Here is a 115,343-nt window from a genome sequence, read left to right as displayed (position 1 = left end):
CCCAGCAGGTAAGCCCAAGGAAGATCATCCCGCTATAGATGAAAAGTTGGGATGTCCCATAACTTGAAGCTGTTTTAGCTAAAACAGATCCATATATCCCCAGCCAAAATAAAATGGATAATGGACTGGTCACTGACATGATGAACCCAGTCAAAAAACAGGAAATTAAAGAATCCCTATTCCTGTATTGATTTAATAATATCGTATTAACCCGTAAAACACTTTCGACCCCAGAATAAATAAGCACGAATCCACCAAAAAGCCATAGAAAGATCTGGACGATCGGAATTTCTAAAAAACGTACCATACCTACATACACTAAAATCATGAACAAGGCATCTGCAATCATCGACCCTGCCCCAACGATCCAGGCATGCCAAAACCCGTTCTTGATTCCTTTATCGATACGAGCGGAGTTCACCGGACCGATCGGTGCTGCAAGGGTAAGTCCCAGGAAAAAGTAACTCAGCAGTAAATGTACACTCAAAAAGCATCACTCCTTCGAGCTAGTTCGTGACTTGTACATTCTATGTGACAACCCCTCTCCTATAACCAAAAGCCAAAAAAAATTTTTTCCGAGTTACAAACAAAAAAAGCCGTGGGAAAGCCCGGCTTTTTCGGATTTCTATTTTAGGCAGCAGCTTCTTTTTTGTCTGAACTAATGAATTTCCAAACAATCAAGACGATGCCTATGCCTATGATCCCTGTAATGATATAGCTCAAATTGAGATGATTTTTCATGACAAGGGACATGACCGGAGGGCCTGCCGCAACTCCGATGAACCTTGATGACATGTAGAAGGAGGTTATCGTCCCCCGCTGTTCCTTTTTTATATTTTGTGTGATGATTGCATCGAGTGTCGGCAATAACGCACCAATTGCTATGCCCACCAAACTCGTTACGAGTAATAACAGGAAAACCTTATTTTTTGTAAAACCGACAAATACAAGGCTGATTGAAAGGACCGCTAAACTGATCATGATGATTTTTTTCATGATTGGTAATTCACCCTTGATTTTTTTCCCGGCAACATAAGAAGATACACATAGGAAAAACAGCGGGATCGCTATCACTAAACCTTTTTTGACTCCATGCAAATCATGGATTTTTTCCAGATTGTCAGACAAAAAGAAAAGAACACCGAACAAAACCAACATGACAAATACACCAATCAGGAAAACTGTATATAACCATTTCCCCTCCTGCTTGAATATCTTTTTCGTGTCATGCCAGAATTCTTTGAATTTCAACGGATCATCCTTCTCCTTTGGTACCTTTATAAAGAAAAAGACCAAGACAATAGATATTAAACTGAAGAATGAAATCGAGAAGAATGGTAAAAACCAGATAAATGCAGCAAACAGGGAACCCAGTATTGGACTCAGTACTTTCCCAAATGTATTCGAAGTTTCTATGATTCCCAAACAAGAACTGGTTTTTTCATCATCATCCTTGTATAGATCCCCCACCAGAGGCAAAATTATGGGCGAGGCCCCGGACGCCCCAATCCCCTGCAATACCCTCCCAATGATGATCCATGTGTAGGGATTTTCCATTTTCCATGATGCATAACCTGCGATCAAGCCACCGATAAGGGCTAGGATCAGGCTTGGCAGAATCACCATTTTCCGTCCAAATCGATCTGATAAATAACCAGCTATGGGAATTAAAAAAATTGATGCTACGGAATAGCTGGTTATTACCATACTTGACTGAAATGAAGATATCCCCACCTTTTCCTCGAAAATGGGCAAAACCGGGATAAGCATTGAATTTCCAAGTGTCATTACCAATGGAATTGATGCCATACTGATCAGGCACCACACGCTTACATCTTTATTTTGCTTCTCATGACCTTCCATACTTACACTCCTCATCCATTATAAAAGCAACTTATTGCATAAAAGGTAACCAATGTGAAACCAATTTGTTTGCATCATTTATTAGATGTCTTCAATTATTATGTTATAGCGCAGAAAGATTTATTCAGTAGCTTTTCACCCAAAATTACCCCTTTTGACCTTTAAAAACAAAAAAACCATTCTGTTTAAGAATGGGTTTCCTGCATCTTCTTTATAAAAGAATAATATTCCTCTCTTTACAATCCTTTAATGTTTGGTCATTCCATACAGAAACCTGAACCTCGCCAATATGTGCTTTCTTCAACAAAAACATGCATAATCTCGATTGCCCTATTCCTCCGCCTATTGAATACGGAAGCTTTCCTTCCAAAACGGCCTTATGATATTCGAGCACCTTACGATTTTCGTTTTTGGATAATCTTAATTGTTTTAACAGTGACTTCTCATCTACTCGAATTCCCATTGAAGAAACTTCAAAAGCACATTCCAAGAGTGGATTCCATAAAACGATATCCCCATTTAGGTCCCAATCATCATAATCTGGTGAACGTCCATCATGCTTTTCCCCAGATTGTAACTCTCCGCCAATCTTCATAATGAAAATCGCACCATATTTCTTCGTCACGACATTTTCTCTTTCCTTCGGAGTCAGATTCGGATATAAATCCTCCAACTCCTGGGTCGTAATGAAGTGAATGTCATCAGGTAACACAGGCTTGAGCAGATGATGGAACTCAAACATATAACGTTCGGTCGATTTGATGGCTCCATATATTTTTTTCACTTCAGATTTTAATGTATCTACATTACGTTGTTCTTTTGCAATGACTTTCTCCCAGTCCCATTGGTCCACAAATATCGAATGTAAATTATCCAGTTTTTCATCACGTCTTATCGCATTCATATTTGTGTAAATGCCTTCATCACAAGCCAAACCATACCTTGAAAGAGTGATTCTTTTCCACTTTGCCAAAGATTGAACCACTTCTATTTGTTTATTCTTAATATCCAGAGCTTCAAAAGTAAGAATCCGCTCCATACCATTTAAATTGTCATTTATACCATTACCCCCATTTAAAATGATAGGGGCTGATACTTTAATAAGGTTTAACGCTTTTGAAAGTCCTTCTTCAAAATGATCCTTAATTTCATTAATCGCAATATCAGTATGCATGATATCAAGAATTGTTTTATATTTATTCGGCATCGATAATTCAGGCATAATTATCCTCCAATTCCGCTTTGAACAGCGCATGCATTAAATGGATTTCTTTCCATTTGACTAAATTACATTATGAAGGACTTTTATGTGTTGTTACAAAAACATCCAGGTCACGACTAGGTACATTCATAAGCAACATATCACCTCAAAAAAAGGGCTAAAAATGTGGTACAAGTCCATTTGTTTGAATACATTCAAATAAGCGAAGATGTATTAAACGATGAGGTGATGATTTGGGTGTTTTTTTCAGCTATGTATTATTAGGCTTATCACTGGCGGCTCCTATCGGTCCCATAAACGCTGCTCAATTGGACAAAGGAATCAAGAAGGGTTTTTGGCATGCCTGGGTTTTTGGCTGGGGCGCCATTTTAGCGGATTTTGTTTTTATTGCCCTTGTCTTTTTTGGTGTCGTCCACTTTTTGGACAACTCCTTCATGAAGACATTTTTGTGGCTTTTTGGCTTTTTCGTCCTGACCTATACCGGAATCGAAAGCCTGCTTAGTGCAGGTAAGATTGAAGTGAATGCACGAAAAGCGAAAGATTCCCTTTTTTCTTCATTCCTGACAGGATTCATCATGTCCCTTTCGAACCCTTTATCCATATTGTTTTGGCTGGGGATTTATGGATCCATTCTCGCAAACTCCGCTTCAAAATATGATATGGATCAATTACTTTTATACAGTTCAGGGATCCTTGTCGGCCTCTTAACCTGGGATTTCGCAATGGCCATCATCGCCAGCACCTTCAGACGCTTTTTATCCAAACCCATTCTAATGGGCATCTCGATCATTTCAGGAATATCCCTTATAGGGATTGGCATTTACTTTGCCATCCAAGCAGCCAAGGTTTTATTTACATAAGATTTAAGAAGATGTGAGCATTTACTCGTGAGTTTTGGGCATTACTCGTGAATTCGTAATGAATTTATTAGCTTTATATATATATTAGGCCGCCTATTTTATTGTCCTTCTTTGTCCATGTCGGACACTAATATCCCTTTGTTCATAGTCTGAAAGGGTAAACACAAAGGGAGGATTTCTTGAATGTATAATAATTACGGTTATTACTCTTATAATGTTCCATATTATTATAATCCATATTATTACGATAATTCTTATGCTAATTTGCCTTACTATGATGACAGAATGCCTGTACAAACACTGGTTCCGGCAGCCACTATTCAAAGCCATTTAAACGCAGGCCGACAAGGTCATTGTTTCAGAGCATTTTGGGGTAACACCGATCACACTTTTATTTTGATGGGTCTCAATACTGCTACTGGTATGGTACAGATACTCGAAGGTGGCATCCCGAATGAGGTTCATCGTTCAGATATAGTCGGATTGCAATATCTAGGATTAACCTGCCCTGTCGGTGGCGGCGGCCAAGGCGGCGGCCAAGGCGGCGGTCAAGGTGGCGGTCAAGGCGGCGGTCAAGGCGGCGGTCAAGGTGGCGGTCAAGGCGGCGGTCAAGGCGGCGGTCAAGGCGGTGGTCAAGGCGGTGGTCAAGGCGGACCGGGCGGTAACTGTTTCCAGCAGTTCATTCCCGGCGTTGGCTGGGTATGGATTTGTAGATAGCAAAAAGACAGCCGAGTTATTCGGCTGTCTTTTTTTATCCAAACCTAATCCAATGGGCATTTACTCGTGAGTTTCGAGCATTTACTCGTGAGTTCCGCCCTTTTACTCGTGAGTTTCGCGCTTTTACTCGTGAGTTTCGGATTAAGCTGCTATTTTATTAAATGCTGCGTTCTTTTATTTGCTGGACCATTTTCTTGATGAACGTTTCTGTTGCAACATTTTCAAATTCTTGATCCCCGTATTTCCGGACATTCACTTCCTTTTCTTTCTCCTCTTTATCTCCAAGTACCAGCATATATGGGATTTTCCCCATCTGTGCTTCCCTGACTTTATACCCCAGCTTTTCATTCCGATCATCAATTTTCACTCTTATGCCTTGATTCTTCAGTTCTTTTTGAACCTTTAAACAATAATTCAAATGAACTTGTGAGACAGGGATGATCTGTACTTGCACCGGGGCAAGCCATACCGGAAAAGCACCGGCAAAATGTTCTATCAGGATTCCAAAAAAACGATCGATCGATCCAAAAATGGCACGATGAATGACGACCGGACGAACTTTTTCATTATTTTCATCGATGTAAGTCAGATCGAATTTTTCGGGCATTTGAAAATCAAGCTGGATTGTTGCACATTGATGGCTTCGTTTTAATGCATCTTTAATATGAAAATCAATTTTCGGTCCATAAAATGCTCCGTCCCCTTCATTTAATTGATAATGTATCCCGATGCTTTCAAGAACATTTTTTAAGGCTGTTTCAGAAGCCTCCCAAAGGGAATCATCGCCCATCGAATTCTCTGGACGAGTCGAGAGCTCCACGGAATACTCAAATCCAAAAGTGCGATACATCTTATCAATCAGATCAAACACTTGTTTAATTTCACTTTCGATTTGATCCTGCCGAACATAAATGTGGGCATCATCCTGACAAAATGTACGGACCCGCAGCATCCCGTTCAATGCCCCGCTATATTCATGACGGTGGACTTGACCAAATTCGGCCATCCGGATGGGTAAATCCCTGTAAGAGTAAAGATTGTTTTTGAAAATAAGCATATGACCCGGACAGTTCATTGGCTTCATCGCGAATTTTGTCTGATCCACCTCAGTGAAGTACATATTCTCATGGTAATGATCCCAGTGACCCGATTGTTCCCATAACCGCTGGTTCATCATGAAAGGTGTCCGAACTTCGTCGTAATCAGCTTTAGTCTGAAGCTCCCGAGAAAACTTCTCCAATTCATTTCTAACGATTTGTCCTTTCGGTAAATAAAACGGCATTCCAGGAGCTTCCTCCGAAAACATGAATAACTCCAACTGCTTCCCTAATTTCCGGTGATCGCGTTTGGCCGCTTCTTCCAGGAATTTAAAATGATCCTGTAAATCCTTTTTCTTTTGGAATGCCACGCCGTACACCCTTTGAAGAACTTCATTTTGATTGTCTCCCCGCCAATAGGCACCAGATACACGAGTCAATTTGAATGATTTTACAAATGATGTGGAGGGAAGGTGCGGCCCTCTGCAAAGATCGATGAATTCCCCCTGTTGATAGAGCGTTAGTTTTTCACCCTTAGGGATGTTCTTTGCTATATCCAACTTGAATGACTCTCCTCTACCCTCGAATAACTTCACTGCTTCTTCATAAGACACTACTATCCTTTTGATTTCCAAATTTTCACTTATGATATGTTCCATTTCTTTTTCAATAGCTTGTAGATCTTCAGAGCTCAAAGGATGATCTAACTTAAAATCATAGTAAAAACCATCTTCCACGACTGGTCCCATCCCTAATTCCACATTTCGGTATAATCTTTTCACAGCCTGTGCCAAAACATGCGCCGATGTGTGTCGTAAAACTTGTAATCCTTCATCCGAATCCAGAGTCAAGATCGACAGTTCGGCATCCTTATTCAGCTTGTGACTTAGATCAACCAGTTGCATATCCAGTTTTCCTGCTACTGCCTTTTTCCTTAAACTGGAGCTGATGGACCCTGCCACACTTTCCACTGTCACACCTTGCGGATACTCCTTTTGCTGCCCATCCGGGAATTGAACCTTAATCATTTTTTCACCCATCACATAAACACCCCTTTTTTAATAATAAAAAAACGCACTCATCCCTATGCAAGGGACGAGTGCGTTTACTCGTGGTTCCACCCAATTTCCCATAAGCAAAATACACTTATGGCTCTGGAGCTTGTAACGCAGCTTAGACGATATCAGTTACTCTTGTTCACCGATATAGCTCAAAGGCGGTAAATCAGTTTCCTAAGCCAGGAAGTTCGCAGCTGCCCTTCCCTCTCTGCAGACCGTAAAAATGATTCATGTCCTTATCATCGCAATATTTTTATATAAAAAAAACGCACCCATCCCTATATAAGGGACGAGTGCGTTTAGACCCGTGGTTCCACCCAATTTCCCATGAGGAGAAACACTCATGGCTCTGGAGCTTGTAACGCAGCTTAGACGATATCAGTTACTCTCTTTCACCGATATAGCTCAAAGGCGGTAAATCAGTTTCCTAAGCCAGGAAGTTCGCAGCTGCCCTTCCCTCTCTGCAGACCGTAAAAATGATTCATGTCCTTATCATCGCAATAATTAAAATAATAAAAAACGCACCCATCCCTAAGTAAGGGACGAGTGCGTTACCCGTGATTCCACCCAATTTCCCATAAGCAAGAAACACTCATGGCTCTGGAGCTTGTAACGCAGCTTAGACGATATCAGTTACTCTTGTTCACCGATATAGCTCAAAGGCGGTAAATCAGTTTCCTAAGCCAGGAAGTTCGCAGCTATCCTTCCCTCTCTGCAGACCGTAAAAATGATTCATGTCCTTATCAATGCTTCTAAAATGTAAATGGATTTTTATATTGTTATATATATTACAATATATTTCCATAAGTGACAACCTCAAATTTTTTAATTTTATTACAAACAGTTAATTGGTATAATTAGTAAAAAAGGAGTCGCTATGAAACGTTTAAGCAATTGGTCTATCGTATTTGCAGTGATTGGTACACTATCATTTTGCTGTTCTCTTGTCTTGCCAAAAGCCTCCGAGCTGCTTATGATCTCAGGATTCGGTGCGTTACTTATTGGTATGTTATGCAGTTTCGGGGCCATGTATAAAACTGAAAAAGGAAAGTCCAAATTTTTGGCCGTGGCTGCATTTTTTCTTTTAAGTTTCATTCTCGTTTGGAATGAACCATTTCAAATTATCAGGCTCTTGACCTGGATGAAAAATTAATCAAAATAAAAAACCCGTTCACAATGACGGGTTTTTTGAATTCAATTTTTTATCGGCTACTCTTAAATTCTTTATTTTAAGCCATAACATAAGTCCAGTGGTCCAGAGAATTAGCGCGCATCCAAAGCCCAGCAAGGATAACGGTGCAAGGATTTGATGCTCACCAAACATGACGGTGTCTGGCACAATAAGCAATGTGATAAGCGCCAATAAACAGAGCAGCACTCCTGTTGCATAGTAGATCTTGATTTGGAAAAGCGACGCCAAAGGTAAAAAATGAATCCCTACAATAATGGCGATGATTAACGGTATAAGATCGGTCTGATTGATCAAGTTACAGATGGCAATGGCAATCCCAATCAGCAGACTTTCGGCAATGAAGACCATATTAAACAAAAATCCGATACGCTTCATACGCCTAGCCCCAATTTCTGAAACTTGGTTGGACATTTTTTTTGATGCATGAATCAATGAAATGCCGCCAATAAACATTATGATTCCTACGAGTATGGCTGCGAGTTCCACATAGGGAAACCCCCACCCCTGCAATCCCATTACACCGATACCTGCCCACAGTGTACCGAAGAACGCCATGAAAATGACGCCCATTCCAGAACCGCGAAACGCCTCTTTCATCATCAGTTTCCTTTCATCCACAGTAATATCGTACATAGAATAATAGTATTGCACACCCTCCCCAATTATTCAGCTGCAAAAAAATGATTTAAATACCTTATTGCAAAAATTACCATACTGCGATATTTATGTTATTAATTAGTGATTGATTAATCACTAATTAATAATACTCTGGAGGATACCGATGGCCAGACCAAAAAAAGAGAATCGAAAAGATGACATTCTGGAAGCTGGTTTGGAGGTTTTTGCAGATAAAGGCTATTACAATACAACCACTGCCTTAATTGCAGAAAAAGCCGGCATATCCCAGCCATATGTGTTTAAATTCTTTAAAACTAAAGAGGAGTTATTCGTAGCGGCTCTGGATCGGGCATACGAAAGGATCCTTCAAGCTTTTGAAATTGAAACAGAACCCGAAGACCTTGTTAACCATATGATCAAGGTATATGAAGAATTGACTGAGTCCAATCCCAATGAAATTGCCCTTCAGGTCATAGGACTTTCAGTGACGGAAGACGCAATAAGAAATTCTACTCGATTAGGGTTAGCAAACATTAGAAATCAAACACTTGAAAAATTTCAAGCTGCTGGAATTCCGAATGCCGAGGACCAAGTGACCACATTCCTAGCAAGGGGGATACTCTGTAATATTTCCCATTTCATCAATATGCCAGAGCTTATAGATGGCGGGGACAGGTAAGGACCGATTTTCACCGGTTTCTTATTTTGAATCTTTATTTAGTGATTGATCAATAAATTAAAAGGGGATGAAAGTATGAAAAAAGCTATTGTATTAGGAGCAACCGGTGGATCAGGTCAAGTCATTGTTTCAGAATTGTTATCAAGGGGGACAGAAGTCATCGCTTTCGGGCGATCAGAGAGTAAGCTTGAGCAATTAATGAAAGAGCATGATCATTCTCAGCTATTATCATACACAATGGGTGACATCTTTGATTTCAAAACCATTGTAGAGGCTGCAGAAGATGCGGAAATCATTTTCCAATGTGCCAACGTTCCCTATCAAGAGATGGCTTTGAAACTCCTTTCACTTGGGGAAAGTGTAATGAAAGCAGCCGATGCTTTAGGAAAGAAGATTGTCATTGTAGATGGGATATATGTTTATGGACATCAAGTTGCGAAAGGAGATGAAAACCATCCAAAACAGCCGCATACAAAAAAAGGGCAAATCAGGTTGGAATTCGAGAAACTCATATCAGCCAAAAATGGAAAAATGCCAGAGCATTGATTGTCAGGCTGCCCGACTATTATGGTGCCACCTCACAGAACTCCTACCTTCAGCCTACCTTGAATGGTCTCGCAGCAAATAAAACGACCGTCTTTATCGGGGACTTAAAAACTCCAAGAGAATATGTCTACTTACCGGATGCAGCAAAAATGATCGTAGAAATAGCAGAAAAAGACGACTCCTATGGAGAAAATTGGAACATCCCTGGGCCTGGTCTGATTTCCGGAAACGAAATCATCCAAATTGACCGTCAGGTAACGGGACAGAGAAAGATGGTCCTTCCCCTTACAAAAAACATCATTCGGATACTCGGAATGTTCAACCCTTTCATGAAAGAAGTAGTGGAAATCATGTATTTAACCAAAGAAGGATTCATCCTGGACGGAGAAAAATATGAAAACCGCATCGGCCCCATCCCTAAAACTCCATACAAAGATGGAATGGAAGAAACACTGCGAATTTTAATGAGATAATTGTCATTTACGGAGATATAACTGGATTTTCATCGATATCGTCTAATTAGAGTCCATAAAAAAAACCTGAGTCCGTAATGGGATCTCAGGTTTTTTCCATTCATATCAAGCCACATCTGATTTATCGAATTGACAATCTTTTAATGATATTAATTTGGTCTTGTGATAAATCTTGTATCCTAACCAGATCACCAGGAATATCGGTAGTCCAATATAGGAGACAGCGACGCCATACCAGTCGATGCTGCCGCTTAGGAATGCTTGATAATTCTGTCCTGCTATGACGAGCATGCACAGGGTGAATGAAAGTATCGGACCGAATGGAAACCATTTTGCTTTATATTTCAATTCGTTTAGGTCACCACCCTGTGCAACATAGGCACGTCTAAATCGATAATGACTTATGGCAATTCCAATCCAGGCGATGAAGCCGGTTAGCCCGGATGCATTCAATAGCCATGTAAATACATGGTCCCCTAAAATGGAGGTCAAGAAGGCGAGTCCTCCAATTAAGGACGTGATGATCAAAGCATTCATCGGGATCCCCCTGCGGTTGACTTTGGCCAGGAATTTGGGAGCTTGACGATCTTTTGCCATTGACCATAACATCCGCGTTGATGCATATAGTCCCGAGTTCCCGGCGGATAGTAAGGAAGTTAACACGACCGCGTTCATGACGGATGCCGCGAATGCCAGCCCTGCCCGTTCAAAGACAAGTGTGAAAGGGCTTACAGAAATGTTTTCGACATCTCCGTTCAACAAGCTTGGACTCGTATACGGAATTAGGAGGCCGAGTATCAGGATGGCCCCGATGTAAAATAATAGGATGCGCCAAAATACTTGACGGATCGCATTCGGAACATTTTTTTCGGGTTCTTCACTTTCTCCGGCAGCAATACCAACCAGTTCCGTGCCTTGAAAAGAAAATCCCGCGATTAGAAAGATTGAGATGATTGATAAGAATCCTCCCTTGAATGGTGCCTCATCCATGGTGAAGTTTTCAAATCCGATCACCTTTCCGCCAAAAACCCCCAATATGGTCAATAAACCTATAATGATGAAGAAAATGATGGCGACGACTTTTATTAAAGCAAACCAATATTCAGATTCACCAAAGCTTTTAATGGATAGGGCGTTAAGGGTGAAGACGATTCCAAGGAATAATGCACTCCATATAAGGCTGGGTACATCAGGGAGCCAGAATTTCATGATGATGGCTGCTGCAGCTATTTCCACGGCAAGGGTGACTGCCCAGTTAAACCAATAATTCCAGCCAAGTGCAAAGCCGAATGCGGGATCTACAAAGCGCGTGGCGTAGGTGGAAAATGATCCCGACACAGGCATATATGTCGCCATTTCCCCTAAGCTCGTCATAAGGAAATAAACCATGATTCCAATGCATGCATATGCAGCGAGGGCACCGCCGGGCCCTGCACTCTGGATGGTTGCCCCGCTTGCCAGGAATAATCCGGTTCCTATTGAACCGCCAATGGCTATCATGGTCATATGCCTTGCTTTCAGATTCCTTTTAACTGTCGGTTCTTGATTATCATTAAGATTCCTTTTAACTGTCGGTTCTTGATTATTAATGAGATTCATGTCCATATGGTTCCTACCTCATTTTCTTTTAATATTAAAAGTTCAAGAAATAGTAAAAGAGATTTTTTTAGATATGAATAGTCTCCCACAATCGTTTTGTGGAAGACTTTATTACAGTTAAGGAAAATCCTGATATTTACTGGCTAGTCTACTATCCGGTTTAATTGCCATTGCCTTGAATCGTCAGCTTATTCCCTATAGGAATAGCCTCATCCTGCTCAGGCTCCATTCCACACCATTGAATTAAAGTAAGGGCAATGATCTCGGCTGTGGTAAACACGTTGTCGAGCAGGATGTATTCATTTGGATAGTGGGCAACCTCGGTTACTCCTGGCCCGAAAACGATTGCAGGCGTTTCACCGACATGTGTCAGCAATCCCCCATCCGTTCCCCAAGGGGATGCTTCAATGACCGGGTCCTGTCCGGCAACTCGCCGATATTGATGAACAAGTGCATTCATCAGTTCATGCTCTACATCAATTGCTCCTGGAACCCAGCGTGCCCCGAACCATTCCAATACGGGCGGGTTTTCCTTGAACCATTGGTCCACTTCCTCCAACTGCAATAACCAGACGGCCATTTCATCCTTCGCCTGCTCCATCGTTTCCTCCGGCGCGACGCCCATCCTTCCTTCGATTTTCACAAGGTCGGGAACGGATGACGGCCAATTACCGCCTTCAATGACACCTAGATTGATCGGAATCGGAATTGGCGTGTTCTGATAAAGCGGATCACTGATACGTGCATTTCGCTTTTCTTCCAAGGCACGAATATGATTGATGACGGTCATGCTTTTTTCAATCGCACTAACGCCTTCATACCTTGTTCCTCCATGGGCTGACCGTCCTTTAACATGGATTCGGAACCACATCGAACCTTGCTGTTTCGGGAAGATCCTCATATTCGTCGGTTCAGGGATCAGGGCGGCATCGGCTTTATATCCCCTTAGGACGGCCGCTAATGTTCCGGCCCCCCCGCTTTCTTCTTCAATCACACTTTGAAAAATGACATCTCCTTTTAATTGGATGCCATTTTCCTTCAACGCCTGCATCGCAAGAATCAGCGATACATTTCCACCCTTCATATCGGTTACGCCGCGACCAAACATTCTTCCATTCTTAATCGCTCCACTATATGGGTCGTCGTCCCACTGATCCCGGTCCCCATCTGGAACCACATCGATGTGTCCGTTCAAAATGATGGAACGTCCCCCTCCAGTCCCTTTCATGATACCCACCACATTGGGGCTGTTGGAAAAATCACTGCGCGGAGAATGGAAATAAGAATGCTTTTTCAGCTCGCCGCCGTCAGGTTCCCAACTATCGATCTCCAAACCCATCTCCTGCAGCTTTTGGGCGACGATGGCCTGTGCCCCTGCTTCATTTCCTTGTGTACTCGGGGCTTGTACCATTTTTTGCAATAGGTTTGTTCCTTCTTCCCGATGATCCTTGATCCATTGGTTTATCCGTTTTTTTATATCCGGCACGTTTATCCTCCTTAATTGCACATATTCTTATTCAATGGTGGTGACGGCAGCATGGATTTTCAATGTCGCCTCTGTATTCCTTATCACATCATCCACGGTATATGGCGTCATGACTTCCTTCAGCACCAATCCCTCTTCTGTAACTTCCATGACTGCCATTTCCGTAATGATTAAATCCACACTCTGCCTTGCCGTCAATGGAAGCGTACATGTCTTCAATATCTTCGACTCACCCTGCTTATTCACGTGATTCATCAGGACGATCACCTTTTTGGCTTTCTGGGCAAGCTCCATTGCCCCGCCCATACCCGGCACCCGCTTTCCTGGGACGATCCAATTCGCCAAATCCCCTTTTTCACTGACTTCCAGGGCTCCAAGGATGGTGATGTCGATGTATCCTTTCCTGATCATTCCAAATGCCGTTGCACTGTCAAAGTATGAAGCTCCCAGTACAGTGGTAATCGGGAAACCTCCCGCGTTACAGAGGGCAGGATCTTCTTGCCCGGGATCAGGACTTGGACCTGTACCGAGAACTCCGTTTTCCGCATGGAACAGCACAGAGATATCTTGATGTATATGGTCAGCCACCAAGGTAGGGATGCCGATGCCTAAATTGACGATCAATCCGTCATGGATTTCCCTGGCGGCTCGTTTCGCGATGCGATTTCGTACATCTACTGCCATGCCCATTTCCAATTCACCCCTTTTGTCGGAATCACCATATCTACATAAATACCTGGTGTGGCAATACATTCCGGATCCAATTCGCCTACAGGAACAATTTCCTCCACTTCCGCAATCGTGAAGGCTCCTGCCATCGCTACCAGCGGATTGAAGTTACATGCAGTCTTGTCGTACACTAAATTCCCCAGCGAATCTGCCTTTTTGGCATGGACGATACTGACTTCAGCCGTCAAAGCGGTTTCCACCAAATATTCTTTTCCTTCTATCACAATCTTGTTCTTGCCCTCTTCGGCTATCGTACCAATCCCGACATCGACAAAAATCCCGCCTAAGCCTACACCGCCAGCACGAATCCGTTCGGCTAATGTCCCTTGCGGTGAAAATTCGACTTGCAGCTTTCCTTCAGTCATGAGCCTGCCGGCATTAGGATTTGACCCGATATGTGAGGCAATCACTTTCTTGGCCCTTTCAGCAGTCACAAGCCGGCCAATGCCGATGTCAGGGAATCCAGTATCATTGCCAATCAAGGTCAATTCCTTTACGCCCTTGTCAAGGATGCCCTGTACGAGCGTCGGAGGAGTCCCCACTCCGCCAAAACCGCCATACATGAGTGTGCATCCATCGGAAATATGCTCCAGTGCTTCTTCCATCGTCACAATTTTGCTTTTCTTCTTAATGACCTGCTTCATACCGTTCCTCCTAAATAGCCTGCATGTCCTCGATCAAACCTTCCGTGTGCAATTCTTGCTGCAACTCTTCGAGGGAAGCTTCCAGTATTTTGACGAGGCGATCGATTTCTTCATTCGTAATGATTAATGGCGGAGATAGGATAACCGCATCGCCAGCGATTCCTTCAATCGCACCTGCAGCAGGATAGATCAACAGCCCCTTCGCAAAAGCCTTATTGACAAGCCTTGTAGTCAGGCCGACTTGCAAGTCGAATGGCGTTTTTGAAATCCGGTTGGAGACAAACTCAAGTCCAAGGAGCAGCCCTTTCCCTCTTACATCACCAATGATGTCGAATTTCTCAGCCAATCCTTCCAGCTTCTTAAACAGATATTGACCTTTCTCTTCCGCTGCCTGAACCAGGTCATTTCCCTCAATGTAGGAAAGCACTTCCAATGAAACGGCAGCAGATAGAGGGTTTGCACTATATGTGTGTCCAGCCATGATTGATTTCGAGCCTTTTAAAATCGGCTCCATGACACGGTCAGTAACCATTGTGGCTGCCATTGGAGTATAGCCTGCGCTCATTCCTTTACCTAATGCGATGATATCCGGAGTGACTCCCCAGTGTTCCATCGCGAACATTTTTCCTGTCCGGCCGATTCCCGTCATTACCTCATCGGCAATAAAGAGAATCTCATAGTTTTCGCAGATTTCCTTAATCCTTTGATAATAACCATCCGGCGGTGTTACAGCACCAGCCGATGCCCCGATTATGGGTTCTGCGATGAAGGCGGCGATATTCTCGGAGCCGACCCTTTGAATGGCTGTCTCCAGTTCATTTGCACACTGAAGCTTGCATCCGGAAGTTTCATTATTATAAGGACAGCGATAACAGTAGGGAGCCGAAATGCTAGGGAAATCCTCCAATAGCGGAACAAAACGCTTTCTTCTTGGTACATGGCCGGACATCGATAAAGCGCCCATCGTGATCCCGTGATAACTCGTCCACCTGGAGACGATGCGGTTTTTTCGCTCAAACCCTTTTTCTTGCCAATGTTGAATCGCGATCTTCATCGCCGTTTCGGTGGCTTCCGATCCACTATTCACGAAAAATGACCAATTCAAATCCCCAGGAGCCAACTCACTTAGCTTTTTGGCCAATGCCTCTGCGGCTTCACTCGTAAAATGAGACCTATATGCAAAAGAAACTTTACGGGCTTGCTCCGTCATTGCCTCGACAACATCTACTACACCATGGCCAATACTTGCTGTGACCGCTCCTGATGATCCATCTATATACTGATTTCCATCTATATCATAAAGATAAATTCCATTCCCATGAGAGATAGTGGGATAGTCATGATCTAAAGTAGGCTTAATCAAATAATTGCGTGTCATGTCATCTCTCCTTTTAACGTTCGTACCCACTGTGCATTTTCTATTAATATATTAAGTTCTTAAAAGGCTCATCCTGAATCAGGATGGATTCTGTAGGGCATCCTTCCATGGCATCTTGCATGTCATCATGCAGGATTTCAGGAACTTCGGCAATCCCCTGATTATCGTCCAAGATAACGAAAGCGATCCCTTGATCGTCATAGTCATAAATCTCAGGACCTGTTGAACCGCATGCCCCGCACGCAATACAGGTTTCTTTATCAACCCATGTGTATTTAGCCATAGAAACAATCCTCCTACTTGAGGGATAAATCTTTACCCCAAATATTCATGTCCTCATACTTATCCCAAATATTGCAATTCTTCGTTAATCTGCCTCCATATTCATATCCCAGCTGATGAAAGACCGCATTCATGCCCATTGACAATGATCTCGCTAATGAATAAGAGCAATAAATGTTTTTCCTGAATAATTCTTGTTCCAATGCGGAGATGAGCACCTTCATGAAACCATACTTTCGATGTTGGGGAATCGTTGCACAGTCCGTTAATTCAGCATTGTGATACATCTCATTCACTTCCGCGGATGCAGCACTCACGATGGATCCTTCATATTCGATAACACTAAAGATCGTACCTTCCCCCATCACTTTCTTGATATATCGCTCATCATTCATCGGTGTAGGATAGGTTTCAAAAATGGCACCATATAACTTCGCCAGCTCTTGTGCATCTTCAACCGTAGCAAACCGGAGGATATAATCCTCAGGTATTTGCTGAGATTCAATCATTCTAGGAATCTTACTTACATCTTGGATGACTTTATCTTCCTTGACCCAAAAGTCGCTTGTTCGCCTTTCATCCGTTAAATAGAAGGCCATGCAATAGGCATCATTCCCTTTGAAATACTTGCTCAATATTCCTTCCAGCATGAATCCCTGACCCAATGCCGCTGATAGATCTTCATTTCTGGCTTTAAGTATAACTTTTGTAAAGCCCTGCTCCTTTGCGATGGCAAGGGCCCGATCGATCGCTTTTTTGACATTTCCCCGATAATCATCCATGCGTAAGCGCTGATTGGCATGATCATGATAGAGTTCCATCGTATAACAATCCCCAGTCTCCATTTGGGTGAAAAAAGGCAGCTTTTGAACAGGCATTATGTACCCCCCTTATTTAAAGAATTTGGGAGAAGAGATGCATATCATCCGCTTCTCCCGGCATTCTATTTCCAATTGAATAATTTTTTGACAGGTGCCTGAAGAAGCTGATCATACGTAAACTCATCAGGGTATTCACTCACATCATATATGGATAAGGCTTCATCCACCTTTTGATTCATCGAATCGGACACATAGATTCCACATTCAGGACAGTTCAAGGCTGGAACTTGAAGGACTTTTATTGAGCGTTTCCCATCTGGCATGATCCAGTAACAATCCTTCTTTTCGCTTTCTTCTACGTTAGGGGCATTGCACCATAAGCAATCCATCTTCATTCCTCCTTGCCATCAGATTTCACCGAGCCACTAGCGGCCATGGCGTTCTTTTTTTCTTGGGCTAACCTTAATTTTTCCTTCATTTCATCCCGTTTATCACGGCGATCCTTCAAGGAAGCATGTTCATCAGTGCTTTCATACGCTTTTCGCTTGTCAAGACGACGAAGGCCCTCTGGCACCAGGTTGAATTTCTCGTCCGTCATAAGAGCGGAAATCCCGACGGCTTCCTTCCTATCCGCAGTACCATATACTTCATCAAAGTAAGCATCCGCACTGCCGGCAACATAATTCTTCGGCTCCGGATAGCTTGTGATCACTCCTTCAAAGTTCCGTAAAACGACTTTATCCGGACTTTGCGAAAGGAGGTAATTCGGAGTCAAGGCAATCTTTCCGCCACCGCCAGGAGCATCCACCACAAAGGTTGGCACCGCATATCCTGATGTATGGCCGCGCAGAGCTTCAATGATTTCCAGTCCTTTTGAAACCGGAGCCCGGAAATGGCCAATTCCTTCAGATAGATCACATTGATAAATGTAATAAGGTCTTACCCTTGCTTTAACACAGTCATGCATAAGCTTTTTCATGATATGAACACTATCGTTGATACCAGCCAGGATGACTGCCTGATTACCAAGCGGCACCCCTGCCATCGACAGCATATCACATGCTTTTTTCGCTTCATCCGTCAGTTCAAGTGAATGATTGAAATGCGTATTCAACCAAACTGGATGGTATTTTTTCAGAATATTACATAAATTCTCAGTAATCCTCTGCGGGAAAACGACCGGTGCACGTGTGCCGATCCGGATTATTTCCACATGCGGGATGGCACGTAAGTTACTCAATACGTATTCAAGGATCTTATCATTGATCAACAAGCCGTCTCCGCCTGAGATCAACACGTCCCTTACTTCCGGAGTGTTCCGGATATATTCAATCGCCCCGTCAAGCTGCTTCTTGGGAACACCCATGCCAACCTGACCTGAAAAACGGCGTCGCGTACAATATCTGCAGTACATGGAGCATTGGTTCGTTACAAGGAATAGAACGCGATCCGGATAACGATGCGTCAATCCTGGAACAGGGGAATCCTCATCCTCATGCAGCGGATCCTCCAAATCATATCTAGTCTTGTTCATTTCTGCCGAAAGCGGTACCGACTGTAAACGAATCGGACAGCGAGGATCATCGGGATTCATCAAAGAAGCATAATAAGGCGTAATGTTCAACGGAATCGTTTGAGTCGAAATCCGGACTCCTTCCTCTTCATCCGGTGTCAGGTTGACGACCTTTTTCAGATCATCCAGTGTTTTAATAGTATTGGTCAATTGCCAGATCCAATCATTCCACTGCTCTTCCGTTACATCCTTCCACAATTCGATATCATTATAATGCCTGCGTCCACCTAGGTATTCTTTATGTTTTACATCCATTCCCATCAAATTCATTAATAATGCCCCCTTATTATAAGAACTTATCTATATACTTTCGCAAGAATGATGCCAACATGAATAACAAGGAAAACATAAGCAAAAGGGGGCAAACCGAGCTTAAAATCGCAAGATATTTTTCATTATGCATAATTTTTTGCAGCCAGATTCTTTGCACCAAGCAAAAAAAAGAGGGTCTCTTTACACAAGAGCCCTCTTCAAGTTACATGATCAAGAAAGTGACAGCGTTTCCAAAAAACTGAATTCACTTAGATTCCTTCGATCCTGCCGTATAAACTTTTTCAATGCCGTACTTGTTTAACTTATATTGCAGTCCCTGTCTTTTAATATTGAGGGCTTCAGCCGTTTTGCTGATATTCCCGTTATATTTCTCAAACATATTGATGATCATTTCCCTTTCCATTTCTTCAAGGACGACAGGTAAATCAATCTTGTTTTTCAATGGGGCAGGATGGCTTTGCGCATTTGCTGCAGCGTAATTTCCAGAAGGGAAAAGATAAGCAGGCAGATGATGTTCATCAATCATATCTTCCCCTGCGTCCATGACGTTAAAGGTCAACTCGATGGCATGTCCCAGTTCGCGAATGTTCCCGGGCCATGGATATTGAAGAAGCCGCTCCATCGCCTTTTGACTGATCCCGCGCACTTCCGTAAAAAATGATTTGTTGAATTTTTGAATAAAGTGATTCACGATTTCCGGAATATCCGTTTTACGCTCCAAAAGTGAAGGCATTTGGATCGTCACGACATTGAGGCGAAAGAATAAATCCGAACGAATGATTCCCCGCTCCAACGCCTCTTCTGGAGAAATGTTCATCGCGGCAATGATCTTCACATTAATCTTTTGCTCCTTCGAACCTCCAACACGGCGCACCTCACCTTCCTGAAGCACTCGAAGCAATTTTGCCTGCAGACCTAGGTCGAGGCTATTCAGCTCATCAAGGAAAAGGGTACCGCCATTAGCCTGTTCAAAAATGCCCATGCGATCCATCGCTCCGGTAAAAGCCCCTTTCGTCGTGCCGAACAGCAGCCCCTCCATCAGTTCCTTTGGAACAGCCGCACAGTTTTGCGCGATGAAAGGCTGATTTCGCTGAGCACTTACATTATGTATACTTTGAGCGACAAGTTCCTTCCCTGTCCCTGTTGGTCCATAAATCATGACTGGGGAATGTGTACGGGCCGCTTTTTTCGCCAAGGAAATCGCTTGCTGAAAGGCAGGGCTAGTACCGATCAAATCACTAAAATGATAGGTCGCCGTCCCTTCAGAGAACTTATTTTTCTTATGGGTCTCTGCCAGCTGGGAACGCAAATCGACAATTTGGTCGTACATATTCATGACCTTCGTAATATCCTTTGCGATTTCCACTGCCCCAATAATTTCACCATCTTCATACAGAGGATACGTACTATTGATGGACGTTATCTTTTTCTCCTTCAAATTGACATACGTTTGAATGGACTCAATCGTTTCATCGCCTTTTTCCAATGCTACATGCAGCGTACTGGATTCATCAGTCAATGAAGGATAAAGCTGAAAAATATTCTCCCCCAGCACCTGCTCACGAGCAAGCCCGTCGATATGTGCCATCATTTCATTGTAAAAAACCGTATCCCCATCTTTATTCACAATATGGACACCCACATTGATCACATTCAATATCCATTCAAATTGAGTGGAAAACTGATTTACTGAAGATTTCATTTCTTCATCTCCGTTCTCTGTCATTTGATAGAATCACCTGTAAATTATAGCATTTAATGGGAAACATTCATCTCTTTATTCTTATTAAAATCAAACTTCCACATAAAGGCAATAGTAGAATAAGATCAAATAAAGGAATCTCGCATTAAGCCAAGAAGATTATATAAGAAAATATAAAATTCAGGGGTGAGTCGGATTTCAGAACGAAGCAAAGAAAATAAAATAGAAATTAAACCGTGGGAAGAAAAAGACCTGGAATTACTATTTCAACTAAATGCCCCAGAAATGATGGAACATCTTGGCGGACCAGAAAGTAATGAACAAATCCTGAAACGCCATCAACGGTATCTACAGATTGGAGAGAAGGGATGCATGTATAGCATCAACTCGTTTCCAGAGGCAGAGGCAGCCGGTTCCGTTGGCTACTGGCAAACAGTGTGGAACGAGGAAAATGTGTACGAAATCGGTTGGAGCGTCCTCCCTTCATTTCAAGGAAAAGGAATCGCATCTCATGCCGTGAAGGCACTGATAGAGAAAATTAAAGCCGAACGAAAATACAAACAAATACACGCATTCCCTTCGATCAATAATCCTGCGTCAAATGCAATTTGCCGCAAGCTCGGCTTCACCCTCATCTCCGAATGTGAATTCGAATACCCGCCAGGGAGCCTTATGCGATGCAATGATTGGTGCTTGGAACTTGTATGAATTCCGTTGATAAGAGCGGATTTGTATGTAGGGAGGATTATTCCGGGTAAGTCGAATTATGCCGGGTTAAGGTGAATTATTTCCCGGGAAAGCCGAATTATTCTGGAGGTGGGTCGAATTATTCCCGGGCTAGGTCGAATTATATCCGCTAAAGTCGAATTATTCACGGTGAAGGGCGGATTACATCCCATCCGCCAACATTCCTATGACTGGAACTGTTGAACCCCGCTACTTTTAGAATTTCTTTAGTGTCTGCCTAAAAGGATAATGAACCTAAATATGATATTTTAATGATGGTTAGGTTGATTCCCTGATTTTAAGTTTGGTAGGCAATTTAATAACGTCGCGCTTTAATTTCAAATCATCACTTAAATATTTTATTAATTCCATTACAGTGCGTTGTCCTAGTTCCATGATTGGTATATCGATTGTGGTTATGGTGGGGGTTGTGACTTGGCAAATTGATTGATTATCATAACCAACTACAGCTAGGTATTCCGGTATTTTGTAGCCCAACGTAGTTGCCCTTTTAATAATTCCTGCTGCGACCTGATCATTTCCAGTAAATAAGGCAGTAGGTTTTACTATTAATTTTAATATTTCATCACAAATACGGAATCCATCTTCAATATTAAACCCATGTCCAAATATCCAGTCTTCATTATGTAGTAAATTATTATCCGCTAAAGCTTTTAAAAACCCCTCTTTTCTTTGACCCTGAGCCTGACTATAAGAAGTATCGTAGCAAAAACCTATCTTCCTATGGCCTTTTTTTATTAAATGATTAACAGCTTTGTATGTCGCTTCGAATTCGTCATAACCAATAATTGGTATGGAAGCGGAATGATGGTATTCATTACACAGTAAGATTGGGCCGTATTTCAAATAAGGCTTTATTACATTCCATTCATTTTCTAACGCTCCTAAAATAACCCCATCTACTTCTCTATTCTTTAATTTTTCCATAACATCCAATTCATTTTTCGAATCATAAAAGGTTTGAAAAACAAGAACTTTATAATCATTTTCCAATGCTGCTAGAGATACTCCTTTGACCAATTGGGCAAAGAATGGATGATCAAATCTTGGGACTAATATTGCAATGGTTTGGGTTTTATTTGTCCTAAAATTCCGGGCAAGTGAACTTGGTGCATAATCAAGCTCTTCAATGACCTTTAAGATTTGTTCCCTTTTTTCTTTTGATACATATGGATGATTATTTAAGACTCTAGATACCGTTGTTTTAGAGACATTACATATCTTAGCTATCTCACTAATTTTAGTCATTTAATCCCATCCTTGTAATAAGTGGTTGACATGTTATCGATTTCAGAAGTTATCATTAAACCGTTCCTAACATATCACATTTTAACAAAATATTCCTAAGTTGAATTTTAATAAGTTATTGAAGCGGATATTTTTAGCTAATGGAGGGATTGTTATGTTATTGAATAAAAAGGGCGGTTTTCAGTTATTGCCAAATGTTGAAGAACCAAAATACATTGTATTCTGTGATTTTGATGAAACCTATTATCCTCACTCCATGAGTCACGAGAGACAGAAAGATTTATATGAACTTGAAAATTACTTAGAAGCAAAAAGTAATGATGAAGAACTTGTCTTTGGCTGGGTCACTGGGAGTAGTATCGAATCAATATTACATAAAATGGAACACGGTGGCTTCAGATTTTTCCCGCATTTTATTGCCAGTGACTTAGGTACCGAAATCACCTATTTCTCAGAAAATAACTTTTTGGAAAAGGATCCAGATTGGCATTCACAGATTAATATCGAAGAATTTAATAAAAGGAAAGTTGATGAAATTTATAATGTTCTACATAACGGCAATATACCATTGATTCCTCAGACTCAAATGGGAAGTTCACGCTATAAAAGAAATTACTATTATCAAATACAACATGAATCTGTCGACAAGAAGAACTTATCCACCATCCAGAGGGTGGCCAAAGAGTACGGGATAGGTGTAAATATCAATCGTTGTAATCCCCTTGCCGGCGATCCTGAAGATAGTTATGATATAGACTTTATTCCATTAGGTACTGGAAAAAATGAGATTGTACGTTTTATGCTAGACAAATTCGGGCTGAGTCGGGAGCATGCCTTTGCTTTCGGGGATAGCGGAAATGATCTGCTCATGTTAAAAAGTGTTAAACATGGTTACCTGGTAGCGAATGCAACTCAAGAAGCCAAGGAAGCTCATCCTAAAATAGCGACAGGTACGTACTCTAAAGGAATATTAAGAACTTTGCAATCCATAATTAATATTTGAGGGGAAGTATAAGTAATGAGAAAAGGTAGTTGGTGCGCTCTTGCCACAGCTTTATATTTCTTCTAACAGTATGGATTCTCTATCAAGCAAACAATTCATTCCATGTTTCTTTGCCTGCAAGCTTATCAGCGGATAACTTGCTTGCCTTTTGGTATTTGAATAATGCCGCCTCGGTTTTCCCCCCGAATTTCCCGTCAAGGGGCCCGGGGTTAAATCCTTTCATATAGAGCGCTGCTTGCAGGATCCATGTGATATTGCAGCTAGCGCCTTTTTTTATTGTGATGATCGCATTCTTGGTTTTAGGTCCCCATTTTCCATCGACAACAAGCCTTTTATTGAATTGCTTATTCAGCTCCGTTTGTAAACCTTTTATAAGGGCCGATCGAGTTTTGGGACCATAAAACCCATCACCCTCAATAGCCGTTTTATATCGGCCATTTAACGTTATTTGGATCGAAATTATTTGACTATCTCCTTTGCTGGTCTTCGGCATTTCCGTTTTTTCTAATTTGTAGGTAAGGTGAGGTTTCTTTCCTGCTTGTAATTGTGTATAGGATAACCCGCCTGTCATCTCCAAGTGGGGATAATCCTTGAATGAACTCCAATCCCCTCCCCATTTAAACCCTAACTCCTTACCTATGGCAGCTACGCGCTGCCACTTTGCATTCACAGTCCATATCGCTCTCTTGCCATCATCACTCACAATGAAGAAATCAATAGCCAGTCCAAAATTATGATAAGATTGCCCTGGCTTAGCGTTCGTCACAATAGGTTTAGCTAGATTACTATAGTTTTTTCCATTATAGCTGTAAACTCGTCCTTGACCATAAAGCGCGGCTTGTTCTTCCAAAGAGCGATAACCTGCACTTATCTGTACAGTGATCCCTTCATTATAAGCACGTTCCACCATTTCCAATGCTGATGCCTTCACCACAGAATGCATCCCTTTGCCCATCTTTTTCACTGATCGGTCCAATAATGTCTGTAAAGCCACTTTCACTATAACCCCTCCTTTTTAAGTTTCCATCAGAGTTTATATAAGCCTTTTTAATGGAAAAGTAGCAGAGTTGGGAAATTTTGATTTTATCCTTTAGAGAATAGAAGTAATATGTTATTTAACAAAAGTTCCAGTTGATTTCAGAAATCCGCTCCCTTTCCGCCGACTGCCTGCCAAGCCTCCTCGACGCAAGCGTCTGTGGGGTCTCGGCTAGCCAGTTTTTCGGCAGGAGTGTCGCATATTTCTTCAATCCATTAAGGATTACAGTAAAAAAACAGGAAGGATAAGAAGTTTTCCTTTTAAAAACATGTTTGGGGGTGAGACCATTCTGAACTCCATTTTGTCGACAAAAGGGTATCTGGATTTTTTAAACAAAGTTGATTGGAACGGAAGGTACGAGACTCCTGCGGGAAAAGCGAGTCCAAGGGAGACCCCACAGGCGCAAGGAGCGCCGAGGAGGCTCCCGGACCGCCCGCGGAAAGCGAGTGCCTGGAGTGGAAATCAACGTTCATATTTTAACAACCATCAAAAAAACATTCAGTTGATTACAGATTTATTTTTGAATATATCATCTTTATCCAAGATTGATAACTGAGGTGAAAAGGCCTGTCGTTCCTTCATTATAGAAAGGGAATTTCCAAAAAAATTAGACTGCTTCCGTTCGCCCGTTTGCGAATGAAAGCAGTCTAAGAATGTATTATTTTATTATTCTCTTTATCTTACGCTCTAATTTCAATAGAGGGGCTTATTGTAAAGTCAGCCTCTGTTTTGCTTTTCACTTCATCAAGTGTTATATCATTTTGCAATTCAATCAATTCCATGCCAGCTTCTGTAAATTGAAAAACAGCCAGTTCGGTAATCAGGCAATGTACGACTTTTTCTCCCGTCAATGGCAATGTACAGTTCTTTTTCACTTTGGATTCCCCATGCTTGTTCACATGATCCATGATGACAACAATTCGTTTTGCGCCTTGGACGAGGTCCATTGCTCCTCCCATTCCTTTTACCATCTTCCCTGGAATCATCCAGTTTGCCAGGTCCCCATTTTCGGAAACTTCCATCCCGCCTAAAATGGCTAGATCGATGTGGCCGCCGCGAATCATCGCGAATGATTCAGCGCTATCAAAAAATGATGCCCCCGCTTTTGCCGTTACTGTTTCTTTTCCTGCATTGATCAAATCTGGATCGACTTCATCCTTTTGTGGATAAGGTCCGATTCCCAGTAAGCCGTTTTCCGATTGAAGCATGACATTAAAGTCATTCGGAATCATGTTGGCAATCAAGGTCGGCATTCCAATCCCTAAATTCACACACATACCATCTTGTATTTCTTTAACGGCCCGTTCTAAGATTAGTTGTCTTGTCATTCGAATACTCCCCCTTTTTATGCGTTAGCAGTTGTAAGTTTTTCAATTCGTTTTTCATAGTCATTTCCTACAAGCACTTTCTGTACATAAACCCCTGAAGTATGAATTTCATCTGGATCGAGCTCTCCTGTGCCCACAAGCTCCTCCACTTCGACAATCGTGACTTTCCCTGCGGTGGCAACGACAGGGTTAAAATTCCTTGCCGTTTTCCGATATACAAGATTACCGAAATGATCTGCTTTCCAGGCTTTTACAAAGGCAAAATCTCCGACTATTCCTTTTTCCATAATGTATGTGCGGCCATCAAACTCTTTATGTTCTTTACCTTTTGCGACTTCAGTCCCTACTCCTGTAGCTGTATAAAAGGCAGGAATTCCCGCTCCGCCCGCTCTCAAACGCTCGGCCAGCGTTCCTTGGGGAACTAGCTCGACCTCCAGCTCGCCGCTTAAAAATTGCTGTTCAAATAACTTATTTTCCCCTACATAAGAAGCGATCATTTTTTTGATTTGTTTATTTTCAAGCAATAGACCTAGACCCCAATCGTCGACTCCACAATTGTTGCTGACAATCGTCAAATCCTTTACACCTTTGTTACGCAAAGCAATGATTAGTTTTTCTGGAATTCCGCTTAATCCGAACCCGCCAACGATAATGGTTGCTCCATCCTCGATTTGTTGAATAGCGCTATCAAAAGATGTTAATAATTTACTCATTTTCCATCATCTCCATTCCTAATACTATTCTATTAAATAAACAGTGATGTTGCAAAAGCAATGATGAACACGGTCACTGTTTTCAAAACCGTAATCGCAAAGATATCCTTGTAAGATTGACGATGTGTCAGTCCAGTAATGGCAAGCAAGGTAATGACGGCACCATTATGCGGCAGCGTATCCATTCCGCCAGATGCCATGGATGCAATTCGATGAAGCATTTCCGGGGTGATTCCGACACTTTGGGCCACCTGCAAATAATGACTTCCCATTACTTCCAACGCAATCGAAAGTCCACCGGATGCAGATCCGGTAATCCCTGCCAGCACATTGACGGCAATAGCTTCGGATACGAGTGGATTGCCGCTTGCATTGAACACCCAGTTTTGAATGACCGAGAATCCAGGAAGCGTTTTCACCACATTCCCAAAACCAACTTCAGATGCAGTATTGAATATGGCAAGCAATGATCCCATTGCCGCAGCTGTTAATCCACTTGCCAATTTGACCTTGATACGTCCAACATTCAGAAGCATCGCTGCAATAATACCGATTGTCAATGCAACAATCAAAGACCAGGATGAAGTGACAGTGCTTACATCGGCAATGTTGAAAGTTTCCTTCAACATCGATGCATCATACCAGTGTTTAACAGAAATGGCACTCCGGCTGAAAGCAAAATTAAACGCTACGACAAGGATGAGCGGTACGATGGACAGCCAAAAGTTAGGCAGGTTTTGCTGTTCTGCACTTTCCGGTTCATTAATATGTCCTTCCCCGTATCCTTCACCATTTGCCACCGCTTGTTTACGACGACGCTCTAACCAGATCATCCCTCCAGTAAATACCATGATCGCGCCAATAATCCCCATTATTGGAGCTGCATAAGTATCTGTTCCGAAATAATTCGTTGGTATGATATTTTGAATTTGAGGTGTTCCAGGAAGGGCATCCATCGTATAAGTGAAAGCACCTAATGCTATCGTTCCCGGCAATAATCTTTTTGGAATGTCTGCTTCTTTAAATATTGCCGCTGCGAATGGATAAACGGCGAATGCCACTACAAACAATGAAACCCCGCCATAAGTCAGCGCCGAACACGCCAGCACTACAGCAAGAATAGCCTGCTTTGAGCCTAGTGATTTTACGATGTTCTTGGCAATGGATGCTGCTGCACCGCTCATTTCCATGACTTTTCCAAATACGGCCCCTAATAAAAATATCGGAAAAAACGCTTTTATATAGTTAGCCGCAAAAGTCATATATGTCTCTGTATAACTCGGCAGCAAATGTCCACCGGATAAAATGACCGCCAATAAAGTAACAATCGGCGCTATGATAATGACCGGATAGCCCCGGTAGGCTAAAAAGATTAAAAGTCCCAGCGCCACAACAATGGCTAAAATTTGAATCACCAACTCAATTCCCCCTTTTCTCCCCTTGCCCCAAAATTATTCGGAAGCCTTTAAGTAGAACTATTAATCTCCTAAATTCCATATTTTTAATTTTTCCGCTTTTACCATCCTAGCCTGCCTTCCCCAAGTCAGGCTGAATGATCTTGCTAAGTGTTTTCCAACTATTGAGAACGCTTTCAACATTCTGTTAATTTAAGAAATCCCTTTTCATTTTACGTGGAAACACAATATAAAATGACAGATTGGCCATTCACTAAAGTAATTATGCAATTATTGTGCCAACTTAAATACAATGGGAAATCTCATCTTTTAAAGCCTTTTCTAACATTTTATTTCCCTTTTAACAGCTAAAATCCCTTAAAACTGTCAAGGTTTCAGTACACACACGTATAAACTCCAAAAAAGTGTAAGCCTTTTCTTACAACATTTATATTTCCTCTTGTTTTATGTACGGATTTCCGAACACACTTCATTATTTGCTAGTGTGAAATATGCACAAATGCGTGTCTATCCTTATGAGGAAGTTAAAAATCATAAAAAAGTACCCTTTGGCTAAAGGGTACTTCAGTCTGTAGACATACTCAATGAAAATCGAGTTGGTCTACAGTTTTTTTACGGTTTGTACAATTTGATCGTTGATTTTCTCTCCAGGCACTCGCTTTCCGTTCCAATCTACTATTTTAAAAATTTAGAAAGTATCCTTCGCGCAAAAGGACACTTTCTACAGTCATAAACCATATTTATTCATTTTTTCATACAATGTTGTTCGACTCACTCCGAGTCTCTTTGCCGTTTCTGATTTATTACCAGAGGTCATTTCCAAGCATGAAACGATTGTTGCCCGTTCGGTTTCATCCATTACTTCAGCTAAAGTGCGGATCGAGACTGATTCTTTATGACCCGTTATTTCTTTAGGGAGGTGCTTGGAACGTATCATTTCCCCTTCTTCAACAATATTCATTGCGCGTTCAATGATATTCTCCAACTCACGAATATTACCCGGCCATTTATAAAGACGAAGCAGCCGTAATGCTTGATCACTCATCCCCATTACGTGTTTTTTCATGAGGTTCTGGTACTTTTCAACAAAATGATTTCCCAGCATTTCAATGTCCTCCGGTCGCTCCCTTAAGGAAGGAACCTGGATTTGCAAGACTTTCAACCGGTAATACATATCAAGGCGGAATTCCCCTTTCGAGACCATTTCCTCCAGATTACGGTTCGTTGCAGCGATTACCCGTACATCAATCGGAATACTTCCCGTAGACCCGACCCTCTCAATCTCTTTTTCTTGTAAAACACGGAGAAGCTTCACCTGCATATGCAGTGGCAGCTCACCGATTTCATCGAGAAAAATCGTTCCGCCTTCAGCCGCTTCAAACTTACCTGCTTTTCCGCCTTTTTTTGCACCAGTGAAAGAACCCTCATCATAACCAAAAAGCTCTGACTCCAGCAGCTCTGCCGGGATGGCGGCACAGTTCACTTTGACAAACACGCCCATGGCCCGTCTGCTATCATTATGAATGGAATGGGCAAACAGCTCCTTACCTGTTCCGCTTTCGCCCAAAATCAACACATTTGAGTCGCTTTTAGCCGCAATTTTGGCTTGACCTTTTACCTCCATGAAAGCAGGACTTCTTCCCATCAAATGATCAAACGTATATGAGGCCTTATTTCGCTCGCGAAAATCGCCTTTGTACTTTTTCAGCTCTACTTCAAGTGAATTTATCCGCTTGGAAAGAGCGGTAAATTGCCCGACATTCTTAAAAAGGATCTTTCCGACCGCTCCTATTAATTTATCTTGTTTCCGTATCGGGGAGCGGGTCGCAATTATATAATTATCTTTAATTTTTTGTAATTCAGCGACCTCTTGCTTGCCAGTTTTGGCTACCACATGCATACGGGTGTTTTCAATGACCTCCGTTACATGTTTCCCTATTGAGCTTTCCTGATCAACCCCAAGAAAATCCGCATAAGCGTGGCTCAGCATTTGGACATACCCTTCCGTATCGACCATCACCAAGCCGTCATAGGCAAATTCGATAATATCCTTAAACAGAAGTTCTTCATGATTATCGATATTAAGAAAATCACTTTTATTATTTGTAAACAATAGGAGATAAATCTGATACTCCTCATCACCCATTTGAATGATGGCTTTTCTGACAATCCCATTATTATCATTCAAACGGATTGGAGTATTTACAGCTGGTACAAGGTTTTTTTCTAAAATCAAATTTATGTGCATATCAAATTGATTCTCAGCAAAAGCCTCTGATAATACGCGATTGCAGAGGACGATTTCTTTTTCGTTTTTCATCACCAAAACACCAAAAGGCAATTCTTCCAATATCGCTTTCACTAAGTCCAATTGAATAGTTTTATTATCGCTGGCCATACCTATTCTCCTTAACCCGTCTGAAGTTTCCTCCATTATATCATAGGAAAATGAGGCCAAGACATTACCGTTCCACAATCAGCGCAGTTCCTTGTCCGCCACCGATACATAAGGTGGCAAGGCCCGTTTTTGCATCTCTAAGCTTCATTTCATACAATAAAGTCACTAAGATGCGGGCACCTGAAGCACCTACCGGATGACCCAGAGCAATCGCCCCGCCATTTACATTCACTTTCTCCGGCTTCAGATCAAGGTCCTTAAGCACGGCGAGTGACTGTGCCGCAAAGGCCTCATTCACTTCCATCAAATCAAGATCATCTATCGTCAATCCCGCTTTTGCCAAAGCTTTCCTTGTCGCAGGCACTGGACCGTATCCCATGATTTTCGGATCAAGCGCGGCGTTTGCATATGACTTAATTGTTGCTAATGCTTCCAATCCCAGCTCGTCTGCTTTTTCTCTAGACATCAGGACCAACATCGCACCTCCATCATTGATTCCGGATGCATTTCCGGCCGTAACCGTTCCATTTTCCTTAAAAGCAGGACGCAGCTTCGCTAGCTGGTCTATCGTCAGCCCATGACGCGGGTGTTCGTCTTGGTCCACCAAGATCGTTTTTCCTCTGCGTTTATATTCAACAGGTACGATTTCATCTGCAAATCGTCCTGCAAGCTGCGCCTTTTCAGCCTTTCTTTGGCTCTCTAAAGCAAATTCATCCTGCTTTTCACGGCTGATTTCCCACTGCTCGGCGATATTCTCCGCAGTCACGCCCATATGATATTGATTAAAAACATCCGTTAGGGCGTCATATGTCATTGAATCGACTGCTTCGGCATTACCCATTTTCTACCCAAAACGATAATTTGGAAGTAAATACGGAGCATTGCTCATGTTTTCAATACCCCCAGCAAGAATCACATCAGCATCACCAAGGGCAATGAATTGCGCCCCCATTATGACCGTACGGAGGCCAGATCCGCAAAGTTTATTAATCGCCATGGCCGGTGTTGTTTCCGGAATCCCTGCATGAATCGCAACCTGACGTGCCACATTTTGCCCTAATCCAGCAGATAGAATATTCCCAACCAATACCTCATCGATCAAATCAGCCGAAATATTTGCCCGCTTAATCGCTTCCTTTGCTGCCACAACTCCCAAGTCAACCGCTGAAACATTGGCAAGACTGCCTCCAAACGCACCAACTGGTGTTCTTGCTGCCCCTACAATAACTACTTCTCTCATAATACTTCCTCCTTCTCCATTTTTAATTTTCCCAGTTTAATAAAATTACGGTCCCGCTCATTGATTTTCTGAGAAACGGTAGATTCTTCATACGTAAAAATCCCTTCTCCCGACTTCGCCCCAAGCTTACCCTTAGCCACCAAATCACGAATCAAATCAGGGGCTTCCTTACTCTGATCCAATACCGGTGAAACATTATCGAAAACACGCTGCCATGTGTCCAGTCCGCCAAAATCAGCAATCTCGATCGGCCCAGTGAATGCCCATCGAAAACCTGGTCCAGCCGTTATCGCTGTATCGATATCCTCAGCATTGGCTACGCCCTCTTTTAATAGATAAAAGGCTTCCCGCATCAAGGCAGTCTGGAGACGATTGGCAATGAATCCTGCTATTTCTTTTTTCAAGAGAATCGGAGACTTGCCGATTTTACGCATCAAATCCATTGTTGTCTTCACGGTTTCCGGCTTTGTTTCGTCATGCTGAACAATTTCAACCAATGGAACCAAATGGCCAGGATTAAAGAAATGCGTGATGACCATTCGTTCCGCAAACGAGGCCTTCTCCATCAATTGAGAAATTGGAAAGGTCGACGTATTTGAAGCAACAATGGCATCCGGTTTGATTATTTCCTCCATTTGCTCATATAGATTCAACTTCAGCTCAATGACTTCTGGAATGGCCTCAATGATAAAATCAGCATCCCTTACTGCCCCTTCCAAATCTACGCTATATGTAATATGGGCTAAAGCGCCTTGCTTTTCCTCATCAGTCAAAACCCCTTCCTCAATGAGCAATGATAGATTCTCGGAAATTCGATTTTGGGCACGGTATAGCAACTCTTCCTTTATATCGTTAATGGTGACGAAATACCCGCTAACTGCAAAAGACTGAGCGATTCCACTTCCCATCACACCTGAACCGATAATGGCTATTTTTTTAATCATCCAGCTTCCCCTTTCCGTTTTAATTACCTTTATTTACTCACCTTTATATATGCAATATCTATGCCAATGATAAGGGGAAATAAAATTCTTTTGTTATCTTTAAAATCATGATAGACTCTTACTCATTAACCTAAATCATATTTTTAATAACCTTCCCTTTATATTTCCAATGGAGCTTACTCTATGAAATATTCCCTGTTTACGACATAAAATGACAGACCTGGACCATTACATTTTTTATTGGAGGAATGTAATATGGTTAAAGATAAAGTGGCGATCATTACCGGATCCGCTAGAGGAATCGGCTTTGAAATTGGAAAGATATTTGCTGAAAATGGCGCAAAGGTCGTTTTGTCCGACCTTGACCAAAACACAGTTGAAAAAGCTGCTTTAGACCTAAGGAACAAAGGCTTGGAAGTTATCGGCTTAAAAGCAGACGTAACAAGTGAAGAGGATATTATCCAACTAATCAAACAAGCTAAAGACAAATACGGACGAATAGATATTTTCATCAATAACGCCGGCCTTCAGCATGTTGCTCCAATCGAAGAGTTTCCAACTGAAAAATTCGAACTGATGATCAAAATCATGCTGACTGCCCCATTCATTTCAATTAAGAACGTTTTACCCATCATGAAGGAACAGGGCTTCGGCAGAATCATCAACATCTCTTCCATTAACGGTCTGATTGGATTTGCCAACAAAGCAGCGTACAATAGTGCCAAACATGGTGTAATCGGATTGACGAAAGTGGCCGCCTTGGAAAGCGCCTCTTTTGGCATAACCGTCAATGCCCTTTGCCCAGGATACGTTGACACACCTCTCGTCCGCGGTCAACTGGAGGATCTGGCGAAAACAAGACAAGTACCGCTAGAAAGCGTTTTGGAAGAGGTCATCTATCCACTTGTCCCGCAAAACCGCTTACTCGATGTAAGTGAAATTGCCGACTACGCCATTTTCCTTGCGAGCGACAAAGCACGGGGCATCACAGGTCAGGCAGTCGTGTTGGATGGCGGATATACAGCTCAATAAAGCGAAAATGCATCTGTAATAAACCCCGAATGAATGACACCAAAAAAGGTGCTCTTCATTCGGGGTTTTCTGTTTAATTGGAAAAATTTGGTGGTACAAAGAATTCACACATGTTACAGTAATATAGGGATACTTCCCATTTTACAAATATAAAAGGGGGCCTCGTCATGATTATTAAGTGGGTTAGACTGCGATAATTAAAAGCGCAGGCCAATCATCATGCTCCGGAAAGAATTTATTGATCTGCGCCATGGTAACGGCTATTAGATAATATTTAATACGGAGGTAAAAAACATGAATGAACAGATACTGAAAATAAATAAAGTGGATATATGTACAGAAAGTTTTGGAAACCCTAAGGACCCTGCTGTGCTTTTGATCATGGGAGCGATGTCTTCATTAGACTGGTGGGATGATGACTTCTGTCTCCGCCTCGCTGATTCGGGGAGGTTTGTCATTCGGTACGATCATCGGGATCTGGGACGATCGGTCAGTTATGAACCCGGTACCTCCAACTATACAATAACGGACATGGTTGACGATGCCGCGGGTGTCCTGGACGCTTATTCCATAGAACAGGCTTCAATCGTTGGAATGTCCCTAGGCGGTTTGATCGGCCAGATTCTTGCCTTGAGATATCCGGAACGCGTGACTACGCTTACGCTAATTGCATCTAGTGTGTTCGGGACCGTAATGGAAAAACTGCCTCCGATGGATCAAAGCATATTGGATCACCATGCGAAGAGTGCTTCCATGGATTGGTCAAATCGGGAGATGGTCATCGCTTTTCTTGCGGATGGATGGAAAACTTTAGCCGGCTCCAAACCTTTTGAGCAGGAAAGAATGTATAAACTGGCAAAAAGAGAGGCGGACCGCGCCAAACAGCTGCCGAGCAGATTTAATCATGCAATGCTGCAAGGCGGAGACGAATATTTCGATAGAATGGGTGAAATATCCGTACCTGTCCTCATCATTCATGGCACAGAAGATCCAGCCTTGCCATACGAGCACGGGCTTGCTCTTGCGAAAGCCATCCCTCATGCTGAATTAGTGACTCTTGATGGATCAGGGCATGAGATTCATAGTGAAGACTGGGATGAAATTATCGAATCAATTATAAAGCTTACTTCGTGATAGTAAAAAAATCAGCCATAAAAGAAGCCGACCAATAAAGGTCGGCTTTTTTATATACTATTAGCAGAAACCGCCATATCCTTGAACGGCGCCATGACCGCCACCGTAACCTCCATCACCACCGAAACAAGCCGCTCCAACAATGATTAAGAGTATAAACAAAACGACTATAAAAGCGAAACCGCCACCAAATCCACCAACATCGTTACCACAACCACAATTTGATTCATGACCACAATTTGACAATAGAAACAACTCCTTATTTGTTTTAGGAGGAAAAAATTAAATGGGTTAATTCAACATATGTTCTAATTAGGATAATGACACAAAAATCACCGGGAATTTTTTTACCTCCCTTAGATGACCCGAAATAAACAGTCGTATTTTTACTGTTTGGAGATTTCATGCAGCTTCGCCTGACACAGCGTCGAACTGCCGGACACCTTCTCCCTTATAATATGAAGACCCGTTAGTTCATCAAAGGTTTACTTAAATTCTAATCCCCACTAACTTTCGGCTTATTGTACAATGAAGTTAAAAAGGTCCGAGGTATTTATGATAAAAGGAAATTCTTATATTCTTGTTTTCTCCGTGCTTGTTCTGTTGACAATAGTAATTGTTTCAACTACACCAATGATAATTAAAATTTTACTAGCTTTTATAACGATTGCATTTTTATTTCCTGTGATTAGAAAAACTCTGTTTAAAGACAAATTCAGAAAAATTAAAGTGGCATTCTACTCATCATTGACCTTTACAATCGGATTATTTCTAGTCTCGATCTTTGAAGAACCATCCTTTAATTTAGATGGAGATTTCTTCCCGATTATTGTTATTGTGCTTTTTTATAGTTTGATTGGAAATTTCTTTTATGGCTTACCAGTATCACTAATTGCTGAATTTATCTCAATGAAGTTTTTCAATATTCGTTTCTGGTTATCTGGATTAATACATATCGGTTTTGGATTCGCTACATACTTTATTGACCCAGGAGGTTTCTTTATCTCTGGGGTTATTTGCTCCATAATCTTTTTTGCACTAGATGAAATCACTAAAGTATATTCATCTAACCAGCGCTGTTAGTTTCATTAGAACAAACTCGATAATTATTGATTTTGCCAACAGTGTTTTTGAGGTTTTATAAGATTGAAATGTAGGGCACTCGCTTTGCGCAGGCGGTTCGCCCTCGGCGCTCTTTGTGCCTGCGGGGTCTCCCTTGGCTACGCTTTTCCCGCAGGAGTCTCGAACACCTGCTCCAATCAACTTTGTTTAAAACTTTAGATAGAACCCCATTAGTCTTCAAGAACTTCAACAATACTCTTTTATCAGAGTGATTTTAAAAAAAGTAATAATTTTACACTTTTACACTGGAACACTTGTTCTATTTATGTTATTCTTATAAAAACAAATAAAAAAATCAAATCGCAGCCAAACGATTTGATCCGTAATTATAAATAAAGGTCGGTTGTATCCGCGGGCCTAACACGGTTGTACCGCTGAGCCGAGCCATTTGCTAACGTTCAGGGTGCCGATGATAAAGACAGCTCCGAATTTCAGCTAAAGCACCCGTTAGTTCTATAACTACTTTCTTATTACCAGTAGTGTTTTCTCATGTAGTTCAATGTCACAGATGTCATAATTATTAAGTGTGATAGTTTGGTCAAATTCAACATTTCTTTCCTCTAATTCATCCCCAACCCAGCACGTATAAAATTGACAATGGTCTCCTTCATCAAGATGATTGTCCAAAAGTTCACATAATGCCTTGAAATTTTGTTGCCCTTCTTTATGGCTTTTTGGATATTCACTTTTGTAGTAATCATTAAACCATATACCTACAAATTCATTCGTATAAACTTCATAAACATACTCATGCTAGCTTGAAAAGTGTTTCCTCACGTTTTCCCTGTCTTGAGCTTCAGAAAAGTTGGTACCAATCAAAATTTCATCAGAACAATCATCATCACTAAAAGGCAAAATAAAATCACAGCCAAGATAATTTACTATACTCATTCACTTTTTTCCCTTTTTCAGTACTTTATTTTTATTTTACCAGCTTTCTTTTTGAACTGACCTGCTACTATTGAACCTAGTGCATATTCTCGGCAATCTTTTTCAGTGCCTTTGCACGAGAAACGATAAAGGCTCTCATATATTTCTCCAAAAACAACTTATCAGCTAAAACTCCAATTGGACCGAACGGTGACTTATATTGAAATTTATCTATCATTATAGTCCCGCCCTGTTCTTCTATAAACTGATGTGTGTGTACGAAGGAATGGAAGGCTCCCTTCACCATAATATCTACAAACTTATTTGGTTTTTCCATGAATGTCACTTGGGCTTTCAGCCTTTGTTTAATACCAAAGTGAATGGCTTCCCAAGTCACTGTATCTCCCTCCTCTAATAGCCCTTCTGTCACACCATCAACAGCAACCTCCTTTGTTTTCGCTGTCGTTTCGGTATGGATATCCACGCTCCTCTTAATGTCAAAACATAATTCAACTGGTGCTTTAATAAATTGTTGATACTCAATAACAGGCATTTTACAATCTCCTTATGTAAGCACTTTATAACCATCATTATAACTCGTGATAGCAAATATTACCTAGCCCTTATTCCATTCCCCCTTCCTGTTTTCCCCATAAGAAAAAGCTGCCTTAAGACAGCTCTTCAAATAAATCTTTGCTTATATTTACTTTTTCATAACGGGTATCCATATTTCACTTCTAAATGTTGGTGAGGTTATATCTTTATTTTCGTTCCAAAGGATTTCCGGCCCTTCTCTTTGTTCATAGTTGGAGGATGGAAACCATTCGGAATAAATCCGGCCCCATACATTTTGCAGTGTTTCAGGAAAGGGTCCGACTGCTTCGAATACCGCCCATGTAGATGCATCAACTTCAAGCTGTGTTAAGTTATCTGGACACTCCTTCGTTGTTGCTGCGCCGATATAATGATCAAGCTCCCCTTTTTCCTCCAACCTCCCTTCGGAAAAGTTCGCAGATGCACTAAGCAGTCCTAATGGCTCGACATTCGATAGGCTTTTAAGTTCATTTATCGTTTTCTCGTCTAAACTTTGCCACATAGATGCAATCTCTGGATTTACCCCGTTAAAAATGATCGGAACTCTTTTTTTAATTCCAATTATGTGAAATGCCTCTTTTTCCTCAATTCGATAGTTCATTTCACTGCCTCCTTTAATGGATAGTTGGAAGGACATCGGTGGATAGGCTTTAAGTGAATGGCCATTACTTCTCGCTTCTGATGGTGTGATGCCATGCAAATGTTGAAACGCTCTTGCAAACGAGTCTGGTGAGCTATATCCGTACTTTATCGCTAGATCAATGACCCTTAGGTTGTTATCTTTAAGCTCAAACGCTGCAAGTGTAAGTCGTCTTCGGCGGATATACTCGGATAGTGAAATACCTGCAAGGAAGGAAAACATCCTTTTAAAATGATATTCCGAGCAATACGCTAGCCTTGCAACTTCTTTAAAGTCAATTTCGTTCGTAAGATTTTCTTCAATGAATTTAATGGCACCATTCATATTTTTGAGCAAATCCATTCAATGACCTCCCTTATATCAACAGAATAGCAGGAGTTGAAACTAATCATCCGACATTCTGTGCACGATTATGCAGGGTATAAACTTTAGCTAAACTTTTCCGTTAGTTTATGTACAAACCTTCACAATTCTCTTATAGATTTTCAATAATAAAACAATTACTTCCTTTTACAAAAGTAATGAAAATATAAACTCTGTAAGTCATTTTATTATTTCTATTTTTTATAAAGGAGCACCTTCAAAACCAATAGGGCATCCACAGTCTATAAAACGCAGGAATGAAGTTTATTAAATATTCGAATGCTCGACTAAGATGTAAATGCAATTTGATTGTATATTTGCCCCGCCATCTCAATAGATACTTTATAGATTTTTCATCATTCCCGTGCACAATAATTTCTACATCTGCCAATTCTCCAATTTGGCACGTAATTTACGTCATAATATTCATATTTAGAAAGAAAAAGCTTTTCGTTCCTTTAAATTTGGCAACCGCATATTTTGCTTGATTTTAATCAAAATGGCGCATTTAACGAACCGCTGTCATATATCGGTTATATAAATCATCACATTTTTTAAGGCATTCTAAATATAATTGACTGATTTCTGATATAGGACATAGTTTTATATAACTTTCATCTTTTATTATCCTAATTAGTGGCTTCATTTCGTAATAATAACCATAATCTTGGGTTTCCTTATTTAAAATGTTTTTATATCTTTTTAAAATAGTTATATAAGCATCGTCAATTAACCTGTATTCACATTTGGCTCTCTCTTGTTTATAAAACGTATAGATTTCTTTTGCGAAAAATTTACCTTCCGTAAAGAATGAAGAATTTACTGGCGAATAATAATGAAACTGATCTTGATAAGGTCTCTTAATAATCTGCATTCTATGCCAATTTTCAACTTCTTTATACCGAGTTCCTAAAGCTTTATAATTATTTGATATCGTTTTTATTTGGAGATTCGATACATAATGAAAAATGGCAGAATTATTTTCATAGTCAGTAATAGTAGTTATAGAACACCAGCATATATAGTTATTATCTAACTTCCCAATAATGCAGACCTCTTGGTAGGGACTAATGTATATATCAAAAGAAACCTCCTTATCATCTACATTATAATTTGGAACTACACTATTATTTTGCTTGATTAAATTAAACTTTTCCATTTTTATTCCTCTCATATCATTTGTATATTTACTGTACCCCTGCATATAAGTAAGAATTCCTAATTCAGCTAATGCCCCTTTTCACTCCAAGAAAAGAGAAATTCATCATAGCCCCGCACAAGTTAATGAAAATAACCTTATTGTTGAGATGGGGATTTACGGACTTTTTGCATAAATAGCTCTGGATTATCAATCTGATTAAAACCGTATTTTCCCCCAGAACTTTTTTAATTTTCTGTAATTATACTAAACCACCGATTTTTAATCTTTTGAACTAACCTGCCGCGTCAGTCGAAATGATTAAAAGCTGCCTTAAATATAACTCGATCTTCAGTAACGCACCAGTTAGTTAAGTAAGGGTTTAAGGAATTCTTGGAAGAATTTTAATTACAACAAGTATATCTATGTAATTTGGAACAAATATTATACATGTTGCAAATTCAAAGGAGGTGGCTAAAATGAAAGCACAACGAGCAGAAGAAATTGCTTCTTCACCAAATATGGTTAATGTAACCTATAATGAGGAAAGCATATACATCGAGCACGTGGATGAACAAAATGGAACGGCTACAATCCATCCCCTTGATGATCCAAATAAAAAACAAAGTGTTTCTGTAACCAGCTTAAAGGAACAGTAATTTCCTCGATTCAATAATAAACCTCCACTTTCGGGTGGTGGTTTATTGTTCGATTAAGTTCAATTACCACCTTATTTAGTTGTACATCCTGCCCCTTTAATTGAATAGCACAAGCATGCTATTAACTTCGACTTGCTTCACAAAGTTCCTGCTATTCTTCCACAATCCAGCCCAATTGTTGAATTACAGTACTCTTCAACTTTCCGTCCCGATAGTTAATTAAGGATATTTTTTTACATTCAAAAGGCCATCCAATGATGGCCCTTTTTTAAGGTACTGACACAGGAATGTACTATGGAAATGAGGTTGACCGTGTGTAATGTCCAAAGAGTAAGACTGAGACAAGCTTATGGTTTTATAAAGTCCCACGCACTCGTACGTCCTACCTTGCCTACTGATATAAATTGTTCTATTAAAAAAGGTCAACCAGTAAAATAAACTGGCTAACCTTATAATAGAAATGCACCTGTTTTTTGATTGAGTACTGACTTAAAAGTTAAATGATGGAACATACAACGCTTCTATATTGAATTTTAAAACCAACCAGCATCCCCGTTATCATTCATGATTTGGATGAAGGGGATCTCAGGGTTTGATGCCATTATTTATCCGCGCGATTTTCCACCTGAAATATTAACGGTTGTACCTGTAATATAACTAGAACGGTCTGAAGCTAGATAAGTGACCAATTCACCAATTTCATCCAATTTACCAGGTCGTCCAAGTGGTATTGTTTTGCTGTAATCTGATCCAAGACCTTCTACTGTCACTCCACGTGTGTAAGCTAATGCTTCATTATAAGCATCTGTTGTTAAACCTGTTTGTTCATTGATCCCTGGCGCAACACCCACTACGCGGATGTTGAATTTCCCTAGTTCTTTTGCCCAAGAACGGGTAAAGCCATTGACGGCACCTTTTGTTGCCGAATAAACACTTTGTCCAGAAGATCCTTCCATACCTGCCTCAGAAGATATATTAATGATAACGCCTTTATTATTTTTCACCATTACTCTCGCAACTGCCTGAGCACAAAGGTAAGGTCCTTTTTGATTGACGGCAACCATGAAATCAAAATCCTTTTCACTTAACTCATACTGTGGCTTTTCGCCACGGAAATCAACAAGTAAACGTGGTAAGTTTACACCAGCATTATTAACTAAAATATCTACAGTTCCAAATAACTCTGTGGCTTTGGTGACCATATTTTCAACGCTTTCTTTATTGGTAACGTCGCATTGGATATGATAAGTACCATCAGTTTGTTCGCCAGTATTTACATTTAGATCGGAAACAATCACCTTTGTACCATTCTTTACTAAATGTGCTGTAATTTTCGAGCCAATCCCAGAGGCACCACCCGTAACGATTGCCACTTTATTTTCTAGTTGAGGCCATGATTCATTCATTCTTTTTCCTCCTTATTATATATAGAGTCGAGAATCATAGGTTAAATTTAAAAATGAGTAACAAACTCTAAATTATTTTTGTCTTGTTTTAGCTGTGTTAGCTCTCAATGATTCAATTTTCGGGAGAGTTTTGCTCCTTTGAGGAAACATCCCTCTTCTTGCATTCAATTATTCTATATAAATCTTTGACAAGCTTATTTTTTCAAGATTTGAAGAGTTGTCCCTGCTTGCGGCATTTGAATATCTCTTTCTTCAAGATGTATAGTGCCAGGTAATTCTGCCGTTTCAGAACCATTGAATTTTAACGTGATATGTCCAAGTGAACCTAAATTCTTCTTCACCACTTCACCTACAGAGGTAATGGTATATTGATGATTGCCTAAGACGAGAATGTCGTCCTTTTCGATATCACCATTAACTTCATTTACATCAATTAATAGGCAATAATCCGCTAATTCACTCGGGGCATTAGCTCCGAATAGAATGAACATTTTTTCTCCAAGAAAATCAGAGACAGATGGACCAAGTTGGTTAATTTTAGTTTGATAAACTGTCTGCACAAGAAACTCCTCCAATTCTTTGCTTTAAATCATCTATTCAGAATCTATTCTAGTAATTATTCATACAAACCGAAGCTTGCGAGCCAAGCAATGAAAACGGTTGGTGCCCCGGTTAAAAAACGTCCGTACAATACGGAAGGAACTCCGACTTCAATGGTTTCCACTTCTGCCTCTGCTAAACCTAGCCCAACTGGAACAAAATCAGCTCCAGCCTGTGAGTTAATCGCGAAAAGAGCTGGCAAGGCAAGGTGCGGAGGGATATTTCCTTTTCCAATTTCCACTCCAATTAATGTCCCAATGACCTGTGAAATAACAGCTCCCGGTCCCAAGAATGGTGATAATAATGGGAATGAGCAAATTAAAGAGATTAAGAGCAAGCCCGGCAAAGATCCTGCAAATGGTGATAAGTATTGTGCGAACACATCCCCAATTCCAGATGCTTTAATCACCCCGATTAACATGGCCACAAAAGCCATAAACGGTAAAATGGTTTTAATGACAGTATCTATCGTGTCACGGCCAGCCTGATAAAAGACATTGACGATGGAACCCATCGCCATCCCAATGCGTGCTATGACGCCTTTAGGCTTTCTTTGTTCACTAATTTTTTCATCTGCGCTATACTTAGGTTTAGAAATTGTTTTTTCAACTTGTCCGTTAGCATTGTTCACATTGGATGTTGGAGGTGTTGCAGCACCTTCATACAATTCAATGTTTTGAGGCTTTACTCCAGAAACGTAAATGTCCTCGGTAATGTGCATTGCTAACGGGCCACTTTGTCCAGTAGGCATGATATTGATCGTCATGATTCTTTTTTTGGGGTATAAGCCACATCTGAGCGTTCCGCCACAATCAATGATGACACATGCCATTTCATTCTCAGGTACACTCGTTTTAAAACCGTCGACTAATTCAGAGCCTGTTAATTCTGCAATGGTGTCTGCAATATCCGGTCTTGTTCCGCCCGTTACATAAACCACTTTATTTTTTTCTTCTGTCGGTGAAATCACTAATGGCCCGCCAAATCCGCCTTGCCCTGCATTGACGATAATTGACTTGTACTTCGTAACCGTTTGAGTCATTCCTTTCCCCTCCTTAGAGACCCACTGTTTCTTTCAATTTAACGCCTTGCTGTTTAGATACATAATAAGTTGTTAAATCTGTTACCCAACCTCTTAAAAAGTTTGTGAAAATCCCCACCAAGAAGTAGCGAAGGGCAAGTTCTGTTGTTTCAAATCCCAGTGTTGTAATTCCTGCAGCAATTCCCAAGAATACGAACAGCTCTCCTGGATTAACGTGTGGAAAAAGTCCGTTATGCGTGTGGCAGGAATAAGAAGCAGCAGCATAATAGCTTGGTTTGTATTTTTCTGGCAAAAATTTACCAAGTGATAATGTCATTGGATTTGCCAAAGCGAACGTTCCAATTACCGGAAGAACAAAATATCTTGTAAGTGGGTTCTTACTCGATTTCTTCGCGATCCGTTCCACTCTTTCTTCTCCAACCAACCGTATAAGGGCATTCATTGCAACTAAAAGCATGATAAGGAGTGGAACAATACCTGTTACTAAATCGACAAAAGTTTCGGCACCTGCTCTAAATAAATTCATAAAGCCATCTGCTGCATTTGTAAGCCAATCCATTCAATTCACCTCAATAATTCCTATTTTTTTGATAAGAGTAAATCAATCCAGCCTTTCTTAACCTTCAATTCACCTCCTTTAGAGATAATATGATAGCTGTTCAGTGCATCCTCAATGGCTAACCTTGTTAACTTATTTACTTTATTAAAATCCTCTTCACCGAGGTGTAAGAGGTTTTTCCCTTCAAATCCTTTTAAGTTCCTTACTCTTGAAAGCACGGTCACTCCCTGCATTTTGGCGGCTTTCAAAATGTTGTTTTTTCGGTCAATTGCAAACATTACGACAGTGCCTGATTTAAAAAATCCCGTTCTTTTCCCAATCGCGACCCTTCCAAGCTTTCTCAACTCTGCATACCTTTTATTGAAATGCTTGATTTGCAAAAATCCAAAAATGCTTTGAAGAAGCCAAGAAAAACCAATTAATATAATGACATACCATAGCATTTTGATTTCCTCTTTTCATATGAACTGAATCTTACATCTTGTTTCCGTTACAATCAGATAATTACTCCTTAAGATAAGGCAGCTCCATTTTCTTCTATGATTTCAATGATTTCATTTGCCGTTTCCTCAGTGGTGATCAGAGTATTAATGTAACCTCCTCTTAATCCCCCGATAATGGAAGGAGCTTTTTCAACAGACTCTGCAATACCGATTGAGTATGGAATATTTTTTAGTTTTTCCAGCTCAATGGCTATTGTTCGATCAGATAAGTCAGATTGAATCAGGTTTCCATCTATATCATAAAATCGTGAGCAGATATCACCTATGGCACCTTGTTGATTTAAATCTTCAATTTCCCGATTGCCGCAAAAGCCGGCCCAGACTAAATTAGATGATTGGTTTGGGTTCCCAATCCCTACTACCGCAATTGTTAAGTTGTCCCAAAGCTCCGTTATTTTAGTGAAGTAGTGTGATTGAACAATGTCATCCTTTGTTTCTTTTTTTTCCACTACTGCCGCAGCATCAATAAAATAAGAAGTTCCTCCAAAATCTTCCGCAATATTATAAACAATTCTATTGACGTGATGCTTCGTATCCATTGGTCCAGGCCCGCCTACTAAAGGGACAAAATGAGCGTCTTTTTTTCCGGCGTTGGTAAATTCACCGATCAGACTTGCCATTGTGCTTCCCCAGGCACAGCCTACGACATCACCGTCTTTAATAATTCGTTTTAGTAATTCAGCCCCGGCCATCGCTACCACTTTCTTTTTATCCAGTTCGGTGCTGTCTCTTTTTTCAGGAACAATAATTACTTCTTTTAAGCCAAACAACTTTTCCATTCGACGTTCCAATTCAAAAGCTCCATCAATATCGCTGCTAACAGTAATTTTAACTACTCCATCTTCCCTTGCTTTTTTTAAAAGTCTGCTGACGGATGTTCGGTATATACCTAACTCTTTTGAAATGGCACCTTGAGTCATATCTTCTTCATAGTACATTTGCGCAATTTTAACTAAGAGTCTTTTTTCTTCCCTTTTATCCATTTAGTCCCTCACCCTTTTTAATATGCACATTTGTGCAGACACAATCATTTGTGCTTTGTTGAATTTAGTATACGCTTACAAAAATAGCTACGTCAACAAAAAACTGCCTCTTGTGCAAATTTTAAAAAAATTATGTCATTTGTGCTTCTTGTACCAGTTATTATCCATCGAAAAGCAAAAAAAAATGAAGCAGCTTCATTTGATCAGGCTGCTTCATTTCTATAAATCTAACAGTAAGTTGTTAGCATCTGTTTGTAATATCAAATTATTTATACAAAATTATACCAATTAATGGAGAACTCCTTCCTGAAGGTTGCAGATGGGTGCAAAAATATTTTGCTATCGACACACAAAAATTATTCATGCAAAAAAAATTGGCAGTCTATAGTTTCTAAAGCTCTTTTAAAGCTGCGAATTACTTTGAGAAAGAAAGTTGGCGCGATACTTGCATTGTAGATTGATAAAGATTTAAAAACTTAGGAGGTACGCACATATGTCCTTAACCAAAAAGATTTAAAAAAAGAGGAGAATAAAAAACGGATTTGGTTAAAATTTTATTCCACTACTCAGAAAAAGAAGTTTCTGAAAAACTGCGCAAAGTTAATGGTCGATTTATCATTCTAATGGAAAAACAGATTTAAAAAACTTTTTATTGGAGGCCTGTTATGTGGGTAATCACTGTTCATTCAAAGAACAACATTAAAATATATGGGTTTGACTCTGAAAAAGAAGCTAAAGATGCTTTCAGGAGGATGCAAGGTTGTAAAATCCTAACAGAAGTAATTTATTTTAATGATTATGATTTAGTTAACGTATAAAAATTCAGAATTTTTCGCTAATTAGTACCTTGTTCAAAATCGAATCGATATGAAAGTTAATTAAAGGGGAGATATGTTAATGGAAACTAAATACTGTAAAGAATCAAGAGTTATAAGAACAAGTCGGATTTTTCCAAATGATGTAAACAATCATAATACTTTGTTCGGTGGCCGTTTGATGAGTCACTTGGATCAAGTATCCTCAACTTCTGCAGCGCGTCATAGCCGTAGGGAATGTGTAACTGCTTCAACAGATTCAGTTGATTTTTTACATCCAATTCAAACAACAGATGCAGTCTCCTTTGAATCTTATGTAACATGGACAGGCACCTCATCGATGGAGGTTTTCGTTAAAATTATTGCAGAAGACTTAAAAAGCGGTAAACGTAAAATCGCAGCAACTGCACTATTAACTTTTGTGGCACTTGATCAACATAACCGGCCCACACGTGTTCCACAAGTCATTCCTGAAACAGAAGAAGAGCGAAAGTTACATGAAACCGCACCTCATCGAGCAAGAATTCGTAAGGAAAGGAAACAAAACAGTAAGGAATTGGCTGCATTTTTAACTACAAATTATCCCTGGGAACAATATAGTTCATGCTAAGCTTCTTTACGGATAAGGGTAAACCAATCTACGAAAAATAAAAATCAAAATCCTTTGAGCCTTTACTCCCGTGAGCAGAGGCTTTTTTTGACAAGTTTCTTCTATCTATTGATAACGATTAACATTATATTCTTTAATAATTAGTTCGGCGCATTATCCCAACAATTCCACTTAAGGGACATTTCATCACCTTCTTATTCTCTTTAGATGTAGTTGAATGGATTTAACATCCCCTTCCTTAGCTTGTTTAACGTTGAAGTACTTGGAAATTCCACATTCACAAAGGTCTAATCGAATTCAGAGAGGTATACAAGAAGAAGATATAAGGGAAACAAATCATTAATTTGGACGATAATTTATGTATCCCCCCCCCAAAAATTTTAGTTTTTTGAGGGATAGTTTTAAAGTCACATATGTTTACTATTTTTTTCTTTCCTGGGCTTTTAATGCTATTTTTTCAAGTCCATTATTCGCAAATTCTACATCCGTTTTAGGTAAAGCATTATTATTCTTAAATTGCTTATTCTTATTTTTAGACATTTTTTCACCCCCCTGTAGATTGATTTAGTGCTGCTTTGGATACCTCAGGATCCCCGTCAACTTATTGACGAATTCATTCCATCGTTTTTTGCCGGCAACCTTACTATACAACCTGACACTGTGTTAGGCTCAAGTCCTTTTAGTTATTTTCATTAAAAAGTTTTATCTATCCAATCAACACTTTATATCAGCCTTTTATCTTTGAGAAGTAAGCCATTTTATATTTTATTGAATTACCCTAAAAAGCTTATTTCGTTTGTTCCATAAAGAAAAAGCTGCCATAAAGACATCTCCAAGCTTAAGCTAATACACCTGTTAGTTTTATAAAACTTATTGTTGAGTTGACACAAACTGTGAAGGAGGGATTAGAGTGGAGAATATCATTAGAGAAGAGAGAAAAACGCCCTAAAAAAGGCGTTCAATTTAATCATTTTTATTGATTTTACCGTCGTTTCCCTTGTCAATACCAGTAGCGTTATTAAATATTTGTGGAAACAAGTTTAACCCCTGATCCATAGCATTCATTGAATCTGCTTTTTGGCCAAGTTTTTTTGACTTTTCTTGTTTTTTCATTTTTCCGCCTCCTAAAATTAGGATTCGTAGTAAATAAAAAAATATTCCAAAGTAATTTAAATACAGTTCGAATAAACTATGCTACTTGAACTAAACTGCCCCTTTCTGCATAACAAAAGGGTTTACCTCAGCAACCTTCCTTATCGAGGCACCTGTTAGCGAGCATTCGTAAGAAATAATAAATTTACCGGGGGAGTTCTATTAGACATATTGTTGAGTTGGCACAAACTGTACGTCCGTTTAATAAAGAAGTAGTTTAGTGGAAGTAAGGTGATTAATAAAGCTTAGGCTTTTTACTTGGAATATAGTAAAAAAGCAGTGAGGGATTTCACCTCACTGCCCCGTTTCTTTATTTTGTTAAAATCTTCGTGTGTTGTTTTCGAAAATTAATTGAATTATTTTCACTAATAAAAGTTGAACCTAAAAGGAGTGTGCCACCTATAATTTGAACAATTGTCATTTTTTCCTGTAAGATTACAGCCGAAATCAGTATAGCTACAAAAGGATCTACATAGCTTAGCATAGCAATACTTTGTCCCTTTAACTTTAGCATACCAGAAAAAAATAACCAAAAGCCAATACCAGTGTTAACAACGCCTAAGAGTATTATAAAAGGAATGGAAGATCTTGATACTTCCAAGATACCAAATCCCTCAGTGAATAATACATAGGGAAAGAGAAGTAAAGCAGTTGTTCCAAGTTGAATGATTGTAATCTCTAACATGCCCATGTTTCGAATGAATTTATTTAATAACATTAAGGCTGCGTAAAATGCAGCCGCAACTAACCCGAAAAGGATTCCAAGTAGATCATCTTTACCAGAGGCGCTAATGCCGTTTCCAATAATCAATAACATACCTAATATCGCTACACCAATACAAACAATTTTTTTAATTGGTAAAAGCTCCTTAAGTACAAATGGTGAGAGAACCATGACAAACACTGGCGCAAAATAATACCCCAGTGTTGCATTAGCGAGTGTTGTATGATCGTAGGATTGATAAAGAAAAATCCAATTCCCTCCCAATGCAATCGCAGAAAGAAAAAGGGTAGAAGCATTACCTTTCACCAATTTCCATGGAATGGATTTCTTCATAATGAAAAATACAAACACTAAAAATAGACACCCAATTGAACTACTTAAAAAAGCTGTTTCACTCGAAGATAAATCAATGTATTTTACAACTAAACCCATTGTACCGAAAATAATCATTGATAATATAAACTGAATTTTAGATTTCATCGTCTACTCCTTCGAATCTGCGAAACAGCTTATATATTTCGCAGATTCTTAATCTGTTTTATATATAAGCGTATATAAAGGAGTAAACGGTGGTGGTGGTGATGTCGAAACGGGCTTTGTAATGTATGGATTTATAAATGATATTGGCATAATAAGCCTCCTGATTATTCAAATGTAATAATGATTATACATTATAATATTTTTTTTGAATTGAATATTTTTTATAATATTTCTATATTTCTTCATTTTAACATTTGGAAGGTATTTTCTCTTTATTTAATTCACGATGTAATACATCACCCATACGCTTCATACCCTCAATGATTTGGTCTTCAGGCATATTCGAGTAATTTAAACGTAAAGTGTTCTTCTCTTTGCCATTTGGAAAGAATGGAACACCAGGAACACAAGCAACATTATTTTTTAAGCACTCTGTAAATATATGTTTGGAATCTACTCCCACTGGGAGCTCAACCCAAATAAACAACCCACCTTCTGGCTTACTGTAAGACAAATTTTCCGGAAAGAATTCTTTTATGCAATTTAACATTTTTGTACATCTTGCTTTATATACTGCTTTGATTTTTTTAATATGCTCATCCATATCGTAAAGTTCCATATACTTAGCTGTTATCCTTTGAGCAAAGCTGTCAGTATGTAAATCAGCTGTTTGCTTGAAAGCCACGTACTTATCAATAAACGATTGATCTGCACAAATCCATCCAATTCGCATGCCTGGAGTGAAAATTTTAGAGAAAGTGCTCATATAAATTACTCTGTTCTCTGTGTCAAAATGTTTCACTGGCGGGATTCCTTCTCCAGCAAACCTTATAGCTCCATAAGGATTATCTTCTACAATCAGTACATCGTATTGATTAGCAAGTTCGATCATTCTTTTACGTCTTTGAAGTTTTAATGTACGACCTGTAGGGTTCTGGAAATCGGGAATAGTATAGATGAATTTTGCGCTAGGATGCTCTTGCAGTTTCCTCTCCAGCTCTTCCATTATCATCCCATCATTGTCCATAGCTACTTCCACAAAGTTTGCATTGTATGATTTAAATGCATTAATTGCTGCAAGATAGGTTGGGCTTTCACAAATAATAGTATCTCCTTCGTTAATAAATAGTCTTCCAGTAAGATCTATTGCTTGCTGGGACCCTGAAGTGATAAGAATATTGTTAATGGCAGAGTTAATCCCAATGGCTTTCATCCTTTGGCAAATAGCTTCTCTCAACGGACCATAGCCTTCAGTAGTACTATATTGAAGAGAAGCCGCTCCCTCTTCATTCAATACAACATTGCAAGCAACTTTAAGGGCTTCTACAGGAAACAGCTCCGGAGCTGGAAGTCCTCCCGCAAAAGAAATGACTTCTGGCCTTTCTGTTACTTTTAATATCTCACGGGTCTCAGAAGAATTAACTAGACGGGCCCTCTCAGCAAATTTATTTTCCATTTTAAACATTCCTTCCTAAAAATTTCAATATTTCACTAGTTTTATTAGAATATTCAGTCTTTTTGTATCAAGGCTTATTCTAATGACTACTAATCAAAACAACAAACAGGATAAGAGCAATGAAAAAACTAACATAATAGCTAAGTTAATTTTCCAATTAATCAAGTAAACTAAATTCATCATAATATATACACACCTATAACAGTCAACACACTTATATAACAGTGAGTGAAAAGAATAAACCAAATTATAGAAAACACACAATGTCCTAAATATTAAATAAAAAAGGTGAGAATTTAAAAGTTGTCGAATACCGGTTGTATTGGTAGATGGACCAGTTATCCTACTTTTGCTCATCCTCATTTACCCTCTCTTCGTAAAACTGCATCGTTAATTCTCCCTCTTCCAGTGTTATAATGTTTTATTATCTATTGCTTTCTTATCTCAAAAAAATATATAACACTCAACATTCTTATATAACACTCAAAGGAGATATGAACATGCATATTGAAATTCAACGTAACGCTGAGGTTTCACTTTCAAAGCAAATATATCAATCCATTGTGGATCACATCCGTTCAGGACTCCTTCAAGAAGGAATGCAATTACCATCAGTACGTGATTTATCAAACCAACTAGGAGTAAGTTTAGTAACAGTTGTAAAGGGCTACAAAAAATTAGAAGAAGAAAACTTCACCATATCCATCCAAGGAAAGGGAACATTCGTAAACGCAGAAAAAAGAGATATGGTAAATACACGACAAGAGGCTCTCTCTTTTAATTGGCAACTATCTGTTCAAGATTATTTACCTAGATCTCAGTTTGCCCAGTTTCACCATGTCCCTGAGAAAATTCACCTTTCATCCTCTATGATCGATCCAGGGCTTCTCCCTAATCGATATTTGGAGCAAGAGGTACACCAAATGCTTTCAGAAAATCCAAAGATTTTGTCTCAATATGGAAACATTCAAGGTGATGAACAACTTAGAAACGCAATGTACGAGTATTTAAAAAGGCTTGAAGTTCCTACTGCACCAGACAATATTATAGTTACGAGTGGTTCACAACAAGGAATAGATCTTATCGCACGCACATTTGTTGGACCAGGTGATGTAGTGGTAATGGAAGCCCCTACTTATCCAGGAGCTATTGATGTTTTTAGAGGAAGAGGGGCTACAATACTCACCGTTCCTGTCGATGATAGTGGAATAAGAGTAGATATCCTTCAAAATTTATGTGACAAGTATAAACCAAAAATCATTTATACAATTCCTACTTTTCATAATCCAACAGGCGCTGTTATGACGTTAAAACGACGTAGACAGATGCTGGATATAGCTCAAAGTATCCAATGCATTATAGTTGAAGACGATCCATGTAGCGAAATTTACTTTGATAAAAAACCACCGGCTTCCATTAAAAGTATGGATCAGTACGGCCATGTCGTTTATTTGAAAAGCTTAACCAAGACTCTAGCTCCGGGTTGTAGAATTGGAATATTAGCTGCTTCTGGATCTATATTCAAACGTCTACTGGCAGCAAAAGCGAATACTGACTTAGGGAGTCCATTGCTAACACAAAAGGCCATATTACCATTTATAAAATCTCAAAGAATGATTGATCATACTAAAAAATTAAGAACTGCTCTGAAGATCAGACGTGATTTAGTTCTTGAGTTGCTTTCTCAACATGCACCTTCCGAAATATCGTGGGTAATTCCTAAAGGAGGGTTAAACTTGTGGCTCACACTTCCATCCTGGATGGATACTAACCACCTTCTATTAGAAGCAAAAAAACAACAGGTAACATTCTTACCTGGGTCAGCATGTTACCCTGCAGATCAAGAAAATCAACACTTACGAGTAAGTTACTCTTATATGAATGAACAGCTATTACGCCAAGGGATTACAATATTATGTAACATTTTACAATCCGAAATTTCATCAAAAACAGTGTATAACGACTCACCAAATTTTTGATGCGTATCAGAATTTGGTGACAACAGTTAAATGAGTAACCCGATTTCACTATGATCATGTAGTAAAGTCGGGCTTTTTATAATGAGTATTTTCTGAACGTTGCAGGTTCTCTTTTCCTGTTGCCCCCCATCTAACAATGGATAATCAATTTCATCCCTTCTTGAACTTTCCTGCCCCGTTAGTTCCATAATAAGAGGCTTTTGCAGCTACCATTGTCCATCCAGAAGCGTAACAAAAAAAGCCAACATCAAATGTTGACTTAAAATATATATCGACAATCGTATATCCTATTACTTCTAATTCAATACTGGAATTCCAAGCAATCTTTTTACATTAATTAATATTACTTATATATTTCATTTTCCAATATTATCACTTTTTCCGCATTCGCTGCTTTCCCTATTTGCTTCGTATTTTCAACCAACCGAAAAATATTATCACAGCATTGTTTGGCACCTATAACTAATAATGGTACACCTATAAAATCAATTTTTAATTCTCTTGATAAATATCCCCCTATAGACATAGCAATAGGTACAGTTGGTGATGTATGGGAGAATACTATTTTTTCGTTAAAATGAAATTTCTCTTCCAGTAGTAAAGTCAATTCTTTTAATGCTGGAACCACAAGTTTTTCTCTTTTATGTCCAATTGTATAAACTGAGTTGCCATCTTCATCTGTCCCGCGTAAAATTAGCTTTCCAAAATCTTCTTTCGTTAATTTATTAAAATATTTTACATTTAATATTTCTTCCGAAGTTAGTTTTCTTTCCGATTGAGGTAATTGTTTTAAATGATATGCGGCAGCCAAAGACGTGGTATGTGTACCCCCATAATCATTATAGATATACATCATGATATCATCCCTAATAGTTTTATTTAATACTATTATGGTCATATATTCCATTTCCAATTCGGTTGATTATTTTAAGCTTTTATTACACTTTATGTGGCAAATGCTACATGCTCACCGCTAAAACTAACTGCCCCGTTAGTTTCATAAACAGAATACATATATACCACATATTTTAGGGAAATATATCGAATTTAGTCATGTTCTCTTGATTCACATAATTAGATTATAAGTCCTGGAATCATCAAGACCTAAATCATAATGAGGGTTAAAAAATAAAAGAGTACACCTATTTATCATGAATGATAAGTGCACTCTTTCATTGTCTTTATTATTTATAAGCTCCCCTTTAGTGTCTGGGGTATGTATAAGGCAGCAAAGCCTCTGATTCCATGCGGGGATTTTTTTAGTAAAAATGACGAAGCTTCCCCATCCTAGAGATGGAACATAAAATTTAGCAGCTTATCATTGATTGGTTCTTTTTTAATCGGGGCAGGCAATACCGTGTTCCTGATATCAGCGACCGTTTTAAGATCAAAGGATTCTATTGCTTCTCCTTCTTGGTTCATGATTGAGAGAATTCCATCATTACTCGTTCTTAGACTAGGTTCATCACTGATTAAATGAGTATAGTATAAGTCTTCGTTCAGCGTGTAGGAATTAGAGTAGTCCGCTGAATAAAGTTTGCTTTTTTTATCAATTTTACCTGATTTAAAGTTTTCAAAGCCATAGCTGAATAAAAGCTCAGTGTCAGAGTAGGCCACCTTGTCTGAAGGAGCTTTTAGAGTGACGGCAATCAAGTCCTGTTCTCCCCTAGTGGCAGTAGAAATCAGGGTGTAACCGGACTTACTGACGAAACCGGTTTTTCCGCCGGTTATTCCCGTATAGGGGAGTTCGCCTTTTAACATTTTATGATGGGTAACGAGAGTTGTGTCCCATGTTTCAACTTCCCATGGTAACTCCTTCTTCCCAAAATACTCACGGAAAGTTTCATTTTTCATTGCATATTGGGTAATTTTTGCAAGGTCACGGGCTGTAGTTACATGGTTTTTATCAAACAATCCATGGGGGTTCGTAAAATGAGTATCGGTGACGTTTACTTCTTTTCTTAAATACTCATTCAAATCTTCCATGAACAGTTTTTCACTACCAGACATATGCTCGGCAATTGCGATGGCTGCATCATTTCCGGAGTTGATTAGCATTCCTGCGATTAATTTGGAAAGCTCTATTTCCTCCCCAGGTTCAATAAATACCGAAGACCCGTCTGCCTCCGCTGCTTTTTTGCTTACAGTCACTAGTTCGTTCATATCCCCGTGTTCTATAGCATATATAGCAGTGGCAACTTTCGTTAGACTGGCTGGATACATACTTTTATTCATATTTTTTTCGTATAATACATTCCCACTTTTCGCATCGATAATGATCCCTGCTTCACTATTGAGAGGTAAGTCAGATTCTGCACTTACAGTCGTAGAGACGAAGGGGACTAAAGCCAAAATGATGATGAAGAAAAACTTTTTCATATGCCTCTCCTTTAATGCTAGTAAAGTTCTATATAGTCATAATAAAATAAATCCGAAAGTTAAAAGATGTTTTATTGAAAGTGAAATACAAAAGTAATTACCCTTTAATAATTTTGGAAACATTTCGGTTAATGACCTTCATTTTCTTTCCTGAAATAACTTTAAAAGGGGTATTGCCCTTTTAGTGGGAGTATTCTTTTAAATAAAAAAGATTCCCCTTTTAAATAGATATTTTTTTGTAAATCATCAAATTGGGGTATCTGTGTGTTTTTTTATCTCGATGTCGATGGGGTCCTCCTGCATGACAATATCTTTACATGAAAAAACCCTTCAAACTGAAGGGCTAGTTACTGTTTAGTTGCTTGATCATTACATTACTTATATGAAATATTCATGTTCATGTATTTCGGACCTGAAATTTTTTTCTGATTCAGCTAGTTTAGATGATTAAAATTCTGTTATGCTTTCATTTTCATTCCGATTAACATACATTCCACTTTTACTATCGGTTTTCTTGATAATATAAATATTATAGTTACAGGTATGACTAATAAAACATAGTATTGGCCACTTTCTTTGATCCAATCATAAATAAATGAGTTGTAAACATATTCCAGGAAAAACATATGAAAAAGATAAATACCTAATGTAATTGATCCTATTTCAGTAAAAAAAGTTTGTTTTTTAGGAACTATACATAAAAAACAGTAAGTTGCTGCTCCCATAATTAAATATACGAGTAACTTATATATAAAACCGAGGGCAATGGAGCCTTCCATTAATTCCTGATAACCTAAGCGGCCATAAAACCATTCCCTCCAAGTCATTTCCCCATAGAAATAAATACCGATAAAGATTAACCCTAGTACAGCCCAGCCGATAAGGGCATTACTTTTCTTTTTAACCCATTCAAAATGATTTTTTTCTAAAAAATGTCCAATTAAAAAGAAAGGAAAGAAAAAGAAGGTTCTCGATAAACTTAACCATTCATTCACTTCACCAATGTAACCAATTATTAGAGATACAATTATCGAAAAAACGATTCCATATTTCCTGGAGGAAAATATAAACAATAATATATTCCAGCAGAATAAGCTTATTAAGAACCATAAAGCCCATCTTGGAGTCAATATTGTGAAGTCTATTGGTTCATCAAATACCTTCTGATAATAGAAGGTATATATCACCTGGAATATTACATAGGGAATTAATATTTTCTTAATGAGCCCCCAGAGGTCCTTTTTACTTTTTATCTTTCTGGAAAAATAACCGGATACTAAAATAAAAGCTGGCATATGGAATGAAAAAATGAACAGATAAATAGTTAAAATCCATTGGTTTTCTTCCACCATTCTAGCTAATGTGTGCCCCAAAACAACTAGTACGATTAAAACAGCTTTCGCATTGTCAAAATACGGATCACGTTTCATGAAATCTTACCCCCTATAAAGAAACTGCCAGTTATATCTTCTAATCCTCATTTATGGTTTGAATGAAAAAGCCGGCGTTCCTCTACTATAGGATTGCCGGCTTGGAACTTCATTGGAGTATCTACCATATCACAGCTTGTTTACAGTTTAGTTAATGGAAAATAACAGTTTGATAACAGTCAAAAAACTGCCTATATCATTAGTCCACCCGCCAATAGGCTTACGTACCCGTTAGTGACTTGCCTGAACGAACAATCCCGTCCATCATCAAAACTCCAGGCAGTTCCAGACGTTTTCGCCTTTTCAAAACGGGTAGTGTATTATATAAGCATGCATATGATAACGTCTCTCTATAGGAGGAATGTTCATGAATCCGGTCATTTTGTTTGATGGTGAATGCAACTTTTGCGATTCGAGTGTCCAGTTCATTATAAAGCGGGATCCGCAGGGGCTTTTTCATTACGCTTCGCTTCAAAGTGAGGCAGGACAAGAGTTGCTGAAGAAGTATGATGTTCCTGCAGATATAGATAGCATGGTGCTGATCGAAAAGGATAAGGCCTACTATAAATCGTCTGCAGCCTTGAGGATTTGCCGCCGCTTACAAGGGGCATGGAAATTGCTTTACGGTTTCATCATCGTCCCAAGCTTCATCCGGAACTTCGTTTATGATTTCATCGCCAGGAACCGTTACAAATGGTTCGGAAAGAAAGAAGAAAGCTGTATGCTGCCGTCGCCAAGTGTTCGAAAGCGGTTTTTATAAATAGACTTGCAAACATTAATGTTAATTTAATTAAAGACCGTGGAGAAAAAGTTCGCACTTAGGGAAAGAAAATCGAGAATAGGCTAATCAAACATCTTCAGAAGTTTGGGGTAGGAGCAGATAAAATTAATAGCAGTTGCCAGTGAAAAACCGGAAATTAATCTAGATACACTTTAATCGCTCTTTACCGGGAAGTGAACATTGTAAATCGAAGCCCCTAACTGCCATATTAAGCTCGGAATGAAAACACAGATGGAAAAGGTATTTAATTTTCTCGTTATATTAGTCTCTTTATTGGCTTTCTATAACGTAAAAAGGTAATTCAGCTGAATTACCTTTTTTTACGTTATAGAATTGCCGGTAAGACTCTTTAACAAATGTGGTTAGTACATTAAAGAACAATATTTATGAAGTGTGTTTATGTATTTGTTAAGGGTGAGTTATTATTTGCTCAACTTTATTAAGAGTACTAGCATTACTTGGAATAAATTGAGCAGTTAATTGATAGTCTCCTTTTGAAAGCAACTTCGAATTAATTTTTATAGTATACTCCCATGTGTCTCCTTTATTAAAATCTTTTTTATGTTTTTTAGTCGGTTGAGATTCAACAGTAATGATATTACCCTCTTTAATTGGACTATTCGTTATTGTTTTGAATTCTACGTCTATTTCATTACCTGTAGCAAATAGCAAATTAAAGTTCTTATTTGTATTATTGGTAATTTTATAAGTAAAACTCTCATAGTCTTTTGTTGTCAATTGATGTTCAAGGGATTGTTCGACGTTAAGATCGAGTTTATTGTTCTTTTTATCAATTTGAGCAATGTAGTAGTAATAGGCAAATATTATTAATGAAATAATAACAATACCAATAATTAACTTTCGCACAAGATACCCCTTCCAAATGTTGAACATTACATGTTTTATTCTCTCTTTTTTGTTACTCTAACTATTTATTTAGTAACTTTTTACACTGCTTATAGGAGGATTATCCGCGTAGTCTTTACCCGTTCCTGTAGAAATTCCATATGAAAAACCTCCTGAGCCACCACCAATAGATGGAGTTATCGTGATATATTTTACCATATTTTATATGAATCGGTACATTTTACTTATTGTATTTTATTTTCGTTTTTGAATTTTGGTCAATAATTAGTTAAATTAAATTTCCTAAATAACTAATTAGCCAAAAACCAGTAGGGAAAATTGGAAGATATAACAAAAGCGATCATTACCGAAAATTCACTAATAATTGAAATAACTTAATAGCTGCTACTCTGGTCTAGCAGGTTTCAAGCAAAAAGGTATACGGATAGTCATACAAGGATTGCCGCATTTATAATGACTTAATCTTGTTTCACATCTTCTCACAGATTTGGAACAGGTATTTTAACGGGACTATAAAAAAATCAATGCTTTCCTATAACAAAGGCTAATAAACAAAAAAAGGACGATAAGCGATCTTGGCTTTTCGTCCTTTTCATTGTGTGAATGTGGAGTATCTCCATAAATGATTGGCCGTAGGGTGCGCCATCATTTCGAGCCCTTTGTTTTCCGCTAGGTGCAGCGGTTCCCAGTTTTGGTCGTCTGCCTCCTTTAGGTAGACTTCGTGATGCGGGGCCTGATCATGATAGCCGGCGATATTGATTTCACCATTTCGGTAAAAGGTCCCGATCACTTTATAATCCACGGCAGGTGAAATGATGATCGGGTTGGCTACAGAGTGTGTCAGCTGAATTGTCGTTTTCTCATGATTGGATAATACGTGCTTCACTACAATGTCTTCATCCGAGGCCACTCCTTCTTCGAGGAAATCCCCATCATGGTTGTAGGCCTCACTTTTCCCGACTGCTTTGGAAAATTCAATCTCGGCATCACTTTCCTTTTCGTGAATATACACATCGACCCTAGTCCTGTATCGGGATGATTCAGGATCAAACCCGCGGTTGTCTCCTTTAAAATAGGGAACCTTTGAGGCCAGATTCGGGTTCTTCAGCCACTCTTCCGGTAAAAAGGTGGAATAGCGCAGATGCCAATTTCGTTTCTTTTTCCCATCGGCATCGTTTTCAACCGGCTGCAAAAGCTGTTTTACAGGTCCTATCTTTTTTGTATTCGTTATTTCCTCGATCGCTGCCTGTGCTTGGGATGAACCTTTTTTTACGGCTCCGACAATACTCGCTACAAGGGACTTCACTGCATAGGACTCCTGCTCTGAACGTGGAAGGGGCCGCTTTGCTTTAATGGTATATGTGTATTCCTGATCTTCACTAATACTCCGATCATTGAAGGAACATCCGCTCACTTTCCCAATATCCACGCCGTTTCGATAAATCGTATATTCTTTTATTCCCTTGATGGGCTCCCATTCCAGGCTGGCTTGGCCTTTTGCGACAATCGTGGTGAACACCAAATCCAAAAGGATATTATCCTCTTTTTTATTTTCGGCGGTCGTTGATGTCTGTATTTTCATCCTGTTCACTGGCTGTTCTTGTTCATTCAAGCTATCTATCGTGTACGTATAGATGGTTCCGGGAGTCAGTCCCCGATCTGCAATACATGGCTCCCGACCGCTGTAAATCAGCTCTTGCCCCCTAAATACCCGATAGAAATCACCTTCATCAGGCCAAATAAGCTTGATGGAATCCTCTTTCCGTTCGATCTTACACATCAATGAAGCCGTTTTGAATACCGCTTGACGCTTCCTTTTGTTGGAAATGAGATAAGCGATTCCCGCAAGTCCAAGAGCAAGCAATGAATGCCGTGCAGTGAATGTAACTCCGCCTAGTTTTAAACGGGGAAATGAATAATGAGCGATCAACTTCTTCATCACCTCTTCTTTTATAGGTGTTATTCTTTACCCACTTTAATCCCTGAGCACACTTTGCGATGTGCTATGCTGGCATAAAAAAAACCGAGGGAATGTTTACTCCCTCGGTCATGTATAAGTTTCACTGGATTATATTTTAACGGCGGCTTTTTTCCCCGCCTTTGCGTCCTGCTTCTTCACGGCTCATTTTTCCATCATCGGAGTCATCACGTTGATTAGACCGTGCCTCTCCGCCCTTTTCGCCGATTTCCTGATAGAATTCCTTGCCATGACTTTCGGATGTCGCTTCTCCGCCTTTTTGGCCAATCTCTTGATAGAATTCCTTATCATGATTTTTTGCTGTTGTTTCTCCACCCTTACGGCCTGCTTCTTCACGGCTCATTTTATCATTGTTGTTAGTCATTAAAAATTCCTCCTTATTATTTGGATTTTCCATGTACTAGCTACATATATCATGTACCCGCTTGAACAGCTATAAAACTAGAATCTGCTAATGACTTCAGGTCGCTTCTTATATTTAGCGGCGACTTTTTTTCCCGCCATTGCGTCCTGCTTCTTCCTTGCTCATTTTTTCAATCATCGGACCCATCACGTTGATCGGCTCGAGCCTCTCCGCCTTTTTTGCCAATTTCCTGATAGAATTCCTTATCATGATTTTCGGAAGTGGCCTCTCCGCCTTTTTGACCAATCTCTTGGAAAAATTCCTTATCATGATTTTTTGCTGTCGCTTCCCCGCCTTTACGGCCAGCTTCTTCCCTGCTCATTTTTTCATTGTTGTTAGTCATTAAAACTCCTCCTCATTGTTTGGATTTTTGATGAACTAGCTACAGTTTTATGTATACCCGATAGTTTTGATATAAAACTAGTATCTATTAAAACTTTTCCATTTCAAAAGGAAAAGCATCATGAATGGTATCACTCATGATGCTTCCTAACCTACTTGGGAATCCCTTCTCGCAAGCGATTTGGCAGCTCTACAAGGGTTTCATTCAAAGTATCCAATTTCGTTTCAATTCTATGAAGCAAATAAAGGGTAACAATGATCGGGAACCCAATATCACTGACAAATGGCAGGATTTGATCCACTTTTATTCACCTCACTTCAAATGTGACCAACAACGATGACCTTCCCGTTCGTTAAATAAGTTCCACTTCCTCGACATTCCGCTCGACAAGGCGCGCTGCCTTCAAATCGACGAAATCCCCGGAGGATGTAACGAACCCGTTCCCCGCAATGATTTTTTCCATTGCCTGTTTAACCGTGTTTACTTCGACCGGCTCCTTCGGATTATCTACGGAAATCGTCGCTGACTTTCCTTCCTCCGTAACGAAAATCAATTCCAGTACTTTAGCCATTTCAAATCACCTCCCCCTCGTACGACATCTCTCCAAAACCGATTAACCAATCAATGAATACGTATCCACCCGGGTCACTTCACCCATTGGATAATTCTGCACACTTGCGATTGCAATTGCTGTCGAAAACAACTGATCCGCCGTCGCCTCGACCTTGATGTTCGAAAATGCCCTTCGCTTGAAAACGAGAGCCCCTTTTTCATTTAACCCTGTCTCAAAATCGATTCGCAGCGTACTTGAAACTGGAATTTGATTTGCCATATCACTCACCCCCTTTCACACTCTATATAAACTTTTACAGGATGAAAGTAGCATGGTCTTGAAACTTTTTCAGGGAAATGGAAAAAAGCCGCCCATCATTTGGGCAGCTTTTGATCCGTATTTTGTTTTGACTTTCAAGAAAATTTGAAAGGTTACACCTAATTAGCCCGTTACATCACCAAAAGAAGGGCTAAAAGAATTTTTTCTAGACCTGGTCTCCCTGCCCAAATGCTTCAAAGATTCATTTTGTTTTTCCCACGTCTATATATAATGCAATTGGTAACCTGCTTTCCCCTTTGAATCTGAAAACCCGGCGTATCGGATAGCATGAGTTCCGTTTCTAAAACTTTCAACACTGCATTTGCCAAAAGGTGACATACATGTATTTCAGGAAAACTTTTTCTATATATTGTAAATATATTTACACCGAATGTATTATGTAAGTACTATATCTTTTCTTAAATGAGGGGTTTTTAAAATGAAGGTAGTGTTATCTTTTGCAATTGCCATGATTGCACTTACAGGGTGTTCTGCAATAGCGAATGATGGAGCCAGTGAATTGAAATGGTTTAAAACCAAAGAAGAAACAATTAATTATGGCATTAAAGAAGAAAAGATGACAAAGGATGACATCATAGGCGAAGTTAGTGAAAACGGAGAAACATTTGTTATTTATAAGAAACAATTAGAAGAAGGCTTGGGAGTAGGGGTATCAAGCATCAGCGAGCAAAAAGGAAAATTTGCTTGGTATGACCCTGATCAAGATGTTCTTGTTAAGAATGATAAAGTCAAAAAGTATTCCTCCCAAATCAGTTGGGGAACAACAACACAATCAGGAAAGGATTTTACAATTTACACTGGTTTAAGTGAAGATCAAAATCCTATCTTTAAAACCCAAACTAGTGATGTTAGCCCTACAGTTGACACCGAATCTGGAATATTTTTCTACATTGAACCTACTAAATAATTAATAAGAACCTTTACTCAAATGGCTAAAAAATGTCTCAATAAATTACTTATAGGAAGTTAATACTCAAAAAAATTCCGTCTCAAAACGACTGTAATTGCTTCCATCCATACGGAGTAGTCTTAAGGTCATTGGAATTTGTCACCTTAATCCTGGGATTTTTTTAAAATTAGATATTTTATTTTCCCTTTAAATCATTTTTTTATAACTGACATTTTTGATGCGAAGATAAATTGCATTTGGTTTTAAATGGCAGGTCATGTTCGCCTTTTCTGGGAAATAATAATCACGAAAGGAAGTGGATGTTGATGTCATTAGAATGGTTTGACAGAGTAAGCGGGGAATTGCAGGATCATCTTAAATCAATTTGTGAAAAGTACGACCGCAATGGTAGTATGATCGTGGAGCGCGGGTCTAAGCATCCACGGATAGAGTTTTATACAGAGCTGGATGACAATGAGAGGGATTATTTTTCCACGCTGTTTTTTGATCCGTATAATGAAGAATTTTATATGGAATCGTTCGAGCCGGATTTAGGGCAGATCAGCAAGGTCATCCTTACAGACATTGAAGATATCGTTGACGCTGTTCATGAGAGCTTCCATAACTATTTGGAAGAGGATGATGCCGATTATGATTACGAATATGATATGGATATGGATGATGAAACTGATGACGGCGAAGATTCCGATATATACGAAATCGATGTAGATTGGGAAACGCCTGAAGTGACTGCCTATATCCAGGATAATGAAGTCGAGGTCACCTATCAATTCGGTATCGTTCAGGAAACAGGTGATGGTGTGCTGAAACGGATCAATCGGATTCGGACAGCGGAAGATGATCTGATAAAGGATGAAACGAATTTCATTTTCAGCAAGGAAGAAGCAAGCACGATCATCGCCATGATTGCCAGTCATATGGATTCACTTAGTGAAATGGAATAAAAAACCAACAAAACCTTGTCCATGATCATCATGGACAAGGTTTTATTATATAATAATCAGTTCATAAACCTCTGATAATTGCGTGACCCGTTCCGTATCACTCGCTTCCTTCGCATGCTTAATTTCCTGAGGAAGAATATGGTTAAGGAGACTGGCTTCTTTACCGGAAAGCTTATTGACGAGTTCTTCTTCAGAATGAAAATGTCCGCTTTTGATTTTATTATAAATTTCCTGCGCTTCAGGATATTGGTCCGTATAGTTAGACAATATCTCACGTAAGTAACCAAGCGTACGATCCATCAAACCATCCCTCTCGAATGTTAGATTTTTGCTTACATGCTATACCTTCCCCCATTTTTTGATGATAAATTCCTAAAAAAAAAGATATCCAAGTCAATGGATACCCCTAATCAATCTTCCTCCCAAAACAAATCATCCAATGTACGGGATAATGCTTTACAAATACCGACACACAAACTTAAGGAGGGATTATACTTTCCGGATTCAATCAATCCTATCGTTTGCCTGGATACGCCGACAATCTTGGCCAGTTCATCTTGTGACAAGTCCTTTTCTACTCTCGCAAGCTTCAGTTTTATATTTTTCAAGGGAAGGCACCTACAATTTCTTATTATCTTCGCTATTTTTCATTCCGATTTTCTTCGCTAGCAAGTATATCCCACCAAAAAACAGAAGTAAAATCGGCAAATAGATCATAACGGATACAAACGATACCAATACAAAATACCATACGCCCTGGGAACTGCCATCCGCATAAGATACAGCACTATTCACCCCCATGAATATAGCGATGACGAGCGATAAAGTAACCGTACCAAGAACCGTCTTCCTGCTCATCGGTGTTTTGCTGGTGCGGTCATGCATCTCCACTTCATCCCAAAATACACCTAAGAAAATGGAACGAGCTAAGTAATACAGCCCTCCTGCAACAAGGATTGCGAATTCCAGATATAACTCCCCGCTGCCTGCACCATATTTATATAGTTTGAAAAGTGCACTCCCCAGGCAAATCGCCAAGATGACGTAATACATTTCTTTATAAATTTTATTTCTTACATTCTCAATCCTCTCATCCGTGATCTTTTTCGTTCGTTTAAATATATTCACATTGATCAACCTCCATTTATTTCCTTCGCTTACCCTTATTATATGATTTATTTAACTTTTTGCAACATATATATTGCATTTTATAATTTATAAATTGCAAAATACATAAAAATAGGTACCCACACATTAAGTATGGATACCTCACTAGCCTTATTTTGGGTTTTACTCGTAAGTTTTGGGGTTTTACTCGTGAATTCTAAGCTTTTACTCGTGAGTTTTGGAATTTTACTCGTGAATTTCAAGGTTTTACTCGTGAATATGCTGCTTCCATAATCTTGTTTTATATTGCAGCTTATTACATAGTATTAAAAGACTGAATCAAAACTAAGGAGACTTGCTATGAAAGCAATGGTATGCACAAAATACGGATCACCCGATGTACTGGAGCTCATAGAGGTAGCAAAACCAATACCCAAGGACAACGAAATTCTGGTAAAGGTCCACGCGGCAACAGTGGCTTCAGGGGACATAAGAGTCCGGAGCTTCAATAGCCCCTTCTTGTTATGGCTGCCGATGCGGATCTTCTTGGGGCTTAGAAAACCGCGAAAATCGATACTCGGAGTGGAATTGGCCGGGGAGATAGAGGAAACAGGGAGGAATGTTAAAAAATTCAAAAAAGGCGACCAGATTTTTGCCATGACTGGAATGAACTTCGGGGCTCATGCCGAATACACATGCTTAACTGAAGACGGGGCAATCGCAATAAAGCCTGCCAATATGACCTATGAGGAAGCCGCCGCCGTTTCTTTTGGGGGAACGACAGCTCTGCATTTTTTCAGAAAAGGCAAGATCCAGGAGGGACAAAAAGTCCTCATCTACGGTGCATCCGGTTCGGTAGGAACTTCAGCCGTGCAGCTAGCCAAATACTTTGGAACAGAAGTTACCGGAGTATGCAGTGCCGCTAATTTTGAATTGGTGAAATCATTGGGAGCAGATAAAGTAATTGATTATACGGAAGAAGATTTCACGGAAAGACAAGAGCGATATGACATCATCTTTGATGCAGTCGGGAAATGCTCGAAAGCCAATTGCAAGAAGGCACTTACCCCGAACGGGAGATATGTGTCCGTTGAAGGGCAAGGAATAGCAAAGGTACTTACGGAAGATTTACTATTTCTCAAAGATCTAATCGAAACTGAAAAGATAAAATCGGTCATTGATAAATGCTACCCGCTGGAACAGATTCCCGAGGCTCATAGATATGTAGAGCTAGGACATAAAAAGGGAAATGTAGTCATAACTTTGGTTGATCATTACAAATCCTGACAAAACCTGTTTTTTTATTTAGGCTTTGTTAAGTAGTATTGTTGTTTTTCAAGTATAAAATATGGGAACGTCCGATTTGGACGTTCCCGTTCTTATTCCATTAAAGCCCCCTATAATGGAATAACTGTAAAGCTAATGAAGCTTTTTTAAAAGCTGCGTTTCCCTGGCCAAGCTCCTTGCATTTTACTAAGGAATACAATTTGCCCAATATGATATGCGTCGTGCATTGCTAAACTCTTTAGTTCAAGCACTAATGAATTATCTTCTCCTGGGATCTGTCTATACAAATCTTCATGTTCTGATTTTGCTAGTATTTTTCCAAGTTCACGATGAACATTAAAGTATTCTTGTTTTGTTTCCTTCCAATTTTCTAACGTCTCAGTTGGTAATCGAAATGTAGATTCATTATTTTCTGCCTGTGGTTCATTCGCTGTTTCACCAAGAAATCGCATCAGAAATCTCTTTTCATAGAAAAGTAAATGACAAACTAATTCCCAAATGGAATTCATTGCCCCATCAGCTGGTTTCCAAATTGCCTGTTCAAAAGTGATATCCTCTAGCACTTTTTCAAGTGGTGGAAACCAGTCTTCTTCATCTAAGCAGCTTGCCCATTGCTGTAACAAAAGTGTTTTTACATCCATTTTCTATTCCCTCCAATTTAATCCCTTTACAAGATTATCCCGTTGGTCAAAATTCATTTGCGGCTTGTTGTAGAGAGGTCACTAATTAAGCTGTCATGCCAATTCCTTGTTCAATTAAACTGGCCCTTTAACGGAACAATGAACGTTCCGTTATTTGGAAAATTCTGATAACCCTAGTTTATCATAAGTTGTGTTAACTGAGAAAGAACAACTGTCTAAAACCATTTTGGTTATCGTAAAGTTATCTTTTATATGTTTGATGGCGTCTAAGAATTGGAACCAGCTCCGCACTCCCTAATGAGTTTGTGAAGAACTCCTTCAATCGCTGCTGGTCTCTTTGGCTAAGATTTCTGATTTAATTAATTATGTCCGGGCGGTGGTGGCCCTTGGGGTGGCGGTTCTTCCGGTACAAAATGGTTATCTGTAGAGATGTCTTTGTAAGTGCCTTTACAATTTTGTCTTGTAAACATATTTTCAGCGTATTTCGAATTCTAATCTTCTCTTTTGGATTTTTCTCTTTTTCATCAACCCAACGTTTAGCGTAAATCATAACCTGATCTTGAGTTAACTCTTGTAAGTTCAAATGCAAATATTGATTTCCGTTAAACTCTTGAATATAGCCTTGTGGACGAGTTGAGGCAATGATTCTAGAAGCATACATGCAACCCGACGGAAGCTATATTATATTAGATTACGGAATGTCTGATCACGATATAGGAGGAGAATGTACCGAGGATTTTGCTAAGCTACAAATTTCCGAAAGCTATGACTTGGGATCTGATAGCAGTCAGCATATTTATAAGGTTATTCCGAATGATGGTGAGGATCGAATTCCTTTTTATTTAACTTCTCTTCAGTGGTATCATAGTCAGTTTGATGAATCGACTTTGATTACTACATTAAAAGAACTTGATGATATAGAAGATATGTTGCCATTTCCAAAGTTTCAATTAGCTAAAAATAGTATGAGTACGGTCTTACAATCAAGGATATTTTTTTCAACACCTGCGACTCCCCACTTATATGGCATTTCTTGTCAAAATTAAGATAAAGAAAATTATGGTAATTACGGGACTTATGTATTAGTATAGAAAAGTATTACATAGTTCTTAATAACGAATTTAGGGGGAGAAAACGTGCGTAATAAAGGTATTTTATCTTTGGTTGCTGTAGGTCTATTTGCTTCATCATTGTCTGTAGGTGCTGTGAAGGCCGAAGGAAACGAGAACGGATTGGCAAGTAAAGCTATTGAACGTCAAGGGGAAAAACCACTTGAAAAAGGTTTCATTGATTCTAAAACATTTAAACAACTTGAAAAAGAAGTAAATGGTTCTCAACCGCAATCAATTAAAGGTTCTAACAAAATGAGTAGAATGAGTAGTTCTTCCAACGATGAGTATATTTTTGAAACTGAGTACAATGATGACTTTGATTCAGCAGACAGCGCATCATACGAAAAAGCAACAATCGGTCAATTGCTTCCTTTGAATGATGTGGATTTTCATAAAATAGATGTCCCTAGTAGTGGAGTTTTATTAGTGGCTGGATTATCTGACTCATATGTTATTGATCTAGGATTTGCGGCTGTGCAAAAAGATTTTGTTACAAATAGTAAATTAGAATATTTAGGTACTGAATATGAGGATGGTGTTGAAGTACAAGCGTATCAAGCTAAAAAAGGCACCTACTATGTGGGTGTTATTGACCAAGATAACGAATACATTGACGATAATACTGAATATGACATTTATGCTACCGCAACAGCATTTGTAGACAATGTTAACCCATCTAAGCCAACTGTTTATAAGGTTGACAACAATGATAAAGTTGTTACTGGTAAAGCAGAAGCTAACTCTACGGTTACTGTTAAAAGTGGAAGTAAAGTGTTAGGATCTGCAAAAGCAACATCTAAAGGAACGTTCTCTGTTAAAATTGCAGTTCAAAAAGCTGGTACTAAATTAACAAGTACAGCTAAAGATAGTGCAGGGAATGTGAGTTCAAGTACAACGGTCACTGTTGTAGACGTTATTGCACCAAGTAAGCCAACAGTAAATAAAGTAGATGACAATGATAAAGTTGTTACTGGTAAAGCAGAAGCTAATTCAACTGTAACTGTGAAGGTAGGAAGTAAATCCCTCGGTTCAGCTAAAGCAAGTTCTAAGGGGACCTACTCAGTCAAGATTAAAGCACAGAAAAAAGGAACTACACTTTCAATAACTGCTAAGGATAAGGCAGGGAATACTAGTTCAAAGGCAACTACTAAAGTTGTAAAACATTAAGTTCAATATAACAAAAAGGGGGCCTGATGGTTCCCTTTTTCCATTTTGGGGGCCTAAAATCAAGTCAAAATAATATTCAAATTAAAGAGATACAGTACCTCCCCTTTTCAGTGTCTGAATATTTACATTAAAATTGGGGTATGTTATCCTTATATTAACATAAACTAAAAACACCCCCATGCTGGTAACATGAGGGTGACAACTAGCAAGAGTGGTTGGTCACAACTAATAACTCTTAATCAGAAGAATCATAAGAAGAACCATTTCCATCTTGGAGGGCGGAGTGGTTCTTTTTCTTTTTCTTACTGAACGCAGATAGGATGAGACTGGTTGCTACAGCAACTATAGTGTCTTTACCAATATCTGTTACAATGTTCAATAGAAAATGTATCATGCGGTCACCTCCCTTCCCATCTATCATTAGATGGTAAAGGTGAAACTGTGACCTCCCACTCTATCCTCAGTTGTCCCTCTATTTTATCATATATTTCCTCTTATGGTAATTATACGCAGAAAAAATCAAAGAACTGTATTGATGGGTTTATACTTTCTAACCTAAAAAAGAGTGGGCGTTAGCCCACTCTACATTAACATTTGAACAATTTCAGGCAACCACCGATATAGCTGATAAGCAATGGCTAAAAGGCTTCCCGCAATAACTGCTAATAATCCTGCTATAATTAGCTCAAATTTATTCATTGCTTCGTCCAGATTTCTTTACAAGATTGTGAAAACTGCAAGGCACAGCAGCAGCCAATCAAGAATATGTTTATGAAGTAGTCAAAAAATATATCTCTACGATGCCAAGCAAATAAGGTCAGGTTGGAGCGTATTAAAGAATAAGAATCTTTTTGGTCAACTATCCCTATAATGAAATAAAGAAGAGCACATATTATATACGATAATATGTGCTCTTCTTTTATTCGCCGAGGGCTGTGCCCGATTCTTCCTCCTTGCAAAAGGTTAAGCTGAGGTTATTCAACGTATAAAGTCTAGCGGTAAAAATGAATAAATCATTGTAGTTATTTTCTACAAACTCTTCAATGATACCCATCCCTTTTCTGAATCTATCAACTAATAAATGTGTGTAGTTTTCATCCCATGTAAACCGATTGATTCGTTTAAGTTCATCTGCCAATACTTGAAACTTAAACTCCTCAACAAGAAGCTTCAATTGATACAATTTATCTCTATTTAAACAAAAGCAATTGTTTTCACTTTCATGATTTTCCCGTACGAATGTAATGAAGCCATTTATATTATCAGCCAGCATATTCGCTATTTGCATCTCGAAGTTCATTTCTAACATCTCCTCAATGTCTGGAATCTATATGAAGAGTGTATGATTTGAAATGATATTTTAACACCAACAATTCTTTTTTAGAAATAGGTTTCATTATTTCACATGCGTCATTTCCTTCTATGATAGATTTATCCAAAAAAAATTGTCCCCCTTTCCTTCCAAGGGGACAATCTCACTTTTTCGTTATCACATCGAATCCAGAACCAAAGAGATAAGCAGGCCGGCTGCGGTGAATATCCCCGTGATCGGTCCTCCATCTTCATATGCTTCAGGCATCATCGTTGAGGCAATCATGGCGATGATTCCGCCGCCTGCAAATGCTGCCATCGCTGCCAGGACATAGTCCGGGGCATGATCGAGGAATAGATAGCCCGACATCGAGGATAGTGCCGAAATGAGCAATACGGAAAACCACAGCAGCATGATTTTCTTCTTGGAATAATCACTTTTGAGCAGCCCGGTTGTACTTGAGAGCCCCTCCGGAATATTACTGATGAAGATGGCAATGACCAATAGCCAGCTTACCGAGCCACCGCTTATTAAGCTTGCGCCAATCATGATCGACTCCGGTATGGCATCCATCACCGTCCCGATGAAAATGGCTAGGCCCGCTTCCTTCGAGGAGCTATTATTGGACCGTTTCCTTTTATCCGCACCTTTTTTGGAAATAAGAATATCCAAGGCGGTAAACACGGCGGCCCCTGCGATGAATCCGATCGCCGTCGCCCAAATTCCTCCATCACTCACCGAATCAGCAAGCAGCTCATATGCCGCTGCACCAATCAATACGCCCGTTCCAAAAGCCATAATATAGCCAATGATGTTTTTCTTTATCGGAATGAAGATGGCTGCAAGTGCGCCAAGCAGGACAGCGGAACCCGAAACCCCTCCCCAAAAGACCGCATTCCACATAGAATACCCCCATTTCCTGTTTATAGGATAGTGTACCCGGCTAGATGTTGGGGTAAACAAGGGGCCGCTTTTTGCAAATTCCAGCAAAAAAAAGCAGTTATATTCGCTGCCATTGTTTTTGTGTATAGAATAGTAGAGTCATAATGGTTATGGTGCATCGCTGCCTTATATGACTGATATTTGCGGTTTTCCTTCTTCTCTTTCACTAACCTTTTCAATTTTATCGACAAACATTTGAAAAACCTTTCTCTTTTCTTCCAGCTCTTTTATTGATTCTTTCAATTCATTCAGTTTTTGTTCAAAAGGTTTATGATAGAGCTCGCGGATGTTTCGAATAATTTCATCATTTATAGTGGATTGTACAACCTGTTTGGTAATATTGAATTTATAGGAATAAACCTGAAGTTCACGCTTAACTTCTTCATACTCTTTTTCTATACCGTTTAACACATCACTAATTTCACCATTCCATTCTACTAAAGCCTTTTTCACATGTTCCTCCACCTTTATTCCCCCTCTTTAACTAACAAAAATCCATCTCCATAAAAACTTATTTTATCAAATGTTCATTTCGGTTTCTTTTCGGCTTAGTTACTTAACATATAAGTTTCATTAAAAAAAGATAACAGTTAACAACGAGTTACGAAACACTTTTGAAAAATCACATAGAATGAAACATGACAACTATAACCTATGGAGGTGTTCAGACTGATTCATACAGTTAAACCAGGTGAAACACTGACACAGATATCCAGGGACTATCGGAAACCGCTATCGGCAATCATCAATGCTAACCCGACCATAAATCCAAATGTCATTTATCCTGGTCAACCCATTATGATCCCTGGTTTTCCTCCTGCTGATACCATTCCATTTCAGATCGATGTGTCCGTTAACACTCGTAAGTTAAAGCTGCTAAAAAATGGAGTATTGCAAAAACAATATCCAATCGCCGTTGGAAGAATGCTTTCCGGTACACCAGTAGGACAATTCATCATCATTAATAAAGCCCCCAACCCTGGAGGCCCTTTCGGTACAATGTGGATGAGTTTATCAAAAGAGCACTACGGCATTCATGGAACGAATGATCCCAGCTCTATCGGTAAAGCCGTCTCAAAGGGCTGTATTCGCATGCATAATCGGGACGTGGAGGAATTATCAAGAATTGTTCCAATCGGGACAATGGTTACGATTCATCCTTAATGTGTTTAGGGAAACCTGGACACTTTTTTTCAGTCAAAAAAAAGGCAGGGATCTCCCCTGCCAGTACATGAGTATATGTCATTCAATTCATATTTATCGGCCAATAATAAAACACTAGTGTAACCATGATGATCATGACGCCGCTGATCATTAAGTAGGCAGGGTATCTGCGGGTAATGTTCATTTCTTTTTGCTCGTCTATTTCAATAGGGGTTTGAAGGATATTTGCCTGAAACTCCCTTTCCTCGGTGGTGATCGTTCCATACTTGGAGCCAATGATAAGTGCGCCTATGCTTAAGATTAAACCAATGATGACAGGATTGAGGTAAACGGGAAGGCTTATTCCGAACATGCCGAGGCTTTCACCGAGAATCACTCCAAAGAATCCGAATACGATGCTCCAAAAGGCTCCTTCTTTCGTTACCTTCTTTGAAAATACGCTTGATATGGCAATCGGCCCCCATGATGCTGCAAATAATGTAGCCGCAAAGTAGCCGATCCACATGACGGCAGGCGGCTGGAACAATCCAATCAATAAAATGATCAAGCTGATCACAACCATGGAAATGCGGCTGGCCCGTAATAGATGGTGATCTGTGTATTCCTTTTTCCGTGATTGTTCCATGATATCCCGTGTAATGCTGCTTCCTATTATTTGAAGGAAGCTCGAACAGGAGGATAATGCCGCAGCCATGATGCCGCTGACAATGATGACTCCAAGCCATGTCGGGACAATATTCATCGCTGCCCAAATGAATACCTTTTCTGTCGGGGCGATATCGGCTTTAATCGTGGTGATTGTCGAGATGCTGATATGGAGAAATAAATAGACAGTCAAAATCGATATGGTTGCCCAAACGCCTGCCCGGATGGCTACGTGCTCATTCCTAGCCATTAAATATCGGCTGCTTTGCCACGGACTCACTGCAATGACAATGCCCCAGACCAAGCCCATGATGACTGCCCAGGCCAACGCCTCCCATGGAGTTCCCATCGTTGCGGCAGGTCCGGTAATGCCATGCCAGCTTAATAAATCAGGCCGTTCCGCCAGGTTTGCCGCTTTAGTAACGGCATCAGGAAACCCGCCTGCTGATTTGATAATATAAGGAAAACTAATATACGTTGCGATCGAGAATAAAAAGAACATTATGGTATCATTCACCATGACCCCCTTCGCTCCTGAGAGAATGGTAAAGGATGAATACACGACCCACATGATCACCAGGGCCATTGGATAGGAAACCCCGGAAACCTCGGCCAATAAAACGGCTGCCCCTTGGGTAACGGCAACCAAATATGCTGCAATTCCGAGAATCGTCGTGATGGCAGCTGCCAGCCGGACCTTCTTGGAATGAAAGCGGTTACCAAAAAATTCAGGAACCGTCAATGATTTGCTTCTTCTTAAATACCTGCCAAACAGGAACACTCCGAATATATAGCCGCTTGCATTAAAAATCACGAGAATAAGCAGCAGGATCGGATACCCCTCATAGGAAAATCCCGCTTCTCCCATGAATGATACAGTACTTAGGAAGGAGGCAACAAGCGTACCAGTTATCATCAATGTGTTTCCGCTTCGTCCAGAAACATAGTACTCCTCTGAGCTTTTCACTTTCCTGAATAAAAAAATGCCGATCGAGACATAAACACAAAAAGATATGATAATACCAAGGAGAAAGGCCACTTACATCCCCACCTTTTCAATCGGATCTTTTTCTTTTATTTCTTCTTGGCTCTTTTTCATTTTCACTAGGAACACCTTCGTGACCCACCCCATGACAATTAAGGAACCTCCATAACTTAAAGAGAAAATTAACTCACCCATTTCTTGACCCCCTTATCAAAATAGAAATAATCAATAGTTAAATATGCAATATCCATACCAAGTTTTTGAATATTCGGATTTTAACAGAGGTTAATTTTATTTATCGTCATGATAGCTAAATTGGTATTTTCCTAGTTTGCGCATGATCGTCGTTTGACTGACCTCTAGGGCTTTGGCCATTTTTCGGGTTGATTTATAGGTGGAAAGGGCCTGTGACAATAATTGCTTTTCCGTTTCCTCTAACGCTTTTTTCAAGGGAATGATTCCTGTTAAATTGACTAGCGCCGTATCTTTGTAGGTTAAATCGGAAGGCAAATCCTCTATCGTTACGATAGGCTTTCTAGCCGTCACGACAATTTGTTCAATTACATTTTCCAATTCCCGAACATTACCCGGGTAATCCTGCAGCTGCAGAATTAACTTCGAATGATCATCGATACTGATTGATTGTCCATATTTCTCATTGAATTTCTTCAGAAAATAATCGGTTAATAATAGAATATCTTCCTTTCGCTCGCGTAGCTGCGGAATTTCCATTGGAACGACATGCAATCGATAATATAGATCTTCGCGAAACTGATTATTCTTGATCATTTGCTTCAAGTCTTTATTCGTAGCGGAGATAATACGAATATTCACCTTTTTCTCCTTCGTTCCGCCCACCTTCATGAAAGTTCTCTCCTGGACCAGATGCAGGATTTTCACTTGAATGTCGAGCGGCATTTCCCCGATTTCATCAAGAAAAAGCGTGCCGCCATCAGCACTCTCCACAAGCCCTTGTTTCCCGTGCTTATTGGCTCCCGTGAATGCACCGCTTTCGTAGCCAAACAGCTCGGACTCAATTAAAGCGGATGGAATCGCGCCGCAATTCACTTGAATAAATTTCTTATCCTTTCTGCTGCTGAGATCATGAATGATTCTTGCTAATACGCCTTTCCCGACTCCGGTTTCACCATGGATGAAGATCGATGAATCCATCGGGGCGACTTTTTCAGCTAATTCCAAAACCTTTATCATCTTATCCGAATTTGTAATGAAGTTATTGAACGAAACGGTTCTCGAATTCTCATGCTGGGCCCGCTGATTCCTAAGATTCACTCTGTTCAATTTACTCTTCATCTCAACCAATTCCGTAATATCCCTGGAATTCGAAACAATTCTATATAAGTTCCCCTCTTCATCAAAAATCGGCTTTGCTGTGCAGAATACAGTCAACCCATGCGGATACGTTTGTTCCGCTGAATGGATCGCTTTCGTTTTCATGGTTTTTAGTGTAACCGAATTGACGATCAATCCCTTTTCAACTAACTCAATGATGTTCTTATTAATAAAGGCCTCAGGCGGCAGCCCTGTAAGCTTCTTACACGCTTCACTCACAAATAACGTGTTCCCGTTCGCATCCGTCACGAAAATCTCATCATAACTGGAATCCAAGATTTGTGTCAGCTCTTTGACCTTCCTTCTTGTCACCTCCAGCTCTTCATGCAGTGATTCATTTAGACTTATTAAGCTCTTAATCTTCTTTTTAAGCAGAATTTCCCTGACTTCATAAATCGGATAGCATCTATATTGGTTATCATTATGTTGGATCACAAAATCGTAGGTGCTCATATCCTCTTCACTTAGCTTATCTAAATCCTCCACAACGACAAACGATGTATTAAGAAAAGCCATTATTTCCTGATTTTGCCCCTCACTATCCAATTTCTTCAAAAAGAAACCTTCATCTAATATGCCGAGGATTTCCAAGTGATTTTTCATGACAATAAAGGGAGAGGAATTAATTTTCAGTAATGATTTTACATCCAAAATAGAAATATCGGAAAATACAATTAGTGATTCTTTTTTTAATTCATTGTCCACACAATCACCCCATCATTCGAAATCGAACCGATTTTGTTACACTTTTTTATACGCAAAGAAATAAGTGACCCTTTCTTAGGCAATGAATGTCCATCTATCAACTAATCTAATGCTGAACCTATAATGAATCACCACTTCTCAAAAAAGGTTCAGTTATCTATATATAAAATACTATATTCATGGGCAATCCCCTCTTTATAAAAGTAAAAAACGATTATTAATCACCACTCCCCGAACGGCATGATTATTGCATATTGAACCTATATAGGGATAGGTAGAGGGCGATTGGTGCCATCTATACTCTCATTCTATCTAAAATTAGGGAGTGGTCATGATCATGGCTCAATTCAAGAATCTGTTTACCCGGTTAACGATCGGTTCTACTGAATTAAAAAACCGGATCTTAAGTACAGCACATCAAACAAATCATGTCACGGACGGAATCCCCACTTCGGATATGGTGGCCTATCATGAAGCCCGTGCTAAAGGGGGCGTCGGATTGATCATCCTTGAAGCAGCATCCGTACATCCATCCGGCATGCTTACGTCCAAAACGATCGCAGGATATGACCAAAGAATTGTCGATGCCTACAAAGAGATTTCCGAAACGCTCCATAAGTATGGAACGAAGGTATTCTCCCAGCTATTTCATGGCGGAAGGGAAGTTGTATCGAGCGACTATCGAAATGCGGCATGGGCGCCATCTGCCGTTCCCAGCCTGCGCTTCGGCGTCATGCCAAAACCAATGAGCCTGGAAGATATTGAAGGAGTGATTGAAGGCTTCGCCCATTCAGCACAGCTGGCAAAGGAAGGCGGACTTGATGGAGTTGAAATTTGCTGTTCACACGGATATCTTCCTGCCCAGTTTTGGTCGGTGCAGACAAATAAACGCACCGATCTCTATGGCGGGTCCTTTGAAAATCGGATGCGATTCATCGTGGAAATATTGGAGAAAGTATGGGAAAGAGTGGGAGAAGACTTTACCGTCGGCATTCGCATGAGCTCAGATGAATTGACGATGGACGGGACAACGATGAAGGATTCCGTGCAAATCGTCGAATATCTCGCGGAAAAAGTCCGGTTGGATTTCATCAATGTCACAGCCGGGGATTCAAGCACCTTCGAGGGATCAACTCATATCGTGCCGCCCTCACCGATAAAGCACGCTTACCTATCTCCACATGGATTCAAAATCAGAATGGCAGGAGCGGTTCCGGTCTTTGTCGGTAATCGAATCGTCGACCCCGTTGAAGCGGAACAGATCGTATCAACCGGAAAAGCCGATGTCGTGGGAATGACCAGAGCCTTAATCGTCGACCCAGACATGCCCAACAAAGCAAAAAGCGGAGACCTGCAAACAATCGATGCATGCATAGGCTGCTTACAAGCCTGTATCGGTCACTATCATAAAGGACTGCCAATTGGCTGTGTCCAAAACCCGACAACGGGTAAAGAAGCATGGATATTACCAGAATTAAAGAAAACAAGAAACAAACAGAATGTCCTGGTCATCGGCGCCGGACCTGGCGGATTACAGGCAGCCATTACTGCTGACTATCTAGGACATTCCGTTACACTGATGGATCAAAGCAAATCAATCGGCGGCCTGCTCCGCACCATGCGCAAAGCACCCATGCGGCATGAACTCGCAGAATCGATGCTCGATAACTACTCCCGGAAACTAATGAGAAGCAATATAAATGTACAATTAGGAAAGACGGCCACCGCCCAAGAAATATCCGAATCGAGACCGGACGCCATTATCTGTGCAACCGGCTCAAGGCCCTATAGACCAGCAATCGAGGGAATAAATGACTCACGAGTTATCATGATGGATGACCTCTTCAGCTCAACTAAAAAAGTTGGAGACAACGTACTCGTATTCGACTTTGGCGGAGACTGGCCTGGCATGGAAGCAGCCATTTATCTAGCCGAAAAAGGACACCAAGTAACACTCATATCAGCCAGACTCCACATCGGTGAAACCGTCCACCAATATCTCAGAAATGAATACCTAAAAAAACTATACAACCTAAACGTCACACTCCTACCCCATTACGACATCGGGGCAATCAAAGAGAATCACGTCATCATCCGGAACCTATTCACCCAACAAAAACAAGAACTAACAAACTGGGACTCCATCGTCCTCTCCCTTGGCCGCATTCCCAACACAGAACTATTCGAAGAAATGAAAGGCCATGCTCCCGTTGTGAAGCAGATTGGGGATTGTCTGGGACCGCGTACCATCGAAGAAGCGACGCATGAAGGGATGATGAGTGCTATAAGTTTATAAGGAGAGAGACATTCCTTTGGTGGGATGTCTCTTTTTTGATCATATAGGTCTAGCATTAGTGGCTCATTGGTTTTGATCTTATTGTCTAACTCTGTATCAAAAAATTTGAATCCAAATACTTTAAACTTAATATAAAACAACAGCAACAACTTATATTTAACAAAGTATATACTCTATTTTTTCTCTTTATCTCCAATTCAATTCCTTTTATTCTTTAAAATGTATTTTTTTCAATCCATTTTGTATATAATACTATACATAAGAGGTGAAAAATTTGAAAAGAGGAAAAGTAAAAAACAACGTGCGATATTTTCGAAGATTACATGATTTTACTCAAGAAGAACTCTCGGATCGAATAGGTGTACACAGACAAACCATTGTTGCTTTGGAAAAGCAAAAATACGAACCCTCAATAGGAATTGTCTTGATGCTCTCTGCTGTATTAAATGAACCAATTGATAAATTATTCTTTTTAGAAGAAAAAACAGATTAAATTCAGGAGGGATCTTTATGCGTTTGAAAAAGTGGATGATTTTAGTTGGTTATATATGCTTATTCTTAGGCTTTGGATATTCATGTTATTCAATTTTGGTAGATGAATCAGGAAGTAATTTCTGGGTTATGTGGGGAATAGCTTCTCTTGTTATTGGTTATCAAGTAATTAATTTCTTAGTCGAGAAAAAAAATGATAAGTGGAACAGTAGTTACGTTGTTGCAGATCAACGTATTTTTCGTAAAATTCTAGTTTCTCTCTCTATATCATATGTTTTTATTCTGATTTTTTTATTGATTGGAACAATTGGATTCTATAATGATTTCATTTCAGGCTATAATATTTTGGTCGGAGCTATTATTTCAAGTTTGTTGGTTTTTATGATTTCCCAAATTGTTCAAGGTTTTGTACACTAATCTAAATAAAACTTCAGTGAGGTTGTAAAAAAGTTAGTAAATCCTCCCTTATAGATTGAAAGGTAAAAAATTATAAGGAGGATTTTAAATGACAATCATTAAATCATTATCTTTAAATGCGCTAGAAAAACAATCGTTTAAAGAGAAAATCCAGGAAAAAGTAACAGCCCAATTTAATCTTGCAGCTGACTTTAGTAAGTTGCAGGCAAACGAAATTGATTATTCTGTGTTAAATGAAGGCAAAGTTGCAAAAATGGAAAGTACGATTGGTAAGCAATTTACTATGCCTGTGAAAACACACGAAGGATTAGATGGTGAAGTACATTACACCGAAGTTAATGGGACCTACCTTTATAACGTTGCAACTAAAACTAAAGATGATATCCTATTAACAGATCTACGTAAACTCGCTAATTCAAATTGGGAATTTAACAAATTATCAAAGCACCTTATTAACGAAGGTTATACTTTAAACAATGATGAAGAGTATGTCATTCAGAACACCAAGTATTTAGAAGATAAAGAGGGTAAAGTACTTTCAGAGTCCCTAAATATATTTTCTCTTCCTTTATACCAAAAGGAAAATTTAATTGGTATGCTTTCTATTGATGAAAGTAATATGACACCAGTTATTTTAATTGGTAATGAAAGAACATTTGTTTATGAAAATGGAGAAATCGTTACAATCCAGGCAGATTCTTGTTCTCTATCATGGACAGCATGTATGAACAAACAATTAGGAGGATGTTCTACTTGGAATAGTTGTTTAATTACTTATGGAAGTTGTCTTGGTGGGTGCTGTACTTGTTTTAATCCACTTTCTTGTATTGTATGTGCAGTATGTTCAGTTGCAGTTGTAGGTGCTGCATGGACCTGTAGAATGTGTGTTCCTGGTGCTGCAAGACCAAAAGAATGTCCATCAAAATAATTTCGGAGACTGTCTAGCTTAGGCAGTCTCTTTTTCTATTTTAAAATACTAAACAAATAAATTTAGAAAATCACTAAAATGGTTGTTTTATTTGAGACTTTCGGACTTTAAGAAGAGAAGGGGGAAAATTCTAATATTCTGGTTGTGCTGCAGGTAACAATGGTAATGTGGATAGTTATATTTTTAAATCCTGATTATTACCTATTTGAGCTGTAAACTACCCTATTATAACTAGGTTAAAAAAGGAACATTAACAAACATATGCTCCAATTATTTTATTATATGAAATAGGAATAAATAACTAATTATAGTATTATTCAACTAAATAACAACCAATGTTATAGATGTTAAGGAGGATATAAAATGAATAAAGATTTATATGAATTGGTGAGTGAAGCTAAGTCTAAACCTCATAAGTTAGAGCCGGTTATCTTTTTATTTCAACCTAAAATTCTGAAATCATTATTCCAAACAAAACTACAAGAAAGAGAAGATTTAACTCAAGAATTAGTTATTTTGATTATTAAAATCGTAAATAGATACGACGTTGATAAAACTCCAGGATTTTTTGAGTTTCAAACTAAATATCACAAAAAGAAATAAAATGGAGGGGTTCTTATATGGAAACTTACACGACCCTTGTTAATATAATTGGTAATTTCGGATTTCCAATCTTTGTTGCCTTATATCTTTTTATTAGGTTCGAAAAGAAATTGGAAAAGCTTGAAAAAGCTATTGTGGAATTAGGAAATAATATTCGAGGTGAGAGAAAATGAATCCAAATATTTTCAAGTGTTTTTGCGAAGTAAGAAATACACAAACATTTATCACAAAATGTTTAGATGACAACTCACTCTCCAATGAAGACAGAGATTTTCTGATTGATTTAGTTCAACGGACATCAGAAATCTCTAATAAAATAGTAAAGTATTATCCACAAAAAAGAGGTGATGATAATGACGAAATCTGATTGTTGCAGCAATCAACTTTTCGAGTTTGAAGATAACAATAAAAAGTTTATAAATAATAAGATTATAAAGTCCTTTTTAAAAGAAGAAAAAAATTATGCACTGTATAAAAAAGCCATATGTACTCCTTCAAGCAAAAACAAGAATAAATTAGATGAAGAATTCAAAAAACATTTATTTTATATTCGTTTTGTATCGCTCATATCCAAAAGCATACATTTTACAGCAGTTAAATATGATATAAATATTAACGATCAAAATAAAAATTTCCCTATCATTCTAAATGCTGAAAATGATGAGTCTATCCCCTTATTAAACACGATTGAAGTTAAAGAAGAAGGATATGATGAGATTTATAATGGAGATGCCGAATCCATCGAAGATATTACCTCAGATAAGGAAATTGCCAACGCTCTATCCCAATTAACCAATACTCAAAAGAAAACACTAAAGTTAAAATATGTTGATAATTTGGCATTTAAAGAAATAGCGGTAATAATGAACATCTCTCAGCAGGCAGTTTCTAAAAACCACAAACTAGCAATTAATAAATTAAGGAACCTCCTTCAAGAAAAATAGTTACTTGTCCCCTCCTTTTGCCTGCAACCACACTCCCCTTAGGAACCACAAAAATTAGCTCCCATATTAATGCGAAATGAAGTTTCGAAATTTTTTCAAATAAATGTTTTCATTGTGTGGAACCCATCTGCTGAAGGCCCTTGGCATCCTAAAAAATAAAAATATAAGATTAAGATTGAAGATGGTATTATTCTTCAGTACCTTTTGATGCCAGGAATACGGCTACTGCACAATTTCTGTTTTAAAACCAACAATAAGTAGTGGAGACACTCCTTTTGGGAATGTCTCTTTTTTGAGGATGGGTTCTTTTACTTAGCCTTCCGTTCAAAGTAATAATGAAGTCGACATTCACAAATATCCTTGGTCATATTAAATAAAACCCTCTGGTCTTCTGGCCTGACAACAAAGTTCAGCTTAAAAATTTAAAACAGCTGTCAAAATTAAAATTAGCTGTGGTAAGATCGAAACATCGAAATAATACATAATTAATTTAAAGGTGAGTGTTTCTTCATGGAAAATAAGCTTATTTCTGTAGCTGAAGCAGCAAAGCTGTTAATGTTATCCCAAGTATCAGTATTGAAGTTAGCAAAAAAAAAAAATATATCAATTATAAAAGTCGGTAACACCGCAATGATTGAAAAAAGTGACGTGGTGAGAATGGGAAATGTAGAAGTCACAAAAGATAATATGCCGAAATCAAAAGAATCAAAAGTAATTGATTATTGGATGATCCCCAGATCTGTCAGGAAATGGACAGGTCTTTCTCAGATGATTAGATCTGATTTTAAAAATGAAATTATCGGTTCCAAATGGAAAGGTGATCGCTCAAATCACCTAAAACGCGATGAGCACCTGCAAATTGACGGTTTAAGAGGGAAATCAATCGGGGGTTTTGTTGATTCAAGCCCCGGCGGTGCACGAACAGATGTGGCTTTAATCGCGGCCTTAGGACTTTATTTTTTTGATGAAAATGGGTGTATTCAATTAACGTATCAAGGTGAAAGACTGCTTACGGCAACTGATCCTGCAAGCGTTTTGACCGAGCAGTTATTTCAATTCCGTTATCCGTCACCTTACTCGGCTTCTATTAAAATGGATGAAGAAATTGAAATCTTTCCGTATCGCTTTCTGTTCAACCTATTAATGAGAGAAGTACTGGTCGATGATGGATCTATATTGGAGGATGACGGTGTAATTAGGATAACTCAGAAAGAACTTGCGGAGTTTGTGATCCCAATGGCCAAAAAAGACAGTGATTTGGATAAGGTTGTTCAACTTATCGTCGATCATCGGAAAAGCGGCATTGCTTTGAGCCCAAGTGAATTGTACAACAATATCGCTAATACTTTTATCAATAATATTGAAATCAGCGGTTTTATTGAGCGTTCTAAAGGGTCCTTCTGGTTAAAATCCGACCTAGAAGTTATTGAAGAAGTGGAAGAAAGACTTAATAAAAAACCAAGAACTTTTAAATACGAACTGGGAAGAGAGATTGAGTTTCAACAGCGGCTGGGAATGGATCCATCCAAATCGAAATTTACCCATTCTCAATCTTCCAATCGTAAAAGCGGTGAAATTGCTTTGAAAATTAAACTGGCAGAAGAACTTCAAAACAACCCTATGACTGCAGAAATGATCGATAAGAAATTTATTACTCTTCTTGCTAGAAGCACCGGGACCTCAGAAGAAACAGCAAATAAAGTGGTTAACGAGGTTTTAAAAAAAGAACCTTCAGATTACTTTTCGGAACAGTATCTAATTTATTCAAAGAGCGGCAGAACGTTTGCAAGAGACTTCGAAAAAACAACAACGAAAATTTTTATGGAGCTGCTCGGCCAGGACAAAGCAAGATGGACAGGAAAAGAAGGAAAATCTCCTGATGTGGTGATTGAAATATTAAATTTAAATGGATTAATCGATTGTAAAGCAGAGAGCGGATATAGTATTCCTAATGACCATTTTAACAGGATTTCTGTGGAAGAAAGCGGTTATATTCCATCCTACAAAGCTAAATTCTTCATTTACGTTGCAGAAAGTTTCGGTAAAAGCTTCGAAAAAAATTTACGAAGAATTGAAACTAAAACCGGGGCAAAAGGGTGTGGTATAACTGCTGAGGATTTACTGTACTTGCTGGAATTTCATCGAAAAAAGCATTTTAGTCAAGAGTCGCTTTATAACTTGTTTACATCCAGTATGGTAATAACTAAAGCAAATATTAATGAACTTAATTCCAGTGATTCTTAATTTGCTTTACGCTTTAAAACAAATAGATAAATTATTGCAAAAAAAGAAGACAGTTAAATATTAACTGTCTTCTTTAATATTGTAGTTAGTGCCGATATAAAGAGCCGTTTGGCCCTTCTGTAGGATCTTCATTTTTTTCTTTCCTGGATACTTTTTTCATTGTCCAGCTGTATGCATTTCGTTTCCACCTCCCAATTTGTAAGGTTCTGTATGATTAAAAACATTGGCTAATGATTTGATTTCAATATCCTTTAGTTTTAAAAAAATACACACTCAAGTTTGGTGCAGATATTTTGTAATTAAGACGATATATCCCAGCGGTTGTCTGTTTATTATTTAGAAAACTTATAATCTCCTGGAACAAAGTCAAAAACAAAAGGGGAGACACTTTCCCAATCAGAACCGTTATAGCTAAGAGTTATTGTTTTCTTTGCCCGCGTTAGGGCAACATACAGTACTCGTTTCTCCCTATCGTAGATCTGCTTCATATCCTCTTCGTAATGACTTGTATTATATGAGTCCTTATTATATTTTTTTAATGAAGATAATTCTGTTTGAAGCGGGTAATTATTTCGATCAAAATTAATTATATAAACATGATCAAACTCCAAACCTTTTACTGAATAAGCATCAGTTACATAAACATGCTGCCCTGAGCCTGCTTCGTTTTTTTCATCTACTCTATTAGTTAAAAAGTGCCTTCCTAAAGTTGTCCTTAATTCATTTTCAAGCCTTATATTTTGAAAACGATGAATAATCGCTACAGTCTCTCCCGGGTACTGTTTTTTCACTTTTTGAATATCTTTGATGATAAACTGGATTTGAGAATGATAAGACGGGAAATACAATAACTTTGGGATGTAGCCTTCGCTGTTATACTTTTCATTTTCTAGGTTCTCTTCTTCCCCCCTGTTAAATTGCAGAGAGTTTGCCAAGGTCATAATCTGTTGAGTAGAGCGAAAAATCCCTTCAAGTACGTAGCTGTTGCTCCTATCAATTTCAATCCCCAGTTTACTGTAAGAATAAGGACTGTTTTTATAAATTTTTTGTTTGTCGTCCCCGCAGATAGTCAATGTTCCTTTGGTTAAAAGTGCTAAAGCATAGAGTTGCATTGGTTGAAAATCTTGAGCTTCATCAATAAAAATATGATCATATTTTAAGGAGTCTGGTATACTTCGTATATTTTGAATCAGCTGTAATGCGTAATCCTCTGCATCTAACCTTCCGTGAAATACAGAAACCTGTTCTTCCCTGTATTTTTCGAATAATTTAAAAATTGTCCGTCTTTGTTCACGGGAAATCCAGGGCAAATTACCGCGACCTGCACGCTCAAATTTAATATAATCCTTTTCAGTAAGATAGTTATTTGCCTTCATCCATAAAAATTCATCTCTCAGGAAGTCCACATTTTTCTCTTTTCTGATCTTGTGAATAGCAGGCATATCTGCGAACTCTTCTGTATCAAGGACCTGTATTACACGGTGAAGCTGACGAATCATCATATCATTACTTCTTTGCAGTTGCTGAGGTGATGTGCTGAATTCAGGAATGAAAATATTCACTTCATCAAGTAATTTTTTTACTGCATAGTGAAATGTGTAAAACTGGACATTATTCTTAGCAATATGACGCTCCTTTATAGCTTCATAATAAGGCGATTGTTTAAGCCGGCGATACATATCGTAAATGAGTTTTTCGTTATATGTTACATAAAGGTACCGTCCCGAGTCCTCTTCAAGCATTCTGCCCATCATTCTTGAGATAAGAGACAGGCTCTTTCCGCTTCCTGCTCCACCCTTAATCATTAGAAACTTACTATCCTTTAATACTATATCTACCTGCTTCTTCGTTAAAGTAATATTGTGTAGGAGCTTTTCTGTCTGATATTCAATAGAAGAATGGTGAATTGATTTAGAAGAAGACACCCATTTCAAAAAAGAATTCCAAGTAAGTTGATTAGAACTAGAATCTTTAGCAACTTCTCTGTTCATGTTCTTTCCTCCCTACCCTTCATATCTCTCATCATCAACCGCGTATCTCGCTGATGGACAAAAATTTTCATGAGGACAGTACTTACAGCTGGAACTTGGGTTTGCTTTAAATAGCTCAATAGAAGATTGAGTTAAATTATACCCTTCATTCTTCCAAGCTCTCCTCCAGCCTTCTTCCTTATTACTTAGGTTAATTAAATATTTTATCCCACTTAAGGCTTGATGATTTTCGCCGGCAAACTCAAAAGATTGAATTCGCTCATTACTGTAACTTTCTGCGGTAGCTGCTTTCGCCTTTTGCTTAAATTTAGTCCAATAAGGAAAAACATCTTCTATTAAAGAAGCGGGTTTAGGGTCGAATTTAGAAAGTAACTTGTACAAATTTCCGTATATAAAGCTGTAATGAAAGTCAGAAGTATATACACTAAACGGCTGTGTCAGATAACTGTAAAAAAATCTCCGCTGACAAATATTTAATTCTGATAAAGCATAATCAGAATAATGACTTAGTTCAGAACTGTAGACTGCAGTCTCATTCTTTAATTCCTTAGAAGGAGTAGTTGGATCCTTAATCTCCTCGATATAACTTTCCGATTTTTGATCTACCTCTTCCAAGATCTTAAGATAGAAAGAAGAACCAAGGGAATTTTTATCGCCGCGCTCTCTTAACCAAGAAAGCGTGAGCTCCTGATCTCCTGATAAAAGAATATAGAAAAGGAATCTAGGAATTATATCCTTATGTTCTTCTCTTATTACCATCACGTTTAAAGAATCAACTTTGTCAGACAAGTTTTTAACTGTCTCAATAGTAAGAGGCCAAGGGATGGATGACTCAGCATGAGGAAAAGAAAATTCATCCATGCCGGATACATGAATATTTCGTTTTTCATCAAAAATAATTCCATCTATTTCAGCAAATGATCGAATACGGAGAGCTTTTTTTTCCTGTTTCACTTCTGGGCTAGGCTCCTCTTCAAATTCAGCTGAGAGGAGCAGATGCACGGCTTCCGCAATATCCTCAATATGATACCGCTTTCCGTTTGGGCTTGATTCATAGTAGTAAGATATTTTTTTTATTCTATTCAGCATTTCCTTTTCATGCTTTAATAATTTTTCTTCCGGCAACTGCTTTGTAATAATTTGATCAAGAAGACCAAAATATTCTTTGAAGGAGAAAAGATGATCCATGTCATTAAACAGAATTTTGATGTGAGAATCCATAATACTAAGAAATTCTAATATTAGCTTCCAATCCTCAGCTGGGATGGAATAAGGAGCTACTTTTTTTATAGGATTTTTTATTTCATCTAAAAATCTATGATGCTCAGGTTTTCCTGGAATATCTCTTATTAAAAAAGGGCTGCTTTCTGTATCCTTAATTAACTTTCTTACACTCACTTTCCATTCCTGCATGGTCATTTTAGGAGGGAAGAAGTTGTCAAGAAACTGCATTTGGTATACATAATCCGATGCAAATCTTTTCTCGCCTGTAACTCTGTCCAAAGTGTGAAGCCACGGCGAGACGAAACATTCCTGAAGGGTTATAAGATCTACCTCTTGTTTTTTCTTTTCTTGATCCCAAATTTTATGCAAATGAAGCAAGTATTGACCAACTGGATAAGAAAGAAAATTTCGTTCCGACAGAGAATGCTCTGGAAAAAATTCTTCTATCCTGGTATTGAGCTCTTGATTTATAACCGTTAAATGGTGAGGCCCTTCTTCCAATTTTTCAATATCTTTTTTGAAGTCTTTCATCCACTGATACACGTTTTTATAGCAAACTTGAGTAACTCTTTTCTTATCATGTTCTTCTTGATGCATACTGGGACGATCTTCAAAAAAACCAGCAACCTTCGGGGCTAATATATGTTGCTTGTTTTCATCTTCTTTCTGTACTATCCAATCAGATTTGGGAATCCACCCGTTCTCTTCCCCTAAAACATTTTCAATAAATGAAAATGTTTCAGGGTATTCGGGATTATAAAGTTGAAGAAAAGTAATATTAACCCCTGCTTTTTTCAAAGTCTGAAAGACGCTTTGCTGAATAGGCGTAAGAAAGTAGAATCCATGTAAAACAACGGAACCTTCTAAATTCAGCTTGTCTTTGCATACTTTAAGTCTATCTCCATTTTCTATATCTTTATTATACTTCTCTTTCAGCCGTTCATTTATCATCATTTTTAAAACAGATGGACGTTTTATTGCAAAATTGAATAATCCTAATTTTTTAAAGTGGCCGCTTTCTTCATCTTTTTCAACCATTTTCTCCCACAGTCTTGAGAGTTCTTTTTCATATTCCGTTTTTCCGAACTCATTTAAGTCCTGCGGTCTAATCCCAACCTCTGTCAGCATTCTAATTGTTAATAATGCATCTGATTTATGGCGGCGAACAGCCCGTGTGATCGGCTCATCTTTTAAATTTTCCTTTGAACCTTTTCGAACAAGTTCTGATAAACTCATCATTTGCTCTAATTTCGTAGATATGTCCATCCATTTATCAAGGAGGGCATCGATAAACCACTTAGCAGAAATAACATTCTCGCGCTTATTAAATTTCCCTATCATCGCTTCTGTAAGACTTGCAGTTGCACAAATATGGAGAACATCTTCACGGTCACAGATTTCAGATATTACAGAATCTTGTGGACTAGAATATGTAACTATCTTTACATTATTCATAGAAACTTCTCACTTTCTGGTGAATTATAAACAGGAAGATATTTTGCCCAGCATTCTTTTGTTTTAGCTGTATATTTGATAATCCACAACTGTTGTTCTGCCCGAGTCATTGCTACATACAGCAACCTTAATTCTTCAGCCGTAATTGCCTTCCGCTCAATATCATCCAAGTTTCCGTATTCATTGTTATAATAATTTAGTTTTTCTGAGTTTGCTTGTTTGCTTCTATTTACAACAAACTTCCAGCCTGCTTTTGTTTTTTTAGTATTAAAAACAACTCCACTTTTAAAAAGGGTCGTATGAAAATATCTGTCCGTAAACGGTATAATAACTGTATGGTATTCCAATCCTTTAGCACGATGGACAGTTAAAATATTCACTGCATTTTTGGTTAATTCCTCATCTTTGGCTTCATCTTCATTTCTATTCGTCTTTAATTGAATGTTTAACCATGATAAAAGCGATGGAAGAGATATATAATCATTACTGAGCTGCTGGACCATCAAATCAAATAAACGGCCAAGATTTAATTCATATGACAGAGCTTTTCGTTTCGCATCCTCGGGGCTGAGCCCTTGCTTTTTCTGCCGCTCGTAATATCTGTTAACAACTTCAGTTTCCTCTGTAATTATTCTTAATAAAGATAAAACTGGAATTCTTCGAGCTTCTACTTGATATTTTTTTAGCTGAACTGTGTAATCATCTAACAACTTTAATAACTCTTCTTTTTTTCCATCTGCAGAAAAAAGAAAAGATGGCTCCAAATAAAATTGACTGTAAGGGGTAGTCAAATAATCCGAAATATAGCGTGTATCATTTGGATATAAAAGAGCGCGCAGAAGACGGTTTAGGTCGCGGGTAGCTTCACTTTCAAATAAAGTGCCGCCGATATCTAAATGATAAGGTATTTGTTCATCCGCACACCATTCTGCCACTAATCGAGCTTCTCTTCTAGTACGAGTCAATACTGCGATCTTAGATTTTTCCTTCCCTTGAGTTTGCTTCGCTGCAATTTTTAGCCAGTTAATTACCGTTGAACCGCATTCATCTTTTTCTTCATAATTCAGAGGTTTAATGTATAACGGGATTGCTCCTTCTTCTTTAACTTTAAAAGATATTAACCGGTCATTTTCTCCATACTTAAATTCGCTTCCCCAATTAGAAAAATATTTTTTGTCCAAGAGTGATAAAAGATCTTTGTTGGAACGATAATTTTGATTTAAAGAAAACTCAGAGAAAACTTTCTCCTTCACGGCAGATCCATTAGGGTTAATTTTGTTAAAAGCATTATCGTCGGCACCTCTAAACCGATAGATAGACTGTTTTATATCGCCTACGACAAAAAGACTGACATCCAATTGTTGCCTCATCATTTGAGCCAATTTAATTTGAAAGTCACTGCTGTCCTGAAACTCATCTATAAATAAGTACTCATAGGGCAAGCTGATGTTTCTGAATAAATAAGAATTACTCTTTAGAAGCTGATCAATTATTCTAGACATATAACTTAGAGTTACTGCATTATCGTCACCCTGTATTTTGCTGAAAGATTTTTCACACTCAGCCAGCACTTGGACAATTAAATCTTGCAATGGTTTGTGCACTTCATCTACTTGGCCGAATAACGAATCAAGTTCTTCTTTAGACTGTATTTGCACTCCTTTTTTTTCAAACTCTGTCCAAAAGTCATCAATTAATTTAATTAACTCATAGTCACGAATGTTGGAAAGAAGCCGATCAAAATATGAGCTTTCCCCAACTTTATCTGTATATTCACTAATAAATGCATCGACGGCTTGTTCAATCAGTTCCTTTCGCTCCTGCTTATAATTACGAATTCGCACATTAGGACTCAGCCCATGCCCGCCGCCAAGCTGCCGAAACATCTTATACAGAAATGAATCAATAGTGCTAATTTGGATACCATTTAATTTTTCAATATCTCTTAGATATTCTGCTCTTTGGGTAATTTTAAATCGGAGGAAAAGAGCCTCACTCAGTTTTTCAAACATATTCTTTGCTGCCTCACGTGTAAAGGTAATCATTGCGATCTTCTCGGGAGATATGCTCTCATGTTTCATTAAAAACAAGACTCTTTGAACCATAACCGTCGTCTTTCCTGCCCCTGCCCCAGCAGCAACCAAAACAGACTCCTCTTTAGTATTGTGCTCAATTATATATTGCTCGGCGTTAAAGGTTGGAAAATAACTTTTAAGTTCTTCATAAATATGGTCAAAACCCTTGCCATTTTGATAAGACAAATAATTTTGTTCAAATAAAAAATCGTCATCACAATGTACTTGGTACATCATACTCTTTTTCAAAAGCTTCTCGTTTTCTTTATCCGGCCAATTAACCTCTTGATTTGTTAAAATGATAATTTTCGTCCCGGACATAACTTTTCTATAAATGTCCTGTATATCAATTAGTCGGCTTTTAGCAATTATTAATTCTGAATAAACCTGCTCCATGTTCTTCCCTCTCCTAAAGCGAAACCAAGCTTTGTTTTTTTAGCTTTTCCTGAAATGATTCCCAGCAACCCGCTTTTTTACAATATTGCGTTACGTTAGCTCCTTGTTGAGGCGGATTCGTAATGTGTTTCCATGAGAATGAAATTATCAACTCTATCTCTTTTCTTAACTCGTCATCGATTTTTTGACGATTCCATATCTTATCAAAGTCTAGATTTTCTTTTTTCAAAAAAGAAATTGCTGCAATTGAGTAAGTTACAAGATTTGCTTTGTAGCCTTTATAACCGAGTGACTTTACTAAATTATCTGTCTCTCTAAACAATATGCCTTTAGCAATCAAATGACGGAAGTACCCCTCATCTGCTTTTATCTTCTCTTCTCTGACTTTGTTGCAAAATTCAAGAAAGTTAGCTTCGGCCCCTTTACTTACAATATGCGGGAACTGTTCCCAGCTCATCATGTATTTAGCAGCTTCTGTTTTAGTAATAACTTGATTCTTTGGGAACTCCTTTTGATATTCTCTTTTTTTGGCAGGAGTAACACCATGCCGATTGAGTTCTACATTGTACTGCCCGCGCGTTCTTTCATAGAACCACTTTGTTGCAGGATCTGCAGTATGTGGAACCGGTGTTTTATAGGACAAGCGTTCCAAATCAGCTTGATAAGCATCATTAGAGCGCAAATCAGAAATAGAAATTTTATTTTGGCTGTTCGCATACTCAGATATTTTTGAGATCAATTCATCTTTCTGACCCATATCCTTAATCACATTTAATTTTATCTGTACAAAGATTTCTGACAAATCTTCTTTTGATGTGTATGCTCTGTATAATGAAGCCGTAGTTTGACCTCCATTCACTATCTGCCAGCCTATAAGTTCACTGATTTCTACAAAACCGCTTTTTTCTTCTTGGGAAAATTTAACTTCTTCTGCAATAGTTGTTAATCCGTTATTGTAAGCCATAAACATAGTGGGATCATTTTTGGCTGTAGAAATAATTCCGCGGTTTATTTTGCCCCTTGCTTGTAGGTAAGAGCGGACATTTCTTTCCATTAAACGGTTCCCGTAATATTCATAAGCCTTTGCAAGCAAAGATCCTGAAACATAGCCTATGTAGCATTCGTATGTATTATTGACAACCGGTGTCTTTATAAGGCGCAATGATTCGTTAAACTGTTCGTTCAACTTAATGTGCAACTCATCCATTTGTTTGCCTTCAATATTGAAACTATATAGCTTTCTTAAATCCCAAATGTGATAAGTTGTCTGGGTGGTCTCGATATCTTCTTCCGGCAAAATGTCTTCTAATTCGCAGATGCGGTTTGTAAGAACATGTATAGAAGCATGCCGAATTGACTGGCTATTCTCACTGATTGTCATGGCTAGATCATAAATTTCCGGGTCTTCAATTGAATTGATTGACATATTATGCAGCTGTCCTGTTATTGCAGTATAAACAAACATTTCAGCTTGATGTATTAAATTCATGGTTTGTTCTTTGCTTATGACTTTGTTACAAGGATCACTGTCCAAATCTGAAATAAAGACATGTAACGTATTCATTTCTTCACTAAGTTCATAGCCGTCAATGGATATCCCGTCTCTTGGACTTTTAAATGCACAAATACTCGGTGAAGCAAAGACTTCACCCTCAACCAAGTAATCACTGATAATTTCACTAAAAGCTTGTTTCCTGTCGATGCTGTTTATCTCTGCTCTGTTTTGCACTTCGTCTAATATATTAAAATAGTAATGGTCGATTGTATCCAAAATATTACACCTTTTTCTTTTTGAATTACTAGATTTTACGGAAAATGCTATCACGAATTAAAATTGTTTTATAAACTTAGTTTATAAATTTATAACAATAAAGAAAGATTTATAAGGAAAAGTACTGCTTTAAAACGTTTAATCAGAGGGAAGATAATTTCCCTAAAATACAGACTGAAAAATCTGACGGCTGTACGCACATTACAAATTTGAAAAATAATCAGCAAAGGGATTATAAAGACGCGGAATCTTCTGCAAAAAAATATTAAGAGTTTTTTTGGCAAACCAGATATTGCTATAAAAAATATAATATAGCTTCTTAAATATCACAAAATCCCAATCACTAGTTTTGTTATTTAAAATCTTGATGATCAAATCTTAACGAGCTATCTGCTTTCAGCTTTTAAAAACAACTATTTTTTTAGATAGGAAAAAGAGCAGTAAATTCATCCCAGTCAGTCCGCAGCCATTTTATTGGTAAACCGTAATTAATATTTGCATCAAGCTGAATGTTTATTCTCGTGTTTCCCCCGCGTTCTTCAATACTGGGCAATGATTTAGCTAAATAATTCTCTAATCCTCTTCTATTAAAAGGGAACGTTTTTGGAAGCACCCTTTGATTCCATGGCAAGCTGCCTTTAGTCCATTCAAACCAAAGCTGACCCCTGTCCCCAGTTTCATAAAAATCTTCGAAAGCGGCCCATCCTTTTACCTGTGCTTCATACTCTTGATCTATAATGATCTGAGGATTTTCTCTCAAAGCACGGTTGCCGGGGAATGAATCTCCAAAACAAACCATTACAAATGCATCTGATTTTCGTTGTTTCGTCCGAGGATCAATGAATTTATAGTCTTCTACTAAAAGCCACTGAGCAAAATTAGAGGAACCTTTTATATCTACTCTGGTTTCAATCAGCCTGTCTTGTAAAGCGATCATGAAGTCTCCATTATCAGTATTATGCTCACCCTCATAATGTTTAAAATCAAGATTTATATTCAAGCCTTTCTTTGCTAAAAATTTCATTAAAACGAGCTCTGCCATTTTCCCCTCAATTTGATCAGCAATAAATTGTTTTTTAGTCCTTGGGGTACCACCAAAATGTTTTTGGCTTTGGTTGCCCCATGCTTTTACAGCAAATTCATAGCAAATGTTAATATCATTTTTTTCTAACAAAATATTAATAATATTCCACCCCATCCTAATTATTAATATAAACTGAAAATAAATCACACGGCGGTCAAGAATTCTATTTGAAAGCTGCTCTTTTAACAATAACTCTTGCGGTAAAATAGTCCTCGTATTTCAGTAAAAGATCTGCCTTATCTCTAGTTTTAAATTCCTCATGGTAAACTCAGATAATTTCATTAATCCGTAGTCCCAGGCAACTTTCAATACTGTACTTTGACAATCAGGACAAAAATAGGAGAAATGAACCTGCTGGTTAGGGTGGCCCCGATGCTTTATATTATGTGTACACTCTTATAAATAGATCATAGGTCTATTATACTGCTAAAAATGGCCGAAATTTATAAAAATTTTAAAATACTGTTCGGTCCTTTTTAAATATTTTCCTTCACTTTCTTAAAGACACGCTGAAAAAAATACGGTCGGAATAGCCAGAGCTTTAAAAACCTGATTAGATGCCTTCATTTTTTGCACGTTTAATAAAATCCACTACATTATTAACCACTTCATCCGGGTTTTCTTTTATCTCGTGCTCCCAAACTCTCTTAAAATTCCAGTTATTCTTCCTATAGAACTCCTCTACCTCGATGTCCCGATCCTTATTTCGTGCCAGTTTTTTATCCCAGTACTCTTGATTGCTTTTAGGCCTATTTCCATGAAGTTCACAAGCATGCCAAAAACAAGAGTCAATAAAAATGGCAACTTTATATTTCTTAATGGAGATATCAGGTTTGCCAAATAATGATTTATCATTCTTTCTAAAACGTATCCCCCTTATCCAGAGCTCACGGGAAACCCAATTTTCTAACTTTGACTGGGAACGAATGGCCTGCATATTTCTTCTGCGCTGCTCTTTAGATATTGTATCTCCCACAGAAATCCCTCACTTCTTCTTTTTCGTCTTATTCCCATTAGTAAGGAAATTCACACAAAATTGAAATGCTTTTTTCATTTATATAATACTTCGATATAAAGTTAATTATTCTTGAGCTTATAGGGCTGCTTTTTTTTCCAAAAAGGTGTAGAATAAATAGCATAGCAGTATGCAAGAACATATTTTCTATTTTTACTACTACTACCAAGGAGCGATGTTCCATATGATTTTCAAAAAAGGAGAACTTTTTAACGGTCCGGGTGGTCTGAGCTTAGCCGCAAAAAAAGCACGAGTTATTCATCCGGAAACTGGTGAAGAAATGAGAATTGAACACTTGTGGTCAAATGATTACGATTCGACAGCTTGTGAAACTTATCGGTTAAATATTTGTGGGGATATAAACGATTCATCCGTACATTGCGGTCCTGTAGAAGATTTGCCCATCGGTGACAAATCAGTGCTCGGAGATATCGATTGCTTTGCCTTCGGATTTCCTTGCAACGATTACAGCCAGGTTGGTGAGAAGCAAGGATTAGACGGCACTTACGGCCCGTTATATTCTTATGGGGTGAAAGTGTTAAAGGAATATCAGCCAAAGTTCTTTGTCGCAGAAAATGTTGGCGGTCTTCAAAGCGCGAATGAAGGACAAGCCTTTATTCAGATTCTTACTGAACTTGAAGAATGTGGATATAAACTAACTCCACACCTATATAAATTCCAAGAATACGGAGTCCCGCAAGCACGGCACCGTATTATTATTGTCGGAATCAGAAACGACTTCTCTGAAAAGGGAATAGAGTTTAAAGTGCCTGCTCCAACAACATTTGCTTCTACTGAATATAAAACTTCCTATGAAGCCATTACAAATCCGCCGATTCCTGAAAATGCGCCAAACAACGAGATGCCGAGGCACACTGCGAAGGTGAAAGAAATGCTTAGCTTTATTCCCCCTGGTAGCAACGCTTGGTATCCTGGAATTCCAGAACACCTGCAGCTAAAAGTAAAAGGAGCAAGATTAAGCTCGATTTACAAGCGATTGGACCCAACTCGTCCAGCTTATACTGTAACCGGAAGCGGCGGAGGCGGTACCCATATGTATCATTGGGATGAACTGCGAGCCCTAACTAATCGTGAACGAGCACGTCTTCAAACTTTCCCAGATGACTTTGAATTTGCAGGCAATAAAGAAGCCGTACGCAGACAAATAGGAATGGCCGTACCACCACATGGAGCGCAAATCGTATTTGAAGCTATTCTTAAAACATTTGCCGGAATAGATTACGAGCATGTTCAGCCAGCACCAAAACTTCAGCTGGAAAACCTTAGAGGTAAACAAAAGATCACTTATGAAGAAATATCAGCAACAGAGAAACAAGCTGTCTTTAATTTATAAATCAGCACAGAAAGAGAGTTAACGGAATTTGTTTCTGCAACTCTCTTTTTTGCATTTAACTCAAGGATTTACTGATCTAATACGATGAATGTTTTCAGTAACAATACTTAAAGTAAAATATAGTTAATGATGGATTTTTAAAAATAGGAGTTGAATGAGTGTATAATTTACCGCATGATGCTAATTCATTTAGGTATACTTAAAAAACTCGAACGCTCAGGCAGTTAGAAATAGTTCACTGCCTCTTTTTTGTTATTTGACAATCATAGAAGAAATACAGGAGCGGGTAATATACTCTACGCAAAGCCGATTTTTAATTGACTACAAATTTGAACTAGGTATATAAAACAAAAGCAGGTTTCTCAAACCTTCCATTTTATAACAGTAAAAAAAGATTAGCAGAGCCTTTCACCTATGTTAACTAAGATTTTTAAATTTATAAATGTAAAAAGCGAACCAATAGATTCGCTTTTTGCTTTATCTATGGCATTTATTCATCAGGTTCAAAAATAAGCGCCGCTCTTCCCGATAAAAAAGAATGGCACCGGCTACGTATTGGTCTGAGATTTCTCCTGGCACTTTTTGTTGTAGGAATTTCTCGTAGGAAAGATAATCCTTAGTTCGCCAAACATATTTTCAGTTCAACACGGGTTAGTATTTCACCAGCCTGATAAGGGTCATTATCTAACATTCGTAATGCTTCATATTCTATATTGCGAAGGCGGGTCTTCCGGTATACATCGGGGCCATATTTTTAATGGATATAAAGAAATCGATTGTGATGGGAACGGTGTTTTATAGTATCTTCTTTAAGAGTTGATACGTAGGTAAAGTCACATACAGGACAGGTTTTGATGTCCAAATGGATGACCTCCTTTCCCATCTACTATATCTATAAAAAAGTTAACCATAATAGGATAAATACTTGTACGTGCCATAGCTATTACCTCCTTCGTCATTTTATCACCTTACACTAAAGCTTAAGTTACTGTCTCATAATAAAACCTACCAACCTAAATGATTATCCCTAATGCTTATTATGTTTCCTTTTTCTTTAACTACTCGTTTTGATGAGTCAATGGTTATTATCCCTCTTGTTTTTTTCGCATGGCAGTTAGGACATAAAACCCAAAGGTTATCAACTGTTTCTCCTCCTCCTTTTGACTTTTCAATAATATGGTCAACCTCTATTATCCACAGCTTTTTATTTTTTGTATTAAAATACCCCTCTTTAAAACCACAAACCTGACAGGTGTGATTTTCTAATATTGCTATTCGCTGTTTTTGGGCTTTACTTTCTTTTCTCCTTTTAGTCCTTTTTTCGCTCTCTTCGTATTGTTGTTTATAGTCTGTAAACTCCCTAACTTCATTTAGTATTTCGTCTTTGCTTTTATGGTTTAACTCGCTATCTATAACTTCTTCATCATAAAAATAGTAATTATCCAATTTAAATTCTTCTACTGAATTGTATAAAACTAGCTCACTAGTAAATCTAATGTGAATATGGTAACGTTTTATCTGTCCATTCTCTTTATTGGAAGTAACGTTTGCATTTAGGACATAGTTATACAAGATTTCAATTGGTACTTTTGCTATTCCTTCGTAACCTAAAATTAATACAATATGTGATATATTCATTGATTTATATAATTTTATTGCATTTGGAGTTACACCAAACCAATATGATATCCCATCGTCAGATAACTTAGAATATTTAATGATTACCTTTTCATTATTTTCTATGTAGTAGAAAACAATTCTATTAATTTTTTCACTTCTCTTATACCCACCTAGTATTTCTAATGCGTTTAAATCACTTATTCCTCTTCTCTCTGCCATGTTTTCTCCTATGCGATTATAATGTTATTTTGATAATTATAAATTATAAGGTTAACCTATGTTTTGACTTAAATCCTTCTAAACTCGATTTTCAGTTGAAAGTTGGAGTAAGTATAGTTTAATGGAAACATTTTAGTTAAGTCCTTACAATGGTTTTTGTGGGGATGTGTCCATCTTGGAACGTAAGATTACAGATAAAAATATAATAATGAATTCAAGAAGACTATCTTAAAATAGTGTGTTTTTAAAGCCTCTATATTCAATCGAATGAACCCTTAAATCCATAAAATAAAAGTTAATTTCGCAGTAGATCGAATCACAGCATTAAAAAACCAGACATATAAAGGGTAATTTTTACTGAAGAAAAAAGTGAATTAGAGTACAGGCATTATTGTACGCATTGCTTTATATGATGGTCTTGGATATGGTTCCGCCAATTCTTTGACCGAATTACCCGAGCGATAAAGATCTACAACTTTCTTCAATCAAAGTCACTTTAGCAAGGATGAAAATCGTTGCTCTACCCACTTACTCATCCTGATTCATTTTCATCTATTTCAACATTCCCCTCTTTTTTCTCCCAGCGTTCTGGGATAGGTGAAGTTTTTAGGATCAGCTGCAAGTTGGGCTCTTGTAAACTTTACCCCTGTAAATTAATACACTTACCAATAATTTCTGACTCCACTATCTCCATTGAAATTAACTGTTCCTTTAATCCAATACTATTAACCGTATTATAAGGTACTTCCCCTGCCAATAACAGTTGGTTTTTTGGATTGTATGGCATTAGATTAGGGATAGAGGCTAATTCTTTAGCTTTTTTAGCCCCTTTTACTGCAGACGCTTTTGTAGACGCTATCAGTTAGTTTGTAGCCTAACTGTGTCTTTTCCCTCCCCTATACAAGTATTAAACAAAATTCCTTAATGGTACTAACGTAATGGGCTATGAGTACATCATCTTCTGCTTCAAATATTCAGCAATTTCTGTTTGCCCAAATTCTCTAGCATATTCATATGCATCCATATTTTTAATACTCTCTCCTGTATATCTAATTGAAATATCTATTCCTTTTTCAACTAGAAACTCAACTACTTCTTTATACCATAAATTGCTCCAAATAATGGATTTCTTTTTGCTAAGGTCACATCTAATTCTGCGCCTCTCTCTATTAAATACTTAACTATCTCCAAATGCCCCGCTCCTGCAGCCACTCTTAAAGGAGAAGCATCAAATATATCCCCTTTTGTATTGACATCAATTCCTTTATGAATCAGATATTCTACTATTCCAAAATGTCCTTTCTTTGCTGCAACATGTAACCACGTACCAAATGGTGTCATTGTATGTAAAGATTCTGGATTATCGCCTATTAAACGCTTTACTTCATTAATATCACCAAGCTTAATAGCATTTCTTATAGTTTTATTTAGACTTTTTTCATCCATAACATTACCTCCTGTATTTCTACTATCTTGAACTAGGTCTCCTAAATCTTCAAGAGCTTCAACAGTCCTTAACCGATTCAATACTTTCTCTAAACTATCAAGACTATGTTGTCCTAATACAGCATTGGGTGCCAAAATAAAACTAAATAAAAAAATGGATAGTCCCTTTGATCTTCGAAAGGCACTATCCACTTCTTCTTATATAAAAACTTTTCATACTTTATAACAAAGCAAGATAAATAACTATTACCCTCAGATTTTACTAATCTTCTTCATCTTCATCCCATTCTTCTTTTGCCAATTCAAGGCGGTCAATACAATAGTCTACAAAATTATCAGCAAGCTTTCGACCATAGCCTTCTTGATTATCCCACATTATAACTGGACATTCTCCATTTTTCATTTTATTAGTATCGAGGCAATAGGCAAATTCATCAATATCTTCTATAACCACAATTCCATCGATTAAACCATAATACTTTTGATGATCTTTGGTAGCAGTTACTACTGATGGACCTACAAAGTCATAACCAATTATATCAATACCAAAACTTCCCCCTGAGCCATAGTTTTTTAAAAACCATTTGTAGCTCTCCGGAAGTGGGACTTGTAATTTATTTTCTGTTTCTTTAACTTTGTCTTCACTTACTCCACCTGTAAAATCAGCATCTTCGCCATACTGCTTTATAAATTCCTGTAAAGTTGCATATTTCACCAAAATCACCGTCTGGAAGATACACTAAGGGAATAATCAAATTAGAAGCATAAATTCAATTCTCATTTTTCTTGAATCTTTCTGGAATTTTATCTTTCCAAATTAACATGAGTTCTTTAAATTGCTCTGTCTCCATTTCATTTTCATAAGGCTCTTCAAATGTAAAAAGATGTTCCAATACTGTCATATCTTTTTTTATTAACACACTTGTGGCGTTGAGTTGAATCTCAAAATCCTGGTATAAACCATTTAAAACATTTTCAACCTTTGTAATATACTCATCTGCTTTTTGCTCAGTAGAAATGTCTTCAATAAAATCAGCGAATAATTCTATCTCACCTGGTAATTTTATTCTAAGCATTTCTAAATGATCTCTATAAAACTCGTATGAATATTTCATAATCAACCTCCTTCATAAATTGGATAGGCAGTTGCAATTGAACCGTCTGGTTTTAGATACATTTCTATTGTAATTCCTGAAGAAGTTAAAGTTGAATATTTATTTCTACCTATTTGCCTTTTATTATTAAAAGCCTCTTCAATAGATTTTAATACCTGAACACGATCCCATTCTTTTGGAAAAAAACTTGAATCTACATTTTTTCTAACTCCATTAATTTCGATCGTAGCTCTATATACTCCATTTCTATCAGGCATTGTTTCTGTTCCTGGAACTATTTTACCACCCATCATACTCTCGTGATGATACCCAACAGCCTTCCCACGTCGATTTATCTCTCCATGATAAACATGTCTCATAGTATCTATAGTAAACTTTTTCCCACCATCTCCACTAACCTCAGACTCAACTTTCGCCATCGAAATTAACTGTTCCTTCAACCCAACACCATTAACCACATTATAAGGTACTCCTCCTGCCAACGACAGTTGGTTTTTTGGATTGTATGGCAATAGGTTAGGGATAGAGACTAGTTCTTTTGCCTTCGTAACGCCTTTTACTGCAGCGGCTTTTGTTGTCGCTACCCCAGTCTTCGTTACAGCTCCTGCGCCTTTTGTTCCGACCAATGATGTGACGACTGTTCCAAGGGCATAAGTTACCCAGTGAGCCCGCGAATAGGCATCGCCATTAACCATATCCCGTTCATATGAGTCCGAGATGGACTTGGAAATATATTTATAGGTTTTTATCGGGTGCATGATTGAATTTGCCACGCCTTCAACCGTTTCCCCAGGATCTGTGACAAAGTCCCAAACTCCTGTCACGAAGTCTTTACCTACATCATACAGGCCTACGCCGATTCCTTTTGCAATGTCTGCGGTTTGCTTAGCCGCTTCTAGCTGCATGACATATTGCTGTTGGGTGGGCCCTAAGTTTTCGTACCCGATTTGCTTGGCGATTTTGAGGAACTCCTCCGGATCTGTGACTTGATCGAGTTGTGCCTTCAATTCTTTGATCCGGCGATTCTCTGCTTCCTCTTTCTTAACCTTCAGGTATTGCGCGGTTTCTTTTTTCCTAACTTCTAGGTTTTTATAGGCTTCACTATTTTTATAAGCTGTTGCATTAAAATAGAGAGGGGATACTACTCCTCCCCTTGTACTGGATACTTTCAATTGCTCCATGAGTGCCGTCACTGCCGCTTGGTCCGCTTCGGATTTGGCATATTCAGCCGTCCACTTATGATCAATCTCTTTTACTTTGTCTATCGTTTGGTTCCGTTTCCTTTCAGCTTTCTCCATATTCTCAAAGAACGCATCATCGGAAAAGGGTTCTAATTGAATGATATCATCAATTCCAGCCAATATTTTTTTCAAATCATTTTTTTGGGCTGTTACCATTTCCTTGGAATTTCGGCTGGCGCTTTCCAGCTCTTCCTCTAAAAAAGGGACCGTAACTACGGTTTCACTCAGGTTCGCTTCGATTGTATCTCCTTGAATTCCACTTAAAAAAGCAACATGCCGATTGATCAGGCGCAGCCAAGAATCCACGACATCGATCTGTGCTTTGTAAAACCCTTTAATGGCCTCTGCGCCTTGACCCTGCAGCTCATCATCCAAATTAACGATACTCTCTAATCCTTTTTTTAATTCCGCGAGCTGTTCTTTCAGGTCCTTATATTGTCCGACACGCGTTTGCATGGCAGAAACTAGTGTTTGAGATTCGTAAATCATAGACATTATGGAAAGTCCTTTCAACTACTTTTCTTTTAAAGTTTTAGAGATTATCAAATTTCTTTTTTATGTAATATTTTTATTCACTGTAAAATTATGGACTAAATATATTTTAGAAGAGTTTCTATATTTATTCAAGAATTGAAGGGACTTTTTACTAAACGAAATCAACTTTAACATACGCCTAAAAACTTTGAGACGCTGTAATGATATCCAGCGATACTGAACATCAATGCAAGTTCTTCTGTTGTGCAGGTTAGTAAGTTTTTTCCAACAGAACAAAATCATGTAAGATAATCTAACATATAATATATTGTAAGTAATATCTAAATATGATAGTATTTTCATATATTATACATAATTTAATAAAGAAGGAGCTAACTAGAAATGAACATTAGAAAATATCTAGGAATCACGTTTCTATCAGTTACACTATTATTTTCTGGATCTATCACCACTATCCATAGCTCAGCAAATAGTAAGCCAAAAGAAGAGAAAGTAGAAGCAACTTCAACAAATCCCAAGTTAAACAATGTGAAAATTTTAGCTACTGGTGGAACGATTGCAGGTTCTGCTACGTCCAATACTGACACAACTGGTTATCAAGCAGGTGCACTTGGTGTTGAAACACTAATTAAAGCTGTTCCTGAACTAAAACAAGTAGCAAATGTGAGTGGTGAACAAATCGCCAATATTGGCAGTAACAATATGGATAATAAAACTTTATTAAAGTTGGCAAAACGAATTAATGAGTTATTAAAATCTAAAGACGTTGATGGAATTGTCGTAACGCATGGAACAGATACCTTAGAAGAAACTGCTTACTTTCTGAATCTGGTCGTAAAAAGCAACAAACCTGTCGTGGTTGTTGGATCAATGAGACCGGCTACAGCTATTAGTGCAGATGGACCTTTAAACTTATATAATGCTGTAAAAATTGCTGCTAGTAAGGATGCTAAGAACAAAGGTGTTTTAATCTCATTAAATGACCGGATAGGTTCTGCACGTTATATAACAAAAACCAATACAACCATGACAGATACATTCCAATCTGAGGAACAAGGCTATTTAGGATCAATCTCAGGTGATAAAATATTTTTCTACAATGAACCCACTCGTAAACATACAACCAAATCGGTGTTTGATGTATCAAAACTAGATAAACTTCCTCAAGTGGACATTATTTATAGCTATCAAAATGATAGTAGATATTTTTACGATGCATCTGTGAAAGCAGGAGCTAAAGGGATCATAATAGCAGGTGAAGGAAACGGTTTAACTTCTGATACTGCTTTTGAGGGTGCTAAAGACGCTGTCAAAAAAGGCGTGATTATTACTCGCTCTAGCCGTGTAGGAAATGGTATTGTTACGAGAGAAAAGATTGACGATGAAAATAATTTTGTTACAGCGGACTCACTTAATCCTCAAAAGGCACGCATTTTGACGATGCTTGCATTAACAAAAACAGATGATCCAAAAGAAATTCAGCAATTTTTTAACGAATATTAATAATTAAAATTAGAATTCCTTGATTAACTAAAAGTGAATGAAATTTAAAGCATACGATGGTATAAATCATCAACGTATGCTTTTATTTATTTTTAACCATCCCTTGGTTGAATTATTAATTTTGCGATTACTTTCGTAAAGCCAATTTGGCCAAATTTTGCGGCACAATAGGAGGATTTGTATGTATCCAGGATTCTGCCGTGTTCAGACGAAATATTGATGATGCGTCCTTTATTTTTGCGTGGCTGACAGTGCATGTTTGGTCAATAAGAATGCTCCTTTTAGAATTACGCCATTTACAAGGCACCTTTTTTCTACAGGGAAGTCTTCCACTGGTGAGATGAATTGCAGTCCTGCGTTATTTACTAGAACATCCACCGTACCACGTTCAGCGATGACTTGATTGACAGCAGCATTTACAATATTCGTATGCTACGTTTACCTTGTAACCTTTTGAGGATACCCAGTGTGCCCGGGAATAGGCATCTCCATTAACCATATCTCGTTCGTATGAATCAGATATTGCCTTTGAAATATATATATAGGTTTTAATGGGGTGCATGATCGAATTAACCACACCTATACCTATATGAGCTGTTTTGTTCTTTTTTTTGTAGGATGTGGAAGTGCATAAATCTAAATGAACAAAAAAATGGATAGTCCCTTTGATTTTCGAAAGGCTCTATCCACTTCTTCTTATATAAAAACATTTTTTACTTTAAAGCAGATCAGGATAAATAACTATTACCCTCAGCTTTTACCAATCTTCTTCATCTTCATCCCAATCTTCTTTTGCATCTTCAAGGCGTTCGACTAAATAGTCTGAAAAAATTATCAGTAAGCGTTCGACCATAGCCTTCCTGATTATCCCACATAATAACTGGGCATTCTCCATCTTTCATTTTATTAGTATCGAGGCAATAGGCAAATTCATCAATGTCTTCTATAACCACAAGTCCATCTATTAAATCATAATACTTTTGATGACCCTTAGTAGCATCTACTACCGCTGGACCCGTAAAACCATATCCAATTATTCTCACTCCAAAAAGTCCACCGTAACCATAATTTCTTAAAAACCACTTGTAACTTTCCGGTAATGAGACCTATAATTTTTGTTCAGTTTCTTTTACTTTGTCTTCACTTACTCCACCTGTAAAATCATCATCATCGCCATACTGCTTAATAAATTCCTGTAAAGCTGAATATTTCACCAAAATCACCTTCTAATCCTTAGTTTCGTAACGCACGGACAAGTTTTAAGAATACAACATGGGAATAATCTATTAAATTTTTCCGCTAATTTATCGGGCAGTTGATGACTTCATTGGATTTTAAACGTACCCCAGTATTAAACTAAAACTCCATGATGTACAACCTTCATTGAATTTCATAATTCTCATAGAATTCAAGTTTAACTGCTTTTTGACTTTCTAATGTTTAAAAAAAGCACTTGTCATCAAAAGACAATCAAATGCTTTTTTGTTAGCTTTATGAGTATTTCATGACAAATCTAATGCGTAACCTAACGCTCTTGTTTAATTTCGTAATTTATGGCTTGTTTCCTGTAAGAATACTTCTTACATTTTCGTTAAACACCCACATGCTTATTTCCTTATATTCTTAGTAATGTAACTTATCTAAGAAAAACCCTGTCCATTTCACTGTCTACAACCGAAACTATATACCAACATTTACCCGATGTATGTCCAATACATCTGAGATCCCTTTCTCACTCATTCTTTTAAGTAGATACTCATGACCTTTTTCCAATGCAAGATTTCTTTCTTCTTCATAAATAGGAACGAGTGTATAAATGTGTACGTTCCCCTGTTTAGTATGAACGTTATCCATCTCGGATTCTTTGGGACGACATACCATCATGCATGATAACTTTGTATTTGATGCAAATGGCTGTGGGGGTTCTCCATTCGGAAGAATAACCCCTTCTTCAAGCCATCCATCATAAATATGTGGAATATGAGCCACTTTCCTTAGCCACCCAAGAGGCCAATAATGGATTTGATCATTCATATTTTCATTATCAATTATCCAACTTGAAGGCAATTTTAGTAATAACTCTGCATATTTAAAAACACTTTCTTTGTCTGAATAGTCCATAGGTTGATCACTCATACCTGTAGTTACGAGAGTTACATAATCTTTATTTATTGCTGGAGGAATTATGTGAATATTGACCGACACTCTACTACCAGGAACAGTTTCACTTATAGTATTTTTGATAGGGCCAAAGTATTTAGCCACATATTCTAAAATCACATTATGATGGTCTTGATCATTATCGTTTGTTTCAGTTACAGTAGTAGACCATCCTTTTTGATTTTCTAACAACTTAACGATTTCTTCTTGCCCTTGTTCCCTTGCAAAAGTTAATGCGTCCATATCTTTCTTAGATTCACCACTATATTTAACTTCCGTATCTATGCCACTTTCAATTAATAGTTTTGCAATATCAACATGCCCATTACTAATTGCACCAAACAATGGGTTTCTTTCTGGTTCACTTACGTCCATATCAGCTCTACAAGATAATAAATAGCTTACTATATCAATATGCCCTGCAGAAGCAGCTTCGTTCAATGCTCCACCACCGTATACTCCACCTAGCACATTAATATTTGAACCAAGTTCTATTAGTTTTTTAACTATATTTAACTCCCCTCTAGAAGCTGCGACATGAAGCCACGTACCAAAAGGAGTCATCATATTTAAATGTTCAGCATTAGAGCCGATTAATTCAACTACTTTTTCAATATTGCCTTTTTTTATAGCCGAACGAATTTCTTTTGCAACTTGTTTATTATCCATCCTTTAACTATTTCCTCCTTTTCGCAATATCACCAAGTTTATCAAGCATTTCCACCATATCTTCTCTGTCTCCATCAGCATCTCTTACTTTTTTAATATTATCAACAACATTCCTAAGTGCTTCAATCCCATGTAAATTGTGTCGTTACTTCCTTTCGGGCAACTTTACAACTCTATATAAGTTATAAAAAAACCTTGTCTGACTTTATCAATCGAGGTCCAATTATACGTGTACCAGCTTATTTCTACGCTAAAATACAAAAAAGCACTCGTTGCCATAAGTGACAATCAAGTGCTTTAAGTTCATGTATTTTTTAAGTTTTTACGTTTAGTTCTAAGTTTGTGCATCTCATTACGTCGTAAAAACAGTATGACACCTTTTGTGTATCATGACAAGTAATAACTTTAAACCGTACAGCTTGTGTGCATTCGTTAGGTTATTATACATTCCATGTCTTTGTACCCACCACACAATAAAATGTCATCTCGCCTAAACTCGTATGTATTATTCTATTGTGTCAAGAGATGGGAGTACAAACAAAAGCTTATGATGGTAAACCATCATAAAGTCAATTCTTCAAAATGACCTTTTCTTTTTCTGTCCACTTCTCATATGCTTTGCTTTTCAATTATCTGCACATGCTTTACTTTACTATTGAACTGGTCCCATAAATTCAGTAATAATGAGGATATGTTCTTTTAATTTAACCTTTTTTAAGTTCTCTACTTTTTCTGCTCCACCCAGACCTAATAACGGTGTATAACCAAAACATTCATCATACTCCAACTCATTATATTGTTTTATTGCTTCTGGATAAGGTTGCCAAGATAAATATTCATCTCTGAATTCTAAGTCAGCAATATTTTGGAAGAAAAACTCAAATGTAAACATAATAGTCTTTACCTTACCGTACCTGTAATTAAGTAATCTAACATATCCATCTGACCAAATAACCAAATCCCCCATGCCAGTAGCAAACAATACTATTGAATTTTTATACCTTTCACTACTATCTTCTAAAACTTCTTGAAATTCTTCTGGATTTACACTTTTAAAATACCCTTGCATAAACGTTCCAAAACCATAGCCTTTCCATAAATTCACCATTTCTTCTGGAACTACATGTTTATATTTTTCGATAATTTCATTCGAAACTTTATTATGTAACTTAAAATCCGTTAAATACTTATCCATTCAAACTCCTCCTCTAATTTGTTAATTTTACATTTAAATACGTATTTTTCCGTTGTTCTTGTGTCATGTTCTTTGCTAATCCATTAATTTGTTCATCTACAATATCAATTCTATATCGCCATTGACTACCTATAGAAGAATTAATTTTCTTATCTCCCATTCTAACCCCGCACCATTAACCACATTATAAGGTACTCCACCTGCCAACGACAGTTGGTTTTTAGGATTATATGGCAATAGGTTAGGGATAGTGGCCAGTTCTTTTGCTTTCGTAACGCCTTTTACTGCAACCGCTTTTATAGTGGCTGCCCCAGTTTTCGCTACAGCACCTGCGCCTTTTGTCCCTACTAATGATGTGACGACTTTTCCGAGGGCATAGGATACCCAATGTGCCCGCGAATACATGAGGAGTAAATTGTTAGCTTGTGTTTTAATGTTTCACTTTCGATTTTAGGACGTTCTAATATGTAAGGAATCGGTTATATAGGTCAAAAAGAAAACCTTGGCTGAGTGACGAACACTCAATCAAGGTTTTTCAGCTAATTGGTTTGGTCTTTTTTTATATTAATTATTTTCATTCTTGATTTGTTCAAACCATATCCTAGCGATAGAACTTGCAGTTTTATTAGAATCATTTGTATGTACAAGATCATATTTATAATCTGCCGCCAGTTTATTTGCTTGTACATCATAAACAATCTTAATTTCTGTTGGCATTTCACGATCATATTTTCTGCATAATTTAATCAATTCTTTAATATTTTGATTTATTATTTTTACAACTGCTTTTTGTCGATCTACTGATATATCATAAGAAAAGTTTGCATTACCCTCTTCATTGACTAATGCATCGTTGAGTTTATGTCTCTCTACAATCTTACCATTGATATTATAAAAAAAGTCATTAGAGACAAGGCCTTCTTCATGTGAACAATATATATATATTTTATTAGCTCTTTCAAAAACATACTCTAAACATATCGAAACCATATCTGCTTGCAATTCACTAAAGTAATCCTCAAATACTTTACCCACTTAATCCACTCCTAATTCAATATATTTACTTCATCACACTTTCCGCTATATCATATTGTACGGTTGGTTATCTCAGTGCTATATCTATATCTATAAAATTTAACCCTCTGGTTCTTTGTATCTTTCTGGAATTTTATTTCTCCATATTAGCATAAGTTCTTTAAATTGTTTAGTTTCCATTTCGTTCTCATTTGGCTTGTCGAAGATATAAAAATGGTGAAGAACCGTTGTATCTTTTTTTATCAAGACACTGGTAGCATTCCCTTCTATTTCAAATTATTGTATTCACCTTCCATTACTTTCTCAACAATATCAATATACTCATCCACTTCTGTTTCAAATACAATATCTTCAATGAAGTCTGAGAAAAGGTTAATTTCTTGTGGTAGGATTATTCTTAGATATCCTAATGGGTTTCTTTTAAATTCAAATGAATATTTCAAACGCTTTGATCCCTTTTTAGATCATTTATATATAATGGATATGCCGTTGCTATTGATCCATTTTTACTCAAGTACATTTCTACTTTAATACAAAGCATAAAATCATTATTCCATGGTGGTACATGATACAACCTTCATTGGCTTTGAATTTTAGTCAAGCATCATTCAAATCGTCCAAAGTATAAATATCTCATAAGAAACAAAAACACCTGTTGCCTAAAAGATAATCAAGTGCTTTATTGTTAAAGTAATTCATTACAAAAGCTTATCTTTAAACCAACGAGATTGTTTATTTTCGTAATTTTATACCTTGTCCCTTGTAATGATACTTCGTAAGCTTAAAATGACATTTCACCTAGCTATCTTTCGTATTTATAACTTATACAAAAAATCTAGGATTGCTTAAAATGGATAAATGTAGCGTTCTATGAGTATCATTATTCAGAGTCATATAGGTTATTTAAGAACTCAGCAAAACTATCTGCAAGGATAAACGTATTGCCCATTTCTTCCTCTGGTTCTATATCATGAATCCAAAAATATACCTTTCCCTGATACTCTCCACTAACCCCTAATAAAATCTCATTTCCACCTGGGTCATTAGCAATTGAAACAAAATCTTCTGGTATTTCTCCTTCTAAAATCTCAAAAACTTTAGCTAAATTACTCTTCATATCCCCAATTCCATAAAACTTATTAACTAAACTTTCTCCTTCATCATCAGATATTCTGAAGTTAGATTCTTGAGGATATCCTCCATTGTATTCTAGTAGGAAATCAACATATTGTTTAGGTAGCGTAACATCGTACTCCTGTTCAAATTCTGTTATATCTTGTAAAGAAATTTTTGGATTTTTGCTACTCATTTTGTCATATTCGCACTCCTCTAATATTACTTATTTTTCCATTAACTTTTTTATTGACCACAATATGTCTAAAATTTTCTATGAATATCTTCATCTACTAGCCTCATCGTTTTTCCATCTTGATGATGATGCTATGTATACCCTTCTGGCAGTTTCCTGATATCAATTATTGGAGGATCAGATTGGACCATTATTAGAAGCATCAACTAGAAATCATAACATCAGTAATGAAAAAAGACCCCCATTACATCCTTACAAAAAGTTGCCCCCTCCCCCCCGTTACAACTAGTGCCTTTTTAAATGATAAAGAGATATCGGCCTTTTTGTTGTGAATGGTTTTGGTTTAATAGCAAAAAAAACACTTGTTGCCTATATTAGACAATCAAGTGCTTTTCGTTTATGTTTTTTAGCTTAACAATAAGTAGCATGTTAATAAAATGTATAACTACAATAGAAATATTTTATTCTTAACTAGAGCCCTGTTAAAACAATAAGCTGTTCATCTCTTTAGTTAATCGCATTTGCCTTACTTTCGGTAAACATGTCATGTCACCTATTCCTAGTATTATGCGACCTTTCATTATAATACTTTCGACGTATAGAATTACAGAAGGCTTGCTTCAAGTGCATCACTCAACATAGAATCGAAACTATCAAAGAACTGAATTAAAGTTCCTGAGGGTTTATCAAGTTCTACATATACTCCCTCGTTTAAATCATAACAATACCATGCAGTATCAGAATCCCCCAAAAATATGTATTGCTTTTGCCAATCATTTTCATACCAAAGCTCGTTTGTTTCAATAAACCCCTGAACCTCTTCATCTACTTCGTTATCAAGTAGCGTTTCATCAACACCATAGATTACTAATCCATTAAAGTCTAATCCATTTACATTCTTTAGAAAGTCAATATACGACTCAGGAATAATAATGTTTCCTAGTCTCTTCTGAATGGTTTGTTTCATTTTAATAATTTCTAAATTTGATACAGGATTCCTAAGTGAACTATCATATTTAATTTCAATTTTTTCTACTTCTATCAATAATTCTTTCCACTGGGGCATCTACTCTTCCTTTCTTTAAAGCCGTTTTGAAGGGTAAACATCATCCTCAAATATTAAAAAAGTATTCATTGTCTTCATCAACTTTTTTTATAAAATTCTCTAATGAATCAACTATTTTATTGTCAAAGAAGTGTACAGAGGTCTTTTGAGTATCATTTAAATCAAGTGTTAAATATACACCCTCGTTTACTTCATAAAAAACAAGTTTGTCTGCTTCTTCATATATCCCCTCTAAGTCAGGGTCATACTCAAAGATCCCTTCCCTTAGTGTAATATCTGCAATAGTATCAGGATCCATTAATCTACTAATTGAATTCTCATTATTGCCTTTTAAAAAACCATAACCAACTTCTAAGTAAAACTCCCTTAGTTCAGGAGGGAATTTAAATCCGAGTCTTTTCTCCGCTTTAATAAGGTCTTTTTCTTTTAATGGAAAAAACTTATGATTACTATTTTTAATATAATCAAATTTAGCCACCATCAATTACCTCCTTGGAAACAATTTATTTGATGGAGATCCTTTACCATGAATGCCTGTCTGATGTTCATCAGGAAATTTGGCAGGACGTATATTAATTGTTCCATTTGCAATTTATGAATTTTTAATCCTGTTGTTGTCTCTACAATTCTAATATAATCTAAATTCACCCGTTTTTAGGCAGCATTAAAAATTTGTAAGTTTCATAGTAACAGTATGACCCTTTTATTCTTCTTCATCCATCTTATGCTTTAAATAATCAGCAATTTCTGTTTGCCCAAATTCTCTAGCATATTCATAAGCATTCATATTCTTAATATTTTCTCCAGTGTATCTAATTGATATATCTATTCCCTTTTCAACTAGAAACTCAACTACTTCTTTATGTCCACCATAAATCGCTCCAAATAATGGGTTTCTTTTCGCTAAGCTCTCATCTAATTCTGCGCCAGCCTCTATTAAATACTTAACTATCTCCAAATGCCCCTCTCCTGCAGCCACTCTTAAAGGAGAAGCATCAAATATATCACCTTTTGTATTGACATCAATTCCTTTAAGAATCAGATATTCTACTATTTCAAAATGTCCTTTTTTTGCTGCAACATGTAACCATGTACCAAATGGTGTCATTGTATGTAAAGAATCTGGATTATCGCCTATTAAACGCTTTACTTCATTAATATCACCAAGCTTAATAGCATTTCTTATAGTTTTATTTAGACTTTTTTCATCCATAACATTACCTCCTGTCTTTCAATTCTCTTCTACTAGCTAATTCACCTAATTCTTCGAGAGCTTCAATAACCCCTGCCATGTAAAACGTCATCTCGCCGGGTTATCATACTTTTTATACGAACCAAGCATAAAATCATTTCTCTATGGTCTAACCTTCATGAGCTATGGGTTCAGTAAAGTATAATTCAATTCGTCCAATAATAAATATCTCATAAAAAAACAACACTTGTTGCCTAAAAGGCAATCAAGTGTTTGAAAGTTAGCTATATAAAGTAATTCATTACTAATCCTGACTTTTAACCAACGAGCATGTTTAATTGCGTTAGTTTTTGACTTGTTCCCCTTTAAAATATCATCTCGTCAAATTATCATGCTTAATTTTATAAACAAAATATTTTAATACAAATCCTTGATGGCACAACCATCATGATAAATTGATTTCGTTTAATCCCATTTATAATTTGCTTCTAGTTATCTATTTTAAAAATCTTCCTCCCATGCGTCTTTTGCATCCAATAACCTTTGTGATAAAAACTCATAAAAGTTCTTTGCTGTATTGTAGTCATCAAGTCCCCCTTGTCTATTCCACGCTATTACTGGGCACTCATTATTCTCCATTTTGCTTGTATTTAAACAATAAATATATTCTCCAGCATTTTCAATAACCACTAAATCTTTATCCAATCCTAACTCTCTATAACTCTTCGTGATAACAACAACAGGAGCTCTATTTGACTTAGCCACTCCTAAAATATCCACACCAAATGATCCACCAGAACCATAGGTCGTTAAAAACCACTTATAACTTTCTGGTAATTCCACCACTAACTCATTTTGGACGACATTGACTTGACTTTCAGCTACTCCACCTGTAAAGTCATCTGATTCGTTATGTTCATTAATGAAATTTGTTAATTCCTCTTTTTGCATTCAGTACTCCCCCTGCCAACAATAGTTGGTTTTTATGATTGTAAGGCAATAGATTAAGAATTGAGGCTAACTCTTTTGCCTTTGTAACGCCTTTTACAGCTACCGCTTTAGTAGTGGCTACCAGAAATTTGTATCCCTAATGGTGTCTTTTCCATACACCCTATACAAGTATAAAAACAAATTCCATAATGTTACTAACGTAATGGTCTCTGAATTCAAATATAAACGTTTTATAATATTTCATGCTAAAAAGCAAAAAGCACCGGTAGCCTAAAAGGGAACCAAGTGCTTTCATCATGTGCTTTCATCATGTTCTTTATAAAATAATTCACAATAATGTTAAGTTAACCTTTTTTAATTTCGTTAGTTTTTTGTTTATTCCCTCTAACTATATACTTCTAAGTTATAAATGTTCACTTGCCTAGTCATCAATTCATATTTAAAATACTAAGTTTAGTTATACAAATCCATGATGATACAATCATCATAGGCTTTCGTTTTCTAATCCCAGTTATCAATCGCCTCTTTAAAGCTATCTTGTAAATATTCATTAAACGTTGTATATCTATCTAATTCTTTTTTGCTTCTATCATCCCATCGCACAACATTATATTCATCTAAAGTGCTTAAGCAGTAAACAAACTCATCAACATTCTCTATAACAACATATTTTTTTGTTAAACCTAACTTTCTATAACGCTTTGTACTTTCAACTACAGATGCGTAGTCTGCTCCTTCAACACCAAGTACGTCAACACCACATATCCCTCCGGAACCAAACTTTTTAACAAACTCTTTATATTCTGGCGGGAAATTCACTTCCAGTAATTTCTCTGCCCTCGCTATGTAATCATCAGAAACTTCTCCAATAAAGTCTCCTTTTTCCATATATTCATTTATCAATTCTAATAGTTCAATATTCATGATTAATCACCTCACTCTAGATTATTAGACCGCCATTTCCAGTACTTCTTTCTGAAGTTGTTGAATTGTTTTAATAAGCTGTTGCGTTCCATCCTATCAGCCTTAAAAAGATATAAATGAATAAAAAAATGGATAGTCCCTTTGATTTCAGGCTCTATCCACTTCTTCTTATATAAAATATTTCTTACTTTAAAAGAAAATAAGATAAATAACTATTACCTTCAGCTTTTACCAATCTTCTTCATTTTCATCCCAGTTTTCTTTTGCCTCTTCAAGACTTTCGATTAAATAGTCTAGGAGTTATCAGGTACCTTTCGACCATAGCCTTCTGGAGTTAGTATAGTTTCATGGACACATTTTAGTTAAGTCCTTACAATGATTTTTGAGAGGATGTGTCCGTCTTGGAACGTAAAAATACAGGTAAAAAATATAATAATGAATTCAAGAAGACTATTGTAGATCTTTATCACTCGGGTAATTCGGTCAAAGAATTAAGCGGCGAATATGGCGTATCAGAAGTTACCATTTATAAATGGGTTAAAGAATTTACTCCAATCGGTTTAGGGGAAGAGTCCATGACTCCAAAGGAATTAGCCGCCATTCAGAAGGAAAACCTTCGGTTAAAGCAAGAAGTTGAAATCTTAAAAAAGGCTATGGCCATATTCGCGAAAAAGTAACCGAAACAGATCTTACCGAATTTATTGAGGAACACAAGAAACAATATCCCGTACAGAAGATGTGTGAAATACTAGAAATCCCAAGAAGCAGCCATTATCAGTCCCTTCAAATAGTCGTATCAAATCGTGAACAGGAAAACAAAGAACTCACGAAGGAAATTCATCTCATTTACCTGGAAAGCAAGGGACGATATGGGGCTCCAAA

The 115,343-nt window shown here is 38.0% G+C and carries 105 protein-coding genes, 11 pseudogenes and 3 other annotated features (2 of these 119 cut by a window edge); of the genes and pseudogenes, 32 read left to right on the top strand and 84 right to left on the bottom strand.

Features of this window, described 5'->3' with window-relative positions; genetic code table 11:
- The 3 genes from J7E52_RS08840 to asnA form a co-directional block, all read right to left on the bottom strand.
- A protein-coding gene (locus tag J7E52_RS08840; RefSeq protein WP_214745035.1) for a LysE family transporter crosses the window boundary here: on the bottom strand, positions 1-487 show its 5' portion. The gene continues 146 nt to the left of window position 1, outside the view; 487 of the gene's 633 nt are visible here — the first part of the coding sequence; the start codon lies at positions 485-487; the stop codon falls past the left edge of the window.
- A gap of 143 nt (positions 488-630) precedes the next feature.
- The gene (locus J7E52_RS08835; RefSeq protein WP_286197586.1) at positions 631-1,863 is read right to left on the bottom strand and encodes an MFS transporter; all 1,233 of its coding nucleotides are present in this window, start codon (positions 1,861-1,863) and stop codon (positions 631-633) included.
- 211 nt (positions 1,864-2,074) lie between these two features.
- Positions 2,075-3,070, bottom strand: coding sequence for an aspartate--ammonia ligase (gene asnA, locus J7E52_RS08830; RefSeq protein WP_286197594.1), 996 nt, complete (start codon positions 3,068-3,070; stop codon positions 2,075-2,077).
- A gap of 248 nt (positions 3,071-3,318) precedes the next feature.
- Between asnA and J7E52_RS08825 the strand changes: the two genes are divergently transcribed.
- Positions 3,319-3,945: a LysE family transporter gene (locus J7E52_RS08825; protein ID WP_214745033.1), complete on the top strand. Its 627-nt coding sequence runs from the start codon at positions 3,319-3,321 to the stop codon at positions 3,943-3,945.
- Positions 3,946-4,128: 183 nt separating this feature from the next.
- Positions 4,129-4,662, top strand: a complete 534-nt coding sequence (locus J7E52_RS08820; protein WP_214745031.1) for a hypothetical protein — start codon at positions 4,129-4,131, stop codon at positions 4,660-4,662.
- Positions 4,663-4,819: 157 nt separating this feature from the next.
- Here J7E52_RS08820 and thrS read toward each other — a convergent pair whose 3' ends face one another.
- Positions 4,820-6,727, bottom strand: coding sequence for a threonine--tRNA ligase (gene thrS / locus J7E52_RS08815; protein WP_396020263.1), 1,908 nt, complete (start codon positions 6,725-6,727; stop codon positions 4,820-4,822).
- A gap of 60 nt (positions 6,728-6,787) precedes the next feature.
- Positions 6,788-7,009, bottom strand: a binding site (T-box leader).
- Between the two features lie 30 nt (positions 7,010-7,039).
- Positions 7,040-7,262: a binding site (T-box leader), on the bottom strand.
- Between the two features lie 30 nt (positions 7,263-7,292).
- Positions 7,293-7,513: a binding site (T-box leader), on the bottom strand.
- Positions 7,514-7,634: 121 nt separating this feature from the next.
- Here thrS and J7E52_RS08810 point away from each other — a divergent pair.
- Positions 7,635-7,910 carry a hypothetical protein gene (locus tag J7E52_RS08810; RefSeq protein WP_214745027.1) on the top strand — a complete coding sequence of 92 codons (276 nt, stop codon included), beginning with the start codon at positions 7,635-7,637 and terminating at the stop codon, positions 7,908-7,910.
- 18 nt (positions 7,911-7,928) lie between these two features.
- Here J7E52_RS08810 and J7E52_RS08805 read toward each other — a convergent pair whose 3' ends face one another.
- On the bottom strand, positions 7,929-8,600 hold the full coding sequence (locus J7E52_RS08805; RefSeq protein ID WP_309476866.1) for a DUF7010 family protein: 672 nt from the start codon (positions 8,598-8,600) through the stop codon (positions 7,929-7,931).
- Between the two features lie 130 nt (positions 8,601-8,730).
- On the opposite strand from J7E52_RS08805, the gene J7E52_RS08800 reads away from it, so the two are divergent.
- Positions 8,731-9,246: a TetR/AcrR family transcriptional regulator gene (locus tag J7E52_RS08800; protein WP_214745026.1), complete on the top strand. Its 516-nt coding sequence runs from the start codon at positions 8,731-8,733 to the stop codon at positions 9,244-9,246.
- 75 nt (positions 9,247-9,321) lie between these two features.
- Positions 9,322-10,265: pseudogene (locus tag J7E52_RS08795) on the top strand (SDR family oxidoreductase).
- 105 nt (positions 10,266-10,370) lie between these two features.
- Here the strand turns inward: J7E52_RS08795 and J7E52_RS08790 are convergent.
- The 10 genes from J7E52_RS08790 to J7E52_RS08745 all read right to left on the bottom strand — a co-directional run bounded on the left by J7E52_RS08790 (position 10,371) and on the right by J7E52_RS08745 (position 20,776).
- Complete coding sequence (locus J7E52_RS08790; protein WP_396020261.1) at positions 10,371-11,870, bottom strand: amino acid permease; 1,500 nt, start codon at positions 11,868-11,870, stop codon at positions 10,371-10,373.
- Between the two features lie 154 nt (positions 11,871-12,024).
- Complete coding sequence (locus J7E52_RS08785; RefSeq protein ID WP_214745025.1) at positions 12,025-13,350, bottom strand: peptidase; 1,326 nt, start codon at positions 13,348-13,350, stop codon at positions 12,025-12,027.
- 27 nt (positions 13,351-13,377) lie between these two features.
- Entirely contained in the window at positions 13,378-14,040 is a 663-nt protein-coding gene (locus J7E52_RS08780; protein ID WP_214745024.1) for a 3-oxoacid CoA-transferase subunit B, read from the bottom strand.
- On the bottom strand, positions 14,025-14,723 hold the full coding sequence (locus J7E52_RS08775; protein WP_214745023.1) for a CoA transferase subunit A: 699 nt from the start codon (positions 14,721-14,723) through the stop codon (positions 14,025-14,027). Before J7E52_RS08775 ends, J7E52_RS08780 begins: the two co-directional genes overlap by 16 nt.
- 10 nt (positions 14,724-14,733) lie before the next feature.
- Positions 14,734-16,101 (bottom strand): aspartate aminotransferase family protein, encoded by a 1,368-nt coding sequence (locus J7E52_RS08770; RefSeq protein WP_214745022.1) that lies wholly within the window; start codon positions 16,099-16,101, stop codon positions 14,734-14,736.
- Between the two features lie 43 nt (positions 16,102-16,144).
- Complete coding sequence (locus J7E52_RS08765; protein WP_214745021.1) at positions 16,145-16,384, bottom strand: ferredoxin; 240 nt, start codon at positions 16,382-16,384, stop codon at positions 16,145-16,147.
- Between the two features lie 13 nt (positions 16,385-16,397).
- Positions 16,398-17,261 carry a putative beta-lysine N-acetyltransferase gene (gene ablB / locus J7E52_RS08760; protein WP_214745020.1) on the bottom strand — a complete coding sequence of 288 codons (864 nt, stop codon included), beginning with the start codon at positions 17,259-17,261 and terminating at the stop codon, positions 16,398-16,400.
- 65 nt (positions 17,262-17,326) lie between these two features.
- Entirely contained in the window at positions 17,327-17,593 is a 267-nt protein-coding gene (locus J7E52_RS08755; RefSeq protein ID WP_063232442.1) for a YokU family protein, read from the bottom strand.
- A gap of 2 nt (positions 17,594-17,595) precedes the next feature.
- Positions 17,596-19,032: a lysine 2,3-aminomutase gene (kamA, locus tag J7E52_RS08750; protein ID WP_214745095.1), complete on the bottom strand. Its 1,437-nt coding sequence runs from the start codon at positions 19,030-19,032 to the stop codon at positions 17,596-17,598.
- Between the two features lie 262 nt (positions 19,033-19,294).
- Positions 19,295-20,776, bottom strand: a complete 1,482-nt coding sequence (locus tag J7E52_RS08745; RefSeq protein ID WP_286197585.1) for a sigma-54 interaction domain-containing protein — start codon at positions 20,774-20,776, stop codon at positions 19,295-19,297.
- A gap of 171 nt (positions 20,777-20,947) precedes the next feature.
- Between J7E52_RS08745 and J7E52_RS08740 the strand changes: the two genes are divergently transcribed.
- A complete protein-coding gene (locus tag J7E52_RS08740; protein WP_214745093.1) occupies positions 20,948-21,460 on the top strand; it encodes a GNAT family N-acetyltransferase in 513 nt (170 codons plus the stop codon).
- A 297-nt stretch (positions 21,461-21,757) separates the two neighbouring features.
- On the opposite strand, the gene J7E52_RS08735 is transcribed toward J7E52_RS08740, so the two are convergent.
- A complete protein-coding gene (locus J7E52_RS08735; protein WP_214745019.1) occupies positions 21,758-22,747 on the bottom strand; it encodes a LacI family DNA-binding transcriptional regulator in 990 nt (329 codons plus the stop codon).
- Positions 22,748-22,901: 154 nt separating this feature from the next.
- Between J7E52_RS08735 and J7E52_RS08730 the strand changes: the two genes are divergently transcribed.
- Positions 22,902-23,750 carry an HAD-IIB family hydrolase gene (locus tag J7E52_RS08730; RefSeq protein ID WP_214745018.1) on the top strand — a complete coding sequence of 283 codons (849 nt, stop codon included), beginning with the start codon at positions 22,902-22,904 and terminating at the stop codon, positions 23,748-23,750.
- A gap of 82 nt (positions 23,751-23,832) precedes the next feature.
- Here J7E52_RS08730 and J7E52_RS08725 read toward each other — a convergent pair whose 3' ends face one another.
- The 7 genes and pseudogenes from J7E52_RS08725 to J7E52_RS08695 all read right to left on the bottom strand — a co-directional run bounded on the left by J7E52_RS08725 (position 23,833) and on the right by J7E52_RS08695 (position 32,824).
- Positions 23,833-24,750 carry a peptidoglycan-binding protein gene (locus J7E52_RS08725; RefSeq protein ID WP_214745017.1) on the bottom strand — a complete coding sequence of 306 codons (918 nt, stop codon included), beginning with the start codon at positions 24,748-24,750 and terminating at the stop codon, positions 23,833-23,835.
- A 716-nt stretch (positions 24,751-25,466) separates the two neighbouring features.
- On the bottom strand, positions 25,467-26,114 hold the full coding sequence (locus J7E52_RS08720) for a 3-oxoacid CoA-transferase subunit B (RefSeq protein WP_214745015.1): 648 nt from the start codon (positions 26,112-26,114) through the stop codon (positions 25,467-25,469).
- A gap of 17 nt (positions 26,115-26,131) precedes the next feature.
- Positions 26,132-26,827: a CoA transferase subunit A gene (locus J7E52_RS08715; RefSeq protein ID WP_214745013.1), complete on the bottom strand. Its 696-nt coding sequence runs from the start codon at positions 26,825-26,827 to the stop codon at positions 26,132-26,134.
- A 32-nt stretch (positions 26,828-26,859) separates the two neighbouring features.
- A complete protein-coding gene (locus J7E52_RS08710; RefSeq protein WP_214745011.1) occupies positions 26,860-28,245 on the bottom strand; it encodes a GntP family permease in 1,386 nt (461 codons plus the stop codon).
- Between the two features lie 724 nt (positions 28,246-28,969).
- Complete coding sequence (locus J7E52_RS08705; RefSeq protein WP_286197583.1) at positions 28,970-30,640, bottom strand: sigma-54 interaction domain-containing protein; 1,671 nt, start codon at positions 30,638-30,640, stop codon at positions 28,970-28,972.
- A 64-nt stretch (positions 30,641-30,704) separates the two neighbouring features.
- Positions 30,705-31,880, bottom strand: a pseudogene (locus J7E52_RS08700) (acetyl-CoA C-acetyltransferase).
- Entirely contained in the window at positions 31,877-32,824 is a 948-nt protein-coding gene (locus tag J7E52_RS08695; RefSeq protein WP_214745009.1) for a 3-hydroxyacyl-CoA dehydrogenase family protein, read from the bottom strand. The pseudogene J7E52_RS08700 and the gene J7E52_RS08695 overlap by 4 nt, the downstream one beginning before the upstream one ends.
- Before the next feature lie 255 nt (positions 32,825-33,079).
- On the opposite strand from J7E52_RS08695, the gene J7E52_RS08690 reads away from it, so the two are divergent.
- Together J7E52_RS08690 and mleCBF are read left to right on the top strand one after the other, a co-directional pair.
- Positions 33,080-33,856: a 3-hydroxybutyrate dehydrogenase gene (locus J7E52_RS08690; protein WP_061464627.1), complete on the top strand. Its 777-nt coding sequence runs from the start codon at positions 33,080-33,082 to the stop codon at positions 33,854-33,856.
- 294 nt (positions 33,857-34,150) lie between these two features.
- Positions 34,151-34,990 carry a CBF family alpha/beta fold macrolide esterase gene (gene mleCBF, locus J7E52_RS08685; protein ID WP_214745007.1) on the top strand — a complete coding sequence of 280 codons (840 nt, stop codon included), beginning with the start codon at positions 34,151-34,153 and terminating at the stop codon, positions 34,988-34,990.
- 123 nt (positions 34,991-35,113) lie between these two features.
- Here the strand turns inward: mleCBF and J7E52_RS27385 are convergent.
- Positions 35,114-35,236 (bottom strand): annotated as a pseudogene (locus J7E52_RS27385) (YjcZ family sporulation protein); the annotation flags it as partial.
- A gap of 309 nt (positions 35,237-35,545) precedes the next feature.
- Between J7E52_RS27385 and J7E52_RS08675 the strand changes: the two are divergent.
- Positions 35,546-36,073, top strand: a complete 528-nt coding sequence (locus J7E52_RS08675; RefSeq protein ID WP_214745003.1) for a hypothetical protein — start codon at positions 35,546-35,548, stop codon at positions 36,071-36,073.
- Between the two features lie 1,006 nt (positions 36,074-37,079).
- Here J7E52_RS08675 and J7E52_RS08670 read toward each other — a convergent pair.
- The 3 genes from J7E52_RS08670 to J7E52_RS08660 all read right to left on the bottom strand — a co-directional run bounded on the left by J7E52_RS08670 (position 37,080) and on the right by J7E52_RS08660 (position 39,738).
- Complete coding sequence (locus J7E52_RS08670; protein WP_214745001.1) at positions 37,080-37,535, bottom strand: SRPBCC family protein; 456 nt, start codon at positions 37,533-37,535, stop codon at positions 37,080-37,082.
- 150 nt (positions 37,536-37,685) lie between these two features.
- Entirely contained in the window at positions 37,686-38,558 is an 873-nt protein-coding gene (locus J7E52_RS08665; RefSeq protein ID WP_214744999.1) for an AraC family transcriptional regulator, read from the bottom strand.
- A 529-nt stretch (positions 38,559-39,087) separates the two neighbouring features.
- On the bottom strand, positions 39,088-39,738 hold the full coding sequence (locus J7E52_RS08660; RefSeq protein ID WP_214744997.1) for a hypothetical protein: 651 nt from the start codon (positions 39,736-39,738) through the stop codon (positions 39,088-39,090).
- A gap of 458 nt (positions 39,739-40,196) precedes the next feature.
- Here J7E52_RS08660 and J7E52_RS08655 point away from each other — a divergent pair, with 458 nt between their 5' ends.
- Positions 40,197-40,376 (top strand): small acid-soluble spore protein H, encoded by a 180-nt coding sequence (locus J7E52_RS08655; RefSeq protein ID WP_101223203.1) that lies wholly within the window; start codon positions 40,197-40,199, stop codon positions 40,374-40,376.
- Between the two features lie 605 nt (positions 40,377-40,981).
- On the opposite strand, the gene J7E52_RS08650 is transcribed toward J7E52_RS08655, so the two are convergent.
- The 6 genes from J7E52_RS08650 to J7E52_RS08625 all read right to left on the bottom strand — a co-directional run bounded on the left by J7E52_RS08650 (position 40,982) and on the right by J7E52_RS08625 (position 45,469).
- Positions 40,982-41,782 carry an SDR family oxidoreductase gene (locus J7E52_RS08650; RefSeq protein WP_214744995.1) on the bottom strand — a complete coding sequence of 267 codons (801 nt, stop codon included), beginning with the start codon at positions 41,780-41,782 and terminating at the stop codon, positions 40,982-40,984.
- Between the two features lie 194 nt (positions 41,783-41,976).
- A complete protein-coding gene (locus J7E52_RS08645; protein WP_214744993.1) occupies positions 41,977-42,342 on the bottom strand; it encodes a PTS glucitol/sorbitol transporter subunit IIA in 366 nt (121 codons plus the stop codon).
- A 56-nt stretch (positions 42,343-42,398) separates the two neighbouring features.
- Positions 42,399-43,424: a PTS glucitol/sorbitol transporter subunit IIB gene (srlE, locus tag J7E52_RS08640; protein WP_214744991.1), complete on the bottom strand. Its 1,026-nt coding sequence runs from the start codon at positions 43,422-43,424 to the stop codon at positions 42,399-42,401.
- 13 nt (positions 43,425-43,437) lie between these two features.
- A complete protein-coding gene (gene srlA / locus J7E52_RS08635; protein ID WP_214744989.1) occupies positions 43,438-43,983 on the bottom strand; it encodes a PTS glucitol/sorbitol transporter subunit IIC in 546 nt (181 codons plus the stop codon).
- A 20-nt stretch (positions 43,984-44,003) separates the two neighbouring features.
- Entirely contained in the window at positions 44,004-44,426 is a 423-nt protein-coding gene (locus tag J7E52_RS08630; protein ID WP_214744987.1) for a transcriptional regulator GutM, read from the bottom strand.
- A 68-nt stretch (positions 44,427-44,494) separates the two neighbouring features.
- Positions 44,495-45,469 (bottom strand): sugar-binding transcriptional regulator, encoded by a 975-nt coding sequence (locus J7E52_RS08625; RefSeq protein WP_214744985.1) that lies wholly within the window; start codon positions 45,467-45,469, stop codon positions 44,495-44,497.
- A gap of 665 nt (positions 45,470-46,134) precedes the next feature.
- On the opposite strand from J7E52_RS08625, the gene J7E52_RS08620 reads away from it, so the two are divergent.
- Positions 46,135-46,287 carry a TBP family protein gene (locus J7E52_RS08620; RefSeq protein ID WP_214744983.1) on the top strand — a complete coding sequence of 51 codons (153 nt, stop codon included), beginning with the start codon at positions 46,135-46,137 and terminating at the stop codon, positions 46,285-46,287.
- A gap of 79 nt (positions 46,288-46,366) precedes the next feature.
- Positions 46,367-46,894 (top strand): acyl-CoA thioesterase, encoded by a 528-nt coding sequence (locus J7E52_RS08615; RefSeq protein ID WP_214744981.1) that lies wholly within the window; start codon positions 46,367-46,369, stop codon positions 46,892-46,894.
- A gap of 963 nt (positions 46,895-47,857) precedes the next feature.
- On the opposite strand, the gene J7E52_RS08610 is transcribed toward J7E52_RS08615, so the two are convergent.
- From J7E52_RS08610 to J7E52_RS08600, 3 genes are all read right to left on the bottom strand, one after another.
- Complete coding sequence (locus J7E52_RS08610) at positions 47,858-48,007, bottom strand: hypothetical protein (protein WP_214744979.1); 150 nt, start codon at positions 48,005-48,007, stop codon at positions 47,858-47,860.
- Between the two features lie 349 nt (positions 48,008-48,356).
- Positions 48,357-49,250, bottom strand: a complete 894-nt coding sequence (locus tag J7E52_RS08605; protein WP_214744978.1) for a DMT family transporter — start codon at positions 49,248-49,250, stop codon at positions 48,357-48,359.
- Positions 49,251-49,497: 247 nt separating this feature from the next.
- Entirely contained in the window at positions 49,498-50,706 is a 1,209-nt protein-coding gene (locus tag J7E52_RS08600) for an aminotransferase-like domain-containing protein (RefSeq protein WP_214745090.1), read from the bottom strand.
- Positions 50,707-51,206: 500 nt separating this feature from the next.
- Here J7E52_RS08600 and pdxR point away from each other — a divergent pair, with 500 nt between their 5' ends.
- The gene (gene pdxR / locus J7E52_RS08595) at positions 51,207-52,685 is read left to right on the top strand and encodes a MocR-like pyridoxine biosynthesis transcription factor PdxR (protein WP_214744976.1); all 1,479 of its coding nucleotides are present in this window, start codon (positions 51,207-51,209) and stop codon (positions 52,683-52,685) included.
- 343 nt (positions 52,686-53,028) lie between these two features.
- On the opposite strand, the gene J7E52_RS08590 is transcribed toward pdxR, so the two are convergent.
- The 3 genes from J7E52_RS08590 to J7E52_RS08580 all read right to left on the bottom strand — a co-directional run bounded on the left by J7E52_RS08590 (position 53,029) and on the right by J7E52_RS08580 (position 56,494).
- Positions 53,029-53,541, bottom strand: a complete 513-nt coding sequence (locus tag J7E52_RS08590) for a DUF3189 family protein (protein WP_214745088.1) — start codon at positions 53,539-53,541, stop codon at positions 53,029-53,031.
- A gap of 431 nt (positions 53,542-53,972) precedes the next feature.
- Positions 53,973-55,064 (bottom strand): D-alanyl-D-alanine carboxypeptidase family protein, encoded by a 1,092-nt coding sequence (locus J7E52_RS08585; protein WP_214744974.1) that lies wholly within the window; start codon positions 55,062-55,064, stop codon positions 53,973-53,975.
- Positions 55,065-55,522: 458 nt separating this feature from the next.
- Positions 55,523-56,494: an acyltransferase family protein gene (locus tag J7E52_RS08580; RefSeq protein WP_214744972.1), complete on the bottom strand. Its 972-nt coding sequence runs from the start codon at positions 56,492-56,494 to the stop codon at positions 55,523-55,525.
- A gap of 367 nt (positions 56,495-56,861) precedes the next feature.
- Here J7E52_RS08580 and J7E52_RS08575 point away from each other — a divergent pair, with 367 nt between their 5' ends.
- The gene (locus J7E52_RS08575) at positions 56,862-57,254 is read left to right on the top strand and encodes a thiol-disulfide oxidoreductase DCC family protein (RefSeq protein WP_053536152.1); all 393 of its coding nucleotides are present in this window, start codon (positions 56,862-56,864) and stop codon (positions 57,252-57,254) included.
- Between the two features lie 429 nt (positions 57,255-57,683).
- Here the strand turns inward: J7E52_RS08575 and J7E52_RS08570 are convergent, their stop codons facing one another.
- The 7 genes and pseudogenes from J7E52_RS08570 to J7E52_RS08540 form a co-directional block, all read right to left on the bottom strand.
- The gene (locus J7E52_RS08570; protein ID WP_134784566.1) at positions 57,684-58,142 is read right to left on the bottom strand and encodes a hypothetical protein; all 459 of its coding nucleotides are present in this window, start codon (positions 58,140-58,142) and stop codon (positions 57,684-57,686) included.
- A gap of 592 nt (positions 58,143-58,734) precedes the next feature.
- On the bottom strand, positions 58,735-60,081 hold the full coding sequence (locus tag J7E52_RS08565) for a DUF3238 domain-containing protein (RefSeq protein WP_214744970.1): 1,347 nt from the start codon (positions 60,079-60,081) through the stop codon (positions 58,735-58,737).
- A 151-nt stretch (positions 60,082-60,232) separates the two neighbouring features.
- Positions 60,233-60,484: pseudogene (locus J7E52_RS08560) on the bottom strand (KGG domain-containing protein); the annotation flags it as partial.
- Positions 60,485-60,668: 184 nt separating this feature from the next.
- A pseudogene (locus tag J7E52_RS08555) lies at positions 60,669-60,866 on the bottom strand (KGG domain-containing protein); the annotation flags it as partial.
- A 151-nt stretch (positions 60,867-61,017) separates the two neighbouring features.
- Entirely contained in the window at positions 61,018-61,167 is a 150-nt protein-coding gene (locus J7E52_RS08550) for a YvrJ family protein (RefSeq protein ID WP_101223211.1), read from the bottom strand.
- Positions 61,168-61,218: 51 nt separating this feature from the next.
- Positions 61,219-61,437, bottom strand: a complete 219-nt coding sequence (locus J7E52_RS08545; protein WP_214744966.1) for a DUF2922 domain-containing protein — start codon at positions 61,435-61,437, stop codon at positions 61,219-61,221.
- A 42-nt stretch (positions 61,438-61,479) separates the two neighbouring features.
- Positions 61,480-61,698 carry a DUF1659 domain-containing protein gene (locus J7E52_RS08540; protein ID WP_214744964.1) on the bottom strand — a complete coding sequence of 73 codons (219 nt, stop codon included), beginning with the start codon at positions 61,696-61,698 and terminating at the stop codon, positions 61,480-61,482.
- Positions 61,699-62,176: 478 nt separating this feature from the next.
- Here J7E52_RS08540 and J7E52_RS08535 point away from each other — a divergent pair, with 478 nt between their 5' ends.
- Together J7E52_RS08535 and J7E52_RS08530 are read left to right on the top strand one after the other, a co-directional pair.
- Positions 62,177-62,665, top strand: a complete 489-nt coding sequence (locus tag J7E52_RS08535) for a hypothetical protein (protein ID WP_214744962.1) — start codon at positions 62,177-62,179, stop codon at positions 62,663-62,665.
- A gap of 308 nt (positions 62,666-62,973) precedes the next feature.
- The gene (locus tag J7E52_RS08530) at positions 62,974-63,612 is read left to right on the top strand and encodes a hypothetical protein (protein WP_214744960.1); all 639 of its coding nucleotides are present in this window, start codon (positions 62,974-62,976) and stop codon (positions 63,610-63,612) included.
- A gap of 45 nt (positions 63,613-63,657) precedes the next feature.
- Here the strand turns inward: J7E52_RS08530 and J7E52_RS08525 are convergent, their stop codons facing one another.
- The 3 genes from J7E52_RS08525 to J7E52_RS08515 form a co-directional block, all read right to left on the bottom strand.
- The gene (locus J7E52_RS08525; RefSeq protein ID WP_214744958.1) at positions 63,658-63,912 is read right to left on the bottom strand and encodes a sigma-G-dependent sporulation-specific acid-soluble spore protein CsgA; all 255 of its coding nucleotides are present in this window, start codon (positions 63,910-63,912) and stop codon (positions 63,658-63,660) included.
- 110 nt (positions 63,913-64,022) lie between these two features.
- Positions 64,023-64,220, bottom strand: a complete 198-nt coding sequence (locus J7E52_RS08520; RefSeq protein WP_063235187.1) for a helix-turn-helix transcriptional regulator — start codon at positions 64,218-64,220, stop codon at positions 64,023-64,025.
- Between the two features lie 10 nt (positions 64,221-64,230).
- Positions 64,231-64,740 carry a DUF6773 family protein gene (locus J7E52_RS08515; protein ID WP_214744956.1) on the bottom strand — a complete coding sequence of 170 codons (510 nt, stop codon included), beginning with the start codon at positions 64,738-64,740 and terminating at the stop codon, positions 64,231-64,233.
- A gap of 339 nt (positions 64,741-65,079) precedes the next feature.
- On the opposite strand from J7E52_RS08515, the gene J7E52_RS08510 reads away from it, so the two are divergent.
- The gene (locus J7E52_RS08510; RefSeq protein WP_214744954.1) at positions 65,080-66,006 is read left to right on the top strand and encodes an NAD(P)-dependent alcohol dehydrogenase; all 927 of its coding nucleotides are present in this window, start codon (positions 65,080-65,082) and stop codon (positions 66,004-66,006) included.
- A gap of 146 nt (positions 66,007-66,152) precedes the next feature.
- On the opposite strand, the gene J7E52_RS08505 is transcribed toward J7E52_RS08510, so the two are convergent.
- Positions 66,153-66,647, bottom strand: a complete 495-nt coding sequence (locus J7E52_RS08505) for a DinB family protein (protein WP_214744952.1) — start codon at positions 66,645-66,647, stop codon at positions 66,153-66,155.
- A gap of 641 nt (positions 66,648-67,288) precedes the next feature.
- Here J7E52_RS08505 and J7E52_RS08500 point away from each other — a divergent pair.
- Together J7E52_RS08500 and J7E52_RS08495 are read left to right on the top strand one after the other, a co-directional pair.
- Positions 67,289-67,693, top strand: coding sequence for a hypothetical protein (locus J7E52_RS08500; protein ID WP_214744950.1), 405 nt, complete (start codon positions 67,289-67,291; stop codon positions 67,691-67,693).
- A 90-nt stretch (positions 67,694-67,783) separates the two neighbouring features.
- Positions 67,784-68,926 (top strand): Ig-like domain-containing protein, encoded by a 1,143-nt coding sequence (locus tag J7E52_RS08495; protein WP_214744948.1) that lies wholly within the window; start codon positions 67,784-67,786, stop codon positions 68,924-68,926.
- A gap of 235 nt (positions 68,927-69,161) precedes the next feature.
- Here the strand turns inward: J7E52_RS08495 and J7E52_RS08490 are convergent, their stop codons facing one another.
- The 4 genes from J7E52_RS08490 to J7E52_RS08475 form a co-directional block, all read right to left on the bottom strand.
- Positions 69,162-69,320: a hypothetical protein gene (locus tag J7E52_RS08490; RefSeq protein ID WP_214744946.1), complete on the bottom strand. Its 159-nt coding sequence runs from the start codon at positions 69,318-69,320 to the stop codon at positions 69,162-69,164.
- Between the two features lie 525 nt (positions 69,321-69,845).
- Positions 69,846-70,226: a hypothetical protein gene (locus tag J7E52_RS08485; protein ID WP_214744945.1), complete on the bottom strand. Its 381-nt coding sequence runs from the start codon at positions 70,224-70,226 to the stop codon at positions 69,846-69,848.
- Positions 70,227-70,415: 189 nt separating this feature from the next.
- On the bottom strand, positions 70,416-71,141 hold the full coding sequence (locus J7E52_RS08480) for a ZIP family metal transporter (RefSeq protein WP_214744943.1): 726 nt from the start codon (positions 71,139-71,141) through the stop codon (positions 70,416-70,418).
- Between the two features lie 165 nt (positions 71,142-71,306).
- Positions 71,307-71,633, bottom strand: a complete 327-nt coding sequence (locus tag J7E52_RS08475) for a hypothetical protein (RefSeq protein WP_396020260.1) — start codon at positions 71,631-71,633, stop codon at positions 71,307-71,309.
- A 216-nt stretch (positions 71,634-71,849) separates the two neighbouring features.
- Here J7E52_RS08475 and J7E52_RS08470 point away from each other — a divergent pair, with 216 nt between their 5' ends.
- Entirely contained in the window at positions 71,850-72,344 is a 495-nt protein-coding gene (locus J7E52_RS08470) for a L,D-transpeptidase family protein (RefSeq protein WP_214745086.1), read from the top strand.
- An 82-nt stretch (positions 72,345-72,426) separates the two neighbouring features.
- On the opposite strand, the gene J7E52_RS08465 is transcribed toward J7E52_RS08470, so the two are convergent.
- The 3 genes from J7E52_RS08465 to J7E52_RS08455 form a co-directional block, all read right to left on the bottom strand.
- A complete protein-coding gene (locus tag J7E52_RS08465) occupies positions 72,427-74,028 on the bottom strand; it encodes a sodium:solute symporter family protein (protein ID WP_214744939.1) in 1,602 nt (533 codons plus the stop codon).
- Positions 74,029-74,169 carry a hypothetical protein gene (locus tag J7E52_RS08460; protein WP_214744937.1) on the bottom strand — a complete coding sequence of 47 codons (141 nt, stop codon included), beginning with the start codon at positions 74,167-74,169 and terminating at the stop codon, positions 74,029-74,031.
- Between the two features lie 96 nt (positions 74,170-74,265).
- A complete protein-coding gene (locus J7E52_RS08455; RefSeq protein WP_214744935.1) occupies positions 74,266-76,032 on the bottom strand; it encodes a sigma-54 interaction domain-containing protein in 1,767 nt (588 codons plus the stop codon).
- A 337-nt stretch (positions 76,033-76,369) separates the two neighbouring features.
- Here J7E52_RS08455 and J7E52_RS08450 point away from each other — a divergent pair, with 337 nt between their 5' ends.
- From J7E52_RS08450 to J7E52_RS08415, 8 genes are all read left to right on the top strand, one after another.
- The gene (locus J7E52_RS08450) at positions 76,370-78,328 is read left to right on the top strand and encodes an oxidoreductase (RefSeq protein WP_214744932.1); all 1,959 of its coding nucleotides are present in this window, start codon (positions 76,370-76,372) and stop codon (positions 78,326-78,328) included.
- A 274-nt stretch (positions 78,329-78,602) separates the two neighbouring features.
- Positions 78,603-78,821, top strand: coding sequence for a helix-turn-helix transcriptional regulator (locus tag J7E52_RS08445; RefSeq protein WP_034309806.1), 219 nt, complete (start codon positions 78,603-78,605; stop codon positions 78,819-78,821).
- A gap of 17 nt (positions 78,822-78,838) precedes the next feature.
- Complete coding sequence (locus J7E52_RS08440; RefSeq protein ID WP_214744930.1) at positions 78,839-79,237, top strand: hypothetical protein; 399 nt, start codon at positions 78,839-78,841, stop codon at positions 79,235-79,237.
- 88 nt (positions 79,238-79,325) lie between these two features.
- Positions 79,326-80,165 (top strand): hypothetical protein, encoded by an 840-nt coding sequence (locus J7E52_RS08435; RefSeq protein ID WP_214744928.1) that lies wholly within the window; start codon positions 79,326-79,328, stop codon positions 80,163-80,165.
- Between the two features lie 363 nt (positions 80,166-80,528).
- Positions 80,529-80,768: a hypothetical protein gene (locus tag J7E52_RS08430; protein ID WP_214744926.1), complete on the top strand. Its 240-nt coding sequence runs from the start codon at positions 80,529-80,531 to the stop codon at positions 80,766-80,768.
- Positions 80,769-80,785: 17 nt separating this feature from the next.
- Positions 80,786-80,941 (top strand): YvrJ family protein, encoded by a 156-nt coding sequence (locus J7E52_RS08425; protein ID WP_072273495.1) that lies wholly within the window; start codon positions 80,786-80,788, stop codon positions 80,939-80,941.
- Positions 80,942-81,121: 180 nt separating this feature from the next.
- Positions 81,122-81,712: a sigma-70 family RNA polymerase sigma factor gene (locus tag J7E52_RS08420; RefSeq protein ID WP_214744923.1), complete on the top strand. Its 591-nt coding sequence runs from the start codon at positions 81,122-81,124 to the stop codon at positions 81,710-81,712.
- Positions 81,713-82,222: 510 nt separating this feature from the next.
- Positions 82,223-83,956 carry a restriction endonuclease FokI C-terminal domain-containing protein gene (locus J7E52_RS08415; RefSeq protein ID WP_214744922.1) on the top strand — a complete coding sequence of 578 codons (1,734 nt, stop codon included), beginning with the start codon at positions 82,223-82,225 and terminating at the stop codon, positions 83,954-83,956.
- Positions 83,957-84,288: 332 nt separating this feature from the next.
- On the opposite strand, the gene J7E52_RS08410 is transcribed toward J7E52_RS08415, so the two are convergent.
- From J7E52_RS08410 to J7E52_RS08385, 6 genes are all read right to left on the bottom strand, one after another.
- Complete coding sequence (locus J7E52_RS08410; protein WP_214744920.1) at positions 84,289-85,947, bottom strand: UvrD-helicase domain-containing protein; 1,659 nt, start codon at positions 85,945-85,947, stop codon at positions 84,289-84,291.
- Positions 85,948-85,959: 12 nt separating this feature from the next.
- Entirely contained in the window at positions 85,960-88,626 is a 2,667-nt protein-coding gene (locus J7E52_RS08405; RefSeq protein ID WP_214744917.1) for a PD-(D/E)XK nuclease family protein, read from the bottom strand.
- Positions 88,623-91,097 (bottom strand): UvrD-helicase domain-containing protein, encoded by a 2,475-nt coding sequence (locus J7E52_RS08400; protein ID WP_214744916.1) that lies wholly within the window; start codon positions 91,095-91,097, stop codon positions 88,623-88,625. The genes J7E52_RS08405 and J7E52_RS08400 overlap by 4 nt, the downstream gene beginning before the upstream one ends.
- A gap of 13 nt (positions 91,098-91,110) precedes the next feature.
- Complete coding sequence (locus tag J7E52_RS08395) at positions 91,111-92,868, bottom strand: AIPR family protein (protein ID WP_214744914.1); 1,758 nt, start codon at positions 92,866-92,868, stop codon at positions 91,111-91,113.
- A 421-nt stretch (positions 92,869-93,289) separates the two neighbouring features.
- Positions 93,290-94,141, bottom strand: coding sequence for a hypothetical protein (locus J7E52_RS08390; RefSeq protein ID WP_214744912.1), 852 nt, complete (start codon positions 94,139-94,141; stop codon positions 93,290-93,292).
- A 364-nt stretch (positions 94,142-94,505) separates the two neighbouring features.
- Positions 94,506-94,928, bottom strand: coding sequence for a very short patch repair endonuclease (locus tag J7E52_RS08385; protein WP_214744910.1), 423 nt, complete (start codon positions 94,926-94,928; stop codon positions 94,506-94,508).
- Positions 94,929-95,151: 223 nt separating this feature from the next.
- On the opposite strand from J7E52_RS08385, the gene J7E52_RS08380 reads away from it, so the two are divergent.
- The gene (locus tag J7E52_RS08380; protein WP_214745084.1) at positions 95,152-96,321 is read left to right on the top strand and encodes a DNA cytosine methyltransferase; all 1,170 of its coding nucleotides are present in this window, start codon (positions 95,152-95,154) and stop codon (positions 96,319-96,321) included.
- A gap of 754 nt (positions 96,322-97,075) precedes the next feature.
- Here the strand turns inward: J7E52_RS08380 and J7E52_RS27380 are convergent.
- The 6 genes and pseudogenes from J7E52_RS27380 to J7E52_RS08350 all read right to left on the bottom strand — a co-directional run bounded on the left by J7E52_RS27380 (position 97,076) and on the right by J7E52_RS08350 (position 102,457).
- Positions 97,076-97,204 carry a hypothetical protein gene (locus J7E52_RS27380; protein WP_396020259.1) on the bottom strand — a complete coding sequence of 43 codons (129 nt, stop codon included), beginning with the start codon at positions 97,202-97,204 and terminating at the stop codon, positions 97,076-97,078.
- Positions 97,205-97,326: 122 nt separating this feature from the next.
- Complete coding sequence (locus J7E52_RS08370; protein WP_214744907.1) at positions 97,327-98,160, bottom strand: HNH endonuclease; 834 nt, start codon at positions 98,158-98,160, stop codon at positions 97,327-97,329.
- A gap of 943 nt (positions 98,161-99,103) precedes the next feature.
- Positions 99,104-99,606, bottom strand: a pseudogene (locus tag J7E52_RS08365) (ankyrin repeat domain-containing protein).
- 262 nt (positions 99,607-99,868) lie between these two features.
- The gene (locus J7E52_RS08360) at positions 99,869-100,321 is read right to left on the bottom strand and encodes an SMI1/KNR4 family protein (protein WP_214744905.1); all 453 of its coding nucleotides are present in this window, start codon (positions 100,319-100,321) and stop codon (positions 99,869-99,871) included.
- Positions 100,322-100,376: 55 nt separating this feature from the next.
- Complete coding sequence (locus tag J7E52_RS08355) at positions 100,377-100,721, bottom strand: tRNA-Val4 (protein WP_214744903.1); 345 nt, start codon at positions 100,719-100,721, stop codon at positions 100,377-100,379.
- A 2-nt stretch (positions 100,722-100,723) separates the two neighbouring features.
- Positions 100,724-102,457, bottom strand: a complete 1,734-nt coding sequence (locus J7E52_RS08350; RefSeq protein WP_214744901.1) for a T7SS effector LXG polymorphic toxin — start codon at positions 102,455-102,457, stop codon at positions 100,724-100,726.
- A gap of 381 nt (positions 102,458-102,838) precedes the next feature.
- Between J7E52_RS08350 and J7E52_RS08345 the strand changes: the two genes are divergently transcribed.
- Positions 102,839-103,960, top strand: a complete 1,122-nt coding sequence (locus J7E52_RS08345; RefSeq protein ID WP_214744899.1) for a type II asparaginase — start codon at positions 102,839-102,841, stop codon at positions 103,958-103,960.
- Between the two features lie 92 nt (positions 103,961-104,052).
- Here J7E52_RS08345 and J7E52_RS27375 read toward each other — a convergent pair.
- The 15 genes and pseudogenes from J7E52_RS27375 to J7E52_RS08275 form a co-directional block, all read right to left on the bottom strand.
- Positions 104,053-104,338: pseudogene (locus J7E52_RS27375) on the bottom strand (SDR family NAD(P)-dependent oxidoreductase).
- Positions 104,339-104,417: 79 nt separating this feature from the next.
- A pseudogene (locus J7E52_RS27370) lies at positions 104,418-104,531 on the bottom strand (hypothetical protein); the annotation flags it as partial.
- A gap of 186 nt (positions 104,532-104,717) precedes the next feature.
- A pseudogene (locus J7E52_RS08335) lies at positions 104,718-105,174 on the bottom strand (SMI1/KNR4 family protein).
- A gap of 466 nt (positions 105,175-105,640) precedes the next feature.
- The gene (locus J7E52_RS08330) at positions 105,641-106,789 is read right to left on the bottom strand and encodes a suppressor of fused domain protein (protein ID WP_214744897.1); all 1,149 of its coding nucleotides are present in this window, start codon (positions 106,787-106,789) and stop codon (positions 105,641-105,643) included.
- Between the two features lie 652 nt (positions 106,790-107,441).
- The gene (locus J7E52_RS08325; RefSeq protein ID WP_214744895.1) at positions 107,442-107,984 is read right to left on the bottom strand and encodes a T6SS immunity protein Tdi1 domain-containing protein; all 543 of its coding nucleotides are present in this window, start codon (positions 107,982-107,984) and stop codon (positions 107,442-107,444) included.
- 13 nt (positions 107,985-107,997) lie between these two features.
- Positions 107,998-108,144 (bottom strand): annotated as a pseudogene (locus J7E52_RS08320) (polymorphic toxin type 15 domain-containing protein); the annotation flags it as partial.
- The gene (locus J7E52_RS08315) at positions 108,114-108,389 is read right to left on the bottom strand and encodes a hypothetical protein (protein ID WP_214744892.1); all 276 of its coding nucleotides are present in this window, start codon (positions 108,387-108,389) and stop codon (positions 108,114-108,116) included. The pseudogene J7E52_RS08320 and the gene J7E52_RS08315, both read right to left, overlap by 31 nt.
- A gap of 159 nt (positions 108,390-108,548) precedes the next feature.
- On the bottom strand, positions 108,549-108,974 hold the full coding sequence (locus J7E52_RS08310) for a DUF600 domain-containing protein (protein ID WP_214745082.1): 426 nt from the start codon (positions 108,972-108,974) through the stop codon (positions 108,549-108,551).
- Positions 108,975-109,118: 144 nt separating this feature from the next.
- A pseudogene (locus J7E52_RS08305) lies at positions 109,119-109,462 on the bottom strand (tRNA-Val4).
- Positions 109,463-109,899: 437 nt separating this feature from the next.
- Positions 109,900-110,328 carry an SMI1/KNR4 family protein gene (locus J7E52_RS08300; RefSeq protein WP_214744890.1) on the bottom strand — a complete coding sequence of 143 codons (429 nt, stop codon included), beginning with the start codon at positions 110,326-110,328 and terminating at the stop codon, positions 109,900-109,902.
- Positions 110,329-110,932: 604 nt separating this feature from the next.
- Positions 110,933-111,394 (bottom strand): YrhA family protein, encoded by a 462-nt coding sequence (locus J7E52_RS08295; RefSeq protein ID WP_214744887.1) that lies wholly within the window; start codon positions 111,392-111,394, stop codon positions 110,933-110,935.
- A 46-nt stretch (positions 111,395-111,440) separates the two neighbouring features.
- A complete protein-coding gene (locus J7E52_RS08290) occupies positions 111,441-111,872 on the bottom strand; it encodes an SMI1/KNR4 family protein (protein ID WP_214745080.1) in 432 nt (143 codons plus the stop codon).
- A gap of 225 nt (positions 111,873-112,097) precedes the next feature.
- Positions 112,098-112,607 (bottom strand): ankyrin repeat domain-containing protein, encoded by a 510-nt coding sequence (locus J7E52_RS08285; protein ID WP_214744885.1) that lies wholly within the window; start codon positions 112,605-112,607, stop codon positions 112,098-112,100.
- 480 nt (positions 112,608-113,087) lie between these two features.
- The gene (locus J7E52_RS08280; RefSeq protein ID WP_214744883.1) at positions 113,088-113,537 is read right to left on the bottom strand and encodes an SMI1/KNR4 family protein; all 450 of its coding nucleotides are present in this window, start codon (positions 113,535-113,537) and stop codon (positions 113,088-113,090) included.
- A gap of 501 nt (positions 113,538-114,038) precedes the next feature.
- A complete protein-coding gene (locus tag J7E52_RS08275; RefSeq protein ID WP_214744881.1) occupies positions 114,039-114,461 on the bottom strand; it encodes an SMI1/KNR4 family protein in 423 nt (140 codons plus the stop codon).
- A 401-nt stretch (positions 114,462-114,862) separates the two neighbouring features.
- On the opposite strand from J7E52_RS08275, the gene J7E52_RS08270 reads away from it, so the two are divergent.
- Positions 114,863-115,343 (top strand): IS3 family transposase gene (locus J7E52_RS08270; RefSeq protein WP_396020258.1). Its coding sequence is split into 2 segments (ribosomal slippage): positions 114,863-115,112 and positions 115,112-115,343, totalling 1,152 coding nucleotides; it runs 670 nt beyond the window's last position; the frame shifts between segments, so codons are not numbered across the junction.

This window comes from Bacillus sp. ISL-34 (assembly GCF_018613325.1).
Lineage (GTDB): Bacteria > Bacillota > Bacilli > Bacillales > DSM-1321 > Peribacillus.
This window is presented reverse-complemented; position numbering and strand designations above follow the sequence as displayed.

Coding starts and splice junctions, on each gene's coding strand:
- J7E52_RS08835 (WP_286197586.1), bottom strand. CDS start 1,863: ATGGAAGGTCATGAGAAGCAAAATAAAGATGTAAGCGTGTGGTGCCTG.
- asnA (WP_286197594.1), bottom strand. CDS start 3,070: ATGCCGAATAAATATAAAACAATTCTTGATATCATGCATACTGATATT.
- J7E52_RS08820 (WP_214745031.1), top strand. CDS start 4,129: ATGTATAATAATTACGGTTATTACTCTTATAATGTTCCATATTATTAT.
- thrS (WP_396020263.1), bottom strand. CDS start 6,727: ATGATTAAGGTTCAATTCCCGGATGGGCAGCAAAAGGAGTATCCGCAA.
- J7E52_RS08810 (WP_214745027.1), top strand. CDS start 7,635: ATGAAACGTTTAAGCAATTGGTCTATCGTATTTGCAGTGATTGGTACA.
- J7E52_RS08800 (WP_214745026.1), top strand. CDS start 8,731: ATGGCCAGACCAAAAAAAGAGAATCGAAAAGATGACATTCTGGAAGCT.
- J7E52_RS08790 (WP_396020261.1), bottom strand. CDS start 11,870: ATGGACATGAATCTCATTAATAATCAAGAACCGACAGTTAAAAGGAAT.
- J7E52_RS08780 (WP_214745024.1), bottom strand. CDS start 14,040: ATGGGCATGGCAGTAGATGTACGAAATCGCATCGCGAAACGAGCCGCC.
- J7E52_RS08775 (WP_214745023.1), bottom strand. CDS start 14,723: ATGAAGCAGGTCATTAAGAAGAAAAGCAAAATTGTGACGATGGAAGAA.
- J7E52_RS08770 (WP_214745022.1), bottom strand. CDS start 16,101: ATGACACGCAATTATTTGATTAAGCCTACTTTAGATCATGACTATCCC.
- J7E52_RS08765 (WP_214745021.1), bottom strand. CDS start 16,384: ATGGCTAAATACACATGGGTTGATAAAGAAACCTGTATTGCGTGCGGG.
- ablB (WP_214745020.1), bottom strand. CDS start 17,261: ATGCCTGTTCAAAAGCTGCCTTTTTTCACCCAAATGGAGACTGGGGAT.
- J7E52_RS08755 (WP_063232442.1), bottom strand. CDS start 17,593: ATGGATTGCTTATGGTGCAATGCCCCTAACGTAGAAGAAAGCGAAAAG.
- kamA (WP_214745095.1), bottom strand. CDS start 19,032: ATGGATGTAAAACATAAAGAATACCTAGGTGGACGCAGGCATTATAAT.
- J7E52_RS08745 (WP_286197585.1), bottom strand. CDS start 20,776: ATGACAGAGAACGGAGATGAAGAAATGAAATCTTCAGTAAATCAGTTT.
- J7E52_RS08735 (WP_214745019.1), bottom strand. CDS start 22,747: ATGACTAAAATTAGTGAGATAGCTAAGATATGTAATGTCTCTAAAACA.
- J7E52_RS08730 (WP_214745018.1), top strand. CDS start 22,902: ATGTTATTGAATAAAAAGGGCGGTTTTCAGTTATTGCCAAATGTTGAA.
- J7E52_RS08720 (WP_214745015.1), bottom strand. CDS start 26,114: ATGACAAGACAACTAATCTTAGAACGGGCCGTTAAAGAAATACAAGAT.
- J7E52_RS08715 (WP_214745013.1), bottom strand. CDS start 26,827: ATGAGTAAATTATTAACATCTTTTGATAGCGCTATTCAACAAATCGAG.
- J7E52_RS08705 (WP_286197583.1), bottom strand. CDS start 30,640: ATGGCCAGCGATAATAAAACTATTCAATTGGACTTAGTGAAAGCGATA.
- J7E52_RS08695 (WP_214745009.1), bottom strand. CDS start 32,824: ATGATTAAAAAAATAGCCATTATCGGTTCAGGTGTGATGGGAAGTGGA.
- J7E52_RS08690 (WP_061464627.1), top strand. CDS start 33,080: ATGGTTAAAGATAAAGTGGCGATCATTACCGGATCCGCTAGAGGAATC.
- mleCBF (WP_214745007.1), top strand. CDS start 34,151: ATGAATGAACAGATACTGAAAATAAATAAAGTGGATATATGTACAGAA.
- J7E52_RS08675 (WP_214745003.1), top strand. CDS start 35,546: ATGATAAAAGGAAATTCTTATATTCTTGTTTTCTCCGTGCTTGTTCTG.
- J7E52_RS08670 (WP_214745001.1), bottom strand. CDS start 37,535: ATGCCTGTTATTGAGTATCAACAATTTATTAAAGCACCAGTTGAATTA.
- J7E52_RS08665 (WP_214744999.1), bottom strand. CDS start 38,558: ATGGATTTGCTCAAAAATATGAATGGTGCCATTAAATTCATTGAAGAA.
- J7E52_RS08660 (WP_214744997.1), bottom strand. CDS start 39,738: ATGGAAAAGTTTAATTTAATCAAGCAAAATAATAGTGTAGTTCCAAAT.
- J7E52_RS08655 (WP_101223203.1), top strand. CDS start 40,197: ATGAAAGCACAACGAGCAGAAGAAATTGCTTCTTCACCAAATATGGTT.
- J7E52_RS08650 (WP_214744995.1), bottom strand. CDS start 41,782: ATGAATGAATCATGGCCTCAACTAGAAAATAAAGTGGCAATCGTTACG.
- srlE (WP_214744991.1), bottom strand. CDS start 43,424: ATGACTCAAACGGTTACGAAGTACAAGTCAATTATCGTCAATGCAGGG.
- srlA (WP_214744989.1), bottom strand. CDS start 43,983: ATGGATTGGCTTACAAATGCAGCAGATGGCTTTATGAATTTATTTAGA.
- J7E52_RS08630 (WP_214744987.1), bottom strand. CDS start 44,426: ATGCTATGGTATGTCATTATATTAATTGGTTTTTCTTGGCTTCTTCAA.
- J7E52_RS08625 (WP_214744985.1), bottom strand. CDS start 45,469: ATGGATAAAAGGGAAGAAAAAAGACTCTTAGTTAAAATTGCGCAAATG.
- J7E52_RS08620 (WP_214744983.1), top strand. CDS start 46,135: ATGTGGGTAATCACTGTTCATTCAAAGAACAACATTAAAATATATGGG.
- J7E52_RS08615 (WP_214744981.1), top strand. CDS start 46,367: ATGGAAACTAAATACTGTAAAGAATCAAGAGTTATAAGAACAAGTCGG.
- J7E52_RS08610 (WP_214744979.1), bottom strand. CDS start 48,007: ATGAAAAAACAAGAAAAGTCAAAAAAACTTGGCCAAAAAGCAGATTCA.
- J7E52_RS08605 (WP_214744978.1), bottom strand. CDS start 49,250: ATGAAATCTAAAATTCAGTTTATATTATCAATGATTATTTTCGGTACA.
- J7E52_RS08600 (WP_214745090.1), bottom strand. CDS start 50,706: ATGGAAAATAAATTTGCTGAGAGGGCCCGTCTAGTTAATTCTTCTGAG.
- pdxR (WP_214744976.1), top strand. CDS start 51,207: ATGCATATTGAAATTCAACGTAACGCTGAGGTTTCACTTTCAAAGCAA.
- J7E52_RS08590 (WP_214745088.1), bottom strand. CDS start 53,541: ATGATGTATATCTATAATGATTATGGGGGTACACATACCACGTCTTTG.
- J7E52_RS08585 (WP_214744974.1), bottom strand. CDS start 55,064: ATGAAAAAGTTTTTCTTCATCATCATTTTGGCTTTAGTCCCCTTCGTC.
- J7E52_RS08580 (WP_214744972.1), bottom strand. CDS start 56,494: ATGAAACGTGATCCGTATTTTGACAATGCGAAAGCTGTTTTAATCGTA.
- J7E52_RS08575 (WP_053536152.1), top strand. CDS start 56,862: ATGAATCCGGTCATTTTGTTTGATGGTGAATGCAACTTTTGCGATTCG.
- J7E52_RS08565 (WP_214744970.1), bottom strand. CDS start 60,081: ATGAAGAAGTTGATCGCTCATTATTCATTTCCCCGTTTAAAACTAGGC.
- J7E52_RS08545 (WP_214744966.1), bottom strand. CDS start 61,437: ATGGCTAAAGTACTGGAATTGATTTTCGTTACGGAGGAAGGAAAGTCA.
- J7E52_RS08540 (WP_214744964.1), bottom strand. CDS start 61,698: ATGGCAAATCAAATTCCAGTTTCAAGTACGCTGCGAATCGATTTTGAG.
- J7E52_RS08535 (WP_214744962.1), top strand. CDS start 62,177: ATGAAGGTAGTGTTATCTTTTGCAATTGCCATGATTGCACTTACAGGG.
- J7E52_RS08530 (WP_214744960.1), top strand. CDS start 62,974: ATGTCATTAGAATGGTTTGACAGAGTAAGCGGGGAATTGCAGGATCAT.
- J7E52_RS08525 (WP_214744958.1), bottom strand. CDS start 63,912: ATGGATCGTACGCTTGGTTACTTACGTGAGATATTGTCTAACTATACG.
- J7E52_RS08510 (WP_214744954.1), top strand. CDS start 65,080: ATGAAAGCAATGGTATGCACAAAATACGGATCACCCGATGTACTGGAG.
- J7E52_RS08505 (WP_214744952.1), bottom strand. CDS start 66,647: ATGGATGTAAAAACACTTTTGTTACAGCAATGGGCAAGCTGCTTAGAT.
- J7E52_RS08500 (WP_214744950.1), top strand. CDS start 67,289: ATGATTCTAGAAGCATACATGCAACCCGACGGAAGCTATATTATATTA.
- J7E52_RS08490 (WP_214744946.1), bottom strand. CDS start 69,320: ATGATACATTTTCTATTGAACATTGTAACAGATATTGGTAAAGACACT.
- J7E52_RS08485 (WP_214744945.1), bottom strand. CDS start 70,226: ATGAACTTCGAGATGCAAATAGCGAATATGCTGGCTGATAATATAAAT.
- J7E52_RS08480 (WP_214744943.1), bottom strand. CDS start 71,141: ATGTGGAATGCGGTCTTTTGGGGAGGGGTTTCGGGTTCCGCTGTCCTG.
- J7E52_RS08460 (WP_214744937.1), bottom strand. CDS start 74,169: ATGGGTGAGTTAATTTTCTCTTTAAGTTATGGAGGTTCCTTAATTGTC.
- J7E52_RS08450 (WP_214744932.1), top strand. CDS start 76,370: ATGGCTCAATTCAAGAATCTGTTTACCCGGTTAACGATCGGTTCTACT.
- J7E52_RS08440 (WP_214744930.1), top strand. CDS start 78,839: ATGCGTTTGAAAAAGTGGATGATTTTAGTTGGTTATATATGCTTATTC.
- J7E52_RS08435 (WP_214744928.1), top strand. CDS start 79,326: ATGACAATCATTAAATCATTATCTTTAAATGCGCTAGAAAAACAATCG.
- J7E52_RS08430 (WP_214744926.1), top strand. CDS start 80,529: ATGAATAAAGATTTATATGAATTGGTGAGTGAAGCTAAGTCTAAACCT.
- J7E52_RS08425 (WP_072273495.1), top strand. CDS start 80,786: ATGGAAACTTACACGACCCTTGTTAATATAATTGGTAATTTCGGATTT.
- J7E52_RS08420 (WP_214744923.1), top strand. CDS start 81,122: ATGACGAAATCTGATTGTTGCAGCAATCAACTTTTCGAGTTTGAAGAT.
- J7E52_RS08415 (WP_214744922.1), top strand. CDS start 82,223: ATGGAAAATAAGCTTATTTCTGTAGCTGAAGCAGCAAAGCTGTTAATG.
- J7E52_RS08410 (WP_214744920.1), bottom strand. CDS start 85,947: ATGAACAGAGAAGTTGCTAAAGATTCTAGTTCTAATCAACTTACTTGG.
- J7E52_RS08405 (WP_214744917.1), bottom strand. CDS start 88,626: ATGAATAATGTAAAGATAGTTACATATTCTAGTCCACAAGATTCTGTA.
- J7E52_RS08400 (WP_214744916.1), bottom strand. CDS start 91,097: ATGGAGCAGGTTTATTCAGAATTAATAATTGCTAAAAGCCGACTAATT.
- J7E52_RS08380 (WP_214745084.1), top strand. CDS start 95,152: ATGATTTTCAAAAAAGGAGAACTTTTTAACGGTCCGGGTGGTCTGAGC.
- J7E52_RS27380 (WP_396020259.1), bottom strand. CDS start 97,204: ATGGGAAAGGAGGTCATCCATTTGGACATCAAAACCTGTCCTGTATGT.
- J7E52_RS08370 (WP_214744907.1), bottom strand. CDS start 98,160: ATGGCAGAGAGAAGAGGAATAAGTGATTTAAACGCATTAGAAATACTA.
- J7E52_RS08355 (WP_214744903.1), bottom strand. CDS start 100,721: ATGAAATATTCATACGAGTTTTATAGAGATCATTTAGAAATGCTTAGA.
- J7E52_RS08350 (WP_214744901.1), bottom strand. CDS start 102,457: ATGTCTATGATTTACGAATCTCAAACACTAGTTTCTGCCATGCAAACG.
- J7E52_RS08345 (WP_214744899.1), top strand. CDS start 102,839: ATGAACATTAGAAAATATCTAGGAATCACGTTTCTATCAGTTACACTA.
- J7E52_RS08330 (WP_214744897.1), bottom strand. CDS start 106,789: ATGGATAATAAACAAGTTGCAAAAGAAATTCGTTCGGCTATAAAAAAA.
- J7E52_RS08325 (WP_214744895.1), bottom strand. CDS start 107,984: ATGGATAAGTATTTAACGGATTTTAAGTTACATAATAAAGTTTCGAAT.
- J7E52_RS08315 (WP_214744892.1), bottom strand. CDS start 108,389: ATGTATTCGCGGGCACATTGGGTATCCTATGCCCTCGGAAAAGTCGTC.
- J7E52_RS08310 (WP_214745082.1), bottom strand. CDS start 108,974: ATGGTTTCGATATGTTTAGAGTATGTTTTTGAAAGAGCTAATAAAATA.
- J7E52_RS08300 (WP_214744890.1), bottom strand. CDS start 110,328: ATGAGTAGCAAAAATCCAAAAATTTCTTTACAAGATATAACAGAATTT.
- J7E52_RS08295 (WP_214744887.1), bottom strand. CDS start 111,394: ATGCCCCAGTGGAAAGAATTATTGATAGAAGTAGAAAAAATTGAAATT.
- J7E52_RS08285 (WP_214744885.1), bottom strand. CDS start 112,607: ATGGATGAAAAAAGTCTAAATAAAACTATAAGAAATGCTATTAAGCTT.
- J7E52_RS08280 (WP_214744883.1), bottom strand. CDS start 113,537: ATGCAAAAAGAGGAATTAACAAATTTCATTAATGAACATAACGAATCA.
- J7E52_RS08275 (WP_214744881.1), bottom strand. CDS start 114,461: ATGAATATTGAACTATTAGAATTGATAAATGAATATATGGAAAAAGGA.